The following is a 114,496-nucleotide window of genomic DNA, read 5'->3' on the forward strand; positions in this document are numbered from 1 at the left end:
CTCTTGATACTTTTGCTGCTCCCGGCCGCCCAGAAGGACTGCCGGGTCGCCGCCGCATCAAGCGCCCACACTTATCGGCTGTAAATTTTTAAAGAGCATTCGCGAAACCCGCCGTACAACCACTCACTGCCCGGCGTTTTCTGCGTTGCTGCGTCAGCAGCAGAGAAACGAGATTATGAAGACTGCCGGGCGATCTGTCAACAGGTTTTTTTACATCGCTCAACCTGCCGCTCTACTTCGTACCGCCCGCAGACCCAGATGCCACAAGGCTTTCGCCCGGGCTTCCCGTCTCCCCCGCGCCGTCATCGAAAGCGCGAAAGACCGGAATTCTAGTCACAGGGATGACATCTTGCAAGCGGTTTTTTCCTATAGCAGTCGTCATAGAATCTCCGGCCGATGTCCGCTCGCCACGCCGCAACAACGATCGCGTATCGCGCCTGCCCCGCCCATCCGGCGCGCTCCTGCTGCCCAATCCGATGGCGCGCAAGGAACCGACTAGAATATGGGGTTCTCTGCACCCCAACTCACAGATTTATGCGCTCGCGAATCGCCAAACGCCTTCCTCCTGACGCCGACAAGCTTGTCGGCCTCTCGCTCGCCCTGTTCGCCTCGGGCAGCCGCACCGAAGACCGCTTCTGGGAGGCCAAGCTCGACACGCTGCTCGCGAAGGTCGTGCGCAACGGCAATCAGACCACGCTCGACGCCGCGCTCGATCATCTCCAGCAGAATCACCCCGACGCCTACGGCGCGCTCGCCGACATGGCCGAGACGCACAGCGAATCGTTCATCGTCGAACACGAAGGCGCGCAATATGAGGCGCTGCTCGTCGCCGCCCCCGTGCTGGCCTGGACACGCTACGTCATCCCGTCAGGTCCGCTGAAGGGCGACGCGTCCGACGCCCTGCGCACCCATCTCCAGGCTCACGTCCTCGCGAGCGGCACGCGCGTGGCGATGGCCCCTTATCTGTATAGCATCGACCAGTTGCCACGCCATCACGTCGAAACCTGGCGCCTCGCGCAACAGCTCTCACAGGCTGCGCTGAGCGGCAGCCCGGCGAAGATCAGTTCGGGCGAACTGCCGGAAACTTCGCCGATCCTCGCCGATCCGCGTTTCCTGCTTGCCATCGTTGCCGCGCCGGTCGGCGCACCGCTCTTCCGCTGGCAGGAAGAAGAGCACGGCACGCGCATCGAGCGCGGCCAGTGCCTCGAGCAGTGGGCGACACAGGGGGGCGCCAACCTTGCCGTCGTCATGCCGGGCTGCGAATTCGAGTGCCTGTTGCCGGACGCCTATTACTCCGCGTGCCGCGACGCCGACGAGCGCGTTCGCCCGCACACGATCCGCACCGCCGTGCGCTACCTGCTCGACACGATCGGCGCGGGTGCGCAAGACCTGCGCGCCGTCGTCGCAGGCTTCGGCGAGCGCCGTATCGACGAATACCGCATCGGCTTCACCAGGCGCGGCAGCAACGATGTCCTCTACGGCGTGGTATGGCCGCTTTACGGCCGCGAGAACGGTGACGCCGATATCGACGAAGAACCGACGGAGGACAACGTCAGCAACGGTCCGCTCGAAGAAATCGTCGCACTGCTCAAGGAGTCGGGCATCACCGACATCCGTCGCCACGCTGGCCGCTTCGAGCCGGAATATTGCGATGACTGCGGCGTCCCCCTCTATGCGGATCCTCTCGGCGAGATCGTCCACGCCGAGATGCCGGAAGATGCTGAGCCCGTACAGCCACACTTCCACTAGGACAACGCCTAAATTCCTACCCGGTCCCGCCTGTGTGCGGGACTTTTTTTTGCCCTATGTCTTATGCCTTTTGGACAGGCCGCCAGCGCGCAACCTTTTTGTCATCATGGTGCTGTTGGTCTGGTTCACCGCCGCGCAAAAGCGGCACGCGTTGCACAACATTTCGAGAGACCGTCAACGAGAGGAGGGCAAATCCATGCGGTTCGTTGTACTCAATCCGGACGCCGAAAGGCGCGAAGGGCTCAAGGCGCTGTTAAGACAAATCGACCGGCGCGCACGCTTTAACGATGCGCCGGACTGGCGAGGCGCCGAGCGCGCCATGCAACGCTTCACGCCCAACCTGCTCGTCATCGACTGGCACGATCGCATATGCGCGGGCGAACTGCGTCAATTCGTCATGCGGCACCGCAGCCTGCCCGTCGCCGTGCTCGTGGACAGCGTCGAAACGCCGGTCACTGTGCGGGCGCTCATCGACGAAGGTGCGCGCGGCATCATCCGGCGCACGACGGACTCCATCCTGATCGTAAAATTTCTGGAGCTCATCCTGCTTGGCGGCGATCATCTGCCGGCCGACGTGCTCGGACCCTTCGCCCCGTGGCCGCTGCCGCCCCGGCGCAACGCCAAGGAGGCGGCGCAGGCTCGCAAGCTGCGCCCGAAGGTTCACCTTTCACCGCGTCAGGAGCAGATCCTGCGGTGCGTCCATATGGGCAATACGAACAAGATGATCGCGCGCGCGCTCGGGATCAGCGAGGGCACTGTGAAAGTCCATCTGACAAGCATCTTTCAGCAGCTCGGCGCGCCCAATCGCGCAGCGGCCGTCGCCATCTACAACGGTTTGCTTGCGAACCAGCTGCAGGTACTGCGCGCCCAGTGCGAGCGGTCACCCCAGCCGAAGCATGGCGAGCATGGTCCAGTGCCGTTGCGCGCACGCGAGACCCTGACGTTTCGCTATCCGTTGCTGTCAAGCGACAATGCCGAGGCGCTTCCCATCGCCGCAGAGCCGCACGCGCCGTACGGCACCCCCGTTCCAGGCGAGCTGATACAGCCTGCCGGGGCTGACGAAGCCAGCGAATGCCCCGACGAAGAAGCGCCGGGGCCCGCTCGCGCACACGTTTTGCCTTCCAACGAGTAATATTAAGCACATGGGGTTCCTATTTACGCCGCTTCCACTGTGGGTTGCTATCGGTGCATGGGTTGTCACCGTGGGGTTGCTCGCACTTGCGTTATGGAAGAACCCCTTCAAGCGTCTTCAGGACGCGACGCTCCAGCACGTGTGGCTCGCGATCGTCGTCGCGATCTCCGTGCTGTGGGCGAGCAACGCGTGGCTCGAAGACGGCACCGTGCTGCACCTGCTCGGCGCCACGCTCGTGGTCACGCTGTTCGACTGGGGGCTCGCACTCGTCGCCATGGGCGTCGTCGTCGGGCTCGCGGCGCTGATCTTCGACGCCCCCTGGGAGGGCGTCGCTCTTACTTTCCTGATATTCGGCGCCTTCCCTGTCGCAATTTCAGCGCTGCTGCAGCGCGCCTGCACTGCCTGGCTGCCGCGCAATCTTTTCATGTTCATCGTCGGCCAAGGGTTCGTGTCGCCCGCCATCGCCGTTTCGGCAGCAGCCTGGCTGGCGCTCGGTACCCATGTCGCGCTCAATGGCGGATCGGCGCTCACTGTGCCTGCCGGTTATGCATTCAGCGTATTCCTGCTCGCCTCGGGGGAAGCCTGGTTCACCGGCATGGCAACCGCGTTGATTGCCGTCTATCGTCCGGCGTGGGTCACCACCTACGACGTGCGCCGATATCGCCTAGGCGGACCGCGGACCTGACAGGCATTGGCCGGTTGCCCCACCGCAAGTGGTGTGAAATGGCGGGCGCGGCGACTCGTCGCGCCCGGACGCTAGCACTCGCGTAGCGGCGTTTGCGCCGGTCACACCCTTCGAATCGACGAAATAAATTGTTTCCGGATTGAACTCATCCGGGCTACGCAGCATCTTACCGTGCCTGACGTTCCACCCCTCTTCCCTAGCAAGCAGATGGACTGCAACCATGCATCCCGCCGGCTGCGATGCGTAGCCGGCCACCTGGCTGCGTGCGCCGTGAGCCTCATGCTCATCGCCACACCGGCCGTCCAGGCCGATCAGCTCGATCAGCACAACGATCTCGTCAATCAGTTCGTCACCCAGATGCACGCCGACCCGCTCGTCGCGGACTGCGCGGCGCACGGCGACTTCGTTGCGAGCACCTCCGCCGCACTCGATCACATCGAGTTTCCACCCAGTTCGTTCGACAGCGCGCACGCGAGCGTGACGCCATGGAACGACTCGTTCGACGAAGGCAAGCAACGCGTGAAGGTCGATACGATCGTGACCGTCGACGGCATCGGCATACCCAAGGAAGGCGGCACCGCGCCCTACGATCTGAAGTTTCGCTGCGGCTATGTCGGCCAGCAAATGCTCGCGTTTAGCTGGAACGATCCAGTCCCGCCGGCTCGTGCGCGTAGCGAGCGCGGCACGGCGTCTCACGGCAGCGCGCACGTGAAAGGCAAGCATTCGACGAAGAAGGCCACCGGCAAGGGCTCGAAGAAAGTGGCGCCGGGCAAGTCAAGCCACAAGCCGTCGAGCAGCGGCACGAAGTCGGCCGGCAAGTCCGCAACGACGAAATCCACTGCGAAGAAGACCACATCGAAGAAGAAGACGACAGCTCACTGATCTCGTCGACGTCCTCGATGCAAAAAGGGGGAAGCGGCCAGGCCGCCTCCCCCTTTCTTCGAGTACGCGCGGATTCAAACGCGCATCATGCAACCGTCTCGACGTGGTGCAGAATGGCCTGCAGCATCGCGGCGCCCAGTGCGGCGCTGCGCTCGCCGCTCCAGCCCACCCGTTCGTCGGGCAGGTTGGCGTTGTCCTTGAATGGCATCTCGAGCGTGAGCGACAGGCAGCCATGGCGATGGCCGATGTACTTCGATGCGAGCTTGAGCGCGTCCTCGCGATAGCGGCTCGCTTCGTAGCCGTGCTGGTCCTGGAAGTCGGGGCTCGCCACCTTGAACGCGTCGATGAACGCCTTCTGCCCGGCGCGTTGCTGATCGGTAAAGCCCGGCAGCATCTCCGAGCCCGCCACGAACACATAAGGCAGCGTTTCGTCGCCGTGGATGTCGAAGAAGAGATCGACTCCTGTCTGCTCGATCGCATCGCGCACGACCAGCACTTCGGGACTGCGCTGCGCGTCCGGCTCCATCCATTCGCGGTTCAGGTTCGCACCCACGGCGTTGGTGCGCAGATTGCCGTGCACGCTGCCATCCGGGTTCATGTTGGGCACGATATGGAACACGGCGCGGTCGTAGAGCTTGCGCGCGACCGGATCGCCCGCCCAGTCTCCCCATCCCGCGAGGCGCTTGACGAGACCCTCCACAAACCATTCGGCCATGCTCTCGCCAGGGTGCTGGCGCGCGATGATCCACACGGTCTTTTTCGGCTTGCCCTCGGGAACGGTTTCGCCCGGCATGCCGAGCGAAAGCAACGTGATCGGCCGGCCCTCCACGCTCTGGCCCAGCTCCGTGAGCGTCGCGTGCGGCAACTGCTGCAGCGCGCCGAGAAACTCCGAGTGGCGCTCCTCGCTATACGGCTCGAAATACGCGTAGTAAATGCTGTCGAAGTCGGGCGTGTGATCGATCACGAGCTGTTTGCCGTCGTACGAGGTCGGCACGCGGAACCAGTTCACGCGGTCGTAGCTCGCCACCGCCTGGTAGTCGCGCCAGCCGTCGGGAAACGCGCAGGCAGATGCGTTCTCGAACGTCATCACGCAACGCTCGCCGCGCGCGCCCGACAGGCGGAAGTAGAACCACTGCGCGAATTCCGACTGGTTGTCCGCGCGCACGCGCAAGCGGATGTCGTCGGCGCTGTCGCACGACAAAACCTCGATCGCGCCGGCATCGAACTGGCTGGTGATGGCAATCGTCATGGTGGTTTCCTTCTCGCTCACTTATTCGGCTGTGCGCCGGCGAAATACATAAGTCGAATCGTTCGATGCGGACGCATCGAACGCGTAGCCTTCCACGTCGAACGCTCTGAGCGCCTCGGGCTCGGCAATGCGGTTCTCGACGGCATAACGCGCCATCAAGCCGCGCGCCCGCTTCGCGTGGAAGCTGATGATCTTGTAGCGGCCGCCCTTCCAGTCCTCGAACACGGGCGTGATGACGGGCGCCGCGAGCTTCTTCGGCTTGACGGCCTTGAAGTACTCGTTCGACGCGCAGTTCACCAGCACGCGCGCGCCCTTGCGCTCGAGCTGTGCGTTGAGCGCATGCGTGATGCGCTCGCCCCAGAATGCGTAGAGATCCTTGCCGCGCGCGTTCTCGAAGCGCGTGCCCATTTCCAGGCGATACGGCTGCAGCAGATCGAGCGGACGCAGCAGGCCATAGAGCCCCGAGAGCACGCGCACGTGCTGTTGCGCATAGTCGAGATCCGCCGACGAGAGCGACTTCGCGTCGAGGCCTTCGTAGACGTCGCCGTTGAACGCGAGCACGGCCTGCTTCGCGTTGGCCTGGCTGAACTGCTTCGACCAGTCGGCATACCGCTGGAAGTTCAGGCGTGCGAGCGGGTCGGAGATGCTCATGAGCGAGCCGATCTGCTGAGGCGAGAGGCGGCGCAGACCTTCGATCAGCTCGGCTGCGTCGTCGACGAAATCGGGAATGGTGTGGGTCTCGATGTGCGCCGGCGTGTCATAGTCGAGCGATTTGGCCGGCGACAGAACGATTATCATAGAGGCTTGCAGGCACGCGCGTGCCGATGTTCAAAGGCGAAAGCCCGATTGTAGCGAATTCACGAATGACCGGCCTCACGCCCCCAACCGCCCTCCCCCTCTCCGCCGCCGCGCGCCCCCTTCCCGTGGTTCTCGATTCGAACGTCTGGCTCGATATTCTCGTGTTCGACGATCGGCACACGCGTCCCATTCGCTCGGCGCTCGAACACGGCGCGATCGAGGCGCTCATCGACGCGCGCTGCCAGGCCGAACTGGCCCACGTGCTCGACTATCCGCAGTTCGCCGGACGTGGCGTCGCGAAGGCGGACGCCCTGGCGGCGCTAGCCGGTTTCGTCACGCTGATCGACCCGCCCGCGCTTCCCGCCGATGCGCGCCCGTTGCCGCGATGCCGCGACCGCGACGACCAGAAATTCCTCGAACTCGCATACGCGAGCGGCGCGCAATGGCTCGTCTCGAAGGACCGCGCGGTGCTCAAGCTCGCACGGCGCGTAGCGCGCGACTTCGGCTTTCGCATCGCGACGCCCGACACCTTCGTCGCCGAATGCGTTCAGGGCGCGGCCGCGTCGGCGCAAGCCTGATGACGCAGCACTGAAGGGCGTGCACTCGCGCTGTCCACCGCAGCCGCGCCGATTTGCCTACAATCGGTCTTTCCCGTTCCAACGCCACCCCTGCCCGCGACATGAACGCACCGCACCCCACGCAAACGACGCAGCCCCCCCTGCTCACGCCCTCTTTTCCGTCGCGTCTGCCGAACGTCGGCACGACGATCTTCACCGTGATGAGCGCGCTCGCCGCCGAAAAGGGCGCGGTGAACCTGGGCCAGGGCTTTCCCGACTTCGACTGCGACGCGCGCATTGTCGACGCCGTCGCGCAAGCCATGCGCGAGGGCCACAACCAGTACTCGCCGATGGCGGGCGTGGCCGCGCTGCGCGAGGCCATCGCGGACAAGATCGAGCACGTCTACGGCCGCCGCTACGACGCCGGCAGCGAGATCACGGTAACGGCCGGCGCGACCCAGGCGCTGCTCACGGCGATCCTCGCGACCGTGCACGCGGGCGACGAAGTGATCGTGGTCGAGCCGACCTACGACAGCTATCTGCCGTCGATCGAACTGGCGGGCGGCAAGCCCGTGTTCGTGACGCTCGAAGCGCCCGACTACGCGATTCCGTTTGACCGCCTCGCCGCGGCCATCACGCCGAAAACGCGCCTCATCCTCATCAACACGCCGCACAATCCCACAGGCACGGTCTGGTGCGCCGAGGACATGCGCAAGCTCGAGGCAATCGTGCGCGGCACCAACGTGCTGATCCTGTCGGACGAGGTGTACGAGCACATGGTCTACGACGGCCAGCCGCACGAGAGCGTGGCGCGCTATCCGGAACTGGCCGCACGCAGCTTCATCGTGTCGAGCTTCGGCAAGACCTACCACGTGACGGGCTGGAAGGTAGGCTACGTGGCCGCGCCCGCGCCGCTCACGGCCGAGTTTCGCAAGGTGCACCAGTTCAACGTGTTCGCCGTGAACACGCCGATGCAGTTCGGCCTCGCGCAATATCTGCGCGACCCGAAGCCTTATCTGGAGCTGCCCGCGTTCTACCAGAAGAAGCGCGACTTCTTCCGCGCGGGTCTCGCGAATACGCGTTTCAAGCTGCTGCCGTGCGAAGGCACCTACTTCCAGTGCGTCGACTATTCGGCGATCAGCGATCTGCCCGAAGCCGAATTCTCGAAGTGGCTCACGGCCGAAATCGGCGTGGCCGCCATTCCGGTGTCGGCGTTCTATCACGAGACGCACGAATCGGGCGTGGTGCGCTTTTGCTTCGCCAAGCAGGAGAGCACGCTCGCGACCGCCATCGAGCGGCTCGCGCGGCTCTGACCTCGGGCGCGCGATGGATACGCGAACGGCGGTGCGTTCCCGATCCTCGCGCGCAACGGCATGGGAAGCGGCGCGCGCAACGGCGCCGCGGCGCTCAGGAATTCGCCTCGATGTACGCCTTGCGGTCGGCGTTGACGCGCTGCGCCGCCGGACGCTCGCCGATCAGCTTGACATACGATTTCCAGTCGATACCCGCGTCGGCAAGGAAATCGCCGCCGTAGACCGCCTGCGTCGCGCGGGCCACGAGCGGCAGGCTCACGAACGCGGCCGCATCGGCCACGCCGAACTGCTCGCCCGCCACATAAGGCGCGAACTTCGCGAGCTGCCTGAAGCTCGCCACGTAGCGGCGCAGGCGCTTTTCCACCGCCGCCTTGATCTCGTCGCCCGTCTTCCCGCCGAAGAACGCCTCGCCGTAAAGTTCCCGCGCGTTCAACTCCAGATGCGTTTCGATAAAGACGACGAGTTCGCGCTCCTTCGCCGCCTGCCACGGGTCCGCCGCGAAAATGTGTTTGTCTGCAAAGCGGGCCGCCAGATACTCGACGATCACTTCCGACTCGCACAGAAAACCCTGCTCCGTTTCGATATAAGGCACCTTGCCGCCCGGCGACTGCGCGAGCCGCGTCGCTTCGAGCGGCAGTTTCGTCGGCACCTCCTCGAACTCGATGCCGTGCTCGAGCAGCACGAGCTTGACCTTGTTGTAGTAGTTCGAGAGCGCGAAACCATGCAGCTTGATCATCCTCGTTGTCTCCTTGATAGGGGCGGTTCCCTTGTCGAAGCCGCCAAACCGTTTTCATAAAATTGTACGACCGTGCTATTCTAGGCCAATCCTGGAGCCAGGCTTCCAATGACTTCACATCATTTCAATATCGAGACAACCGCCGCCGTCGGCCATGCAGCGATGGATTGCAATATTGCCCGGATCGCTGCCCCAGCGGAGTTCGCGATGCACCGCCACGACACCAGCCCGATGCGGCGCGGCATCCACGGCGTGCCAGGCGGTCCGCGCTGTCGCCCGTCGCCGTGGCTTGTGCGCCGCACGCAGCTCGGCCTTTCGCTGACGCAGCCGGAAGCACCGGCGTCCACCGACATCAACGCATCGAACGAGGCACCGCGATGAGCGCCGAACTCCGCAGCACCCGCCCGCAAAGCCACGAATCGACCCTCGTCCTCACGCTGTCGAACCCCGGCGCCCGCAACGCGCTGCATCCCGACATGTACGCCGCGGCCATCGAGGCCTTCGACGCCGCCGAGCGCGACTCGTCGCTGCGCGCGATCGTCCTCACCGGCGCGGACAACTTTTTCTGCGCGGGCGGCAATCTGAACCGTCTGCTCGAAAACCGCGCGAAGGACCCTTCGGTGCAAGCCGCCAGCGTCGACATGCTGGCCGCGTGGGTGACCGCGATGCGACAGTCGAGCAAGCCGATCATCGCGGCCGTGGAGGGTGCGGCTGCCGGCGCGGGCTTCTCGCTCGCGCTCGCCGCCGACCTGATCGTCGCCGCCGACGACGCGAAGTTCGTCATGGCCTATTCGCGCGTGGGCCTCACGCCCGATGGCGGCGGCTCGTGGTTTCTCGCGCGCTCGCTGCCGCGCGCGCTCGCGTTCGAGCTGATGGTGGAAGGCAAGCCGGTCGGCGCGCCTCGCCTGGCGGGGCTGGGCGTCGTGAACCGCCTCGCGAAACCGCAATCGGCGCTCGACACCGCCCTCGCCTGGGCCGACGAGCTCGCGAAGATCTCGCCCAACTCGGTAGCGCGCATCAAGGGCCTGACGAACGTCGCGGACGCACAGCCGCTCGAAGCCCAACTCGCCGCCGAGCGCGACAGCTTCGTCGCGTCGCTGCATCACCGCGACGGGCTCGAAGGCATTACTGCATTCCTCGAGAAGCGCGCCCCCGTCTACAGGTAACCGGCTCGATCGGCACATCCATGAGCGAATACCAGTTGCCCGCACGCCGCCGCCTCTACCTGATGCGGCACGGCGACGTCACTTACTTCGACGAGACGGGTCGCGCGATCGACCCGGACACCGTGCCGCTCAACGAGCACGGCCGCGCCCAGGCAACGGCCGCGGGCGACGCGTTCGCGTTGCAGGACGTGCGCTTCGATCGCGTGATCGCGAGCGGCCTGCGCCGCACGGTCGAGACCGCGCAGCGCGTGCTCGCAGCCACCGGCCAGTCGATAGGGATCGAAGTGCAACCCGCGTGGGAAGAGATTCGCGGCGGACGCCTCGCCGCGATTGCGCCCGCCGAAGTCGAAGACGCCTTCCTCCGGGTGTTCGACGGCATCGTCCCCGAAGACACGCGTTTTCTGGGCGGCGAGACGATCGGCGAGCTGCTCGACCGCGTGCTGCCCGCGCTCGACGCGCTACGCGACGATCGGTCGTGGGACACCGCGCTGCTCGTGCTGCACGGCGGCGTGAACCGCGCGATTCTGTCGCATGCGATCACGGCGGGGGGCCGTGCGTTCTTTGGTCATCTCGCGCAGGCCACGGGGTGCGTCAACGCGCTCGACGTCGGCAACGCGCCGCGAGACTGGGTCGTGCGCACGCTCAACTACGCGCCGCCCACGCCGCTTCATCGCGACGTGCGCAACACGACGATGGAAATGCTTTACGCGCAATACCTGCGCTATCGACCGCGCGGCTAGCGCGCCGCGGCCCACTGGAGAAACAGGAGAAGGGAGACAAACATGGCGCAAGCCACCCCGGATGGAGACACCCAACAGAGCGCACAGGCAAACGCACAAGCCGGCACCGATTACTCGGCGTTCGAAGGCACGCGCCCGGTCGCCGAGCGCCAGCGCTTTGACGCCGCCGCGCTGGCCGCCTGGCTGACCGCTCACGTGGCCGGCTTCGAAGGTCCGCTGACCATCGAGCAGTTCGCGGGCGGCCAGTCGAACCCGACGTTCAAGCTCGTCACGCCCGGCCGCACATACGTCATGCGCGCAAAGCCGGGCCCGAAGGCGAAGCTCCTGCCATCGGCGCATGCGATCGAGCGCGAGTATCGCGTGATGGATGCGCTCGCCGCAACCGACGTGCCGGTCGCGAAAATGCTCGCGCTCTGCGACGACGAAGCGGTGATCGGCCGCGCTTTCTACGTGATGGAGTTCGTCGAGGGCCGCGTGCTCTGGGACCAGTCGCTGCCCGGCATGACGCGCGAGGCGCGCGGCGCGATCTACGACGAGATGAACCGCGTGATCGCCGCGCTCCACAACGTGGAGCCCGATGCCGTGGGCCTCGCCGACTACGGCAAGCCCGGCAATTATTTCGCACGCCAGATCGATCGCTGGAGCCGCCAGTATCTGGCGTCGGAAACGGAGCGGATCGACGCGATGCATCACCTCATCGAATGGCTGCCGCAGCACATGCCGGACGACGCAGGCTCTCGCGTATCGGTCGTGCACGGCGACTACCGGCTCGACAATCTGATCTTCCACCCGAGCGAGCCGCGCGTGCTGGCTGTGCTCGACTGGGAGCTCTCCACGCTCGGCGATCCGCTCGCCGACTTTTCATACCACTGCATGGCGTGGCACGTCGATCCCGCGCAGTTTCGCGGCATCGCCGGGCTCGACTGGCAAGCGCTCGGCATTCCCGACGAAGCGCATTACGTCGAACGCTATTGCGAGCGCACGGGCCTCGAAATTCGCGGCGACTGGAACTTCTATCTTGCATACAACATGTTCCGGATCGCGGCGATCCTGCAGGGCATCATGAAGCGCGTGGCGGACGGCACAGCCGCTAGCGCGCAGGCGCTCGACGCGGGCCGCCGCGCGCGGCCGATGGCCGAACTCGCCTGGCGCTACGCGCAGAAGGTTCGCTGAGACTCACTCGAGAAAGATGTCTTTTTCATAGTCATTGCATCGCATTGCGAGGTCACCGATGAACTTCGATTACTCCCCGAAAGTGCAGGCGCTGCGCGAGAAGCTGCTCGCGTTCTTCGACGAACACATCTATCCGAACGAGGCTGTCTTCCACGAAGAAGTCGAGCGCAACCGTGCGAACGGCAACGCCTGGGTGCCCACGGAAATCGTCGAAAATTTGAAGCAAAAGGCGCGCGAAGCGGGGCTGTGGAACCTGTTCCTGCCCGACTCCGGCCGCGGCGCCGGCCTCACGAATCTGGAATACGCACCGCTGTGCGAAATCATGGGCCGCGTGCACTGGGCACCCGAAGTCTTCAACTGCAGCGCGCCCGACACCGGCAACATGGAGACGATCGAGCGCTATGGCAGCGAAGCGCATAAACAACAGTGGCTCGAACCGCTGCTGCAAGGGGAAATCCGCTCGGCGTTCCTGATGACCGAGCCCGAAGTGGCCTCTTCGGACGCGACCAACATCCAGACGCGCATCGAACGCGACGGCGACGAGTACGTGATCAACGGCACGAAGTGGTGGTCGTCGGGCGCGGGCGACCCGCGCTGCGCGATCTACATCGTGATGGGCAAGACCGATCCCGACGCGCCGCGCCATACCCAGCAGTCGATGATCCTCGTGCCCGCCGACGCCGCCGGCATCACCGTGCGCCGCCCGCTCACCGTGTTCGGCTACGACGACGCGCCGCACGGCCACATGGAGATCACGCTCGAAAACGTGCGCGTGCCCGCTTCGAACATCCTGCTAGGCGTGGGCCGCGGCTTCGAGATCGCGCAAGGGCGTCTCGGGCCAGGGCGCATCCACCATTGCATGCGCCTCATCGGCCTCGCCGAGCGCGCGCTCGAATTCATGGCGAAGCGCGCCCTCTCGCGCGTCGCGTTCGGCAAGCCGGTCGCGTCGCAGACGGTCACCCAGGAGCGCATTGCCGAAGCGCGCTGCATGATCGAGCAGGCTCGCCTGCTCACGCTCAAGACCGCCTACATGATGGACACCGTCGGCAACAAGGGCGCGCGCGGCGAGATCGCCATGATCAAGGTGGTGGCGCCGAACATGGCCTGCCAGGTAATCGACTGGGCGATGCAGGTGCACGGCGCGGCGGGCGTGAGCGGCGACTTTCCGCTCGCTTATTCGTACGCCTCGGCACGCACGCTGCGCTTTGCGGACGGCCCCGACGAAGTGCACCGCAACGCCATCGCCAAGCTCGAACTCGCGCGCTACATGGACGCGGGCGCGGCCTCGCGCGTGGAAATGCCGGTCACGCGCTCGTAAGTCCACAAACCCGTCAGGGGCGCTCGCGCGCCCTCTGCGAGCGACGCCGATCTATGCTAATTTGCGCCAGATCCGGCGTCGCGGCAGGCTTCGCGACGCCTCGTCAATGGTGCCAAGGAGCCACGATGATCGACGTCTATAGCTGGGCCACGCCGAACGGTCACAAAGTCCATATCATGCTCGAGGAAACCGGACTCGAATATCGGGTGCATCCGGTCGATATCGGCGCGGGCGATCAGTTCAAGCCCGAATTCCTCGCCATCAGCCCGAACAACAAGATTCCCGCCATCGTCGATTCGGACGGGCCGCCCCGCGCTGACGGCAAGCCGTTCTCGCTGTTCGAGTCGGGCGCGATCCTCATCTATCTCGCCGCGAAAACGGGCCGCTTCATGCCCGAAGACCTCGCCGCGCGCTACGACGTGCTGCAGTGGGTGATGTTCCAGATGGGCGGCCTCGGTCCGATGCTCGGCCAGGCGCATCACTTCCGCATCTACGCGCCCGAGAAGATCGACTACGCCATCAATCGCTACACGAACGAGGCGAAACGCCTCTACAACGTGATGGAAACGCAGCTCGGAAAGACCGAATATCTGGCCGGAGACGAGTACACCATCGCGGATATCGCGGCCTTCCCCTGGACGCGCTCCTGGCAGAACCAGGGCGTCGATCTCGACGCCCTGCCTAACGTGAAGCGCTGGCACGAAGCGATCGCCGCACGGCCGGCGGTCAAGCGCGGCGTCGAAGTGCTGGCGAACGCGCGCAAGCCGCTGATGGACGAGAAGGCGAAGGAAATGCTGTTCGGCGCGACTCAGTACGCCAGACACTGAACGGCGGCAGCCGCTTCGGAGCATCGATAAAGAAGCATCGGTAAAGGGGCGGCCGCCTTGCAGCGGCGCGCCCCCTTTTCGTTGCGCGCGCGATCTTAGAAGTAGTGGCGCGTGATGAACTCGGCCACGCACGCGGGCCGCTCGCTGCCTTCGCGCTCGACGCCCACGTCCCAGACGACCTGCACGCCGCCGCCCTCGACATCGCTCACCTCCTTCACCGCGATGCGCGCGCGCACCTTTGCGCCCACCGGCACCGGTTGCGTGAAGCGCACGCGGTTCAGTCCGTAGTTCACGCCCATGCGCTGACGCATCTGCAGCGTCGCGCCGAGCAGCGCGGGAATCAGCGAAAGCGTGAGAAAACCGTGCGCGATCGGGCCGCCGAACGGCGACTCGCGACGCGCGCGTTCGGCGTCGACGTGGATCCACTGGTGGTCGCCCGTGGCGTCGGCGAAACCGCGCACGTCCGCCTCGCCCACCTCGCGCCAGCCGCTCACGAGCGGCGGCGCGCCGACGAGCGCGCGCAACGCGGCGGCGTCGGCGATCTGCATGACGTCGCTTTCGCTCACGACGCGCTCCCGGGATGGCGAAGACCGAACAGCGCCTTCGAACGCACCGTCACGATCAGTTCGCCGTGCTGATTGTGTCCTTCCCACTGCGTTTCGACGATGCCGCGATCAGGCTTGCTTTGAGAGACGCGCTTGCTCAGGATCGCGTTCGTCATCGTGAGCGTGTCGCCCACGCGCGTAGGCTTGAGCCAGCGAATCTCGTCGACGCCCGGCGAGCCCATCGACGTCGAATCCTTCAGGAAGTTGCGCACGAGCATACCCATCATGACCGAGCAGGTGTGCCAGCCGCTTGCGACGAGGCCGCCGAACATCGACGCCTCGCCGGCCGCCTCGCTCAAGTGGAACGGCTGCGGATCGAACTGCTCCGCGAAATGCACCACCTCGTCGCGCTGGAAGGTGTACGAACCGACCACATAGCGCTTTCCGACTTCGAGATCTTCGTAACTCAGACCCATCCCTGCTCTCCGCTTATGTTGCTTGCCGCCGCTGTGCCTTATGCCGCCTTCGCGAAGCCGGGCAGCGAGGCGAAGCGTTCAAGATGATGATCGACGTCGCCGAGCGTCGTTTCGATGATCGCGAGGCGCTTGAACAGATGCGCGGCCGCGACCTCGTTGGTGACGCCCATGCCGCCGTGCAGTTGTACGGCCTGTTGCCCGACGAAGCGCGCCGCCTGTCCCACGCGCACCTTGGCCGCCGAAATGGCGCGGCGTCGCGCCTCGGGCGACTCGCTACTGTAACGCGCGGCGGCGAGGTACGTCAGCGAGCGGGCTTGCTCCGCGTGGATCAGCATTTCGGCCATGCGATGCTGCAGGGCCTGGAAACGCGCGATCGGCACGCCGAACTGCTGGCGCGTCTTCGTGTACTCGACGGTCGCGTGGTTGAGCGCGTCCATCGCGCCCAGGGCTTCGGCGCACAGCAGGAAGGTCGCGTAGTCCGCAATCTTTTCCCACGTCGCCGCGCCGGTGTGCCCGTCGCCAGGACGGCGCGCGTGCGCGTCCTTGAACGTGAGCGTGGCGGCGCGCTGGCCGTCGATCGTGCGGTAGTCGCTTACCTCGACACCTTTCGCGTCGCGCGCGACGACGAAAAGCGCCACCTCGCCCGCAAGCCGCGCCGGCACGATCCAGTAGTCGGCCTGCGCCCCGTGCTGCACGACCGACTTCGTGCCGCTGAGCGCGAAGCCGTCGCCGGTTTCCTTCGCCTGCGTGTCGAGCGAGAACAGGTCGTAGCGCGCCTGCGGCTCGTGGAACGCGGCGGCAAGCTTGATCTCGCCCGCGGCGACGCGCCGGAGCAGCGCGGCGTTTTCTGCCGTGGAGGCGCCCGCGAGCTTGAGCGCCTCGACGCCCACCGCGGTTGCCCAGTACGGCTCGACCACGAGCGCGCGACCCAGCTCCTGCATGACCACGAGCATGTCGAACGGCGAGCCGTCGAAGCCGCCCTGTTCGGCCGGCACCGGCAGCGCAGTGAGGCCGAGTTCGACGAATGCACGCCAGTGTTCGCTCGAAACGCCCGCGCCCGTCTTCACGATCGCCTGGCGCGCTTCGAAGCCGTAGTTCTTGTCGAGATAGCGACGCAACGCGCCAGCGAGTTGCTGTTGCTCTTCGGTGAAATTGAAGTTCATTGCGCCGCTCCTCAAATCCCCAGAATCATCTGCGCGATGATGTTCTTCTGGATTTCGTTCGACCCGCCGTAAATCGACGTCTTGCGATAGTTGAAGTAGTACGCCGCGAGCGGAGCCGCGTCGTCGTCGCCACCGGCCGCGTGTTCGCGCTCGCCGTCGAGGAAAGCCGGATCGAACGGCGCTGCGAGCGGGCCGATCGCATCGAGCATCAACTCGGTCAGCGCCTGCTGGATCTCGGTGCCCTTGATCTTGAGCATCGACGCCTCGGGGCCCGGTCCGCGTCCGTTGGACGCACTCGCGATCACCCGCTCGGCGGTGACTTCGAGCGCCATGAGCTCGATTTCCACGGCCGCTACGCGCGCGGCGAACACCGGATCTTCGAGCAGCGGCTTGCCGTGCTTCTTCTGCTTGAGCGCAACGCTCTTGAGGAACGCGAGTTCGCGGTTCGACGCGCCCACGCGCGCAATACCGGTACGCTCGTGGCCCAGCAGATACTTCGCGTAGGTCCAGCCGCGGTTCTCCTCGCCGACGAGATTCTCGACCGGCACCTTCACGTCTTCGAAGAAGACTTCGTTGACCTCATGATCTTCGTCGAGCGTGATGATCGGACGCACGGTAATGCCCGGCGTCTTCATGTCGATCAGCAGGAAAGAGATGCCCTCCTGCTTCTTCGCGGCGGGATCGGTGCGCACGAGGCAAAACATCATGTCGGCGTGCTGACCGAGCGTGGTCCACGTCTTCTGGCCATTCACGACGTAGTGGTCGCCCTCGCCACTTTTGACGAGGCCCGCGCGCGTACGCAGCGATGCGAGATCCGAACCCGAGCCGGGCTCCGAGTAACCCTGGCACCACCAGTCTTCGCCGGAGAGGATGCGCGGCAGATAGCGGCGCTTCTGGGCCTCGCTGCCATACTTCATGAGCACGGGCGCGACCATCGAAACGCCGAACGGCAAGACCATCGGCGCGCCGATGCGTCCGCACTCGGCGTCCCAGATGTGGCGCTGCGTTTCGGTCCAGCCGGGGCCGCCCCATTCGACGGGCCACGCGGGCGCGGACCAGCCGCGCTGGCCAAGCAGCTTGTGCCAGCTTGCGATGTCGTCGCGAGTGAGGCGCTTGTGGTTGAGAACCTTGTCGCGCGTCGCCTGAGGCAGATTGGCCTCGAGCCAGGCGCGGATTTCGGCGCGAAATGCGCCGTCGGCGGGGGTGTAGTCCAGATCCATGCGCAGTGTCTCCTGGCCGCTGCCGGTGCGGAACGAACCCCGCGCCGCGACGAAGACCCGCACGGCGTTATTGCAGCGGGCCCTTCAGCGCGGCCGGAACCGGCAGCGGCATCACATCGATGCCTTCTTCGACGAGAGCTTGCGCATCTTCCGCGGATGCGACTCCACGAATGTTGCGCGACGGCGCTTCCTTGTAGTGAATGCGCCGCGCCTCCTCGGCGAAACGGTCGCCCACGTTCTCCGTCTTATCGAGGACCTCGCGAATCACGCGCATCGCATGCGCCTGCCAGTGCTCTGCCGGGTCGCGAGGCGACGCTCGAGGCGTCTCGCTCGCGCCGGACAGGTTCAGCCGGGGCGCGGACGGCAAGCGGCTCACGTGGGTCGCGCCGCACATCGGACATTCGACCAGTTTGCGGGACAGTTGCGACTCGTAATCGTCAACCGATGCGAACCAGCCTTCAAACCGATGGCCGTCTGGACACTGTAAATCGAGGACCTTCATGGGGAATCGAGGCTTGCGATGAGTTTAGCGCAAATCGTAAATTTAAGAACGACCGTTCGAAAAAATCTTGTGGCCAGCCACCCGGGACTTTCCCGGGGGTTCGATTGTAGCGCCGCCGGGATACGCGCGCGCGCGCGCCCAAAAATGACAACGGCGGCCACGCGGCCGCCGTTCTATCGGGACAACGACGTGCTTCGCGCGTCTCAGCCCTGCTCCGGCTTCGCCATCGGCCATGCGCCCGAAAGCGCCTTTTCGAGCCAGAACGTGCCGATGATCGTCTTCACGTCAGTGATCTTGCCGGTGCGCACCCATTCGAGCAGTTCGGGAACCGTTGCCGTGAAGGTCTCGAGAAACTCGCCATCATCGAGTTGCGCCTTGCCCGCCGTCAGGCCGCGCGCGAGATAGATGTCGATGAACTCGGTCGAATACGAGATCACCGGATGTATTTGCGTCAAATAGACGTATTCGCGCGCCGTATAGCCCGTCTCCTCCTTCAGTTCGCGGATTGCGCAGGCCAGCGCGCCCTCCTGCGGATCGAGCTTGCCGGCCGGGAATTCCGTCATCACGCGCGCAAGCGGATAGCGGTACTGGCGCTCCATCAGCACGCGCCCGTCGTCGAAGAGCGGAATCACCATCACGGCGCCAGGATGCTGGACGAACTCACGCGTGGCGTGGTGGCCATCCGGCAGGGCCACCGTGTCGCGCTTGAGGGTCAGAAAGTTGCCCACGTAGAGTGTTGTGCTTTCCACGCACGTCTCGGCGAGCGCCGGGTCGTGTTGATGATGTTCAGCCATATTCAGCCTCGTGGTGCTCAAAAGGGGATCGGGAGGTCGCGCGCGACGCTTGAAATGGAATCGGTCGAATTGCGCGCCGGCCGCGCGCATCACGCCAGGCGGCGTTTGACGAGATATTGCCAGGCGAAGCCGGGAAACGCGAATACGACAAAAAGACTGAAGGTGATCGCGTAGAACTGCCAGCCCTGTTCAAAGCGGTTACCGGCGCGCGCCTCCAGCAGGAAGCCGAACGCGCCGACCACAAAATACAGCACGATCATTTCAGCGATGCGAATCCACGCACTTTTCTTCGATGCGCGAAGCGGCACGATGCCGAACAACCGCTGGTTAAGAAACGGCAGGTTGGCGCCCGCGAGCGCCAACAGCACGATAAACCAGCCTGCTGCCGACATTAGAGCGGCAGCGTGTGCGAAACGGCCTGCAGGCAGAGCGACATCAGCGGACCCGGGATGATGCCGAGCACGAGCACCGCGGCGCCGTTGAGCGTGAGCAGCGCGCGATTGCACGCGTGGCTTTCGATCGGCGACGTGTCCTGCGGCGCGTCGAAGTACATGAGCTTGACAATACGCAGGTAGTAGAACGCGCCGAACAGCGACGTGATTACAGCAAGCACGGCAAGCCACGTAAGGCCCGCGTTCATCGTCGCTTCGAGCACCGCAAGCTTCGCGTAGAAGCCGACCGTCGGCGGAATGCCGGCGAGCGAGAACATCATGAGCATCATGACGAACGCGAACACAGGGCTGCGCTGGTTCAGACCCTTGAAGTCGTCGAGCGTTTCGGCTTCGAAGTCGCGACGGGCGAGCAGCATGACGATGCCGAACGACCCGAGCGTCGTGATCAGGTAGACGATGCTGTAGAACATGGCCGAGCTGTACGCGCTGGCTGCGCCCGTCGCCTTGTTGTCGACGATGCCGGCCAGCAGGCCGAGCAGCACGAAGCCCATGTTCGAAATGGCCGAGTACGCGAGCATACGCTTGACGTTGCGCTGCACGATACCCGTGATGTTGCCGACGATCATCGAGAGTGCGGCGAGGATGATGAGCATTTCCTGCCAGTCGACAGCCAGCGGCAGCAGACCCATCACGAGGAAGCGCACGGCCCACGCGAATGCCGCGACCTTCGGGCCACCGCCGGTGAGCAGCGTCATCGCCGTGGGCGCGCCTTGATAGACGTCGGGCACCCACATGTGGAACGGTACCGCGCCCATCTTGAACGCCACGCCCGCCACGATGAACACCACGCCGAACAGCAGGACGATGTCGTTGATGTGGCCCGAGGCTACGGCCTTGAACACTTCGTTCAGCTCGAGCGAGCCGGTCGCGCCGTACAGCATCGAAATGCCATACAGCAGGAAACCCGACGCGAGCGCGCCCAGCACGTAGTACTTCATGGCTGCTTCGTTCGACTGCGTCGCGTCACGTCGCAGCGCGATGACCGCGTAGAGCGAGAGCGACATCAGCTCGAGGCCGAGGTATAGCGTAAGGAAGTTGTTGCCCGAGATCATCGTGATCTGGCCGAGCAGCGAGAACATGCCGAGCAGGAAGAACTCGCCCCGGAACATGTCGCGGTCTTCGAGATACTTGCGCGAATACACGATCGACACCGCGTAGCCAAGCGTGACCACCGATTTCATCGCGCTCGCGAATGGGTCGATCACGTACATCCGCGTGAAGTAGTAGTACACGTGCGGATCGAACGCGTTCGCCGCAAACCAGATACCGGCTACGACCGTGGTCAGCAGCGCGATGAAATAGGTCGTGCGCCGGCCCGAAGGACCGGAGAACGTGTCGTTGAGCCACGCGACGACGAGGCCGGTCATCACCAGGGCGTCGGGCAGCAGAGCGTTCAAAGGGGCGTTTGGCATGATCTTTTGTTCCTCCGCTCGGTATTACTGTGACAGCGGCAGTTTCGACACTGCGACGTGGGAGAGGAGGTTTTCCACGGAAACGTGCATCACATCGGTAAAGGGCTTCGGGTAGATGCCCATGAAAAGCGTAAACAGCGCGAGCACCGCAAGAATGAAGTATTCGCGACAGTTGATGTCCTTCAGCTCGCGAACATGATCGTTGGCGATCGCGCCGAAGTACACCCGCTTGTACATCCACAACGTATAGGCCGCGCCCAGGATCAGCGTGAACGCCGCCCCGAAAGCGATCCAGAAGTTGTACTGCACTGCGGCCAGAATCACCATGAATTCGCCGACGAATCCCGAGGTGCCCGGCAAGCCGCAGTTGGCCATCGCGAACAGCATGACCAGCGCCGCGAACTTCGGCATGGTGTTGACCACGCCGCCGTAGTCGGCGATGTCGCGCGTGTGCATGCGGTCATACAGCACGCCGATGCACAGGAACATGGCGCCCGAGACGAAGCCGTGCGAGATCATCTGGACGATCCCGCCTTCCATCGCGAGCTGGCTCGACGGGCCGAACATAAAGAAGCCGAGCGTGACGAAGCCCATGTGAGCAATCGACGAATACGCGACCAGCTTCTTCATGTCCGCCTGCACCATCGCCACGAGGCCGATGTAGATCACGGCGATCAACGACAGCGTGATGATGACCGGCGCCAGGTAGTGGCTCGCGTCCGGCGCGACCGGCAGCGAGAAACGCAGGAAACCGTACGCGCCGAGCTTGAGCATGATGGCGGCCAGCACCACCGAGCCGCCCGTGGGCGCCTCGACGTGCGCGTCCGGCAACCACGTGTGCACCGGCCACATCGGCACCTTGACGGCGAATGCGAAGAAGAACGCGATGAACAGCAAAATTTGCGGTGTCATGGCAATCTTCGCGGCCTGCCAGGCGGCGAGGTCGAAGGTACCCGTCACGCGGTAGAGGTACAGCAACGCGACCAGCATGAGCAGCGAGCCGGCCAGCGTGTAGAGAAAGAACTTGAACGCTGCATACACGCGATTCGGGCCGCCCCACACGCCGATGATGATGTACATCGGAATGAGCGTGGCTTCGAAGAACACGTAGAACAGCAGACCGTCGGCGGCGCAGAAAACGCCGATCATGAGACCCGACAGGATGAGGAACGCCGCGTAATACTGTGCGACGTTCTTCGTGATGACCTGCCAGCCCGCGATCACGACGATCACGGTAATGAGCGCCGTGAGCACCACGAACCACATCGCGATGCCGTCGACGCCCAGGTGATACGCAATATTGAACCGTTCGATCCAGACCGACTTCTCCTCGAACTGCAGGGAAGCCGTGGTCGTATCGAAGCCCGCAACGAGCGGAAGGGTGACGAGGAAACTAAGCACCGAACCGATGAGCGCGAGCCAGCGGTCCGCGCTCGGGTTCCGACGGGAACCCACTACAAGAACGATGATGCCGAATACGATCGGCATCCAGATCGCAATACTGAGAATCGGAGTTGCGTGCATGCGTTTCCTCGCCTTATTTGCCGCTGAGCGTTACAAACAGGGTAAGGAGGCCAAGCATGCCAATGATCATGGCAAATGCGTAGTGGTAGATATAGCCGGATTGCAGGAACCGAATGACAGATGCAAACCAGCCGATAAACTTGGCGCTCCCGTTTACGACGCCGTCGATCACGACGACATCGCCCTCCTTCCACAGACCGCGACCGATGGCGACCGCTCCGCGAGCGAAGACGATTTCGTTGATCTTGTCGAGGTAATACGCGTTAACCAGCAGCTTGTAGACCGGCGAGAACGTGCGCGACACGACGGCCGGCAGTTCCGGGCGCTTCATGTAGAAGAACCACGCCACCACCACACCCGCGAGCGCGAGCCACACCGGCAGACCCGAGAACGCATGCGCGCCCATCGCGGCCCAACCCTGGAATTCTTCGCCCATCTCGGCAAGCGCCGGATGGTTTTGCCCGATGAAGATAACGTTCTGGAACGCCACGCCGTGCGAGAAGTAGTCGCCGAAAAGCAGCGGCTGGATCGCAATCGCACCGGCGATCACCGAAGGAATCGCGAGCAGCACGAGCGGCACCCAGATCACCCACGGCGACTCGTGCGGCACGTGCGCGTGGTGATGCGCTTCGTCATGATGCGCGGCCTCTTCGGCGCCCATCGGCGAGTCGGGGTGCTTCGGACCGCGGAAGCGTTCTTCACCGTGGAACACGAGGAAGTACATGCGGAACGAGTACAGCGCCGTGACGAACACGCTGGCCACCACCGCGAAGTAAGCGAAGCCCGAACCCGGCAGGTGCGAGAGCTTCACGGCGTCGATGATCGAATCCTTCGAATAGAAGCCCGAGAAGAACGGCGTGCCGATCAGCGCGAGCGAGCCGACGAGCGAGGTGATCCACGTGATGGGCATGTACTTGCGCAGGCCGCCCATGTTGCGCATGTCCTGGTCGTGGTGCATGCCGATGATGATCGAACCCGCGCCGAGGAACAGCAACGCCTTGAAGAACGCGTGCGTCATCAGGTGGAAGATCGCGACGGGGTAAGCGGACACGCCGAGCGCGACCGTCATGTAACCGAGCTGCGAAAGCGTGGAGTACGCGACCACGCGCTTGATGTCGTTCTGGACCACGCCGAGGAAGCCCATGAACAGCGCGGTGATGGCGCCGATCACGACGATGAACGACAGCGCGGCTTCCGAAAGCTCGAACAGCGGCGACATGCGCGCGACCATGAAGATGCCGGCCGTCACCATGGTGGCCGCGTGGATCAGCGCGGAGATCGGCGTCGGGCCTTCCATCGAATCGGGCAGCCAGACGTGCAGCGGGAACTGCGCCGACTTGCCCATCGCGCCGATGAAGAGGCAGATACACGCGACCGTCAGCAGGTTCCACGAGGTGCCGGGGAACGTCAGCGCGGCCAGTTCGTGGCTCTTCGAGAACACGTCGTTGTAGTTCAGCGAGCCGCCGTACGCGAGCAGCAGGCCGATGCCGAGCAGGAAGCCGAAGTCGCCGATGCGGTTCACGATGAACGCCTTCATGTTCGCGCAGATGGCGCTCTCACGCTTGAAGTAGAAGCCGATCAGCAGATACGAGACGAGGCCCACCGCTTCCCAGCCGAAGAACAGCTGCAGGAAGTTGTTGCTCATCACGAGCATCAGCATCGAGAACGTGAAGAGCGCGATGTACGAGAAGAAGCGCTGGTAGCCCTCCTCCTCCGCCATGTAGCCGACCGTGTAGACGTGAACCATCAGCGACACGAAGGTCACGACGACCATCATGAGCGCTGTCAACGAGTCGATGAGGAAGCCGACTTCGAACTTCAGGCCGCCAACCGACATCCATTCGTAGACGGTCGCGTTGAAGCTCGCGCCGTTCAGCACGTCGAAGAACGTGATGCACGAGAGCACGAACGCAATCGCGACGCCGAGAATGGTCACCGTATGCGCGCCCGCGCGCCCGACCGACTTGCCGAACAGACCGGCAATGAGAGAACCGGCGAGAGGCGCCAGCGGAATCGCCAGCAATAAGGTTTCGTTGAGTGTTGTTGCCATAGCAGCCTGCCTTAGCCTTTGAGCTGATCGAGGTCCTCGACGTTGATCGTGTCGAGGCTGCGGAACAGAGTCACAAGAATAGCCAGACCAATCGCGGCTTCCGCTGCCGCAACAGTTAGCACGAAGAACACGAAAATCTGTCCGTGAACGTCACCGAGGTAATGCGAGAACGCGACGAAGTTCGTGTTCACCGCCAACAGCATCAGCTCGATCGCCATCAGGATGATGATGACGTTGCGCCGATTGAGAAAAATGCCGACGATCGAGATCGCAAAAAGGATCGCGCCGAGGACGAGGTAATGGGCCAGTGTCAACATAGTCATTCGCTCCTTGGCGCTTAGCTCTTGGTGCCGGAACCGGACGGGACCGGCGCGGCCACGCCGGTCGCTTCCGCGGCGGCCTTGTCGGTTTCGGCCACTTCCGGAACTTCCTTCACGGCTTGCATCTTCACGAGACGCACGCGGTCCTGGCGGCGCACGCCGACCTGCCTGGAAACGTTCTGGCGCTTCGCGTCCTTCGGCTCGCGCACGGTCAGCGCAATGGCCGCGACGATCGCCACCAGCAGCACGAGGCCGGCGACTTCGAAGGCGAAGATGTAGTCGGTGTAGATGATCTTGCCGATCAGGTGCGCGTTCGACACCGCAGCGGCGGCGGCCGGCGAATTGTCAGGCACCGGCGTGCTCGTCGCGCCGTAGCCGTGCCACAGGATCAGCGCGGTTTCGACCACGATGATCGCGCCCACGATGGTCGCAACCGGGATGAAGCGCTTGAAATCGCGGCTTAGCACGTCGATGTTGATGTCCAGCATCATCACCACGAACAGGAACAGCACCATCACCGCGCCCACGTAGACGAGAACCAGCAGGATCGCGAGGAATTCGGCCTCCAGCAGCATCCAGATCGCGGCCGCGTTGAAGAACGCGAGCACGAGGAAGAGCGCGGACGAGACAGGATTGCGCGAGGTGATCACCTTCAGCCCTGATAGCGTGAGCAGCAGAGCGAAGATGTAGAACAGGACGGTCGTGAATTCCATGATTACTGGTTCATCGTTGAGGCCTTCGTGAGGCGGATTGCGCGGCGCAGACTGGCGGCCAGACCAGGGAGCGTCGCGCCGCGGCGGTCAGGCTGCGGCAAAGCGCGGGCGTTCGGCACGCGCGTTCCCCGCAGCCGGCCCGAACCGCGGGCCGATGCAGCGTCAAACTGAAAGATCAACGGTACGGTGCATCTGCTGCCTTGTTTGCCGCGATCTGCGCTTCATAGCGATCGCCGACGGCCAGCAGCATATCCTTCGTGAAATACAGGTCGCCGCGCTTCTCGCCGTGATACTCGAGAATGTGCGTTTCGACGATCGAGTCGACCGGGCAGCTCTCTTCGCAGAAACCGCAGAAGATGCACTTGGTCAGGTCGATGTCGTAACGCGTCGTGCGGCGCGTGTTGTCCTCGCGCACTTCCGATTCGATCGTGATCGCAAGCGCGGGGCACACGGCCTCGCACAGCTTGCACGCAATGCAGCGCTCTTCGCCATTTTCATAGCGTCGCAGCGCGTGCAGGCCGCGAAAACGCGGGGAAATCGGCGTCTTTTCTTCCGGGAACTGCACGGTGAACTTGCGCTTGAAGGTGTAACGACCCGTCAGCGCGAGGCCCTTGAGCAGTTCGGCCAGGAAAAACGTCTTGAAGAAGTTTTGGATAGCGTTCATGGTTTCGTTCGCCCCTTATTTCCAGATGCTCAACGGCGACATGTACCAGAAGCCGACCACGATCAGCCACACGATGCACACCGGAATGAACACCTTCCAGCCGAGACGCATGATCTGGTCATAGCGATAGCGCGGAAACGTGGCGCGGGCCCAGATGAAAACCGACAGGAGGAGGAAGACCTTCAGCACCAGCCAGAACACGCCCGGGATGAAGTCGAGGAACGAGAACGGTGCGCTCCAGCCACCAAGGAACAGCACCGAGGCGAGCGCCGAGATCACGATCATGTTGATGTACTCGGCGAGGAAGAACAGCGCGAACGCCATACCCGAGTAATCGATCATGTGACCCGCGACGATTTCCGACTCCCCTTCCACCACGTCGAACGGATGGCGGTTCGTTTCAGCGAGGCCCGAGATGAAGTAGACGACGAACATCGGCAGCAGCGGCAGCCAGTTCCACGAGAGGAACGTGATGCCCCAGTTCGCGAACATGCCGCGCATCTGACCTTCGACGATAGCCGAGAGGTTCAGGCTGCCCGAGACCATCAGCACGACGACGAGCGCGAAGCCCATCGCGATTTCGTACGAGACCATCTGCGCCGCGGCACGCATCGAACCGAGGAACGCATATTTCGAGTTCGAGGCCCAGCCTGCGAGGATCACGCCGTAGACACCGATCGACGAAATCGCCATCACGTAGAGCAAACCGGCGTTGATGTCGCCGAGCACCGCGCCCGCCTGGAACGGAATCACCGCCCAGACCGCGAAAGCCGGCACCACCACCATGATCGGCGCGACCATGTAGATCCAGCGGCTCGCCTGCGCGGGCTGAATGACTTCCTTCAAAAGCAGCTTCAGCACGTCGGCAATCGGCTGCAACAGACCTGCGGGACCCACGCGGTTCGGACCGAGACGCACGTGCATCCAGCCGATCAGCTTGCGCTCCCAGAGAATCAGGTACGCGACGCACAGCAGGATCACCACCGCGACGACGAGAATGCGCACCAGCGCCCAGACGGTGGGCCAGGCCACGCCGAGCAGTTGGCTGCCGCCTGCATTGATCGTATCGAACAAGCTCATTTACGCCTTCTCCACCAGCAGTTCACCGAACAGGCTGCCGAGTTGCGCACCGGCCGGCGTGGCCGCCGACACGCGCACCACCGTCGGCGCAAGATTCGCATCGCGCGTCGCCGGCGCGGTCACCGAGCGCTCGCCCTGGCGCACGCGCACGGCGTCGCCTTCCTTCAGGCCAAGCTGGTCGAAGTATGCAGCCGGCAGGCCGATGGCGTTCGCCACGCGCGCAGCCGTGGTGAGCTGCAGCGCTTCGCCGCGGCGCACGATTTGATCGGCGTGATAGATCGGCACGTCGGCGATGCGCTCGAAGCGGCCTTCAGCGGCCTTCGCGAGGCTGCCGCGCGCAACCGCCGCGCCGGCCTTGTTCGAGAGGCGGCCTTCGAAGCTGCCGTCGCCGAGGGCCTTGCGGCGCACCTCTTCGGCCGTGTCGTATTCGAAGCCAGGGGCGCCCAGCAGCGTGCCCAGCACGCGCAGGACCTTCCAGGCGGGGCGCGTGTCGCCGAGCGGGCGCACGACGCCGTTGAAGGTCTGAGCCGTCCCTTCGGCGTTGACGAAGGTGCCCGACGTTTCCGTGAACGGCGCGATGGGCAACAGCACGTCCGCGTAGTCGACACCCGTCTTGTACGGCGAAAACACGGCGACCATTTCGGCCTGCGCAAGCGCGGCGCGCGCGGCGGCCGGGTTGGCCGTGTCGAATTCCGGCTCGACGTTGAAGAGCAGATAGCCCTTGCGCGGCTGCTCGAACGCTTCGCGAGCGTTCAGGCCATCGCGGCCCGGCAGTGCGCCCGCGAGATGCGCGCCGACCGTGTTGGCCGCTTCCGTCAGAAAACCGAGCGTCGCGCCCGTCGTTTCGGCGATGAACTGCGCGGCTGCATGCAGACGCGAGAATTCCGGATGCTGGACCGCGGCGTTGCCGAGCAGCACGAAGCGGCGCTCACCGTTCGCAAGCGATGCGGCGACCTGCTTCGCGGCTTCTCCGGCTTGCGCGCCGGCGAAGCCTTCCGGCACTGCGACGCCCTTCGCTTCGGCGACGGCCGCTGCGATCGAAGCCAGTTCGTCGAGCCATGCCGAAGGCGCCGCAACGATACGCTGCGCGTTCGGGATCAGCGAACCGTCGGCGGTAGCTTGCAGGAACGTGACCTGTGCGCCGCCCTTCGCTGCCTGGCGCAGACGCGCGGCGAAAAGCGCGTGATCGCGGCGCAGGAACGAGCCGATCACGAACGCCGAGTCGGCATACGAAAGTTCGGCGATCTTCGTGCCGAGCCACGGCGCGCCTTCGAGCGGCGCCGAGAAGTCGCTCTGGCGCAGGCGGAAGTCGACGTTCGGCGTGCCGATCGCATCCGCGAACTGCTTCGCGAGATAGAGTTCCTCGGTCGTGCTGTGCGGGCTCATGAGCAGCGCGAGCTGGTTCTCGCCGTGCTCGTCGCTAATGCCCTTGATGCCCTTCACGACGTATTCGAGCGCGGTCTGCCAGTCGGTCTCGACCCACTGCCCGCCCTGCTTGATCATCGGGCGCGTGAGGCGGTCTTCGCTGTTCAGGCCTTCGTACGAGAAGCGGTCCTTGTCCGAGATCCAGCATTCGTTGATGGATTCGTTCTCGAACGGCAGCACGCGCATCACGCGGTTGTTCTTCACCTGCACGACGAGGTTCGCGCCCGTGCCGTCGTGCGGGCTCACCGACTTGCGGCGCGACAGTTCCCAGGTACGCGCCGAGAAGCGGAAAGGCTTGCTCGTGAGCGCGCCGACCGGGCACAGGTCGATCATGTTGCCCGAGAGCTCCGAATCGACCGTCTTGCCGACGAACGACGTGATTTCCGAGTGCTCGCCGCGGCCGAGCATGCCGAGTTCCATCACGCCGGCGATCTCGTCGCCGAAGCGCACGCAGCGCGTGCAGTGGATGCAGCGCGACATCTCTTCCATCGAAATGAGCGGGCCGACGTTCTTGTGGAACACCACGCGCTTCTCTTCGCTATAACGCGAAGCCGACTTGCCGTAACCGACCGCCAGATCCTGCAACTGGCATTCGCCGCCCTGATCGCAGATCGGGCAATCGAGCGGGTGGTTGATCAGCAGGAACTCCATCACGGCTTGCTGCCCCTGAACGGCCTTGTCCGACATCGTGCGCACGACCATGCCTTGCGACACCGGCGTCGCGCACGCAGGCACGGCCTTCGGCATCTTCTCGACATCGACGAGACACATCCGGCAGTTGGCCGCGATGGACAGCTTCTTGTGATAGCAGAAGTGCGGAATGTACGTGTCGACCCGCTGCGCAGCCTGGATCACCATGCTGCCTTCGGGCACCTGCACCTTCTTGCCGTCTATTTCAAGTTCAACCATGATGGTTAATCGTCCCTAACCTGTTACCGCTCAATTTCACAGCGGCATTCCCCGTCACATCGCCGTTGCGTCGTGCCACGCGGTTCGCGCACAACGCGCTGTCGCTTCCCGCCGGTCAGGCGGCCGCCGTTTCCGGGGCCGCGTGCGAGCCGGCATGTCCGCCGACGAGACAACGCTTGTTGTGCACGTGATATTCGAATTCGTCCCAATAGTGCTTGAGCATGCCCCGCACCGGCATGGCCGCTGCGTCGCCGAGCGCGCAGATCGTGCGGCCCATGATGTTGCCGGCCACCGAGTTCAACAGGTCCAGGTCTTCCTGGCGGCCCTCGCCATGCTCGATGCGGTTCACCACGCGATACAGCCAGCCCGTGCCTTCGCGGCACGGCGTGCACTGTCCGCACGACTCTTCGTAATAGAAGTACGAGAGGCGTAGCAGCGAGCGCACCATGCAGCGCGTTTCGTCCATGACGATCACGGCGCCCGAGCCGAGCATCGAGCCCTGCTTGGCGATGGAGTCATAATCCATGTCCGTCTGCATCATCAGCTCGCCCGGAATGACCGGCGCCGACGACCCGCCCGGAATCACGGCCTTGAGCTTCTTGCCGCCGCGCACGCCGCCGGCCAGTTCCATGAGCTTCGCGAACGGGGTGCCGAGCGGAATCTCGTAGTTGCCTGGACGCTCCACGTCGCCGGAGACCGAGAAGATCTTCGTGCCGCCGTTGTTCGGCTTGCCGAGCTCCATGTACGCCTGCGGACCGACGGTCAGCAGGAACGGCACCGCGGCGAAGGTCTCGGTGTTGTTGATCGTGGTCGGCTTGCCGTACACGCCGAAGCTCGCCGGGAAAGGCGGCTTGAAGCGCGGCTGGCCCTTCTTGCCTTCGAGCGACTCGAGCAGCGCCGTTTCCTCGCCGCAGATGTACGCGCCATAGCCATGGTGCGCGTGCAGCTGGAACGAGAAGTCCGTGCCGAGAATGTTCTCGCCGAGGTAGCCGGCCTGGCGCGCTTCTTCCAGCGCAGCCTCGAAGCGGCGATACACCTCGAAAATCTCGCCGTGGATGTAGTTGTAACCCACGGTGATACCCATCGCGTACGCGCCGATGGTCATGCCTTCGATCACCGCATGCGGATTCCAGCGCAGGATGTCGCGGTCCTTGAACGTGCCCGGCTCACCCTCGTCCGAGTTGCAGACGAGATATTTCTGGCCCGGGAACTGACGCGGCATGAAGCTCCACTTCAGGCCCGTCGGGAAACCCGCACCACCGCGGCCGCGCAGACCGCCCGCCTTTACGTCGGCGATCACCTGCTCGGGCGGAATCTTTTCCTCGAGGATACGGCGCAGCTGCTTGTAGCCGCCTCGCGCAACGTAGTCTTCGAGATGCCAGTTCTCGCCATTGAGTCCCGCGAGAATCAGCGGTTTGATGTGACGGTCGTGCAACGAAGTCATTTCGAAAGCTCCTCGAGCAGCTGGTCGATCTTCTCGCGGCTCATAAAGCTGCACATGCGGTGATTGTTCACGAGCATCACCGGTGCGTCGCCGCACGCGCCCATGCACTCACCTTCCTTCAAGGTGAACTTGCCGTCGGGCGTGGTTTCGCCGAAGTCGATTCCGAGCTTCTGCTTCAGGTATTCGGCGGCGCTTTCCGAGCCGCCTTCAGGGCCGAGCTGGCACGGCAGATTCGTGCAGAGCGTGATCTTGTGCTTGCCGACAGGCCTCGTCTCGAACATCGTGTAGAACGTGGCGACTTCCTGGACCGCGACAGGCGGCATGCCAAGGTAGTCGGCCACGAACTGCATGAGTTCGGGCGACAGCCAGCCATGCTCTTCCTGAGCAACGGCCAAGGCCGCCATCACGGCGGACTGCTTCTGATCGGCGGGATACTTCGTCAACGCGCGATCGATTTCTTTCAGGCCTTCAGCTGAGATCATTTTCAGACACGACTCTTTCAATTCCTACCGAACGAAAACCTGCCGCGCGTTATTACGCACTCGCTGCGACAGACGTGGCGTTCCATGCTGCGAGCGCCCGGGACCGGGCGCACCTTACCGCGCGCCGCTTTAGCGGTCGATTTCGCCGAACACGATGTCCTGCGTGCCGATGATCGTGACCGCGTCGGCAATCATGTGACCGCGCGCCATTTCATCGAGCGCGGACAGGTGGGCGTAACCCGGCGCACGGATCTTCAGACGATACGGCTTGTTCGCGCCATCTGACACCAGGTAGATGCCGAATTCACCCTTCGGATGTTCGACGGCAGCGTAAGCCTCGCCTTCGGGCACGTGGAAGCCTTCCGTGAAGAGCTTGAAGTGGTGAATCAGCTCTTCCATGTTTGACTTCATGTTTACGCGCGAAGGCGGCGCAATTTTGTGATTGTCGATCATCACGGGACCCGGATTCTTGCGCAGCCACTCAATGCACTGTTTCACAATGCGCGTGGACTGGCGCATTTCTTCGACGCGCACGAGATAGCGGTCGTAGCAGTCGCCGTTCACGCCCACCGGGATGTCGAAATCCATCTGGTCGTAGACCTCGTACGGCTGCTTCTTGCGCAGATCCCACTCGATGCCCGACCCGCGCAGCATCGCGCCCGTGAGACCAAGCTGCATCGCGCGCTCGGGGCTCACCACGCCGATGCCCACGAGACGCTGCTTCCAGATGCGGTTGTCGGTGAGGAGCGTTTCGTACTCGTCGACGCAACCGGGAAAGCGCGTGAAGAAGTCGTCGATGAAATCCAGCACCGAACCCTGGCGTGCCTCGTTCATGCGGGCAAGCGCCTTCTCGTTGTGGATTTTCGACGCCTTGTATTGCGGCATTGCGTCGGGCAGGTCGCGATACACGCCGCCCGGACGATAGTAAGCCGCGTGCATGCGCGCGCCCGAGACCGCCTCGTAGACGTCCATCAGGTCTTCACGCTCGCGGAACGCGTAGAGGAACACCGCCATCGCGCCGACGTCGAGCGCGTGCGAGCCGATCCACATCAGGTGGTTCAGCACGCGCGTGACTTCGTCGAACAGCACGCGGATGTACTTCGCGCGAACCGGCACTTCGATGCCGAGCAACTTCTCGATGGCGAGCACATAGCCGTGTTCGTTGACCATCATCGACACGTAGTCGAGACGGTCCATGTACGGCACCGACTGGATGAACGTCTTGTTCTCGGCGAGCTTTTCCGTCGCACGATGCAGAAGGCCGATATGCGGGTCGGCGCGCTGGATCACTTCGCCGTCGAGCTCGAGCACGAGGCGCAGCACACCGTGCGCTGCCGGGTGCTGCGGGCCGAAGTTGAGCGTGTAGTTTTTGATCTCTGACATGCGACCCTCTTAGTGTTTCCTCAGACCACCGTAACGATCCTCGCGGATCACACGTGGCGTGATCTCGCGCGGCTCGATCGTGACGGGCTGGTAGACCACGCGCTTCTGCTCCGGGTCGTAACGCATTTCGACATAGCCCGAAACCGGGAAGTCCTTGCGGAACGGGTGGCCAATGAAGCCATAGTCGGTCAGGATGCGGCGCAGGTCGGGGTGACCTTCGAAGACGATGCCGTACAGGTCGAACGCCTCGCGCTCGTACCAGTTGGCCGAATTCCAGATCTCGACAACCGAGGGCACGATGGGCACCTCGTCGTCCGGCGCGAACACGCGCAGACGCAAACGCCAGTTGTTCGTGAGGGAGAGCAGTTGCGACACGGCGGCGAAGCGCGGGCCTTCCCACGCGCCGTCACCGAACGTCTGGTAATCGACGCCGCACAGGTCGAGCAGTTGCTCGAAGCGCAGCAAGGGATTGTCGCGCAGCTCCTTGGCCACGCCCAGGTACTCACCTGCCTTGACGACCAGCGTCAGTTCGCCGAGCGCCTCGGTGAGACTGACGATGCGCGCGCCAAGGGACGCTTCGAGGTTCGCTTTCAGGGTCTCGAGTTTGCTTGCCATATTGTGGGGAGGCACGCGGCCTTTATTGACGGGCGATGGTGCTGGTGCGGCGGATCTTCGCCTGCAACTGGATCACCCCGTACACCAGGGCTTCCGCTGTCGGTGGGCAACCCGGCACATAGACGTCGACCGGCACGATGCGATCACAACCGCGCACGACCGAATACGAATAGTGGTAGTAGCCGCCGCCGTTGGCGCACGACCCCATCGAAATGACCCAACGCGGCTCGGCCATCTGATCGTAGACCTTGCGCAGCGCGGGCGCCATCTTGTTGCACAGCGTGCCGGCGACGATCATGACGTCCGACTGACGCGGGCTCGGACGGAACACCACGCCAAAACGGTCAAGGTCATAGCGGGCCGCACCCGCGTGCATCATCTCGACTGCGCAACACGCAAGACCGAACGTCATCGGCCACAGCGAGCCAGTGCGCGTCCAGTTGATCAGTTTGTCGGCCGTGGTGGTGACAAACCCTTCCTTCAAGACCCCTTCGATACTCATGTGCTTTCCACTCCAGACGGGCAGCCCGCAGCATCCCCGCAGCGCCGCCCATGCTATCCGGCGATTAACCCATTATTCCCAGTCGAGACCACCTTTCTTCCAGATGTAGGCAAAGCCCAGCAGGAATTCGAGCAGAAACAGCATCATCGACAGGAAGCCCGGCCAGCCGATGTCGCGCAGGGCCACACCCCACGGAAACAGAAACGCCGTTTCGAGATCGAAGATGATGAAAAGAATGGCGACCAGGTAGTAGCGTACGTCGAACTTCATGCGCGCGTCTTCGAACGCTTCGAAGCCGCACTCGTACGGCGAATTTTTTTCGCTGTCTGGCCGGTTGGGACCGAGGACCTTGCCGATTGTCACCAGCGCTATGCCCAGACCAAGACCCACAAGAAGGAACAGAAGGACGGGGAAATAGGCAGCGAGGTTCAAGGCTATCCTCTATATCGGTTAGTTCTGAGGTTCCGCTGGAACTTGCATCGCTCCGCGGGAATCACTTCACGTACTTCGCGCTGCGAACAGAAAATGAACACGACGTAAGAAGCAAAAATGCCAGCCGAAGCTGAAGCAAGCGGCTGGCATTTTTTTAGATAACATTGGTGCCGACGGCGAGACTCGAACTCGCACAGCTTTCGCCACTACCCCCTCAAGATAGCGTGTCTACCAATTTCACCACGTCGGCACTACATGCAATCCGGGACAACAATTTCTTTGCAACCCGCGAATCGCTTCAAGATTTAAATTCTAACTTGTTTCCGCTCTTTGTTCAACGCACAAAAACGAGTTTTTCAAAATTATTTCGGGACATCGTTGCCCGGTTGCGAGGCCGCCGCAGCAGGCGAAGCCGCCGCCGAAGCGGTTGCGCCTGGAGCAGATGCCGCCGGTGTCGAAACAGCCGGAACCGAGGCTACGACCGGGGCTGGAGCCGAAGCGCCAAGCACGCCCGCCGAAGGCTTCGCATGATACGACCCCAGGTAAGTTAAAGCAAGCGTCGAGCAGAAAAAGACCGTTGCGAGAACGGCGGTGGTCCGCGAAAGAAAGTTCGCCGACCCGCTCGCACCGAACAGACTACCCGACGCGCCGCTGCCGAAAGCAGCGCCCATGTCCGCGCCTTTGCCGTGCTGCAGCAAGACGAGGCCGATCACCCCCAGCGCCGACAAAAGCTGAACCACGATAATCAACGTTTTCAAATACAGCATCACACTCACCTGAATCCTGGTTGAACGCCCACCCTCCCGGGATGGACGCGTAAGCAGCCCGCACGACGCCTTGCGCGCGCACAAGCCTTTCTTTAGCCTGCGACGCTCGCACCGGCCGCAGCGGCCGCGCAGATCGCGAGGAAATCGCCTTCTTTCAGCGACGCGCCGCCAATCAGGCCACCGTCGATATCGGCCTGTCGAAAGAGCTCCGCCGCATTTTCCGGCTTCACGCTGCCGCCGTAGAGCAGCGGCACGTCCGCTACCTGCGCGTCCTTGGCCGCAAGGCGCGCGCGCAAGAACGCATGCACCTGCTGCGCCTGCCCGGAACTGGCGCTCTTGCCGGTGCCGATAGCCCAGACCGGCTCATAGGCGACGACGATACTTGCCGCCTCTTCGGCCGACAGCGCCGCCAGCACCGCGTCGAGTTGCGCGCCGACCACGCGTTCGGTCGCACCGGATTCGCGCTCCTCGAGCGTCTCGCCCACGCAGACGATGGGCGTAAGGCCCGCAGCGAGCGCTCTCTGCGCCTTCACCGCGACGACTTCGGAACTTTCGCCATGGTAAGCGCGCCGCTCCGAGTGGCCAACGATCGCAAACGCAGCTTCGAAATCGGCGACCATGCCTGCCGCAACCTCGCCCGTGTAAGCGCCCTGCTCGTGCGCCGAAACGTCTTGCGCGCCCCACGAAACCCGGCTCCCGCCGAGCAGCCCTTGCGCCTGCGCGAGGTACGGGAACGGCACGCACACCCCGACTCGCACGTCCGCGGGCAGCGCCTGCACACCGCGCGCGACGCCTTCGAGCAATGCCGCATTGGCCGCGATGCGGCCATGCATCTTCCAGTTACCGACTACGAGCTTCGATCGTTGTTTCGTCATTGTTCCGGTTGCTGTTAAAAGCGGACGCAAAACACATAATTTTACTGCGTGAAATCGAGGCGGGTCAAACCGGCCCGCCTCGATGCGCAAAAAAGACGCGAAAAAAATGCCGAAGAATCAAGCATGAACCCGATCAGACCGACCGCATGCGTCCGATCTCAGGCCGCGCCGCTCCAGTCGAGCACGATTTTGCCGATGTGCTCGCTGCTTTCCATCAGCGCATGCGCCTCGGCAGCCTGTGCGGCCGGAAACACGCGAAACACGACGGGCTTGATGCGACCCTCTTCGATGAGCGGCCAGACATTCGCTTTCAGTTCCTGCGCGATCTGCGCCTTGAATTCCACGGGGCGCGCGCGCAGCGTCGACCCCGTAACCGTGAGCCGACGGCGCAGAATCTCGCCCATGTTGAGCTCGGCTTTCGAGCCGCCAAGCGTTGCGATGAGCACGATGCGGCCGCCCGTGGCGAGCGCCGAAAGCTCACGAGCTACATAGCCGCCCGCAACCATGTCGAGAATCACGTCCACGCCGCGATCGTTCGTCAGCGCCTTCACGACCTCCACGAAATCGCCGGTGCGATAGTTGATGGCGCGGTCGGCGCCAAGCGCCTCGCAGGCGCGGCACTTGTCGTCCGAACCCGCGGTCGCGAACACGCGAAAGCCGAGCGCATGGGCGATCTGGATGGCCGTCACGCCGATGCCGCTCGAACCGCCCTGCACGAGCAACGTCTCGTTCTCGCCACCCTCGCCCTTACCGAGGTACGCGCGCTGGAACACGTTGCTCCAGACCGTGAAGAAGGTTTCGGGCAGCGACGCCGCTTCGACATCGGTCAGCCCCTTCGGCACGGGCAAGCATTGCCCGAGCGGCGCGACCACGTATTCGGCATAGCCGCCGCCCGCGATCAACGCACATACGCGGTCGCCGATTTTCAGGCCGAACGGATTGTTCTTCTCGTCGATCGCGCCCCCGACGATCTCCCCCGCCACCTCGAGCCCCGGCAGGTCGGAAATGCCCGGCGGCGGCGCATAGGAACCCTTGCGCTGGAACACGTCGGGCCGGTTCACGCCCGAGGCGCTCACCTTGATCAGCACTTCGCCGGATTTCGGCTCCGGGGCCGGCCGCTCGGCCAGCTTGAGCACGTCCGGCGCACCGAATTCGGTAATCTCGACTGCCTTCATCTCGTATCTCCCAAGTCTGGATGGCGCTGCGCACGCGACCTCGTTGACGCGTGCGCACTGCCATTCACCCTCATTGTCATAAAAAACGGCCGGCGCGTTGTGCACGCTGCCGGCCGTTCGAGCTTGCCGCGTTACTGCTGCGGTTCGCCCTGCGGTGCGCCGCCATTGGCCTGCTCGTTGAGCAGCGCCTTGGCGGACAAACGCACGCGGCCCTTCTCGTCCGTCTGGATGACCTTGACCTTCACGATCTGGCCTTCCTTCAGGTAGTCGTTGATGTCCTTGATGCGCTCGTTGGCGATCTCGGAAATGTGCAGCAGACCGTCCTTGCCCGGCAGCAGGTTCACGATCGCGCCGAAATCAAGCAGCTTGAGGACCGCGCCTTCGTACACCTGGCCGACTTCGATTTCAGCCGTGATGTTCTCGATGCGCTTCTTCGCCTCGGCCATGCCTTCGCTCGACGTGCTCGCGATGGTCACGACGCCGTCGTCCGAAATGTCGATCGTCGTGCCGGTTTCTTCCGTCAGCGCGCGGATCACCGAACCGCCCTTGCCGATCACGTCGCGGATTTTTTCCGGGTTGATCTTGATCGTAATCATGCGCGGTGCGAACGCCGACAGCTCCGTGTTCGCGCCCGAGACGGCTTGCGTCATCTTGCCGAGAATGTGAATGCGGCCTTCCTTCGCCTGCGCGAGCGCGACCTGCATGATTTCCCGGGTGATGCCCTGGATCTTGATGTCCATCTGCAGCGCGGTGACGCCCGCTTCCGTGCCCGCCACCTTGAAGTCCATGTCGCCGAGGTGATCTTCGTCGCCGAGGATGTCGGTCAGCACGGCGAACTTGTTGCCTTCGAGGATCAGGCCCATCGCGATGCCCGCGACGTGCGCCTTCATCGGCACGCCGGCGTCCATCAGCGCGAGACAGCCGCCGCAGACCGAAGCCATCGACGACGAACCGTTCGACTCGGTGATTTCCGAGACGACGCGGATCGAGTAGCCGAACTCCTCGGCGCTCGGCAGGCATGCGACGAGCGCGCGCTTCGCGAGACGGCCATGGCCGATTTCACGGCGCTTGGGCGAACCCACGCGGCCCGTTTCGCCGGTCGCGAACGGGGGCATGTTGTAGTGGAGCATGAAGCGGTCGCGGTACTCGCCTTCGAGCGCGTCGATGATCTGCTCGTCACCCTTCGTGCCGAGCGTCGCGACGACCAGCGCCTGCGTTTCGCCGCGCGTGAACAGCGCCGAGCCGTGCGTGCGCGGCAGCACGCCCGTGCGGATTTCGATCGGACGCACGGTGCGCGTGTCGCGGCCGTCGATGCGCGGCTCGCCGTTCAGGATCTGCGAGCGGACGATCTTCGCTTCGAGGTCGAACAGGACGTTGCCGACCGTGGCCTTGTCGGCGGCCGTCGTGCCGGCCGCGGCGGCGGCTTCTTCGAGCTTCGCCGAGGTCGTCGCGTAGACCTCCTTCAGCCTGGCCGAGCGCTGCTGCTTGTCGCGCAGCTGGTAGGCCGCGAGCAGTTCGTTGTAGGCGATGTCGGTGATGCGCGCGATCAGCGCTTCGTCCTTCGGGGCCGGCTGCCAGTCCCACTCCGGCTTGCCGCCGTCGCGCACGAGTTCGTGGATCGCGTCGATGGCCGTTTGCATCTGCTCGTGGCCGAACACCACGGCGCCGAGCATCACGTCTTCGGGCAGCTGATCGGCTTCCGATTCCACCATCAGCACCGCGCGCTCCGTACCGGCCACGACGAGGTCGAGGCGCGACTGCTTGATCTGCGCGCGCGTCGGGTTCAGGACGTACTCGTTGTTGATGTAGGCCACGCGCGCCGCGCCCACGGGACCGTTGAACGGCAGACCCGAGATCGCGAGCGCCGCCGACGCGCCGATCAGCGCGGGGATGTCGGCGGGGATGTCCGGATTGATCGACAGGACGTGGATCACGACCTGCACTTCGTTGTAGAAGCCTTCCGGGAAAAGCGGGCGCAGCGGACGGTCGATCAGGCGCGAGATCAGCGTTTCGCCTTCCGACGGACGGCCTTCGCGGCGGAAGAAGCCGCCGGGGATCTTGCCGGCCGAATAGGTCTTTTCGATGTAGTCGACGGTGAGCGGGAAGAAGTCCTGACCCGGCTTGGCGGTCTTCGCGCCGACGACGGTCGCGAGCACGACGGTGTCTTCGACGTCGACGATGACGGCACCGCTTGCCTGACGGGCGATCTCACCCGTTTCGAGGCGCACATTGTGCTGGCCCCATTTGAATTCCTTCACGACTTTATTGAACATGGTCATGTCACTCACTCCTTACTCATTTGTTATGCGCCGCCCGCACACGCGGGCGATGCGGCAAGACAGGCTCCGGCACCGCGCGGGAAGAGGAGTGTTATGCCATTCCAGCGGGCCGCGACGTTGCGGCACAGCCGCGCACGACCTGCTGGAATGACACAAAGCTCTGCCCCGAGGCCCGGCCCTGCTGCTTGTACTGCGTGGCGCTGCTTTTCGAACCGGCGTGAAGCGCGCCGTTCAAAAACAAAATGCCTGCATCAGCGAAAACTGACACAGGCATCTTTGTGGGAAACCTTCCGGTTACTTGCGCAGACCCAGCTTTTCGATCAGCGCGCGGTAACGATCAGCGTCCTTGCCCTTCAGGTAGTCGAGCAGCTTGCGGCGGCGGCTCACCATGCGCAGCAGACCGCGGCGGCTGTGGTGATCCTTGGCGTGCGACTTGAAGTGCGCGGTCAGTTCGTTGATACGCGACGTCAGGAGCGCAACCTGAACTTCGGGCGAACCCGTGTCATTGGTGCCGCGCGCGAATTGCGCGACGACTTCGGACTTCTTGATATCTGCTACGGACATTTTGCTTTTCCTTTAATACAAACGAGCGGTCACGGAAGAAAGGCCGTGCCGTGGCTTGATTCCAAATTGCTTGCCGCAGGATCGCGACAAGGGGCGTATTGTAGCACAGCCCCAATTTGCCGCGAACCCGCACATAAGGCGCGCAGTCAAGGCCGCTTCATCTGGCACACGGTGGCCGGCACGGTGCGTTCGGCGGGCAGCGCCAGCATCGTGCGAAAGCCGTATCCGGAGCCTTCGTTGTCGTAGCGCACGCCGGGCGCGCCTTGCTTGTCCATCTGCATGACGTAAAGGGGCTGGATCGCCTGATGATCGTCGGCGCGCATCCGCATCGGATGGAAGCCGCTTTCGTCACCCATGAAACGCATGCCCTCCAGCGCTTTCGCGACCGCCTCGGGGTCGGCGGTGCCGGCCTTCGTCATGGCCTGCGCGAGCATTTCCACCATCATCGACATGCGCAGCACCGGGTAGTCGTTGCGAGCCGCCGGGTAGCGCGCGCGGAATGCCTTGTACCAGTCGTCCGAGGCCGCGCCGCCCACGTTCGGATGCCAGTCGGCCACGGCGATCACGCGCTTCACGCCGGCCTCGCCGAGCGCCGCCGGAGCGCCGAGGCTGTTGCCGTAGAAAGTGTAGAACTTCGCGTCGAGCCCTTGCTCGCGCGCGGCCTTCACAAGCAGCGTGAGATCGTTGCCCCAGTTGCCCGTGATGACGGCGTCGGCGCCCGCCGCGCGGATCTTGGCGATATAGGGCGCGAAGTCCTTCACGCGGCCGATGGGGTGAAACTCATCGCCGACAATGGCGATGTCGGGACGGTCCTTCGACAGCGCCGCGCGCGCGAGCGCGCTCACGTCGCGGCCAAAGCTGTAGTCCTGGTTCAGCAGATAGACCCTCTTCACCGACTTGTCCGCGGCGACCACGCCCGCGAGCGCGTCCATGCGCATGCCCGCGTGCGCGTCGAAGCGGAAATGCCAGAAGCTGCAGTTCGCGTTGGTGAGGGCAGGGTCGTCGGCGGAGTAGTTGAGGAAGAGCTCGCGGTTGTCGGGCTCGCGCACGTTCTGGCGGTCGATCGCCGTCACGAGCGCCGCCGCCACCGCCGAGCTGTTGCCCTGCATGACATAGCCGATGTGGCGATCCTCGGCCGCGCGCAGTTGCACGAGCGCCGCCTCGGCGCTGCCCTGGCTGTCGAGCACGACGAGTTCGAGCGGATGCCGCCCGTCATGCAACGCGACGCCGCCGCGCGCGTTGACGCGTTCGACGCCGAAACGCAGATTGCGCTCGACGGCCGCACCCGCGTTCGCAAACGGCCCCGACATGCCTTCGATCAGCGCAAGCTGGATCGGTTTGCCCGTCGGCGCCTCGTCCGCCTGCGCGCCCGCCGCGGCCGCAAGTCCCGCCGCCAGCGCCGCGGCCATCGCGAGCATGGCCGCCGCACGCGTCATTCGTGCCTTCATGCGCTCTTCCCTCTTCTTCCGTCGCCAAGCGGTTTCGATTTCGAAGCGCGGATCATAGGCCGCGCGACGGTGCGACGGCAAGGCCTGCGCGCACGCGCAGGACACGTCAGGCCAGGCCCTCGCGTGCAGCGCGCCGTGTCAAAATAAGCGATCCACATTCACGGCGGTCATTGGAATCTTGCCAACGGGGGACATCATGCTCACGCGCTTCTCAACCTCGCTTGCCACGTACGCGCGCCTCGCCTCGCGCCGCACGCGTCTCGTCCTCCTCGCGGGCGTGGGCGCACTCGCGCTCGCAGGCTGTGCGCAGCCCTGGCAGCAATTCCATGCCGGCGACGACGCACAGGCCGTGATCGCCCGCTTCGGTCCGCCGGCCGAAGTCTACAACCTGCCCGACGGCGGCAAGCGCCTCATGTGGCCGACCCAGCCGATGGGCGAAACGACCACGGCCGCGGACATCGACGCCGACGGCAAGGTCGTGAACGTGCGCCAGGTCCTGCAGCCCAACGAGTTCTATCGCGCCGAGATCGGCAAATGGACGCGCACCGACGTGCTCGTGAACTTCGGGCGGCCGGTCGAGACGTCGTACTTCCCGCTGATGAAGAAAGAAGCGTGGACCTACCGTTATCTGGAAGACAACGTCTGGTATATGCTTTACAGCTTCTACTTCGACGATCAGGGCATTTTGCGTCTCACGCAGAAGACGCCCGATCCGCTGCACGACCCGGATCGGCGCAGCCTGTTCTGAGCACTGCGCCGGTCACGGCGCAGAAAGACAAAACCCCCGCGCTCCGGCGAGCACGGGGGTTTTTCACGTGTGCGACGAAGCGAGGCAAGGCGCCCCGCCGCCGCTTACGAGCGCTGCGGATTGAGCTTGTCGCTGTCCGACGAATAGAGCTTGTTGAGCGCCGAGATATACGCCTTCGCCGATGCCGCGACGATGTCCGGATCGGTGCCCACGCCGTTCACGATGCGCCCGGCCTTCGACAGGCGCACGGTCACTTCGCCCTGCGCCTGCGTGCCCGTCGTGATCGCGTTGACCGAATACAGCAGCAGTTCCGAGCCGCTGCCGACTTCGGTTTCGATTGCGTTGAGCGTCGCGTCCACGGGGCCGTTGCCCGCCGCCTCGCCCGTCACTTCCTTGCCGTCGGCCGAGAACACGATGCGCGCCTGCGGGCGCTCGCCCGTTTCCGAGTGCTGCGCGAGCGAGATGAACTTGTAGTGCTCCTTCTCCTGCGCTTCGGCCGATTCCTCGGTGACGATCGCGATGATGTCCTCGTCGAAGATTTCGGCCTTGCGGTCGGCCAGTTCCTTGAAACGCGCGAATGCATTGTTCAGTTCGGCTTCGCTGTCGAGCTGGATGCCCAGTTCCTGCAGACGTTGCTTGAACGCGTTGCGGCCCGAGAGCTTGCCGAGCACGATCTTGTTCGCGCTCCAGCCCACGTCTTCGGCGCGCATGATCTCGTAGGTATCGCGCGCCTTGAGCACGCCGTCCTGGTGGATGCCCGACGCGTGCGCGAAGGCGTTCGCGCCGACCACGGCCTTGTTCGGCTGCACGACGAAACCGGTGATCTGCGAAACGAGCTTCGAGGCCGGCACGATCTGCGTGGTGTCGATGCCGAGATCGAGGCCGAAGTAATCCTTGCGGGTCTTCACGGCCATCACGATTTCTTCGAGCGAGGTGTTGCCCGCGCGCTCGCCGAGACCGTTGATCGTGCACTCCACCTGGCGCGCGCCGCCGATCTGCACGCCGGCCAGCGAATTCGCCACGGCCATGCCGAGGTCGTTGTGGCAGTGCACCGAGAACACGGCCTTGTCCGAATTCGGAATGCGCTCGCGCAGCGTCTTCACGAGGTTGCCGTACAGCTCGGGCACGCCGTAGCCAACCGTATCGGCAATGTTGATGGTGGTCGCGCCTTCGTTGATGACGGCTTCGAGCACGCGGCACAGGAAATCGAGGTCCGAGCGGCTGCCGTCCTCGGGCGAGAACTCCACGTCGTTCGTGAACTTGCGCGCGAAGCGCACGGCCAGCTTCGCCTGCTCAAGCACCTGCTCGGGCGACATGCGCAGCTTCTTCTCCATGTGCAGCGCCGAGGTGGCGATGAACGTGTGGATGCGGAACTGGCCGGCGGGCTTGAGCGCGTCGGCGGCGCGCTGGATGTCCTTGTCGTTGGCGCGGGCAAGCGAACAGAGCGTGCTGTCCTTCACCATGCCGGCGATCGTGTGGATCGCGTCGAAATCGCCGTTCGAGCTGGCCGCGAAGCCGGCTTCGATGACGTCGACCTTCATGCGTTCGAGCTGCTTCGCGATGCGGATCTTCTCTTCCTTCGTCATCGACGCACCGGGCGATTGTTCGCCGTCGCGCAACGTCGTATCGAAGATGATGAGCTTTTCTGCTGCCATTTCGGGTCTCCAGGGGGACTTGTTCAGTGTCTAAAACGGATTTCGGGTGTTCGCGCCACCGTTGGCGACGCTGACAATGAACGAAGCAGACGGAGGGCGAGCGGGATCAGCGCGGCAGGCGCGCTAGCGCTAGCACGCTTAGGCGCGCGCCGGCTTGAAGGGAAAGGAGGGGGAACGGGATGCTGTCCATTTGGCCGACTATAGCCGGAATCCGCCGATAGCGCAATTGGAGGAGACCTGGGCGAGCATCGCGTGCCGCCGCAAAAAGAAAAAGGGCCGCGCGCTCGCACAGCCCTCCGTTCATCGCTCCCGCAACCGCGCCCTACCGCTCGCGCGGAGACGAACGCGCGGGGTTGCCTCGGCCGCGCACTGCCTGATACGCCCAGAACGCATACCCCGAAAGCCCGTAAAGGACGAACAGGCCAAACAGCATCAGCGGCGGATCGGACGAAACGAGCACGAACGCCACCACCACGAGGAGCGTGGCGGCGAACGGCACGCGGTGACGCACGTCAAGCGCCTTGCCGCTGTAGAACGGCGCGTTGGATACCATCGTCACGCCCGCGTAGATCGTCAGCACGAAGGCGACCCATGGCAGCCACGCGAGCTTCACGGGCACGCGGTTGTCGGTGGCGAGCCAGACGAAGCCGGCGATCAGCGCCGCCGCGGCGGGGCTCGGCAGCCCCTGGAAGAAGCGCTTGTCCACCACGCCGATGTTCGTATTGAAACGCGCAAGGCGCAGCGCCGCGCCCGAACAGTAGACGAAAGCCGCGAGCCAGCCCCAGCGCCCGAGGTCCTTGAGCACCCATTCGTACATCACGAGCGCGGGCGCCACGCCGAACGACACCATGTCCGAAAGGCTGTCGAACTGCTCGCCGAATGCGCTTTGCGAATGCGTCATGCGGGCGACGCGGCCGTCCATGCCGTCGAGCACCATCGCCACGAAGATGGCGATGGCCGCCACCTCGAAGCGCACGTTCATGGCCTGCACGACCGCGAAGAAGCCGCAGAAGAGCGCAGCCGTGGTGAACGCGTTGGGCAGCAGGTAGATGCCGCGCTTCTTCAGGAACTCCTGGCGCGCCGCGCGCCGGTTCGCGGCGACACCCAGCGGCTCCTGCACCGACTTGTTGCGGCGAAACGGCCGCGGCAGCGGCGCGCCGGCCGGGTTACGGGGTCGACGCTGTTTGAATCCGGCCATCGCTGCCCTCCTTTATGCCGATTGCGTCGGCAGTTCGGCGAGGATCGTCGACGAGGCTGACACCTTCTCGCCGATCGACACGCGCGGGCGGCTGCCCACGGGCAGGTAGACGTCGACGCGCGATCCGAAGCGGATAAAGCCATAGCGCTGGCCGCGCGCAAGCGGCTCTCCCGCCCGCACGTAGCAGAGAATGCGGCGCGCGATGAGGCCCGCGATCTGCACCGATGTCACGGTCGTGCCATCGGCCATCGTGAGGACGACCGCGTTGCGCTCGTTTTCGGTCGAAGCCTTGTCGATGGCCGCATTCAGGTAGGCGCCCGGAAAATACTCGACCTTGGCGACGGCGCCGTCGACGGGCGAACGTTGCGAGTGCACGTTGAAGACGTTCATGAACACGCTGATCTTGAGCGCTTCACGGTTGGCATACGGGTCGTGCGCCGTTTCCACGGCCACGATGCGGCCGTCCGCCGGGCAAAGCACAGCGTTGGCCTGCGTGGGGATCGGCCGCGGCGGATCGCGGAAGAACTGGACGACGAAGATCAGGATCAGCCAGAAGGGCCATGCGAGTCCGAAGCCCGCGACCGCATGGATCAAGAGCGCCACGACGGCCGCAATGGCGATGAACGGCCAGCCTTCGCGCGCGATGATCGGATGGGGGTAATTCATGGTGGCTTCGCTATTATTTTGAAAACCGTAGGATAGCAAAAGCCGCCCAGGGTTCATCCCACCGGGGCGGCTTTTTCGGGTCCGACTCAGTTCAATCTGCTGCGCGGCAGCGCAAAACCGCGCGCGCAATCAGCATTGCGACGCCAGCTTAGTTCTTCGACTGGTCCACGAGCTTGTTCTTCGCGATCCACGGCATCATCGCGCGCAGCTTGCCGCCGACCACCTCGATCTGGTGCTCGGCGCCGAGGCGGCGGCGCGATTGCAGCGTCGGCGCGCCGGCCTTGTTTTCGAGAATGAAGCTCTTCGCGTACTCGCCGGTCTGGATGTCCTTCAGGACGTCCTTCATCACCTTCTTCGTTTCTTCGGTGATGATGCGCGGACCCGTCACGTACTCGCCGTACTCGGCGTTGTTCGAGATCGAGTAGTTCATGTTGGCGATGCCGCCTTCGTAGATCAGGTCGACGATCAGCTTCAGTTCGTGCAGGCACTCGAAGTACGCCATTTCCGGCGCGTAGCCCGCTTCGACCAGCGTTTCGAAACCGGCCTTGATGAGGTCGACCGTGCCGCCGCACAGCACGGCTTGCTCGCCGAACAGGTCGGTTTCGGTTTCTTCGCGGAAGTTCGTTTCGATGATGCCGGCACGGCCGCCGCCGTTCGCCGCCGCGTACGACAGTGCGATGTCACGCGCCGCGCCCGACTTGTCCTGGTGGACGGCGATCAGGTGGGGCACGCCGCCGCCTTGCGAGTAGGTACCGCGCACCGTGTGGCCCGGCGCCTTCGGCGCGATCATGATGACGTCCAGATCGGCGCGCGGGATCACCTGGCCGTAGTGAACGTTGAAGCCGTGTGCGAACGCGAGCGCGGCGCCGTTCTTGATGTTCGCGTGGACCTCCTTCGCGTAGACGTCGGCGATCTGCTCGTCGGGCAGCAGCATCATGACGACGTCGGCGTTCTTCACCGCCTCGGCCACTTCCTTGACCGACAGGCCGGCGTTCTCAGCCTTGCTCCACGAAGCGCCGCCCTTGCGCAGGCCGACCGTGACGTTCACGCCGCTGTCCTTGAGGTTCAGCGCGTGCGCGTGGCCTTGCGAGCCGTAACCGATGATCGTGACCTGCTTGCCCTTGATGAGGGAGAGATCGGCGTCCTTGTCGTAGAAAACTTTCATGTTGGTTCCTTGGCGAGAGTCTGGTGAATTTCGGTACTGCTATTAGCTTGTGCTGCACCGGATGCGCCGCCCGTGGGCACGGCATCCGGTCAAGTTCCGGTGCGCGATCGAAGACTGATCGGGTGTCACACCTTCAGAATGCGCTCTCCGCGCCCGATGCCCGAGCCGCCCGTGCGGACGGTTTCGAGAATCGCGGTGGCGTCGAGCGCCTCGATGAACGCGTCGAGCTTGTCGCTCGCGCCCGTCAGTTCGATCGTGTAAGTCTTTTCGGTGACGTCGATGATGCGGCCGCGGAAAATATCCGCCATCCGCTTCATCTCCTCACGTTCCTTGCCGACCGCCCTTACCTTGATCAGCATCAGCTCGCGCTCGATGTGGGCGCCCTCGGTCAGGTCGACCACTTTCACCACCTCGATCAGGCGGTTCAGATGCTTCGTGATCTGTTCGATCACGTCGTCCGAGCCAATGGAAACGATGGTCATGCGCGACAGCGAACGGTCTTCGGTCGGCGCCACCGTCAAGGTTTCGATGTTGTAGCCGCGTGCGGAGAAGAGGCCGACCACGCGCGAGAGCGCGCCGGGCTCGTTTTCCAGCAGAACGGAAATGATGTGTCTCATGATGTGATCCGCGATTTATCCAGTGAGCGTGTTGCCGCCCTTCCCCGCGAACCCGCGCGCCCGTCGTGTGGGCGCGCGCCGCGCGAGGTCGATGCGGCGCCGTGCGAATACCGTTAGAGGTCTTCCGAACCGAGCAGCATCTCGGTGATGCCCTTGCCGGCCTGCACCATCGGCCAGACGTTTTCGGAAGGGTCGGTCTGGAAATCGAGGAACACCGTGCGGTCCTTCAGGCGCAGCGCTTCCTTGAGCGCCGGCTCGACGTCCGCCGTCTTTTCGATCCGCATACCGACGTGGCCGTACGCTTCGGCGAGCTTCACGAAGTCGGGCAGCGCATCCATGTACGAATGCGAATAGCGCTTGCTGTATTCGATCTGCTGCCACTGGCGGACCATGCCGAGGTAGCGGTTGTTCAGCGAGATGATCTTCACGGGCGTGTCGTACTGCTTGCAGGTCGACAGTTCCTGGATGCACATCTGGATCGAGCCTTCGCCCGTGATGCAGACCACGTCGTCGTCGGGATGCGCCATCTTCACGCCCATCGCCGCCGGCAGGCCGAAGCCCATCGTGCCGAGGCCGCCCGAGTTGATCCAGCGGCGCGGCTGGTTGAAGCGGTAGAACTGCGCGGCCCACATCTGGTGCTGGCCCACGTCCGAGCAGACGAACGCGTTGCCGCCCGTGAGTTCCCAGAGCTTCTCGACCACGTACTGCGGCTTGATGATCTCGCTGCCGCGGTCGAACTTCAGGCAATTCTTCTCGCGCCAACCTTCGATGTCCTTCCACCAGGCGGCGAGCGCCTCGGTGTCGGGGCCGTGCTCGGCGTGCTGAAGCTGCTCGATCAGTTCCTTGAGCACTTCCTTCACGTCGCCGACGATGGGGATGTCGACCTTCACGCGCTTCGAAATCGACGACGGATCGATGTCGATGTGGATGATCTTGCGCGGACGCGAGGCGAAGTGGGCCGGGTCGCCGATCACGCGGTCGTCGAAGCGCGCGCCGATCGCGATCAGCACGTCGCAGTGCTGCATCGCCATGTTGGCTTCGAAGGTGCCGTGCATCCCGAGCATACCGAGGAACTTGCGGTCGCTCGCGCGATAGCCGCCCAGCCCCATCAGCGTGTTCGTGACCGGATAGCCGAGCAGATCGGCGAACTGGTTCAGCTCGCGCGACGCATCCGCGAGGATGATGCCGCCGCCCGTGTAGATGTACGGGCGCTTTGCCGAGAGCAGCAGCGAAACCGCCTTGCGGATCTGGCCCGAATGGCCCTTGGTGACCGGGTTGTACGAGCGCAGCGCGACGCTCTTGACCGGCTCGTACGCGCACGGCGCCTTCGACACGTCCTTCGGAATGTCGATCAGCACGGGGCCGGGACGGCCGGTGCGCGCAATGTAGAAAGCTTTCTTGACGGTGGCGGCGAGATCGCGCACGTCCTTCACGAGGAAGTTGTGCTTCACGCAGGGACGCGTGATGCCAACCGTGTCGCACTCCTGGAAGGCGTCCTGGCCGATCGCGGCGGTGGGCACCTGGCCGCTGATGACGACCATCGGGATCGAGTCCATGTAGGCCGTCGCGATGCCGGTCACCGCATTGGTGACGCCGGGACCCGAGGTCACGAGGCACACGCCGACCTTGCCGGTCGAGCGCGAGTAGGCATCGGCCGCATGAACGGCTGCCTGCTCGTGACGCACGAGAATGTGCTGGATTTTGTCCTGCTTGTACAGCTCGTCGTAAATGTAGAGCACCGAGCCGCCGGGATAACCCCAGATGAATTCGACCTGCTCGTCGGCGAGCGCCTTCATCAGCACGGTTCCGCCGATGGAAGGTTGAGCTTGAGGGTCAGATTCTTGCGAGGGGGGAACCGACGTGGAGAATTCCGCGCTGGGCATATTCATCATTCACCTTTCGAAATTTCGGCAAAAATTTGATCGGGTGCTCTCTGCCGGGCTTGTGGCTCGGGTTCAAGCGGCGCGTCCAGTTGACAGATGAGCCTCATGGGCCACACCTGAATTGAGACAGGTCACTTATGTTGCGAACCGTCGAAGATAGCGGGTCGATGGCGTTCGGTCAAGCGATTATTGAGAATGCGGGCACGAACGTTGCGCACCGGCGCCGACCTCGCGGTGCCGGCGATGGCCGGCAGCGCAAAGCGCGCCATGGCGCCACGCGGTCGGGCTGGCCTGCTGTTTCCCTACCGGCGCGAAAATTTGCTAGCATCCGCGAGTTTTACGACATTTTTCGAACGATTACGCGTACGCTGGTGGCGGCGCCCTGCAACGGATGGCTTCAGACAAGGAACTCGCCGACTTCCTGGCGGGCGTCGAAAGACGCGCGTTCAAGCAGACGGTCTACGCCGTGAGGGACGACGACGCCTCGCTCGACATCGTGCAGGACGCGATGATCAAGCTCGCGGAAAAATACGGAGACCGTCCAGCCGCCGAACTCCCCCTGCTCTTTCAGCGTATTTTGCAAAATACGATGCACGACTATTTTCGTCGGCAGAAAGTACGCAATACATGGGTGAGTCTGTTCTCGTCGCTCGGCAACGCCGACGACGAAGAATTCGATCCGCTCGAGACCTTCGAGGCCGGGCAGGGAACGGCTGGCGCCGAGAGCAGCGAGCAGCAGATGGAGCGCGCGCAGGTGCTCCAGATGATCGACGACGAGATCCAGAAATTACCGGCACGTCAACGGGAGGCGTTTCTGATGCGTTACTGGGAAGATATGGATGTCGCCGAGACTGCCGCCGCGATGGGCTGTTCCGAAGGCAGCGTGAAAACGCACTGCTCCCGGGCCACTCACACGCTGGCACATGCGCTCAAGGCCAAAGGAATCACGCTATGAGCTCCGCCCTCGAAAATAAAGAACTAGAGTTCGTGCGGGAAATGCGTCGCGCGCTCGATGAGAGCGCCGCCAACCTGCCCGCCGCCACCACCGCCCGACTCGCCGCCGCACGCAAGGCCGCGCTCGCCCGCAAGAAGGCCGAGTTCGTGCTCGTGCGCGCACCGGCGCTTGCCGCTGCCGGCGCCGGCAGCATGTCGGGCGAGCCCTCGCAGCTGCCTACGCGGCGCCGCTCGGCGCTCGCGCGTTTTGCGCTCGCCTGGCCACTCGCGGCGCTCGTGGCGGGCCTCTTTGCCATCGCCTGTTTTGAAGATCAGCAACGCACCGCAGAACTCGCCGATATCGACGCGGCCATGCTGAGCGACGACCTGCCGCTCACCGCCTATCTCGATCATGGGTTCAATGCGTATCTGACGCGCGCGCACTAAGGAAAAACTGAGCGGGAGACTGACGGGGTGAGTTACAAGCGCGGCCTGGCCGTTGTCATTGGATGCGTGGTCGCGGCAGTCGTGTCGTATGTGGCGACCTACCCGCGCTTTCACCCCGCGCCGGCCGGCGAAAACGCGGCTGGCGCGGCCACGCAGGCGAAAGCGCCGTCCGTCGAAACTTCGCTCACCACCGAGTTTGCCCCGCTGCCGCTACCCGGCCAGAACAATCCGCTTGCGTGGGCGCGCCTGAGCGATGCGCAGCACGCCGCGCTCGCCCCTTTCGCCTCCGAATGGGACAAATTCAGCGAGGAACGCAAGCGGAAATGGCTAAAAATCGCATCGCGTTACCCGAAAATGTCGGCTGAAGCGCAAAAGCGGCTGCATGAGCGCATGACCGAATGGGTACGCATGACGCCCGAGCAGCGTCGCGTGGCGCGCGAAAACTATCAGGCGTCCAAGGAACTGCCGGCGCAGGCGCGCCAGCGGGCCTGGAAGGCTTATCAGCAGCTCCCCGAAGAACAGAAGGAACGCCTGGCCGCGAGCGAGCACAAGCGCCGGCCCACCGTCGTGAGCGCGCCGCCTAGCGGCAACAAGAGCGAGATTCGCGATATCCAGCGGCTCGTCAACGAGCGCGATCGCCGCGGCCCGCCCCATGCGCCGGCAGGTGTCGCAGGGGCGTCGGGCGCGGCAGGCGCAAGCAGCACGGGCTCGGGCCTCGCGCCCGCAACGCCTGGCGCGCCGGGCGAACCGCCAGCGGCCTCGTCGTTCGCCGCAGGCATTCCCGCCGCCGGCAGCTTCGTGCCGGCCACGCCGATTCCCGTCTCCCCGGCCGAAGCGCCGGCCGCCTTCAAGGGCTCCTGAAGCGCTCCGCACGCGCTCGCAAAACCCCTTGCTGCCCACCTCGCCGCAGCGTTCCGGCCATTTCGCCGCGCGCGCGCTTTCGCGGTTATGCTTGTCGCGTCCCACCTCAACCCGACGCCATCGTGTCCGAAAGCGCCCAAGCCGCCGCCCTGCCGCCCACCGCCGCCGAGCCGCTCAAGCCTGTGCCCGTCTCCATTCGCCGTCGCCTCGCCGCACTCGTCTACGAGAGCGTGCTGCTTTTCGGGGTCGTCTTCGCCGCGGGGCTCGCGTTCAGCCTGGCTTTGCAGCAGCGCAACGGCTTTACGCATCACAACCTGATGGCGGCCTGGATCATCTTCGTGGCCGGTGCGTACTTCGTCGGCTTCTGGCACAAGGGCGGCCAGACGCTGCCGATGAAAACCTGGCGCCTGCGCGTGGTCGGCCCGGACGGCGCGCCGCCCACGCTCGCGCGCGCGGCGCTGCGCTATTTCGCGGCGTGGCTCTGGTTCCTGCCGCCGCTCGCGCTGCATCCGCTGCTGCATCTCACGATTCCTCACCCGCTCGCGCTCGCGACCGTCTGGTTCGCAACGTGGGCGGCAAGCGCGCGCTTCGCCGGCGACCGCCAGTTTCTGCACGACCGCATGGCGGGCACGCGCATCATCGCAACCGTCGCATCAGCGCCACAGCGCGCCACGGCATAGCGCCGACACGCCGGCCGCACAGGCACAGCACGGGGCTGCGTAACGAGACCTTCTCGTGACTGTCATGTTGCCGTCACGGCGGCATGGCGCAATGCGCGTATCACAACCTGCCGCGCGTGCCATGGCCCAAAAGACGTCAGCGACCACCCTGTTCCGGCAGACTACCGGACGAGGGACCGACTCCGCCACGTTCCACCCCTCTCCCGGCGGCGCCACCTTTCCCACCCCAGCCTTGCCGCCCCAGTCGCTCGACGACACCCCTGCTTCCGGCCCCCACGACGACGATCATCCCGACCCCATCCGCTACCGTACGATCTGGCTCTCCGACATCCACCTCGGGACGAGCGGCTGTCAGGCGTCGTATCTGCTCGATTTTCTGCGCCACAACGAGTCGGAATATCTGTACCTCGTGGGCGACATCATCGACGGGTGGCAGCTGAAGAAAGGCTGGTACTGGCCGCAGGCGCACAACGACGTGGTGCAGAAGGTGCTGCGCAAGGCGCGCAAGGGCACGCAGGTCGTCTACATTCCCGGCAACCACGACGAGAGCGCGCGCCAGTTCTGCAATCTCGCGTTCGGCGACATCCACGTGCGCGAGGAAGCGTTCCACACGACGCTCACGGGCAAGCGACTGTGGGTCGTGCACGGCGATCTCTTCGACGGCGTGATCCAGCACGCCAGGTGGCTCGCCTATCTCGGCGACTCGGCCTACACGCTGATCCTCGTGCTCAATCGCTGGTTCAACCGCATTCGCGCGAAGCTCGGCTTCCAGTACTGGTCGCTCTCGCAGTACCTCAAGCATCAGGTGAAGAACGCGGTGAACTTCATCTCCTCGTTCGAGCGCGTGATGACCGACGAAGCGCGGCGGCGCGGCTGCGACGGCGTGGTCTGCGGCCACATCCACAAGGCCGAGATCCGCGACATCGACGGCATCCTCTACTGCAACGACGGCGACTGGGTGGAAAGCCTCTCCGCGCTCGTCGAGACTTTCGAGGGCGAGTTGCGCATCGTCTACTGGACCGTGATGCGCGCCCCCCAGGCGCAGACATCGACGCGCAGGGCCCGCGTGAGCGCCGCTTGAGCGTGAATCCCGCACGGGCTGGGCGCCGCAGCACCGGCCTGCCGCAGCAGCCACAACCGCATTATCAGAGGGCCGACGACCGATGAAAGTAATGATCGTGACCGATGCATGGGAGCCGCAGGTCAATGGCGTAGTTCGAACACTGAAAAACACGACGCGCGAGCTCATCGCGCTCGGGCATCAGGTCGAACTGCTCACGCCGCTCGAATTCCGCACGATGCCGTGCCCCACGTACCCGGAGATCAAGCTCTCGCTGTTTCCGAAACGGTACCTGCGCGAGCGCATCAGCGCATTCGGCCCGGACGCGATCCACATCGCGACCGAAGGCCCGCTCGGCCTCGCCGCGCGCCGCTATGCGATCGACCACGATCTGCCGTTCACGACCGCTTATCACACGCGCTTTCCCGAATACGTGCAGGCGCGCTTCGGCATTCCGCTTTCGGCGACCTACCGATTCCTGCGCTGGTTCCACAAGCCCTCGCTCGCGGTGATGGCGCCCACGCCCGTCGTGAAGACCGATCTCGAGAAGTTCGGCTTCACGAACGTCGTGCTGTGGACGCGCGGGGTGGATCTCGACATCTTCCGGCCGATGGAGTCGAAGGTGCTCAACACGGCGCGGCCCATCTTCCTCTACGTGGGCCGTGTTGCCGTCGAGAAGAACGTCGAGGCATTCCTCAAGCTCGATCTGCCCGGCTCGAAATGGGTATGCGGCGAAGGCCCCGCGCTCGCCGAACTGAAATCGCGCTACCCGCAGGTCAATTACCTGGGCGTGCTGAACCAGCCCGAGCTCGCCAAGGTCTACGCCGCCGCCGACGTGTTCGTGTTCCCGAGCCGCACCGACACCTTCGGCCTCGTGCTGCTCGAAGCGCTCGCGTGCGGCACGCCGGTGGCCGCCTATCCGGTGACGGGTCCGATCGACGTGCTCGGCAACGGCGGCGCGGGCGCAATGAACGAAGACCTGCGCGAGGCGTGCCTCGAAGCGCTCAAAATCGATCGCGCCGAAGCGCGCGCATGGGCCGAGCGCTTCTCGTGGCGCGCGGCCTCGGAGCAGTTCGCCGCGCACCTCAAGCCGCGCTCTCGCGCGACGATGGAGCCCTCGAGCGCCGCGGCCTGAGCGCGGGGCCGGCCATGGTCCGCGCCTCGACTGTCCGCAAGCGCGCGGCAGACACGGACGCCCCCGGGGCAACCGTGTCCCGCGCGTGCGATACTGGTGCCCTTCAGCGCACCACCATGACGCCACGTCCTCCGTCACCACCGCGTAGCGCCCATAGCGGCGCCGAGGGCGCCCAAAGTGCGGGCGCCCAAAGTGCAAGTCCGCCAGCACGCCAGGGCGCCGGCGGCGCTGCGCGTGCCGCGCCGCCATCGGCGTCGGCGTACGCGCAACCCGGCCCCGCGACAACCGTTGCACCGCCCGTGACCGCCGCACCCGAACCGCCCGAACCGCCGTACCTGCACGAACCGCTCGGCCCCGACGACCCGCTCGCCCCGCTGCCGTTCAATCCTTACAAGGGCAACCGCGGCATCACGCGCGCGTGGAAGGCGCTCAGGTACTCGATCAAGGGCTTTCGCGCCGCGATCCGCGAGGAAAGCGCGTTTCGCCAGGAGCTCACGCTCGCGGCCATTCTCGTGCCCATCGGCGTGTTCATTCCGGTCGAGCCGGTCGAGCGCGTGCTGCTGCTCGGCTCGGTGATGCTGGTGCTGATCGTCGAGCTCCTCAATTCGAGCATCGAGAACGCCGTGGACCGCATCGGCCTCGAGCGCAACGAGCTTTCGGGCCGCGCCAAGGACCTCGGCAGCGCGGCCGTGACCGTCGCCTTGCTGCTTTGCGTGATGACCTGGGGGCTGATTCTCGTGCCCCGTTTCGGTCCGCTGCTGCTGCACGGGCTCGGCGTCCTGTAGCGGCACGCCCCTGCCGGCGTCCGGCGCGCGGCGCATTCCCCCGATCTGCCCGGCCAGCGCAAGGTCCCTGTGCGTGTGGGCCGTCGGTTTATAATCGAACGACAGTCTTATAACGACCAACCGCGGCCGGGCCGCGCGCACCGCAACACATCGGCGGGCGCCTGAGCCCGGCACAGCATTTTCAGGGCCGGACGACATGGAAGCCAAACCTCCCCGCCGTACACGCGAACGGATTCTCGAGCTGTCGTTGAAGCTGTTCAACGAGATCGGCGAGCCGAACGTCACCACGACGACCATCGCCGAGGAAATGGAGATCAGTCCAGGCAACCTGTACTACCACTTCCGCAACAAAGACGACATCATCAACAGCATCTTCAGCCAGTTCGAGCAGGAGATCGAAAAGCGTCTGCGCTTTCCCGAAGACCATCGTGCGACCATCGACGAAATGTGGGCCTATCTGCAGTACATGGTCGACTTCACGTGGCGCTACCGTTTTCTCTACCGCGACCTGAACGACCTGCTCGCGCGCAACCGCACGCTGGAGATGCACTTCAAGCAGATCATCAGCCACAAGGTGCACTTCGCGAAGCAGTTCTGCGAGCAGCTCATGGAAGACGGCGACATGGTCGCCACGCCCGCCGAGATCCAGGTGATCTCGACCAACATCGGCGTGATCGCGACCTACTGGCTCTCGTACCAGTTCGTGATGAATCCGCGCAAGTACAACGACCAGGAAGCGATCCGCGACGAACTGCACCAGGTCAGCGTGCAGATCGTCTCGCTGATGGCGCCTTATCTGCGCGGCCGCGCGCGCGAGCTGTTCGACGACCTCGTATCGGGCAAGCTTCCGAAGCGCGAGTTCTATGACTACCTGCCGCCGCGCGACGGCGCAGGCACGACGAACGCGCCGAACCCGGCAGGCGCGCGCGTCGCGACCAGGGACAACCGGGACTGAGCGCCCAAGGCTAAACGCGAATGAAAGCAGTCTGCGTGTATTGCGGCTCCGCAGAGGGAGCCAATCCGATTTATGCCGAGGCGGCGCAGGCGTTCGGCCGCGCGCTCGTCGCCGCGAACCTGGCGCTCGTCTACGGCGGCGGCAAGGTGGGCCTGATGGGCGTGATCGCCGACACCGTGATGGCGGCCGGCGGCCGCGCCATCGGCGTGATTCCCGAACTGCTCGTCGACAAGGAAGTGGGCCATACTGGCCTCACCGAACTGCACGTCGTGCCCGACATGCACCACCGCAAGAAGATGATGGCCGATTTCTCCGACGCCTTCGTCGCGATGCCGGGCGGCGCGGGCACGCTCGAAGAGCTGTTCGAGGTCTACACGTGGGCGCAGCTCGGCTATCACCGCAAGCCCGTGGGCGTGCTGAACATCGGCGGCTTTTACGATCCGCTCGTGGCCTTGCTGGACCACACGGTACGCGAAGGCTTCATGCGCCAGACCTACCGCGAGATGCTGCAAATCGACGGCGATCCGGCGGCGCTGATCGCGAGGCTGAAGCGCTACCACGCACCCGCGAAGGACAAGTGGGCGGACCTGCGCGAGAACGTCTGATCCCGATCTTGTCGCGCGGCGCCGCCGTTCCGACGAACCGCAGTCACGACCATGAGCACATCGCGATGAGCAAGGTTGTCCTGATCACCGGCGCGAGCCGCGGCATTGGCCGCGCGACGGCGCGCCTGCTCGGCGCGCACGGCTGGACCGTGGGCGTCAACTATCTGCACAACGAACCCGCCGCCGCCGAAACCGCCGCCGAAGTTGGCCGCGCGGGCGGCCGCGCACGCGTGCTGCACGGCGACGTGGCGAGCGAGGCGGACGTCGTCGCGATGTTCGACGCGCTCGAGTCGGCATATGGCCGCATCGACGCGCTCGTGAACAATGCCGGCATCGTCGCGCCCGGCAGCCCGGTCGCCGACATGAGCGCCGAGCGCATGAAGCGCATGTTCGACGTCAACGTGTACGGCGCTTTCCTGTGCGCTCGCGAAGCGGCGCGGCGCATGTCGAAGGACCGCGGCGGCGACGGCGGCGCGATCGTCAACGTTTCCTCGGCGGCGGCGCGCCTCGGCTCGCCGAATGAATACGTCGATTACGCGTCGTCCAAAGGCGCGATCGACACGATGACGATCGGCCTCGCCAAGGAGCTCGGCCCTCAAGGCGTGCGCGTGAACGCGGTGCGTCCCGGCCTCATCGATACCGACATCCACGCGAGCGGCGGCCGCCCCGACCGCGCAGCCGTGCTCGGCGCGCAGACGCCGCTCGGGCGCCCAGGCAGCGCCGAGGAAGTCGCGCAAACGATCGTGTGGCTGCTGGGCGACGCCGCGTCGTACGTGACGGGCGCGCTGCTCGACGTGAGCGGCGGACGCTGAACAGGCAGGCGCCGGTCCGCTAGAACGACGACCCCGGTTCGCGCAGGAACGCGGCTTCGTCGTCCGTGGATGCGCGCGCGAGCAGCGCGTTGCGATGCGGAAAGCGCCCGAAGCGCTCGATGACCGCAGCGTGGCGCACCGCGTAGTCGTAGTAGCCCTTCCCTTGCGGATCTTTCGCCAGCTCGCCGAAGAGTCGCAGCGACTCGCGCTGCGCTTCGGCGGATTCGGCGTGCTCGAACGGCAAGTATGCAAACAAGCGGTGCTGCAGCGTGGGCAGGCGCAGATCGGCGCCGCTCGCCACCATGGCGCGCGCGATGCCGAGCGCCTTGTCGTCGCCGGAAAACGCGCGCGGCGTGCCGCGATAGCCGTTGCGCGAAAACTGGTCGAGCACGACCACGAGCGCGAGCGCGCCGTCGGGCGTCGCGCACCATGCGTCGAGCTCGCCCGCGCAAGCGGCATCGAGCAGCGCACCGAAGCGCTCGCGCAACTGCGCGTCGAATGCCTCGCTCTTGCGAAACCACATCTTGCGTTCGTGGCCGAACGCCGCCGAATGCGGCGCGCCGAACCAGAAGTCGAGCACGTCGCGCGCACGCGGGTCGAGGCTCATTCGGCCAGTTCCAGCACGAGACGCCGCGTGCGCGCGCTCTTCTTCTCCAGCTTCGCCACGCGCAGCGCGCCGATCTCCCGCGTGTTGCGCACGTGCGTGCCGCCGCAAGGCTGCAAGTCGACGTTCTCGATACGCAGCAGCCGCACGCGGCCAAGCCCCGCCGGCGGCTTCACGCTCATCGTGCGCACGAGTTCGGGACGCTGCGCCATCTCCTCGTCCGTGATCCATTCGGTCGCGACCGGATGCGCGCCCGACACGAGTTCGGCGAGCCGCGCCTCGACCATTTCGCGTCCGATCGGCTCGACGGTCGCGAAGTCGAGGCGCGCATAGTCGATCGTGATGCTGCAGCCATCCACGGGATACGGCAATACCGCGCACATCAGATGGCTCGCCGTGTGCAGGCGCATGTGCCGGTGACGGCGCGCCCAGTCGATCTCGGCATGCACGCGCTCGCCGGGCGCAAGGCGCGCGAGCAGCGCTTCCTGACCGGGCGCGGGAACGTGGAGCGCGTCGTCGGGCGTCGCGCCTTCGAACTTCGCCTTGCGCGTGTCCGCGATCTCGATGCGCGTGCCGTCGGCGAGCACCAGCGCGCCGGCGTCGCCGGCCTGGCCGCCGCCGAGCGGATAGAACACGGTCTGGTCGAGCCGCACGCCGTCCTCGCCCACGGCCAGCACGGTGGCTTCGCAATGCGTGAGATAGGCGTCTTCGCGAAAGAGCGCGCGGGTGGTCGTCATCGTGGGTTTCTCCTTGTTTTGCGTGCGGGTTTGCGTGCGGCTGGCGGCGCGGGGCCGGATCTGCCGGATCCGCCAGCGTCCGTCCATTATGGCCGCGCAGCGCAACGTCCCGCTAAACGGCCGCGCCGCGCGTGCGCCTGACTGTACCGGTGTACGGACCGGCACGATCGAGGGCAGGGCAACGCAAATCAGCCCGGACGATTGCGCATCCAGTCGGCGGTGTCGAGAAACGAGTGCATAAGGCGCTCGCGCAACGGCTCGGGCAGGCCGACGTCCTCCATCGCCCACGCCATGCAGCGCAGCCACTGGTCGCGCTCGGACGAAGCGATCGCATACGGCAGATGGCGCGCGCGCAGGCGCGGATGGCCAAAGCGCTCGATGTAGTGATCCGGGCCGCCAAGCCAGCCGCAGAGGAACCAGAACAGCTTGTCGCGCGAGCCGTCGAGCGTTTGCGGATGCATCGCGCGGATGCCCGCGAAATCGGCTTCGAGGTCCATCAGGTCATAGAAACGGTCGACGAGTTCGCGCACGCGCGCCTCGCCGCCGACGAGGTCGAAGGCCGTGGGTTGCTGCGGCGCTTCGTCGGCTGGGTCGGTCATACGGTTGATTCGATGCGAAAAGAGGGACGGCCATGCACGCTGCTGCGCCGCCGGAAACGCCGATTTTCGCATAGCGGCGCGCGACGGGTTGCCGCCGCAGTACTCGCGCAGTAGCCGCGCAGTAGCCGATTACGTCAAGCGTCGCGCAGCGACTGCAGCGCCGGACGCGCGAGCACATGCCGCAGGCTGATCCACCCGCCCACGCCCGCGCACAGCACGCCCGCCGCGATGCCGGCCGGCACGAGCCACGGATCGAACGCGAGATAGAACTGGAACACGCGCGTGGCGAGCACCGAGCCCACGGCCTGCGCGCCGATCGCGGCCATCAGACCGGCGAGCGCCCCCACGCAGACGAACTCGGCTATCTGCACCGCGCGCACCTGCTGGTGCGACGCCCCGAGCGCGCGCAACAGCGCCGATTCGCGCATGCGCTCGTCGCGCGTGCCCGCTAGCGCGGCGTAGAGCACCAGCACGCCCGCCGCGAGCGTGAAGAGGAAGAGGAACTGCACCGCGCCGATCACCTGCTCGAGCACGCGCTCGATCTGCGCGAGGATCGGCGCGATGTCGATTGCCGTGACATTGGGATAGCGGGCCACGAGACCGTCCACGACCTCGCGCTGCGCGGACGGCAGGTGAAAGCTCGTGATGTAGGTCGCCGGGAAGTCGCGCAGCAGCTCGGGCGGCATCAATACGAAGAAGTTCACCTTGAACGAACCCCAGTCGAGCTTGCGCACGCTCGTCACCGGCGCCGTCACTTCGAGCCCGGTCACGTCGAACTTGAGGACGTCGCCGGGCTTCACGCCGATGAGCTTCGCGAGCCCCTGCTCGATCGACAACTGCGGCGCGCTCGAATCGCCATACCACCGGCCTGCCTCGATGCGGTTGTCCTCGGGCAGCGTCCTCGTGTACGACAGATTGAATTCGCGGTCCACCAGCCGCCGCGCGTCCTCGCTCTTGTAGTCGTCCGGGTTCACGGGCTTGCCGTTGATCGAGACGAGGCGTCCGCGCACCATCGGCTCCAGCGCGCCGTCCGCGATGCCGTGCGTGCGCAGCCAGGCCGCCACGGCGTCGCGCTGGTCGGGCTGGATGTCGATGAGGAACTCGTTGGGCGCGTCGGGCGGCGTGGATTTGCGCCAGCCTTCGACGAGGTCGTTGCGCGTCATCGCGATCAGCAGAAGACACATGAGTCCGATGGCGAGCGCCGTGATCTGCAGCGCGCTCGCGCCCGGGCGCCGCTCGAGCGATGCGAGCGCGTAGCGCCAGCCCACGCCCGCACGTGCCCGGCCGCCGAGGCGAGCGCCGCGCGCCGCGTGCGCCGCGCACCAGAGCGCCACGCGCGCCACACCCGCGAACACGAGCAGTCCGATCGCAAACCCTCCCGCAACGATGCCGCCGAGCTTCAGCTCGCCCGCCGCGATCACGAGCAGCCCCGCAAAAAGCACGATGCCGACGCCATACGCGGCCCACGCGGCGCGCCCTTCGTCGCCCCACTCGCGACGCAGCACGCGCACCGGCGGCACGCGCGTGAGCGGCAGCAACGGCGGCAGCGCGAAGCCGAGCAGCAGCACGAGACCCGCGGCGATGCCTTCGACCACGGGCAACGGACCCGGCTGCGGCAGCACGACGTCGATGAGATTGCCGAGCGAGGCAAGCAGCGCGAGATGCCCCGCATAGCCGAGCGCGACGCCGATCACGCCGCCCGCGAGCCCGAGCCCCGCGAACTCGAGCACGAAGAGCGTGCGCAGCGTGCGCTGGCTCGCGCCGAGGCAGCGCATCGCGGCGCAGGCGTCGAGATGGCGGCGCGTGTAGCGATGCGCGGCCATCGCGATCGCCACGGCCGCGAGCAGTGCCGTGAGCAGCGAGACGAGCGTAAGGAAATGGCGCGCGCGATCGAGCGTCTGACGCACCTGCGGCTGGCCGTCCTGGAGCGATTCGAGCGCGACGCCGCGCATCTTGCCGCCCTCCACGCGCGTGCACGACCACGACGCGAACTGCGCAACGGCCGCGTCGGGGCCCGCCACGAGGAGCCGGTAGGTCACGCGGCTGCCATAGCCGGTCAAGCCGGTCGATGCGAGCTCGTCGGCGCGCATCATGAGACGCGGCGAAAAGTTCACGAACGAAAAGCCGCGATCGAGCTCTTTCGTGACGATCGCGTTCACGATGAAGCTGCGCGTGCCGACCTTCACGGTGTCGCCCACATGCAGCTTGAGCGCGTCGAGCAGTTCGTCGTCCACCCAGACGGCGCCCGGCGGCGGAATGCCTTGCGCCGCGTAATCGGGTGCGCCGGGCGCGGAGGCGATGCGCAAGGCGCCGCGCAGCGGATAACCCGCTGAGACGGCCTTGATCGCGGCAAGACGCGAGGACGTCGCGTCCGCCGCTTCTGGCGCCTTCGCTGCGGCGGAAGCTCGCGACGCGCCGGAGCTGACCATGCTCGGAAAGATCGCCGTGGTCGCGGTGCGCAGCGCGAGCGACTGCGCCTCGCGCGCGAACATCGGATCGACGGGATGGTCCGCGCGCACGATGAAATCGGCCGCGATCATGCGCCTTGCGTCGCGTTCGAGGCCGCGCTGCAGCCGGTCGGCGAGAAAGCCCACGCTTGCGAGCGCCGCCACGGCCAGCACGAGCGCGAGCAGCAGCATCGTGAGTTCGCCGGCGCGCCAGTCGCGCGCGGTCATGCGCACGGCGAGACGCGCGAGATCGGACGCGCCCGGGGTGGCGCGCGTGGCCGCGGGACGCGGGAGCCCGCCGGCTGCACCCGCGGGCTCAGCGCTCGCGAGCCCCGGGCCGCCGTCGCTGCGCGGCCGTTTTGCGTTGGAGGAGGAAGGTGCGCCGCCGCTCAATCGTGCCGACCTCGCAACGAAAGACGCGACACCATATGCGTCGCCATGCCGCGAAAGCCGCCCTGCACGCCGCGCCACAGGCGCGGCAGCGCCCAGGCCGCGAGCACGAGGAACGCCACGAGCATCACGAGGAAGAGCAGCGGCACGAAGAATGCGAGCAGCACGCCCACGAAGGTCATGCCGTCCTCGGCGCTCGACGTGACGACGTTCGACACCGGCTCGGGCGAAAGGTTGATGAGCGCGCGCGTGCCGGCCTTGGCGAGATGCGCCGTACCCGCGAGCGTGCCGCCCGCGAGGGCCGCCACGGTCAGGAGCGCCGGATCGGCGTGGCCGAGCGCGCCGGCCGCGAGCACCGCGCCGGCCGGAATGCGGATGAAGGTATGCACCGCGTCCCAGAGCGAATCGAACGCGGGGATTTTGTCGGCGAGGAATTCGAGCACCGTGAGCGCGGCGGCAATGCCGATCACCCAAGGCGAAGCCAGAACGGAAAGCGTGTCGGGCAGATGAATGAGGCCGAGACGCTGCAATACGCCGGCCATCAGCACCGTGAGATAGAGGCGCAGGCCGCTGCCCCAGGACAGGCCCGCTGCTAGCGAAAGTGGTTCCAGCATGGCTGCCTCCTCGCGCGGCGCGGCCGGGGCGCCGCCGCTCCGCACATGAAGCGGGGGAGCGGACGCTGTGCGCCTACGCTCGCCGCTCGAGCGGCGCGGAGTGTTATCGGGTTATGACCGTCCCATTATAGCCACGCTCGCTGCGCCGCCGCAGTGGTGTTGCGCGGGCGCGGCACAGACCCTCGGGCCGATGCGTGCGCAGGGATTTCATCAGGCAGCCGAAGAAAGCTTGAGGCCGGAGACACCGAACACGATCAGCGCGGCGCTCACGGCCTCGCCCGTCGTGACGATGCCGACCGCGAACGCGCCGACCGCGCCGATGCCTGTCCACACCGCGCAGGCGGTGCCGAGCGGCAACTGCCGCATGGCCATGGCGAGCAGCGCGAAGCTGCCGAGCACTAACCACCGTGAACACCGAGGGCCAGAACCGCGTGAATCCTTCGGATGACTTGAGACCGGCGGTCCACGCCACTTCGAGCAGTCCGGCGATGAAAAGAAAAACCCAGGACATGGGGAACAACACACCATTTGAAAAATGGGGCCGTCCCCGATGAATTCGAAACCGGCAGGCCGTCCTTGCGGAGCCCTGAAATTTAATACCGCGGCGGCGCACCTACTGCACGCCCACCAGCCGATATCCCACGCCCGTCTCGGTGATGATGTGCTCGGGCTGCGCGGGATCGCGCTCCAATTTCTGCCGCAGATGCGCCATGTAAATGCGCAAATAATGGCTGCTTTCCACATGCGACGGCCCCCACACCTCGCGCAGCAATTGCCGGTGCGTGAGCACGCGCCCGGCGTCGCGCACGAGCGTGGCGAGCAGGCGGTACTCGATGGGCGTGAGATGGACCGGCGCGCCCTCGCGCGTGACCTGCCGCAGCCCAAGGTCGACGTTCACGGCGCCAAAGCTCACCTGCGGCGCCTCGTTCGCGCCGCCGCGATTGCGCCGGCGCAACTGCGCGCGGATGCGCGCGAGCAGTTCGGAGACGCCGAACGGCTTCGTGAGGTAGTCGTCGGCGCCGGCGTCGAGCGCGGCGACTTTCTCGCTTTCCTGCGTGCGCGCCGAGAGCACGATCACCGGGAGGTCGCTCCAGCCGCGCAGTTCGCGGATCACGTCGAGCCCGTCGGTGTCGGGCAGGCCGAGATCGACGATCACGAGGTCGGGCTTGCGCGTGGCGGCCTCGACGAGCCCCTGCTTGCCGGTCTCGGCGTCGTGCACGACGATGCCCTCGCCCTCCAGCGACGCGCGCACGAATCGGCGAATCTGTTTTTCGTCTTCGATCAGGACGACGGCGATGCTCGGGTCACTCATGGGCTGGGTTCGGATCGACGGGTTTATCGGCGGCGCACTCCCGCGCGGCGGCCGTCCGGGGTGCGGAGGCGGCGTCCGGGTCGCGCGACGCGCAGAGCGCTTCGTGCGTCTGCGGCGCGTCGATTACATCGGTCACGTCGCTCGCGTCGGCGGGCAGCGGCGGCGGCGACTCCACCGGCAGCGCGAACCAGAACGTCGCGCCTTCCACATGGCCGTCGGCGGCGACGCGATTGGCCGCGCCGATTGTACCGCCGTGCGCTTCGACGATCGCCCGGCAGATCGCGAGCCCGAGCCCGATGCCGGGCTTGGCCGACTCCTTCTCGCCGCGCGTGAACTTCTCGAACACGCGCTCGCCCATGCCGGGCGGCAAGCCGGGGCCGTTGTCCTCGACCGACACGCGCACGAACGGCCGGCCGCCCTCCTCCACGCGGCGTGCGGCGATGGTGAGCGGCGTGTCCGCTGGCGTGTATTTGGCCGCGTTCTCCAGCAGATTCGAGAAGAGACGCTCCATCAATACGGCGTCGAGCTGCAGCAGCGGCAAGCCTTCTTCGAGCTTGACCTGAACGGGATGGCGCGCGAGCACACGGCGGCACGCGGCGAGCGCCGCGCCCACGGTTTCCTCCAGCAGCGTCCACTGGCGATTGAGCTTGAGGCTGCCCGCCTGCAGCCGCGCCATGTCGAGCAGGTTCGTGACGATGCCGGTCATGCGCAGCGCTTCGTCGTGAATGGCCTCGATCAGTTCGCCCGAGCGCGCGTCGCGCGGCATACCGGCCGTACTGGCCGGCTCGTGCGTCTGCGCGAGCATCGACGAGAAGCCGACGATCGCCGTGAGCGGCGTGCGCAGGTCGTGCGAGATGGCCGAGAGCAGCGAATTGCGCAACCGCTCGGACTCCATGTTGACGAGCGCGTCGCGCGCGATGTCCACGTAGTGCACGCGTTCGAGCGCGAGCGCGATCTGCGCCGCGAATGCGTCGAGCATGCGCTGCTGCTCGGGCACCTGCAGCTCGCGCGCATCGCGCGTCACGACGGCGAGCACGCCGCGCGTGCGCATGGGCGCCTTGAGCGGCAAATAGCGCGCGACCGCGGCCGGCAACGTGTCGGTGCCGTGGCCCGCGGGCTTTTGCTGGTCATACACCCACTGGCCCACGTCGAGGTCGAGGCTCGCGGCATCGAGCATGATCTGCGGATCGGGCTCCTCGATTTTCTGCTGCACCTTGTCGACGCTGTCGGGCAAGAGCAGCGCCACGCGCGCGCCGAACACTTCGCTCACGTGGCGGCTGCCGATCGCGACGATCTGCTCGGTGGTGAGCGCCGCGGCCAGCTCGCGCGCCATCGCGTACATCGCGCCGGTGCGCTGCTCGCGCCGTTGCGCGACGCTCGCTTCGCGGCGCAGGCTCGACGTGAGATGACTGATGACGAGCGACGTGAGCAGCATGCCGACGAAGGTCAGCAGGTATTGCGTGTCGCTGACCGACAGCGACATGCGCGGCGGCACGAAAAAGAAGTCGAAGGCCGCGACGCTCGCGAACGAGAGCAGGACGCCCGGCCCGCGCCCGAGCTTCGTCGCGGCGAAGATCACGCCGAGCAGATACAGCATCACGAGGTTCGCGAGATCGATGCGGTCGATCAGCTGGCTCGCGACGAGCGTCACGCACGCGCAGATCGCGAGCGCGACCGCGTATGCGCGCGGCGGCGAGCGCCCGGCGCCGCCTGCCGCGAGCGCCTCGCGCCACGCGTCGGCGGCGCGCGCGGCGGCGCTGGCCGCGCCGGGCTCGGCGAGCGAGCGCGGGACCTCGCCCGCGCTCGCCCGTATGAGCGTGAGATCGACGTCGCCCGCCTTTTCGGCCAGGCGCTCGCCGAACGGACGCTTGAGCCAGCGCGAAAAACCCGTGCGCAACGACCCGCCCGCCACGAGCTTCGAAACGTTGCGCAAACGCGCATAGCCGACGAGCGTAGTCGCGGCATCCTCGCCCGCGAGCGTTGCCGTTTCCGCGCCGAGTTCGGACGCGAGCTTGAGCGCGCCGAGCGTGCGCTCGCGGATCGCGTCGGGCAGACGCTGGAGCTTCGGCGTCTCGACATACACCGCGATCCAGTCCGCCTTCAGGCTGGCGGCGAGGCGCGCGGCCGCGCGCACCAGCGCGTTCGCCTCGGGCCCCGGCCCCACGCAGACGACGAGGCGCTCGCGCGCCTGCCACACGTGCTGGATCGAACGGTCGGCGCGATATTCGCGCATCTGCGCGTCCACGCGGTCGGCCGTGCGGCGCAGCGCCAGCTCGCGCAGCGCGATCAGGTTGCCCTTGCGAAAGAAGTTGCGCACCGCGCGCTCGGCCTGGGCGGGCATGTAGACCTTGCCGTCGCGCATGCGGTCGAGCAGTTCCTCGGCAGGCAGATCGACGAGCGTGACCTCGTCCGCGCGATCGAATACGCGGTCGGGTACGGTCTCCCAGACGCGAATGCCCGTGATCTGCCCCACCACGTCGTTGAGGCTTTCGAGGTGCTGCACGTTCACGGTCGTATAGACGTCGATGCCGGCGTCGAGCAGCTCGTAGACGTCCTGCCAGCGCTTCATGTGACGCGCGCCGGCGACGTTCGAATGCGCGAGTTCATCGACGAGCACGAGCTGCGGCTTGCGCGCGAGCGCGGTGTCGAGATCGAACTCGTCGAGCAGCCGCCCGCGATAAGCGATGCGCTGACGCGGCATCACTTCGAGGCCGTTGGTGAGCGCGGCGGTTTCGCTGCGCCCATGCGTTTCGACGATGCCCACCACCACGTCCACGCCCTCCTCGGCGCGGCGGCGCGCGGCCTGCAGCATCGCATAGGTCTTGCCGACGCCCGCGGACGCGCCGAAGAAAATCTTCAGCTTGCCGCGACGGCGTTTTTCCTCGTCGCGCTGGAGCCGGTCGAGTAGTTCGTCGGGATCGGGGCGGTTCATGCGGGGTTCGAAATGATTGGCACGCGAGGTTGCGCCTCGACGGCGCGCATCACGAAGGATCGTCTCACCGCGGCGCGGAATTGGCAAACCGCATGGCAAACCGCACGCACGGCGGCGAGGCGCCTTGCGTGCGGCGGCCGGCAACGCTGCGGCTCAGCTCGCCGCTTTGCCGTCGAGCGCGAGGTTCAGCTCGAGCACGTTCACGCGCGGCTCGCCGAACACGCCGAACTGACGGCCCTTCGTATGGCGGTCCACGAGCGCCTGCACGTCGTTCGCGTTCAGGTGGCGCGCCTGCGCGACGCGCGCCACCTGGTACGCAGCGGCGGCCGGCGAGATCTCGGGGTCGAGCCCGCTGCCCGAGGACGTCACGAGATCGACGGGAATGGGCTGCGAGACATCCGTGCCCGCGGCCTTCAGGGCGGCGATGCGGCCTTTGACCTCGTCGGCGAGCGCCGGGTTGGTCGGCCCGAGATTCGAGCCGCCCGAGCCCGCCGCGTTGTACGGCATCGGCGAAGTCGCCGACAGACGGCCCCAGAAGTAACGGGGCGCATCGAACTGCTGGCCGATGAGCGCGCTGCCCACCACCTTGCCGTCCGCGACGATCAGGCTGCCATTGGCCTGGCGGTGGAACGCGGCCTGGCCGAACGCGGTCATCACGGCCGGATACACGAGGCCGGTGACGACCATCAGCACGGCGAAGATCACGATCAAAGGACGAAACTGCGCTTTCATTTTGGTTTCCTGTCTATTTGGCGAGGCATGGCTCAAACCCAGCCGAACGCGGCCAGCACCATGTCGATCAGCTTGATCCCGACGAACGGCACCAGAATCCCGCCGAGGCCGTAGATCAGCAGATTGCGGCGCAGCAGGATGGCGGCGCCGAGCGGCCGGTACTTCACGCCCTTCAGCGCGAGCGGAATCAGCAGCACGATGATGAGCGCGTTGAAGATCACCGCCGAAAGAATGGCCGACGCGGGCGTGGCGAGATGCATCACGTTGAGCGCGTTCAGTTGCGGATAGGTGGTCGCGAACGCCGCCGGAATGATCGCGAAATACTTCGCGACGTCGTTGGCGATCGAGAACGTCGTGAGCGAGCCGCGCGTCATGAGCATCTGCTTGCCGATCTCGACGATCTCGATGAGCTTGGTCGGGTTCGAGTCGAGGTCCACCATGTTGCCCGCTTCCTTCGCGGCCTGGGTGCCCGTGTTCATCGCCACGGCCACGTCGGCCTGCGCGAGCGCGGGGGCGTCGTTGGTGCCGTCGCCCGTCATCGCCACGAGCCGGCCCTGCCCCTGGTGCTCGCGGATCGTCGCGAGCTTGGTCTCGGGCGTGGCCTGCGCGAGGAAGTCGTCCACGCCGGCCTCGGCGGCGATCGCGGCGGCGGTCAGGCGGTTGTCGCCCGTCACCATCACGGTCTTGATGCCCATCTTGCGCAGTTCGGCGAAACGCTCCTTGATGCCGCCCTTCACCACGTCCTTCAGCTCGATCACGCCGAGCACGCGCGCGGCGCCGTCGTGCAGGTCCGCCACCACGAGCGGCGTGCTGCCGCGCCGCGCCACGTCGTCCACGGCCGTGTCCACCTCCGGCGGGAAGCGGCCGCCGTGCGCCTCGACGTAGTGCTTCACGGCGTCGGCGGCGCCCTTGCGGATTTCGCGGCCCGGCAGGTCCACGCCGCTCATGCGCGTCTGCGCGCTGAACGCGAGAAACACGGCCTGGAGCGCCGTCATGTCGCGCTGGCGGATGTTGAAGCGCTGCTTCGCGAGCACGACGATGCTGCGGCCTTCCGGCGTTTCGTCGGCGAGCGAGGCCAGTTGCGCGGCGTCCGCGAGCGCCTCCTCGGTCACGTCCGGCGCCGCCACGAACGCCGACGCCTGGCGGTTGCCGAGCGTGATCGTGCCGGTCTTGTCGAGCAGCAGCACGTCCACGTCGCCGGCCGCCTCCACGGCGCGGCCCGAGGTCGCGATCACGTTGGCCTGCATCATGCGGCTCATGCCGGCCACGCCGATCGCGGAGAGCAGCCCGCCGATCGTCGTCGGGATCAGGCACACGAGCAGCGCGACGAGCGCCGTGATCGTGACCACGTGGCCCATCTTTGCCGCCTCGACCGAGAACATCGAGAACGGCAGCAGCGTCGCGGTGGCGAGCAGCAGCACGATGGTCAGCGCGACGAGCAGGATCGTGAGCGCGATCTCGTTCGGCGTCTTCTGGCGCTTCGCGCCCTCGACCATCGCGATCATGCGGTCGAGGAACGCCTCGCCGGGGTTCGCCGTGACGCGCACGACGATCCAGTCGGACAGCACGCGCGTGCCGCCCGTGACCGACGAGAAGTCGCCGCCCGACTCGCGGATCACCGGCGCCGATTCTCCCGTGATGGCCGATTCGTCCACCGAGGCCACGCCTTCGATCACCTCGCCGTCGGCCGGAATCGTGTCGCCGGTCTCGACCAGCACCACGTCGCCGCGGCGCAGGTCGGACGCCGTCATGATGCGGATCGGCGCCTTCGGATGCGGCTCGTTGAGCTTCTTCGCCATCACGTCCTTCTTCGCCTGGCGCAGCGACGCGGCCTGCGCTTTCGAGCGCCCTTCCGCGAGCGCCTCGGCGAAGTTCGCGAACAGCACCGTGAACCACAGCCACAGCGCGACCGCGAGGATGAAGCCCGCGGGCGCCTCGGCCTGGCCCATGAGCGCGGCGATCCAGAGGATCGTCGTGAGCACGCTGCCCACGTAGACGCAGAACATCACGGGGTTGCGCAACTGCGTGCGCGGCTTGAGTTTTCTGAACGAATCCACGATGGCCGGACGCACGAGCGCCGGATCGAACATGGATCGTGTTGCACTATGTTGATTCATATCGATGAAGTCCTGTTCAGTGCACGCCCATCATGATCAGATGCTCGACGCCGGGGCCGAGCGCGAGCGCGGGCACGTAGGTCAGCGCGCCGACCAGCAGCACGGTGCCGAGCAGCAGCACGACGAACAGCGGGCCGTGCGTGGGCAGCGTGCCGCCGGTCACGGCCAGCCGCTTCTTGCCGGCCAGCGAACCCGCGATGGCGAGCACCGGCACGATGGTCCCGAAGCGGCCGAACCACATCGCGATGGCCAGCATCGAGTTGTAGAACGGGGTGTTCACCGAGAGCCCCGCGAAGGCGCTGCCGTTGTTGTTCGCCGCCGAACTGAACGCGTAGAGGATCTCCGAGAAGCCGTGCGCGCCGGGATTGGCGATGCCGGCCTTGCCGGCGTCGAGCAGCACGGCGATCGAGGTCCCCACGAGCACGAGCATCGGCGTGAGCAGCACGACGATCGACACCATCTTCATCTCGAACGACTCGATCTTCTTGCCGACGTATTCGGGCGTGCGGCCGATCATGAGCCCCGCCACGAACACCGCGAGCAGCGCGAACACGAGCATCCCGTAGAGCCCCGAGCCGACCCCGCCGAAGATCACTTCGCCGAGCTGGATGAAGAGCATCGGGATCAGGCCGCCGAGCGGCGTGAGCGAGTCGTGCATCGCGTTCACGGCGCCGCACGAGGCGGCCGTGGTCGCGACGACGAAGATGCCCGTCTGCGCGATGCCAAAACGCGTTTCCTTGCCTTCCATGTTGCCGCCGGCCTGCAGCGCGCTCGCGTGCTGATCGACGTTGAGCGTGGCGAACATCGGATTGCCCGACTGTTCGGCCGACAGCGCGCAGCCCACGGCCACGGCGAACGCGACCGTCATTACCGCGAGCACGGCGACGCCCTGCCTGCGGTCGCCCACCACGTTGCCGAACACGAGACACAGCGCGGCCGGAATGATCAGGATCGCCAACATTTCGACGACGTTCGAGAACGGCGTGGGGTTCTCGTACGGATGCGCCGAGTTCGCGTTGAAGAAGCCGCCGCCATTGGTGCCGAGCATCTTGATCGCGACCTGGGAGGCGACCGGGCCCATGGCGAGCGTCTGCGTCGTCACCTTCGTGTCGACCGTGACGGCGTTGCCCTGCGCGTCCTTCACCGGATTGCCCTGGGCGTCGAGCTTCGGCGCGGCATAGGTCGTGGTCTGCAGCACGGGCACGTCCTGATACGCCTTGAAGTTCTGGATCATGCCCTGGCTCATCAGCAGCGCGGCGATGATCGCCGCCATCGGCACGAGCACGTAGAGCGTCGTGCGGGTGAGATCGACCCAGAAGTTGCCGATGGTCTTCACCGAGTGGCGCGCAAAGCCGCGAATCAGCGCGACCACGACCACGATGCCCGTCGCCGCCGAGAGAAAGTTCTGCACGGTGAAGCCGAGCATCTGCGTGAGGTAGCTCACGGTCTGCTCGGGCGAATAGTCCTGCCAGTTCGTGTTGGTGACGAAGCTGACGGCCGTGTTGAACGCGCCATCCACGGTCATCGGGCCGAACTGCTGCGGGTTGCCGGGCAGCCAGCCCTGGACGCGCAGCAGCAGGTAGAGGAACAGCGTGCCGAACAGGTTGAACGACACCGTGGCGAGCGCGTAGCGCTTCCAGTCCATCCCGGCCTGCGGATCGACGCCGGCCACGCGATAGAGCAGGTTTTCGAGCGGCGCGAAGAGGCGCACGACGCGCGAGCGCCCGTCGAGCACGCGCGTCATGTAGCCCGATACGGGCACGGCGAGCGCGAGCAGGATGACGATGAAAAGCCCCGCCTGGAGCAGCGTGCTGGTATTCATTCGATATCCTCCGCGCGCAGCAGCGCATGGACGAGATAGACGAACAGCAGCAGCGTCGCCGCCCCCGATAGCCAGAAGATCCAGGTCATGAGCGCACTCCCTTCACGCCCTGATCGCGGCGGTACTGCATGAGCTTGTCGCAGCCCGCGATCAACGCGTATGTGAGCGCGGCGAAAGCCGCCAGCCCCCCGATATACAGCACATCCATTGTCGTGTTCTCCATTCGCGGATGACGGATGGCTGCAAGGTACCCGCTGACGCATTAAATCCGGATCAAAGGTGTCGGCGCTTGTATAAAAAACGCGTAAACGAGCGGGTGCGGCAGGGAATGGAGAAGAAAAAAGGCGCGCAACGTTGGCGTTGCGCGCCTTTAGGGACGGCTGCAGCGAAGCAGGATAAAGGTCCGGTCAATGCGCCCGCGTCGATGGCACGGCGCGTGCGGCGCGCCGGCGCATCCGGTCGGCTCACGGCAGCAGCACCGTCGATCCCGTGGTCTTGCGCGCTTCGAGACCGGCGTGTGCCTGCCCCACGTCGCTCAGCGCGCAGCGCTGGTTGATCGACGTTTTCACCTTGCCCGAGGCGACCACGTCGAACAGCTCGGCGGCCATCGCTTCGTAATCGGCGCGTCTGGCGATGTAGGTGAAAAGCGTCGGGCGCGTGAAGAACAGCGAGCCGCGCCCCGCGAACTCCGACGAATCGATCGGCGGCAGCGGCCCCGACGCATTGCCGAAACTCACGAACATGCCCAGCGGCGCGAGACAGTCGAGCGATTTCGTGTAGGTATCCTTGCCGATGGAGTCGTACACCACGGGCACGCCCACGCCGTTGGTTATCTCGCGCACGCGCGCCGTGAAGTCCTCGCGCGTGTAGACGATCGGATGGTCGCAGCCGTGCGCTTTCGCGATCGCGGCTTTTTCGTCCGATCCCACGGTGCCGATCACGGTCGCCCCGAGCGCCTTCGCCCACTGGCACACGATGAGGCCCACGCCGCCCGCCGCCGCCTGGATGACGATGGTGTCGCCGGCCTTCACGCGGTACGTGCGGCGCAGCAGGTATTGGGCGGTGAGGCCCTGCAGCATGATCGAAGCGGCCGCTTCGTCGCCGATCGCGTCCGGCAGCTTGATCACCTGGTCGGCGCGCAGCACGCGCTCCTGCGCGTAGGCGCCCGGCGGACGCGCGACATAGGCCACGCGGTCGCCCACCTTCAGCGCGCTCACGCCCTCGCCCACGGCCGTCACCTCGCCCGCCGCCTCCATGCCGAGTCCGGCGGGCAGCGGTTGCGGATAAAGGCCGGTGCGAAAGTACACGTCGATGTAATTGAGGCCGCACGCGCTCTGGCGCAGACGCACCTCGCCCTCGCCCGGCTCGCCCACCTCGACGTCCACCCACTTCATCACTTCGGGGCCGCCGGTTTTGTCGTAACGGATTGCCTTGGTCATCACGTCTCCTTGCAGTTCTCCTGGTTGCTGGCTGGATGGCGCGCACCTGACGCGCACGTCACGCGCGTGTCAGATTGCGTCTTTCTGGCGCTGCGTGAGCACGTCGAGCAGCATGCGCGCCGTCGAAATGTTCGTCGCGCACGGCACGTCGTGCACGTCGCACGCGCGCACGAGCGCGTTGATGTCGGGCTCGTGCGGCTGCGGCGTCATCGGGTCGCGCAGGAAGATCACGATGTCGATGTTGCCTTCGGCCAGACGCGCGCCGATCTGCAGGTCGCCGCCATGCGGGCCGGAGAGCATGCGCTCGACGTTCAGGCCGGTCGCGGCCTCGATGCGCGAGCCGGTCGTGCCGGTGGCGATGATCTCGCAGTGACGCAGCGTATCGACGTATTCGCCCGCCAGCTTGACGATGTCTTCCTTCTTGTGGTCATGCGCGATCAGTGCGACGCGGGTTGGCATGGCGTGAGGCTCCTTGATGTGAGGGTTGCGTGCCGGGTTGTCGTGATGCGCCGCAGGGGGCGGCGCGCCGTTAGAGGATGGCGCACCCGGTTCGGGGCGGCCGGACCTCGCACGGGCCGGCCGCGCGCTGCTCGACGGCGAGCCCGGAAGTATCCGCGGGACAAGTCAATAGGTGCCCGGATAAGCCCCGCCGTCGATCAGCCAGTTCTGCCCGGTAATGTAGCCCGCGTGAGCGCTGCACAGGAATGCACAGGCTCGGCCGAATTCCTCCGGCGTGCCGAGGCGCCCGGCGGGAATCGTCTGAATGCGGCGTGCCCGCGCTTCGTCCTCCGAAATATGGTTCGCCTTCGCCTGCGCGACGATGGTGGCGTGGATGCGGTCGGTGTCGAATGCGCCCGGCAGCAGGTTGTTGATCGTGACGCCCGTGGCCGCGACCTGGCGCGCCACGCCCGCGACGAAGCCCGTGAGACCCGAGCGCGCGCCGTTCGAGAGGCCGAGCACGTCGATCGGCGCCTTCACCGAGGAGCTCGTGATGTTGACGATGCGCCCGAAGCCGCGCGCGATCATGCCGTCGATGGTGGCCTGGATCAGCGCGATCGGCGTGAGCATGTTCGCCTCCAGCGCCGCGATCCACGCTTCGTGCGTGTACTTGCGGAAGTCGCCCGGCGGCGGCCCGCCCGCGTTGTTCACGAGAATGTCCGGCGAGGGGCAGGCGGCGAGCGCGGCGGCGCGGCCCGTTTGCGTGGTGATGTCGCAGGCCACCGCCTTCACCTCCACGCCCGCGCTCGCGCGGATCCGGGCGGCGGTCTCCTCGAGCGTCTGCTCGGTGCGCGCGACGATCGTCACGTCGACGCCTTCGGCGGCGAGCGCCTCGGCGCAGCCGCGCCCGAGCCCCTTGCTGGCCGCGCACACCAGCGCGGTGCGTCCTGCGATGCCCATGTCCATCGTATTCGTGTCCTTGTTGCGTGGATGTCCGTCATGTGACAAGTCGCGCGCGGCCGGGCCACGCGCCGTGCCGCCCTGCGACCTTTGTTCGATTCTAGAAGAATCGGGCGCGCCGCGTGGAGCGCCGGCGGCGGCGCCCGGTTCCCCGCCGAGTCACCGCCGGCTCCCTCTTGGTTCCTGCCCAGTTCCCGTATACTTGCGCCTGTAGCGCGGCCCGGCGCCTTCGCAAGCCCCACCCGCTTGCCGCGCGCGGCGGCCCGTGTTCGCCGCAATCGCGCAATCCGGGCGCCCCGCTTCGGACCCGCGCGGCAGCGGCACGACCGATTCCCCGATTCCCTTGCAGCCTCGTGCGCCCCGCCATGAAACAGGACAGCCGTTTCCCGAATCTCTTCATCCTCGATCACCCGCTGATTCAGCACAAGCTCACGCACATGCGCGACAAGGACACGTCCACGCGCACGTTCCGCGAGCTGCTGCGCGAGATCACGCTGCTGATGGGCTATGAAATCACGCGCGCGCTGCCCATGACGACGCGCCGCGTGCAGACGCCGCTCGTCGAAATCGACGCGCCCGTGATCGCGGGCAAGAAGCTTGCCATCGTGCCCGTGCTGCGCGCGGGCGTGGGCATGTCCGACGGCCTGCTCGAACTGATCCCGTCGGCGCGCGTGGGCCATATCGGCGTGTATCGCGCCGACGACCATCGCCCGGTCGAGTATCTCGTGCGCCTGCCCGACCTCGAGGACCGCACGTTCATCCTCTGCGATCCGATGGTCGCGACAGGCTACTCGGCGGCGCACGCCATCGACGTGCTCAAGCGCCGCGGCGTGCCCGGCGAGCGCATTCTGTTCCTCGCGCTCGTGGCCGCGCCCGAGGGCGTGGAGGTGTTCCAGAAGGCGCACCCGGACGTGAAACTCTACGTGGCGTCGCTCGATTCGCACCTCAACGACCACGCCTACATCGTTCCGGGCCTCGGCGACGCCGGCGACCGGCTGTTCGGCACGAAGAACTGAGGCCTGCGCATACGGGCCGCCCGCCCAGGCCGGACCGTCCCAGCGCCCCTCCCGGCCGCACGTTCGCGGCCGGCGCGCTCCCGCCACAAACGGCGATCGCCGTGCGTTTCGTCACGTCGCACGGCGAAGCCGGGCGGTCCCGGCGTGATAAAATTCAGATCCACCTGAACGGGCGCGCCCCCGAATCCAGCCGGGCGGGCGCGGCGCCGGCTTGGCGCGAAAGCGCCGCACGGCTTGCATCAACGCCATGCGGCCGCGCCGCCAGCGCGCCGGCGCCACGAGGCGCGGCCGGCAAAGCAAGGGCGGACAGGACACTCAAGGGCGCACCGGCTCGCGCGCGCACGTCATCGGCATGGCGGCGCTGGCGCGAAGCCGCCCCGGGAACACGCAACGACAACAGCACATTGCACACTGCACGCGCGCCGCGCGTGCGACGGAGAAAGGTATGGCGGGTCATTCGAAATGGGCCAACATCAAGCACAAGAAAGCCGCAGCTGATGCGAAGCGCGGCAAGGTCTGGACGCGGCTCATCAAGGAAATCCAGGTCGCGGCGCGACTGGGCGGCGGCGACATCGACACGAACCCGCGCCTGCGCCTCGCTGTCGACAAGGCGACCGACGCGAACATGCCCAAGGACAACATCAACCGCGCGATCCAGCGCGGCGTGGGCGGCGTGGACGGCGCAAGCTACGAGGAAATCCGCTACGAAGGCTACGGCATCGGCGGCGCGGCCGTCATCGTCGACACGATGACCGACAACCGCACCCGCACCGTCGCGGAAGTTCGCCACGCGTTCTCGAAGTTCGGCGGCAACATGGGCACGGACGGCTCGGTGTCGTTCATGTTCGATCACGTCGGCCAGTTCGTGTTCGCGCCGGGCACGCCCGAAGACGCGCTCATGAACGCCGCGCTCGAAGCGGGCGCCGACGACGTCGTGACGAACGATGACGGCTCCATCGAAGTGGTGTGCCCGCCGTTCGACTTCCCGAAGGTGAAATCCGCGCTCGAAGCCGCGGGCTTCAAGGCGGAAATGGCCGAAGTCACCATGAAGCCGCAAACCGAGGTCGAATTCACGGGCGACGACGCCGTGAAAATGCAAAAGCTGCTCGACGCGCTCGAGAACCTGGACGACGTCCAGGAGGTGTACACCAACGCGTCGATCGCCGAGGAATAAGGCGTCGGCCCGGGCGGCCCGCCGCCCGCATGCGATTTTTACGGCCGGCGCACTGTGCGCCGGCCGCAACTGTTTCTGGTTCAGGTCTTTCGGGGATTCACATGAAGTTACTCGTCGTCGGTTCTGGCGGCCGCGAACATGCGCTGGCGTGGAAGCTCGCGCAGGCGCCGCGCGTGCAACTCGTCTACGTCGCACCCGGCAACGGCGGCACCGCGCAGGACGAGCGGCTCGCCAACATCGACATCACGGACATCCACGAGCTCGCCGATTTCGCCGAGCGCGAGCAGGTCGCCCTCACCGTGGTCGGCCCGGAAGCGCCGCTCGCGGCGGGCATCGTCAACGTGTTCCGCCAGCGCGGCCTGAAGGTGTTCGGCCCGTCGAAGGAAGCGGCACAGCTCGAAAGCTCGAAGGACTTCGCCAAGGCGTTCATGAAGCGCCACAACATCCCGACCGCGGCCTACGAGACCTTCTCGGACGCCACGGCCGCGCACGCCTACGTCGAGAAGAACGGCGCGCCGATCGTCATCAAGGCCGACGGCCTCGCCGCGGGCAAAGGCGTCGTGGTGGCGATGTCGCTGGAAGAAGCGCATCAGGCCATCGACATGATGCTCGCCGACAACAAGCTCGGCGACGCCGGCGCGCGCGTGGTGATCGAAGAGTTCCTCGCGGGCGAGGAGGCGAGCTTCATCGTCATGGTGGACGGCAAGCACGTGCTGCCGCTCGCGTCGAGCCAGGACCACAAGCGCCTGCTCGACGGCGACCAGGGCCCGAACACGGGCGGCATGGGCGCCTACTCGCCCGCGCCCGTCGTCACGCCGCAACTGCACGCGCGCGTGATGCGCGAAATCATCCTGCCGACGGTGGCGGGCATGGAGAAGGAAGGCATCCGCTACACGGGCTTCCTCTACGCCGGCCTCATGATCGACGCGCAGGGCAACCCGAAGACGCTCGAGTTCAACTGCCGCATGGGCGACCCCGAGACGCAGCCGATCATGGCGCGCCTGAAGGGCGACTTCTCGAAGGTCGTGGAACACGCGATCGCGGGCACGCTGAACCAGGTCGAACTCGAATGGGACCGCCGCACGGCGCTCGGCGTCGTGCTCGCGGCGCACAACTACCCGGATACGCCGCGCAAGGGCGACCGCATCAGCGAGATCCCGGCCGAGACCGCCGATTCCGTGACGTTCCACGCAGGCACGCAGCTCGTGGACGGCAAGCTCGTGACGTCGGGCGGCCGCGTGCTGTGCGTGGTCGGCCTCGCCGATTCGGTGCGCAGCGCGCAGAGCGTGGCGTATGAGACCGTGAACCGCATCTCGTTCGACGGCATGCAGTATCGCCACGACATCGGCTATCGCGCCGCAGGACGCAAGCAGTAAACGCAAGGGTTCTTCGGGGCCGCGAGCACTCATGCGGCCCCCAAAGACACGAGCCGCCGCTCGCGCCTCGCTCTACATGCGTCTCCCCGCCGCTCCCTGTGGCCTGCGCGCAACGGCCCCGGCGGCCGATTCGTCCGGGCACCCGCGTTCGTCGCGCAGTTCGCCGTACAACAGGCCGAAGCGAGCACGCCAGCGCAGCGGCGTGACTGTGTTGTCGGGCACGGCCGACGCAACGCTGATAACGGCGTCGGGCGTCGCGCCAATCGGCGCTACACTGCCGCTGTCAGACCGCCCCGGGGCGGCCTATCCGAGTAACCTGAATCCGGCGCCGCCGCCCCCATTTCATCGATGACCGACACTCCGAACAGCGCCTCCCCGGACAGCGCAGCCGTGCGCGCCTGGCTCGCCAGCCTGCAGATGCAGATCGCCGACGCGCTCGGCGCTTTCGACGGCACGCCGCTCGCCGCCGACAACTGGCAACGCGCCCCCGGCGACACGCTGCGCGGCGGCGGCTGCACGCGCATCATCGAAGGCGGCCAGTTCTTCGAGCGTGGCGGCATTGGCTTCTCCGACGTTTCCGGCGACGCCCTGCCGCCCTCCGCCACGGCCGCGCGCGCCCAGCTCACGGGCCACGGCTTCGAGGCGATGGGCGTTTCGCTCGTGCTGCACCCGCGCAATCCGTACTGCCCGACCGTGCACATGAACGTGCGCATGCTGCTCGCCACCAGGGCGGGCGAGGCGCCGGTGTTCTGGTTCGGCGGCGGCATGGACCTCACGCCGTATTACGGCTTCGAGGAAGATGCGCAGCATTTTCACCGCGTGTGCCGCGACGCGCTCGCGCCCTACGGCGCCGATCTCTATCCGCGCTTCAAGCGCTGGTGCGACGACTACTTTTTCCTGAAGCACCGCAACGAGGCGCGCGGCGTGGGCGGCATTTTCTTCGACGACTACGCCGAAGGCGGCTTCGACCAGGCGTTCGCGATGCTGCGCAGCGTGGGCGACGGCTTCCTCAAGGCTTACCTGCCGATCATCGAAAAGCGCCGCGCGACACCCTACGGCGAAGCCGAGCGCGAATTCCAGGCATACCGGCGGGGCCGCTATGTCGAGTTCAACCTGGTCTGGGACCGCGGCACGCATTTCGGCCTGCAAAGCGGCGGACGCACGGAATCGATCCTCATGTCGATGCCGCCGGGCGCCGCCTGGCGCTACGACTGGCAGCCGCAGCCCGGCACGCCGGAAGCGCGCCTCTATACCGACTTCCTGCCGGTGCGCGACTGGATCTGACGCCGTGACGCAACCTTTCGCCGCCCCGCCCAGCGCGCTCGCACGGCGCGTCGGGCTGCTCGGCGGCACCTTCGATCCGATCCACGAGGGCCACCTCGCACTCGCGCGTCATTTCGCGCGCGTGCTGGATCTGAACGAGCTGGTCCTGCTGCCCGCCGGCCAGCCGTGGCAGAAGCCCGGCGTCACGGCGGCGCGTCATCGGCTCGCGATGACGCGCGCCGCCGCCGCCTCGCTCGCGCCGCCGGGCGTGACGGTCAGCGTCGACGCCGACGAAATCGAGCATCGCGGCCCGACCTACACGGTCGACACACTGCGCCGCTGGCGTGCGAAGCGCGCAAGCAACGGCGCGGCGGCACTCACGCTGCTGATGGGCGCCGATCAACTGCTGCATCTCGATTCGTGGCACGAATGGCGTTCGCTGTTCGCGCTCGCGCATCTGGGCGTGGCGAGCCGTCCGGGCTTCGACTTCGCGGCGCTGCCGCCCGCAGTCGCCAGGGAAGTCGCCGCGCGCCGCGCGAGCGCGGCCACTCTCGCGGCAACGCCGCATGGCCACCTGCTGATCGACGAAACGCTCGCGCTCGACGTTTCGGCGACCGCCATCCGGCGCGACCTGCCGGCCTGCGTGGCGAGCGGGCAACGCGGCGGCACCGCCGCCGACAAGCTCCCCGCAGCCGTGTGGGACTATATCCTCCAACATCATCTCTATCTGCAACACGGGTAACTATGGACATCCGCAAACTTCAACGCGCCATCGTCGACGGTCTGGAAGACGTCAAGGCACAGGACATTCGCGTCTTCAACACGAGCCATCTGACCGAGCTGTTCGACCGCGTGGTCGTCGCGAGCGGCACCTCGAACCGCCAGACCAAGGCGCTTGCCAACAGCGTGCGCGAAAAGGTCAAGGAAGCCGGCGGCGACATCGTCAGCACGGAAGGCGAGGATATCGGCGAATGGGTGCTCGTGGATTGCGGCGACGCGGTCGTCCACATCCTGCAGCCCGCGCTGCGCCAGTACTACAACCTCGAGGAGATCTGGGGCGACAAGCCGGTTCGCGTGAAGCTCGCGGCCAGCACGGGCTTCGTGGGCGCGCGCCCGAGCGAGCCGATGGACGACGAAGACGAGGACGAGGCACCGGTCGCGAAGAAGCCCGCGCGCAAAACCGCCGCGCGCAAGATCGCGAAATAAGCGCAGCACGCTTCCAACCGATGAAACTGCACATCGTCGCCGTCGGCCACAAGATGCCGGACTGGATTGCCGAGGGCTTCGAGGAATATACGAAGCGCATGCCGCCCGAGCTGCGCATCGAACTGCGCGAGGTGAAGCCCGAACAGCGCTCGTCCGGCCGCCCGGCCGAGAGCGTGATGGCCGCCGAGCGCACGCGCATCGAAGCCGCGCTGCCGAAGAACGCGCGCATCGTCGCGCTCGACGAACGCGGCAAGGACTGGACCACGATGCAGCTCGCCAAGGCGCTGCCGCTCTGGCAGCGGGACGGCCGCGACGTGGCGTTCCTGATCGGCGGCGCGGACGGCCTCGACCCCGAGCTCAAGTCGCGCGCCGACACGCTGCTGCGCCTTTCCTCCCTCACGCTTCCGCATGCGATGGTGCGCGTGCTGCTCGCCGAGCAGCTTTACCGCGCCTGGACCATCACGCAGAATCACCCCTATCATCGCGTGTGAAGCGGTTCTGAAGCACGCATGAAGCCGGTATCCGGCACGCCCGAGCCGCTCTGGGCGCGCGCCCCGCGCCTCACGGCAGGCACGCTCGCCAACCCGAAGTCCGTCACGTCCAAGACGCTCCGATGCCCACTAACGCGCCCTATCCGTTCGTCTATCTCGCCTCGCAAAGCCCGCGGCGCCAGGAGCTGCTGCAACAGCTCGGCGTGCGCTTCGAACTGCTGCTGCCGCGTCCCGACGAAGACGCCGAAGCGCTCGAAGCCGTGCTGCCCGGCGAGCACGCCGCCGTCTACGTCGAGCGCGTGTGCGCCGCCAAAGCCGACGCCGCGCGTGCGCGCCTCGTGGCCGGCGCACACAGCCATGCGCCGATTCTCACGGCCGACACCACGGTGTCCATCGACGGCCACATTCTCGGCAAGCCGCACGACGCCGCCGAAGCCTACGCGATGCTCGAGCGGCTCGCGGGCCGCGAGCACGAAGTGCTCACGGCCGTGGCCGTGGTGAACGCCGAAGGCGTGTGCCTGCCCGTCGCGGTCTCGCGTTCGCACGTGCGCTTCGCGAGCATGCTGCCCGCCGCGATCGCACGCTACGTGGCGAGCGGCGAACCGTTCGGCAAGGCCGGCGCATACGGCATTCAGGGCCGCGCGGCGGAATTCGTGGAGCGAATCGACGGGTCCTATTCGGGTATCATGGGTTTGCCATTATTCGAAACGGCCGCCCTCCTGCGCGCCGCGGGCATCGACTTCTAGAACAAATCATGAACGAAGAAATCCTGATCAACGTCACGCCCCAGGAGACGCGCGTCGCATTGGTCCAGCAAGGCGCAGTACAGGAGCTTCACGTCGAGCGCACGCTGTCGCGCGGGCGCGTCGGCAACGTCTATCTCGGCAAGGTCGTGCGCGTGCTGCCCGGCATGCAGTCCGCGTTCATCGACATCGGCCTCGAACGCGCCGCATTTCTGCACGTGGCCGACATCTGGCATCCGCGCATCGCCGGCGAAGCGCATGCGAGCGTGCATCATCAGCCCATCGAAAAGACCGTGTTCGAAGGGCAAACGCTCATGGTGCAGGTCGTGAAGGACCCGATCGGCACAAAAGGCGCGCGGCTCTCCACACAGGTGAGCATTGCCGGGCGCACGCTCGTGTATCTGCCGCAGGAACCGCATATCGGCATTTCGCAGAAGATCGAAAGCGAGGCCGAACGCGAAGCGGTGCGCGCGCGCCTCACGGCCGTGCTGCCCGCCGACGAAAAGGGCGGCTACATCGTGCGCACGATCGCCGAGGACGCCACGAGCGAAGAACTCGCCGCCGACGTGGCATATCTGCGCAAGACGTGGGCGACGATCCTCGCGCAGGCGCAGCGCGTGCCCGCCACGAGCCTGCTTTATCAAGACCTGAATCTCGCGCAGCGCGTGCTGCGCGACTTCGTGAACGACGAAACCTCGCGCATTCAGGTCGATTCGCGCGAAACGTTCCAGAAGCTCACCGAGTTCTCCACCGAATTCACGCCCGCCGTGTTGCCGAAGCTGCATCACTACACGGGCGAGCGGCCGCTCTTCGACCTCTACAACATCGAGGCCGAAATTCAGCGCGCACTCTCGCGGCGCGTCGATCTCAAGTCGGGCGGCTACCTCGTGATCGACCAGACCGAGGCGATGACGACCATCGACGTGAACACGGGCGGCTACGTGGGCGCGCGCAACTTCGACGACACGATATTCAAGACGAACCTCGAAGCCGCGCATACGATCGCGCGGCAATTGCGTCTGCGCAATCTGGGCGGCGTCATCATCATCGACTTCATCGACATGGAAAACATCGAGCATCGCGACCAGGTGCTCGGCGAACTGAAGAAGGCGCTTTCGCGCGACCGCACGCGCGTGACCGTGAACGGCTTCTCGCAGCTTGGCCTCGTGGAAATGACGCGCAAGCGCACGCGCGAATCGCTTGCACATGTGTTGTGCGAGCCGTGCCCGACATGCCTCGGCAAGGGGCAGGTCAAAACCGCGCGCACGGTTTGCTACGACGTGCTGCGCGAGATTCTGCGCGAGTCGCGGCAGTTCAATCCGCGCGAGTTCCGCGTGGTCGCTTCGCAGCAGGTCATCGATTTATTCCTCGAGGAAGAATCGCAGCACCTCGCCATGTTGATCGACTTCATCGGCAAGCCGGTGTCACTGCAGGTGGAGTCGAACCTGAGTCAGGAACAGTATGACATCGTGCTGATGTAGCGCGATGCCGTTTAGCGCATCACCGGAGCATCGCTGTTGAATCACCAGCGCGTCACCATTGAGCAGATCGGCGAATTCGATGAGATCGTCGACGTGAGAACGCCGCTCGAATTCGCGGAGGATCACGTTCCCGGCGCGATCAACGCGCCCGTGCTCAGCAACGAGGAGCGCGTGATCGTCGGGACGATGTACAGGAACGCCCCGTTCGACGCCACGCGCGTAGGCGCGGCGCTGGCCGCGCGCAACATCGCGAGGCATCTCGATACGACCTTCGCCGATCGCCCGCGCAACTGGCGCCCGCTCATCTACTGCTGGCGCGGCGGCAAGCGTTCGGGCTCGATGACGGCGATGTTCAACATGATCGGCTGGCGCGCGCGCCAGCTCGAGGGCGGTTACAAGGCCTACCGCCACACGGTGGTCGAAGCGCTCGGCAGCCTGCCCGGCGCGTTCCGCTACATCGTGCTCGCGGGGCCAACGGGCAGCGGCAAGACACGCCTTCTGAAAGCGCTCGGCGCGGCCGGCGCGCAGACGCTCGACCTCGAAGGGGTCGCCGCGCATCGCGGCTCGCTGCTCGGCGCATTGCCCACGCGCGCGCAGCCCACGCAAAAGTCGTTCGACACGGCGCTCGTGCAAACGCTGCGCACGTTCGACGCCGCGCAACCCGTGTTCGTCGAAGCGGAAAGCCGGCGCATCGGCGCGATCACGCTGCCGGTCGCCCTCGTCGGGCACATTCGCGGTGCGCCTTGCGTCGTGGTCGATGTCGCGCGCGAGGAACGCGTCGCGCTACTGCTGGAAGAGTACGGCCATTTGCTGGCCGACCGTGCGTATTTCCGCGAGCAACTGGTGAAGCTCACGCCGCTGCATGGGCGCGAGCGTATCGAGAACTGGTGCGGCTTGCTCGACGCGGACCGGCGCGCCGAGTTGTCCGAAGCGCTCATCGCCGAGCACTACGACCCCGCCTATACGCGCAGCACGCGGCGCCACTATCCGAAACTCGCGAAGTCGCTGCACTTCGCATTCCAGCCGATGACGGGCGACACGCTCGCGCAGGCGCGCGCGCTGCTCGAGCAATTGCAGGAGTCGTCACACGCCGGCGAGCCAACGGCCAGCGAAGCCGAAGCGCCTCGCGCCGTCTGACGCACCCCTGCTCTGTTCCTGCCACGTACTTCACAAAAGCCGCGCCGGGCCCCAGGACGACGATGAGGCCCGGCCGAAGCCATCAGTATCCCGATGGCGGCGGTATTGCACGGCCAACTCACGTGCGGCGTGCGGCACGCTTAGCGCGAGTACATCGCGTTCCAGTCTTCGGCCGACACTGCGGCGCGGCCGCCCGACTGCGACGCATTCGCCACGCCGCCGAAACCGCTGTTCGCGCCGTTGAGCGCGGCGACCTTCGCCTGGGCGGCCTGAATGGCTTCGGGATAGTGGGCGTTGTCGCCATCGCCGACACGGTAGCCCACCTGCTGAAGCTGCACGAGTTCGGCGCGCACCTGGGCGCGGGTGATGGTGGAATGCGACTGCGCGAACGAAGCGGCAGGAGCAACAAGGGCGGCGATAGCGGCGGCAGCGGCAACAGTGTGGATCAGGGACTTCATGGAAACGACCTCCAGTTGGAATAGACGGCCGGCGTGCCAAGGTATGTACATGCGACCGATGTACACATCGTATGCTCATGAAACCCTAGGGTTAACCCCTAGAATCCTAAGGCACTATTCCAGTTCGAGGCAAGGTCCGCTGCGATCCGTCACTCAAACCCACTAGCGCACTAGCGGCGCGCCATGCCGCTGTCCGCCAACGAAGCGGTGTGTTGCAACTGCGCAGGCAGATCGGGTTCCCAGGCTTCGAGATCCTGGGTCGGGTAAAGGCCGAACGCGTACACCACGCGCTTGAGGCGGCTCACGAAGCCCGGTCGCGGCACGTTCGCAAGCGTGCCGGGCGCCGCCTCGGCCGTGCGGCTCATGTAGTTGCGCTTGAAATCGCGCTGCGAGACGCCCCACTTCATGAGGAACTCGCGGCCGCCGCGATTGCGGCGAATGCGCCCCGTCGTGCGACAGCCGAAATGGTAGATGCGGCTCGCGCCAACCGAACGGAACACGCGGCAGCCCACCAGCCAGAGCTTCATCAGGAAATCGTCGTCGCTGCTCATGCCGGGACCGAACTCGATGCTGTACCCGCCCACGCGCAGCCAAAGCTCGCGGCTCACCAGCGTCGGCTGCAGCGCGATGCCGTTGCGGTCGGCGGTATTCATCTTCGCCGCGAATTCGAGCAGGCCCGGCTCGTTGAAATCGGCGGGCCCCGTGCCGAAGTGGGCGACCGTCACGAGGTCGTTACCGGTATCGGTCGGCTCGATGATCTGCGAAGCCAGATACGCAGGCGCGGCGCCGATCTTGCGCAGCGCGTCGACAAAGGCCGTGTCCCAACCCGGCGTGCAGAACATGTCGTCGTTCATGAACAGGATCCACTCGCGCGAGGCGAGGCGCGCCACGTCGTTGACCGCGATGCACACCCCCACGTTCCCCTTGCTCCACGTATGGCGGAGCCCCTGCTCGCGGACCCAGTCGAGTGTCCCGTCGCTGCCGTCGTTGACGTGCACGAGAATCTCGTGCTCGAACGCGGAATGGCGCCGGATGCTGTCGACGCACAGTTTCAGGTACGGCAGGTTATTCCATGTCGGGATCAGAATACTGAACATGCGGTTTTGACCTATGAAGGGTCGGACTGGACAGCCGCGCGGTCGGCGATCGCCGCGAGGACGCCGATCACGGTCGCATAGAAAGACACCGTGCTCTTGAGGTCGAAGGTTTCGACCGTCAGCCCGAAAACGAGAAACATCAGGACAAAGGACAGCCCCATCAGCGCCGTCCGCCGCGCCGTCCTCGATGCGGATTGCAGCTTCGCGGCGAAAAAGACACCCGGCACGACGTAGATCGCCAGCAGCGCGAGACCGCCCACGATACCGTAGTTGGCCATATAGGCGAGCAGCTGGTTGTGCACTTCGCCTTCGCCGAACGCCGCCGCGACCGGCGTGAGCGCACCTTGCCGCGCGAGCGACGTCATCTTGTCGCGAAATCCGTCGCCGCCGAGGCCCAGCACCGGATGCTCGGCGATCAGCTTCGAGGCCGCTTCGTAAAGCTGCAGGCGCACGCCGACGGACGTATCGCGGTTGCCGTGCGAGTATTGCGTCAAGTCGGACGACACCATGTCGACGCGCTCGCGCACCGTCCCCGAAAGCCCGTAGACAAGCCCGAGCAGCAACGCGACGGTCACCGGCATCAGCACTTTCCAGTGGAACGGCTTGCCGCGGCCGAGCTCCCAAACGATCAGCACGGCGACGAGCGGAATCGCCGCCCAGCCGCCGCGGGCACCGGACAGCAACGAAGTGGCGAGGCCGGCAAACAGCCCGGCGACCTTGAGAATGCGCCAAAACACGCGGTCTTTGCGCCACCAGTTCAGCGCGATCGCCGAGAGCACGCCGAGCGCGAGCGCGAGATCGCCGAAATGGATCGGGTTCAGAAACTGACTGCCGACGCGGCCTTCGCCCCAGTCGCGCGGCGTGAGCAGCGCGATCGCGAGCGCGGAGAGAGCGCCTAGCGTAAAGGAGATATCCGCCCAGACGAAGATCCGCAGCGGTGCGCGGCGCAGGGCGAGAAAGATCGGAACGGCGAGCAGAAACCGCGACGGCGAATCCCAGGTCGGGAACAGGGGATGGCCATGCGAAAGCGTACTCAGCGCGACGGCGGCAACGGGGCCGCACAGCGCGACGCAGAACGCCAGAGCGACACGGTCCAGAGGCGCATAGCCATACGGCGCGCCCGCGCGCCGCCAGCACAATGCCGCAAGCGTCACGACCGCCGCGCCGATCGACATGGCGCTCGAGGCGCCTTGCACGAGCATGGCGACGGAGGGAAATGCGAGAAGGAAAACCGCGGTCAGCCAGTCGCCGGGCACCGTGCGTCGGGGTTCAATCGTAACAGCTGTCGGCATCGCTAAACTGCTTTGTCGGTAAGGTCGGTTGCTCGCTCCACCCCTACGAGCTTGTAGGGGTCTGTGAAGCGAAACGCGACATTGTACGCATACAACCTTCTCGTTCGAATCTGAGGCAAAACTTCCGCCCCGGCCGGGCCGCCCGACGCCGCGCGCCTTGATCTGTCACCAGTATGCCGAGTAGTGCCATGCTACACTAAGCGGTTACCTAAATAACAACCAGACCGTGTTTCAGCAGACCCACTCGAACACTTCAACGTTTTCGCCGGCAGGCTGGCTCGACAACGCCGTTTCCCGGTCTACCGTGATCCCGTATCAGGGCGTGCCTTACGAGCCGGAGGTGTTCCTGCGCAGCACGAGCCGGCTCAAGATCGCCAAAAAGTACCTGCACAAGCAACTGCTGCTGAAGGCGCATCGCCAGTTGCGGCTCGAACGGGGACATCTGGGCCATTCGCAGCGGATCCTCTGGATCTACGCCAAGCGCAACTTCGGCGACGCAACCATGGACATGGCCGGCCGCGCCCTGCTCAAGGACAAGGGTGTGCGCATCGATCTGCTCGCCCTGCCGTCGCTGGTTCCGCTATTCAACGAAGACGACGTATTCGGCACGGTCTACGGCGACCCGGGCGAAGTCGATGCGAGCCGCTACGACGCGATCCTGCTCTCCGAATACAACCTGCCTTCGATTCGCCTCAAAACCCGCCACTTCGCGAAGCTGCCTTACGCCTGCCTGTTCCGCTACTTCAACGGACCCGACCGCAACCAGACGCGCTTCAGCTTCGCGAGCATCAACGACGTCTTTTCGCTCGGCCACAGCGCCGACACGCTCAGCGCGATCAGCAAACCGTATCTCGCCAGCCGCGCGACAACGCGCGAGTCGGTGCGCGCGCTTCTGCCCGCGCGTCCGTTCATCGCGCTGGCGGCGGGGGGCGTCGACCCGGACCGGACGTACCACCGCTGGCCTGAATTCGTCGAATTGCTGAGCCGTTACGACAATGCGCCCGCGGCGAAGGAAATCGTCGTGCTCGGCTCGGACAACGGCGAGCAGATCGCACAGCAGCTATGCGCCAGTGCGCCCGCCAACGTGCGCATCCGCTCGCTGACAGGCAAACTCGCCTTCCTTCAGGCGCGCGAGATCGTTGCGCACGCAGCGTTGTTCGTAGGCGCGGACGGCGGCCTCATGCACGTCGCGCACACCACGCGTACGCCCAGCGTTTCACTGTTCTCGCACCGCGAGCCGCCCCACCTGCGCTTGACCGAGGCCTGCCATTCCATCGGACTGCAGGGTAGCGGCAACGTCGATACCATCGCGCCCGCGCAGATCGTCGGCGCGGTGTTACGGCACCTCTCCATTCACGAACCGGCGGCCACACCCACCGCGGCCTGACGGCGCACCACACGGCAAGCGCCTCATGCCGCTTCCGGGCGCGGACCGGGTTTCATGACCGCGGCGCGCAAGATTTCGCGCGCCGCAGCCGTTGCCCGAGCACGTCAGGCAGCGCTTTGCTGATACTGGATCTTGTGCAGGTGCGCATACATCCCGTCCTGGCCGAGCAGCTCCTGATGCGTGCCCGACTCGACGATGCGACCGCCGTCCATCACGAGAATGCGATCGGCGCGCTCGATCGTCGACAGGCGGTGCGCGATCACGAGCGTGGTGCGCCCGCGCATCAGCGTTTCGAGCGCCGCCTGCACGTGACGCTCCGATTCCGAATCGAGCGCCGACGTCGCTTCGTCGAGGATCAGGATCGGCGCATTCTTGTAGATGGCGCGGGCGATCGCAAGACGCTGCCGCTGGCCACCCGAGAATTTCATGCCGTTGTCGCCGACCAGCGTGTCCATGCCCTCGGGCAGCGCCGAGATCGTGTCCCACAGGTTCGCGGCGTGCAGCGCGCGCTCCACGCGCGCGCGGTCGGCCGTTTCGCCATAGGCGACATTGCTGGCGACCGTGTCGTTGAACAGCACGACGTCCTGGCTCACCATTGCGATCTGGCTGCGCAGCGCATGCACGTCGTAGTCGGTGAGCGGCACGCCGTCGACCAGCACCTGACCGCCACTGGGATCGAAAAAACGCGGCAACAGGTTCACGAGCGTGGTCTTGCCGCTGCCCGACGGGCCGGCGAGCGCGACCATTTCGCCGGGGTTGATGCGAAACGACACATGGTCGAGCGTCACGCGGTGGCTCGCGCCATAAGCGAACGACACGTCGCGAAACTCCACGTCGCCGTGCGCTCGCTCGAGCGGCAGGCCGCCGCCGGCCGGCTCCGGCGGCTCGTCGATCAACCCGAAGATCAGCTCGGCCGCGGTCATGCCGCGCTGCAGCGGCTGGTTCACGTCGATCAGATGCTTGAGCGGCGAAATCACGAGCAGCATCGACGTCACGAAGGCCACGAAGCCGCCGACCGTCGTCTGGTCATTCGACGCCTGCACGACCGCAATGGTGATGACGATCGCCAGCGCGATCGATGCGAGGAACTGCGTGAGCGGCTGCGCGAGCCCGCCCGACACCGTCATGCGCATCTGGTAACCGCGCAGGCGGCGGCTCATCTCGCCGAAGCGGTCCATTTCGTAGCGCTCGCCATTGTGGACCTTGACGACCTTGTACCCGCCGACGGTCTCCTCGACGATATAGGACAGGTCGTTCGTGAGCATCTGGTGCTCGCGATTGAGCCTGCGCAGCCGCCGGTTGATCTTGCTGACGAGCCAGCCGATGGCCGGCAGCAGCACCGCGACGATCAGCGTGAGCCGCCAGTTCAGGTAGAACAGGTAACCGAGCAGGAAGATCACGGTGAGCGAATCGCGCACGAGCGTGACGAGAACGCCGAGCAGCACGCCGAGAATCTGGTTGACCTCGAACACGATCGCATTGATGACCGTGCTCGCGGTTTCGCGCTGAAAGAAGCCGACGCTCGCATGTATCATGCGCTCGAACATCTTGAGCCGCAGCGCGAGCAGCACGCGGTTCGACACGTACTGCAGCAAATAGCCGGAAGCGTATTGCGCGACGCCGCGCACGAGCGCGAGGCCGATGACCGCGACCGGCACGAGCCATCGCGCTTTCGGGTCGCCGCGCGTGCCGAAGCCGTGGTCGAGCAGCGGCTTGAGCAGCGCGGGAATGCCGGCCTCGGTGGCGGCGACTACGCCCATCGAGACCACGCCCGCGAGAAGCACCCACAGAAGCGGTTTCACATACGGCCACAGCCGCTTGCCGATCTCGACCGGCGACGACTTCGTGCCGGAGCCGACCGGCTTGCTCAAGGTTGATCTCTCGCTCAAAATTCCCTCGAAAAATACGCGTGATCTGCCGCCTCCCGGCAAACAGGTACGCCATTGTAAACGTTCGGACCAGGCGCCGAAGGATCGGCACGGCCGCGCCCAGAGCGCGCAGGCACCGTAACCGCCCGTAACCGCGCGCGAATGCACGGCGCGCCGGCGCCCCGCCGATTTCGTACCGGCGAACATTTTGGATATACTCACCGATTCGGCTTCGTCGCATCACCGCGTGCGCCGGCAGCCCTCCCGGATTGCCGGGCGATCCGGATCCGGACTTCCTACCTTATTCGAGCCATCGCGAGCCAGCGCCGATGAACGAACGCGCCAAACCCGATGCGATCAGCGTCATCGTCATCGTCAAAAACGAAGCACACGATATCCGGGACTGCCTCGCGTCGGTGCAGGGCTGGGCCCACGAAATCGTCGTGCTCGATTCGGGCAGCACGGACGGCACCCAGGCGATCTGCCGCGAGCTCGGCGCCAGGGTCGTGGAAACCGACTGGCCCGGTTTCGGGCCGCAGAAGCAGCGCGCGCTCGACATGGCCCGCGGCCCCTGGATTCTCTCGCTCGACGCCGATGAACGTGTCTCCCCGGCGCTGCGCGACGAGATTCTCGCGAGCGTGAAGGACAACGGCGCAGACCTGTTCCGCCTGCCCCGCCAATCGAACTACTGCGGCAAGTGGATCCGTCATTCCGGCTGGTCGCCCGATTACGTCACGCGGCTCTTTCGCCGCGACGCCGCCCGCTTCTCGACCGATCTCGTCCACGAACGCGTGATCGCGGCGCCCGAGGCGCGCGTCGGCACGCTCGCCGAACCGCTGATCCACTACAGCTTCCGTGACTTCTCGGAAGTGCTCGGGAAGATCGACAGCTATTCGAGCTACGGCGCGATCCAGGGCGCGGCGCGCGGCAAGCGCGGCGGCCTGCGCAAGGCGCTGCTGCACGGCTTCTGGTCCTTCGTGCGCAGCTGGATCATCCAGCGCGGCTTTCTCGACGGCAAGATGGGCTTCGTGCTGGCGATCTCCAACGCCGAAGGCACCTACTACCGCTACCTGAAGCTGATGCTGCTCGAAACGCAGCACGCAGCCGCGGCAAAATCCCGCGACGATGCACCGGAAATCCAATGAACGCACCCCGCGACATGCTGATTTCCGTGATCGTGAGCACCTATAACCGGCCTGACGCACTCGAGCGCGTACTGTCGGGCTGCGGCGCGCAATCCGACACGCGCTACGAAATCATTGTCGCCGACGACGGCTCGGCCAAGGCAACCCGCGAAACCGTGGCGCGCTGCGCAAGCTCGAGCGCGGTGCGCATCGAACACGTCTGGCACCCGGACGACGGTTTCCGGCTGGCCGAGATCCGCAACAAGGGCATCGCGCAGGCCCGCGGCGACTACCTGATCTTTCTCGACGGCGACTGCGTTCCGCAGCGCGATTTCGTTCAGCGGCACCGGCAGCTCGCGAGCGAGCGCGCCATCGTCACCGGCAGCCGCATCCTGCTCGACGAAACGCTCACGAAGCAGGTCATCGACCGGCGCATTTCATTGCAGGACCAGGGCTTCGGCTTCTGGGCGAAACAACGCCTTGCAGGCCACGTCAACAAGATCGCGCCGCTCTTCGTCAAGCTGCCTGACCGCAAGTGGCGCGACGTAGAGCAGTTCAAGTGGCGCGGCATCAAGGGATGCAACATGAGCGCCTGGCGCAGCGACCTCGAGCGCGTGAACGGCTTCGACACGAGCTTCGTCGGCTGGGGGCACGAGGACGCCGACCTTGTCGTGCGGCTCGCCAACGGCGGCGTGCACCGCAAGCTCGGCGCCTACGCCACGGAGATTTTCCACCTGTGGCACCGCGAGCAGCCGCGCACGCAGGCCAGCCCCAATCAGGAACGGGTCAAGGCGCGCATTGGGGATGGCACCGTGCGTGCCGAACGCGGCCTGGCCGAACTCGCGCAGTAAAGCGCGTCGTGCCCGAACGAGGGCATGGCGACAAGCGCGCTGTCGCGCCGCCCAGCCCCTCAGTAAACGATCTCGATCGAACTGCCGGCGAACTCGCCGCGCAGTGCGGCGAGCAGGTCGTCGGTCGGCTTGACGCGCCAGGCGTCGCCGAGGCGCACTTCCCCTTCGGCCCGATCGTTGCGGTAAGCGATCTGCACGGCGAGGCCGTTCGGAATCGCGGCTTGCGCGCGCTCGCCGCGATCGCGCCCGAAGCCGCCGCGGCCGCGCGTTTCGGCAACCGGCGCCGGCAGCGAGTCGTCGGGCTTCGCGCGATACGCTTCGAGCACCGTGCGCAGCGTGCTCGCGTCGGCGTTGCCGTTCATCTGCAGCTTCACGGCCTGCGCGTAGCGGCTGCGCGCACGCTCCAGGTCCATCACCGTGTCCACGGTGAAGCGGATGCCGCCCGTGAACGCGTCGTTGCGCGCGCCGCCCTGCACGACGAGCAGTTCGTCTTCCTTGAAGAGCGCCTTGTGCGCCTCGTATTGCTCGTTGAACACCGTCACTTCGCACTGGCCGGTGCCGTCGTCGAGCATCGCGATGAGCATCTTGCCGCGCTGGGTCATTTGCGTGCGCAACGAGGCGATCACACCCGCAATGAGCTTGTCGCGCCCTTCCTTCAGTTCGCCTATTTTCTGGCGCACGAAGCGGCGCACTTCGTCCTTGTAGGCGTCGAACAGATGCCCGGAGAGATAGAAGCCGAGTGCGCCCTTCTCTTCCTGGAGCTTGCGCTTGTCGTCCCACGCGGGCTCGTCCACCAGTTCGTGCGCCGCGAGCGGCGCGTCGCCCATGTCGAACAGGCCTGCCTGCATGGCGTTCGCGCTCGCCTGCTCGGCGGCTTCCATCGCCATCGGCACGGAGGCGAGCAGTTGTGCGCGGTTCGCGTGGATCGTGTCGAACGCGCCGGCGCGGATCATCGCCTCGATCGTGCGGCGATTGACGAGACGCCGGTCGATGCGCTCGCAAAAGTCGAACAGGTTCTTGAACAGCCCGCCTTCTTCGCGCGCGCGCAGGATTTCCTCGATGGCGTTCTGGCCGCTGCCCTTGATCGCGCCCAGACCGTAACGGATCGTGCGCGAGCGCTTGCCCTCGGCCACCAGAGCATCGGCCACCGGCTCGAAGCGGTACGCCGATGCGTTGACGTCGGGCGGCAGCACCTTCATGCCGTTCGTGATGCAGTCCTCGAAGAGGATCTTCACCTTGTCGGTGTCGTCCATGGCGAGCGACATGTTGGCCGCCATGAATTCGGCCGGATGGTGCGCCTTGAGCCACGCCGTGTGATACGCGAGCAGCGCGTAGGCCGCCGCGTGCGACTTGTTGAAGCCGTAGCCCGCGAACTTCTCCATCAAGTCGAAGGTCTCGTCCGCCTTCTCGCGCGTGAGGCCGTTCTTCGCCGCGCCTTCCGCGAAGATCTCGCGGTGCTCGGCCATCTCCTCGGGCTTCTTCTTGCCCATCGCGCGGCGCAGCAGGTCCGCGCCGCCGAGCGAGTAGCCGCCGATGATCTGCGCCATCTGCATCACCTGCTCCTGGTAGACCATGATGCCGTAGGTCTCTTTCAGGACAGGCTCGACGCGCGGGTCGGGATACTCCACGACTTCGCGCCCGTGCTTGCGCGCGCAAAAGCTCGGGATCAGGTCCATCGGGCCCGGACGGTACAGGGCCACGAGCGCGATGATGTCCTCGAAGCGGTCGGGCTGCGCGTCCTTCAGCATGCCCTGCATGCCGCGGCTTTCCAGCTGGAACACGGCCACCGTGTTGGCCTTCTTGAGGATCTGGAACGACGCCGGGTCGTCGAGCGGCACCTGGGCGAGCGACCAGTCTTTCTTCGACGGGTCGAGCATGCGGATATAGCGCTCGGCCCAGTCGAGAATCGTCAGCGTGGTGAGGCCCAGAAAGTCGAACTTCACGAGGCCGACGGCTTCCACGTCGTCCTTGTCGTACTGGCTCACGACGCCGCTTTCGTCGCCCTGCGTGTAGAGCGGGCAGAAGTCGGTGAGCTTGCCGGGCGCGATCAGCACGCCGCCGGCATGCATGCCGACGTTGCGCGTGAGACCTTCCACGAGCTGCGCGAGGTCGAGCAACTGGTGCACTTCGTCTTCGTTGTCGTAGCGCTCCTGCAGCAACGGCTCTTCTTTCATCGCGTCGGCGATGGTGACGTGCTTGCCCGGCTTGAACGGAATCAGCTTCGCGACGCCGTCCGTGAAGTTGTAGCCGAGGTCGAGCACGCGGCCGATGTCGCGCACGGCCGCCTTCGCGGCCATGGTGCCGAAAGTGGCGATCTGCGAGACCGCGTCGGCGCCGTACTTCTCCTTCACGTACTGAATGACGCGGTCGCGCCCATGCTGGCAGAAGTCGATGTCGAAGTCGGGCATCGAGACGCGTTCCGGATTCAGAAAGCGCTCGAACAGCAGGTTGTAGCGCAGCGGATCGAGGTCGGTGATGCCGAGCGCGTACGCGACGAGCGAGCCCGCGCCCGAACCGCGCCCCGGCCCCACCGGCACGCCGTTGTTCTTCGCCCAGTTGATGAAGTCCGCGACGATCAGGAAGTAGCCCGGGAAGCCCATCTTGATGATGGTCCCGCACTCGAAATCCAGACGCTCGTAATAACGCGCGCGTTCCTTGTCGCGCTCGGCGGCGTCGGGATAAAGCTGCACGAGGCGTTTCTCGAGCCCTTCCTTCGAAAGCTGCACGAGATAGTCGTCGAGCGACAGACCATCGGGCGTCGGGAAAAGCGGCAGCTTGGGTTTGCCGAGTTCGAGCCTGAGGTTGCAGCGCTTCGCGATCTCGATGGTGTTCGCGAGAGCCGAAGGGACGTCCGCGAAGAGCGCGACCATTTCCTCCTGGGTGCGAAAACGCTGATCGGTCGTAAAGCGCTTCTGGCGGCGCGGATTCGCGAGGATGTCACCTTCCGAGATACACACGCGCGCTTCGTGCGCGGTGTACTCCTCGTCGGTCATGAACTGCATGGGGTGCGTCGCCACCACCGGCAGCTTCAGTTGCGACGCGAGCGCCACCGCCTGTTCGACATACTGCTCGCCGCCGGGCTGGCCGCAGCGCTGCAGTTCGATGTAGTAGCCACCCGGAAACAGCTTCGCCCAGCGCTGCGCATGGCGCTTCGCGCTTTCGACGTTGCCCGCCGCGAGCGCGAGACCCACGTCGCCCTGCTGCGCGCCCGAGATCGCGAGCAGCCCTTCGGCGAAACCGCTTTCGAGCCACGCGACGTCGATTTCCGCGCGGCCGCGATACTGGTTGGTGAGCCACGCCTTGGAAAGCAGCTCGCACAGGTTCAGGTAGCCGCGCTTGTCCTTCACGAGCAAAAGAAGCCGCGAAGGCTTGTCGCGGTCGTCGGGATTCATGATCCAGACGTCGCAGCCGGCAATGGGTTTGACCCCTTTGCCGCGGGCTTCCTTATAAAAACGTACGAGGCCGAACGCGTTGCCGAGGTCGGTGAGCGCGAGCGCGCCCTGGCCGTCTTTGGCCGCCGCCTTGACGAGGTCGTCGAGACGCACGATGCCGTCGGCAATCGAGAATTCGGAGTGGACGCGAAGATGGACGAAGCGGGGATCTGACATGGGCGTCATTGTACCTCTACGGTCACGCGATTTTCGGCGCTCGCTCGCATGCTGGCCTTCCGGACAAGGCCTTGCGCGGGCCCTGGGCCGCCGCACGGCGCGACGTCCACGCCACAGGCGGCGTGAGGCGCGATTGAGGGATAATAGCGAACTGCGCCCGGCGCGCGCCCTGCCCTCATTCCCGCTTCGCGGGACCGCAGTCCGCCCGTCCGGCTCCGGTTTTCACGCGCGCCTCGCGCCTTTTCCGTTGCATCATGCGTATCCTCAATCTCTCCGCCTACCAGTTCGCCACACTCGACAAGACCGCCGAGTGGCGCCCGCTCGTGCTCGAGCGCTGCAACGCGCTCGACTTGCGGGGCACGATCCTGCTCGCACCCGAGGGCATCAACCTGTTCGTCGCCGGCGATGAAGACAACGTGCGCGCCTTCATGGACTACATCAATCACGATCCGCTCTTCGAGGGCAAGTTCGCGACGCTGAAGTTCAAGGAAAGCTTCTCCGAAACGCGCCCCTTCAACCGCATGCTCGTGCGCCTGAAGCGCGAAATCATCACGATGAAGAAGCCCGCGATCCGCCCCGAGGAAGGCCGCGCGCCTTCCGTTGCGCCGGTCGTGCTCAAACAGTGGCTCGACCGCGGCTTCGACGACGAAGGCCGCCCCGTCGTCATGCTCGACACGCGCAACGCATTCGAAGTCGACGTGGGCACGTTCGAGCGCGCGCTCGACTACCGCATCGGCAAGTTCAGCGAATTCCCCGGCGTGATCGAGGCGAACCGCGCCGACCTCGAAGGCAAGACGGTCGTGTCGTTCTGCACGGGCGGCATCCGCTGCGAGAAGGCCGCCATTCACATGAAGGAAGCCGGCATCGAGCACGTCTACCAGCTCGAGGGCGGCATTCTGAAGTACTTCGAGGAAGTGGGCGGCGCGCACTACAACGGCGACTGCTTCGTGTTCGACCAGCGCACCGCGCTCAACCCGCGGCTCGAACCGACCGATACCGTGCAGTGTTTCGCGTGCCGCGCCGTAGTGACCCCAGACGAGCAGGCTTCGCCGCTCTACGTCGCGGGCAAAAGCTGCCCGGCGTGCCACCCCGAGCGAGCAGGCGCGGCGGCGCAAGCGGCTGCTTGACACGCACGCGATACGCACACGAACTGACACGCACTGAACGCGTGAGCCCAATGCCACAACGGTATCGCGGGCGCTTTGCGCCCTCGCCCACCGGACCGCTGCACTTTGGCTCGCTCGTCTCGGCGCTTGCGAGCTGGCTCGACGCGCGCGCGCATGGCGGCGCCTGGCTCGTGCGCATGGAGGACATCGACGGCCCGCGCACGGTGCCGGGCGCGGCCGATGCAATTTTCGCCACGCTCGGGCGCTTCGGCTTTCACGCGGACGAGCCGCCCGAATGGCAGAGCCGCCGCGTCGACCTGTACCGCGCCGCGCTCGATCGCCTGATCGCCTCGGGGCATGTCTACCCGTGCGGCTGCACGCGCAAGGAAATCGCCGATTCGCAGTTGCACGCGCACCGGCGCAATACCACGCTGATCTATCCGGGCACCTGCCGAAACGGCCTGCACGGCAAGCCCGCGCGCGCCTGGCGCCTGCGCGTGCCCGACGACGCGCGATCCGGCGCCGGCAATCCCGCGCTCATCCGCTTCGACGACCGCTGGCAAGGCCCGCAGCAGCAAAACCTCGCGACCGAAGTCGGCGACTTCGTGCTGCTGCGCGCGGACGGCCAGTGGGCGTATCAGCTGGCCGTGGTCGTGGACGACGCCGAGCAGCACATCACGCACGTCGTGCGCGGCGCGGACCTGCTCGACTCGACGGCGCGGCAGATCTGGCTCCAGCAGTGTCTTGGCGCGCCGACGCCCGCGTACCTGCACGTGCCGGTCGTCACCAACGCGCAAGGCGAAAAGCTCTCCAAGCAAACGGGTGCGCGGGCGCTCGACCCCGCGCGCCCGCTGGAAGCCTTGACGGCGGCCGCGCGGCATCTGGGACTCGCGCTTCACGACCCGGCGCCCGCAACGCTCGAAGCGTTCCAGGCCGACGCGATCGACGCGTGGAAACGGCGGCTCACGCAATTACCGGCCGCATGAACGAAAACGGCATGTCGCTCGAAGCGACATGCCGTTTTTCTTTGGGCGGCGCGCGAAGGCCGCGCGCGCGAACTCAGTTCGACGAAGACGACGTCGGCTTGTTGCGCCAGCCGGACCCGAGGCCGCCAAGGAGCGCCGCGAGCGGCTGCTTCGGCTGCTGCTTTTGCGGCGCCGCGCCCGCGGGCTGGTCTTCGGCCTTGCTGCGCGCGCCCGGCGAGGGCTCGTAGGGCTTCAGGAAGAAGTCGTCGACAGGCTGCGCACGGTGATGATGCGGACGGTCGAACGACGCCGCGCGGCGATGCGTGCCGCGCTCACCGCGCTCGCCACGGCCTTCATGGCCGTCGCGCTCGCGCCGGCGGCCACCGCCCTCGTGATGCGCGACCGGCACGTCGACCACGAGCCGCTCGACGGTGAGCGGACGCTTGATGAGCTTCTCGATGTCGGCGAGCTGCTTCTTCTCGTTGGGGCTGCACAGCGAGAGCGCGTCGCCCGAGGCGCCTGCGCGGCCCGTGCGGCCGATGCGGTGCACGTAGTCTTCCGCGTTGAACGGCAGGTCGAAGTTGATGACGGCCGGCAGCTCGGCGATGTCGAGGCCGCGCGCGGCCACGTCGGTCGCCACGAGCGCCTCGATTTCGCCGCGCTTGAAGGCGTCGAGCGCCTGCATGCGCTCGCTCTGCGAGCGGTCGCCGTGAATCGCGGCGGCCACGATGCCCGACTTCTCGATCTGGCGCGCAAGGCGGCTCGCACCGATCTTGCTGTTGCAGAACACGATCACCTGCTTCAGGCCCCGGTCGCGGATCAGTTGCACGACCGCACCGGTCTTGTCGCCCTCGGCGACTTCGTAGACGATCTGGGTGACGTTCGTGGCCGTCGAGTTGCTGCGCGCCACTTCAATTGTCTGCGGATTGCGCAGGTAGGTCGCGGCGAGCTTCTTGATTTCGCCCGAGAACGTGGCCGAGAACAGGAGCGTCTGACGCTCTTTCGGCAGCAGGTTCAGGATGCGCTGCAGGTCAGGCAGGAAGCCCATGTCGAGCATCCGGTCGGCTTCGTCGAGCACGAGCATCTGCACCTGGCCGAGGTTCGTGGTCTTCTGCTGGACGTGGTCGAGCAGGCGGCCCGGCGTCGCGATCAGGATCTCGACGCCGCGGCGTAGTTCGTCGGACTGCGGATTCATGTCCACGCCGCCGAACACCACCGCGCTGCGCAGCGGCGTGTGCACCGCGTACGAGCGCACGTTGCTGGCGACCTGGTCGGCCAGCTCGCGCGTGGGCGTAAGGATCAGCGCGCGCACCGGGTGGCGCGCCGGAGACGCGCTCGTGCTCGCGGCCGGCAGCAGGCGCTGGATGATCGGCAGCGAGAAGCTCGCCGTCTTGCCGGTACCGGTTTGCGCGGCGCCCATTACGTCGCGGCCCGTGAGCACCACGGGAATCGCCTGCGCCTGGATCGGCGTGGGCGTCGTGTAGCCCTGTTCCTGGATGGCCCGGAGGATTTCGGGTGCAAGGCCAAACTGGTCGAAGGTCGCAGTACTGGGCTTGACGGCTGTGTCGGACATGGTGGCTTCGCTATAAAGGCGCATTTCGCGCGAGGCGCGGGAGCGCCTCAAAAGGTCACTGCTGGGCATTGCAGGTCGATGCAGGGCTGCATCACAATCACAACATGTAAGGCACCTGCCGCGACGGGCGGAACGCTCGCGCGGGCCGCCCGGCAAACGGGTGGCCCCGCGGACGACGAGAAGGTCCGCCGGGGACGGGGCGCTGGCTCCCTTGCCGCGCTCGCTCGGGTTCAACCCGGCCAGACTCGCTCGCTTCCAGATGGTTCCGGCGCAATCGCTGCGCCGGTCGCCGTATTCGCCCCATTTGCCACATTCGCCGAAAACGGCTTGGTCGGCCCCACCTGGCTCAACTGGCTCAACCGGCCTCGCACCGCCGGATCATGCCGGCTGCGCCGGCCGATCCGGCAGACCGCACAGGGGCTGCCGCCGGCTTTCTACCCGCTTTTTGCCGCGGGCGCAACGGGCCGAAAGGCCGGTATTGTAGCACCTTGGCATAAATCCCTATGGCAGCGGCCCATCGGTTCTGCCACGAGGCGCACGGCGGATTCCCGCACATCGCGCCCCGTTCATCGCGCCCTTTTTCCGCGCCCTTTTACCGTGCCGCCGGCTCACCACGTTTCGCGCATCACCATCAGCCGCAATTCGGTCATGTCCTCGATCGCATAGCGCACGCCCTCGCGCCCGAGCCCCGAGTCCTTCACGCCGCCGTACGGCATGTTATCCACGCGAAATGACGGAATATCGTTGATCACCACGCCGCCCACTTCGAGCCCGTCCCAGGCGCGGTGCGCATTCGCGAGCGAGTCGGTGAACACGCCCGCCTGCAGGCCGAAGTCGCTGTCGTTGACGATCGCCAGCGCCTTGCCGAAGTCGTCGAAGCGCTCCAGGATCGCGACCGGCCCGAACGCCTCCTTGCGGTAGAGATCGGTGTCGCGGCGCACGTCTTCGAGCAGCGTGGCCTCGAACATCGCGCCATCCACCTTGCCGCCCGCGACGATCTTCGCGCCCGCCAGCACGGCGCTCTCCATCCAGCCCGAGAGGCGCTTCGACTCGGATACGGAGATCATCGGTCCGACGAAAGTCGTCTCGTCTTTCGGGTCGCCCATCTTGAGCGTCCTGACCTTGGCGATGAGCTTCTCGCGCAGCGCGTCGTAAATCGACGCGTGCACGAGAATGCGCTGCACGCCGATGCAGCTCTGTCCCGACTGGTAATACGCGCCGAACGCGAGCCGGTCCACCACGTAGTCGAGCTTACCGCCCTGGTCGCCGTCGACGATGGCCGCCGCGTTGCCGCCCAGTTCCAGCACCACTTTCTTCTTGCCCGCCTTCTTCTTGAGATCCCAGCCCACCGCAGGCGAGCCCGTGAACGAGAGGAGCTTGAAGCGCTCGTCGGTGGTGAAGAGATCGGCGCCGTCGCGGTGTGCGGGCAGGATCGAAAACGCGCCTTTCGGCAAATCGGTCTGCGCAAGCACTTCGCCGATGATGAGCGCGCCCACAGGCGTGCGGCTCGCGGGCTTGAGCACGAACGGCACGCCCGCCGCAAGCGCCGGCGCAATCTTGTGCGCGGCCAGATTGAGCGGGAAATTGAACGGCGAGATGAACGAGCACGGGCCGATGGGCACGCGCTTCACGTAGCCGCGATAGCCCTTGGCGCGCGCCGAGATTTCGAGGTTCACGATGTCGCCGTCGATGCGCACGCTTTCCTCCGCGGCCACGCGAAAGGTGTCGATCAGCCGCGTGACCTCGCCGCGCGAATCGTTGATCGGTTTGCCCGCCTCGATGCACAGCGCCGTCGCGAGCTCGTCGAAGCGCTCGCGAAAGCGCGCCACGCAATGATCGATCACGGCCTGGCGCCTGAACGGCGGGAACGCGCGCATGGCGGGCATGGCGGCTTCGGCGGCGGCGATGGCCTGGTCGATGGCCTTCGCGTCGGCGAGCGCGACGCGCGTGGCGACTTCGCCGCTGTACTTGTCGGTGACTTCGAGATCGGTGTTGGCGGCGACCGCCTCGTTGGCCAGGTAGTACGGATAAGTGGGTTCGAGCATGGCGGATTCTCCGGAAGAAGCGCGTCGCACGGTGGCGATCTCGGCGTAAAGGAGCGTGGAGGCCCGGCTTCGAGCCGCGCAAGGCGTGCGCCCGGGCCGGCCCCGGGTTTCACAGCTGCGCGCTCAGGCGCTTGATCTCGCGATTGAGCACGCGCTCGTTATCCGAATAGTCGATGGGCACGTCGATCACGTGCACGCCCGGTTGAGCGAGGCACTGCTCGACGAGCGGCTTGAGCGCGTCCGCCGCGCCCACGCGGTGGCCGTGCGCGCCGTAGCTCCGGGCGTAGTCGACGAAATCGGGGTTTTGCAGCGTCATGCCGTAGTCCGGGAAGTTCATGTTCTCCTGCTTCCAGCGGATCATGCCGAACGCGTCGTCGCGCAACAGCAGCACGACGAGATCGAGCTTCAGGCGCACCGCCGTCTCGAGCTCCTGCGAGTTCATCATGAAGCCGCCGTCCCCGCACACGGCCACGACCTTGCGCTGCGGATGCACGATCCGGGTCGCGATGGCCGACGGCAGCCCAGCGCCCATCGAGGCGAGCGCGTTGTCGAGCAGGACCGAATTGGGCTCGCGCGCGCGGTAGTAGCGCGCGAACCAGATCTTGTACATGCCGTTGTCGAGGCACAGGATGCCGTCGTCGGGCATCGCCTCGTACACGTCGTGCACGAGCCGCACCGGGTACAGCGGAAAGCGCTCGTCGTGCTGGCCCTTGGCCAGATGCGCCTCGAAATGGCGCTTGATTTCCTCGAAGCGGGCGAAGTCCCACGCGTGCTCGCGCAGCTTGAGGTTTTCCTTGAGCTGCCACACGGCGTTGGCGATGTCGCCGACCACTTCGATCTGCGGAAAATACACGGGGTCCACTTGCGCGCCGAGAAAGTTCACGTGGATGACGGTCTTCTCCTCCGCGCTGCGCATGAAGAACGGCGGCTTCTCGATCACGTCGTGGCCGACGTTGATGATGCAGTCGGCGTGCTCGATCGCGCGGTGCACGAAGTCGCCGTCCGAGAGCGTGGCGTTGCCGAGCCAGAGCGGATGCGACTCGTCGATGACGCCCTTGCCCATTTGCGTGGTGAAGAACGGAATGCCCGTCTCGTCGACGAATTCGCGCAGCACGTCGCGCGTGGTCTTGCGGTTGCCGCCCGCGCCGATCATGAGGAGCGGGTGGCGCGCCTTGCAGATCGCCGCCACCGCATGCGCGACGGCCTTTTCCTCGGCGACGGGGCGGCGGCTGTAGCTCTTGGGAATGGGCTTGCCGTCGCCCTCTTCGTCGGCGACGTCCTCGGGCAGTTCCAGATGCGCCGCGCCCGGCCGTTCCTGTTCGGCCTGGCGAAACGCCTCGCGCACGAGCGCCGGAATGTTGCCGATGGAGACAATCTGACGCGCGTACTTCGTGAGCGGCTCCATCATGCGCACCACGTCGACGATCTGGAAGTGGCCTTGCTTGCTCGACTTGATGGGCTTCTGGCCCGTGACCATCAGCATGGGCATGCCGCCTAGCTGCGCGTAGGCGGCGGCCGTGACGAAGTTGGTGGCGCCGGGACCGAGCGTGGAGAGACACACGCCGGTGCGGCCCGTGAGCCGCCCATAGGTGGCGGCCATGAAACCCGCGGCCTGTTCGTGGCGCGTGACGATCAGACGAATCTTCGAGCGCCGCAGCGATTCGAGCAGATCGAGGTTTTCTTCCCCCGGAATACCGAACACATACTCGACGCCTTCGGCTTCGAGCGCCTTCACGAACAGATCCGATGCTTTCATCGACCACCTCGCTGGCATGAGCGTGGCCGGCGGCGCGTGCGGCAGCCGGCCTTCGTGCAGGCCGACAGGTTACTCCCGCGGGGCGGAACGCGTCGTGAAGCGCGCCTTCGGCGTTGGCGTTGGCGTCAGCGCATGATGGTCGCGCAGCCGGCGACCACCGGCTTCGGACTCGCGCCGGACATGGTGTCGTAGAGATCGGCGCCGGGGCCCTTGGTCCACCACGTATAGCGGTCGGCGACGTACTTCACGCCCGAGGCGGCGATCACGCCGACGAAGAGGAGCTTGCGTCCGTCCACGGGCACGAGCGCGAAGCTCTGGCCGTTGGCCGCGTTCAGATACGTGACCTTGAACGTCTTGCCGTCGGCGCAGGTATAGCCGAACGTGTGGCGCGTCTGCACGCGGATGTCGCGGACTTCCAGCGGCGCACTGGCCGCGCCGGCCGCATCGACGTGCGGCGCGGCGACGACCCCGCACGCCAGCGCGAGCGCGCAGCGGGCGCCGCGCGAGCGGATCGCGCGAATTGCCTGGATGGGAAAAAGACCGCCGGCGCGGCTTCGAGCGTCGATCATTGCGTTCTCCGTGTGCGTGGGCCGCGCGGCGCGTGCGGCACGCGAGCTGTTGCGGCAGGCTCGCACGATAACCCGTGACGCGCGCCGGCCGCACGGCCGGCGCCGCGCGCGGGCCGCGAACTCACTTCGACGCGTCGCCCGGCACGGGGTGCACCGCCGCGGCCGCCGCGCGGGCGCGCGAGCGGGCCTCGTCGGTGTCGGCGCCCGTGGCGAGCGCGACGCCCATGCGGCGCTTCACGAAGCTCTCGGGCTTGCCGAAGAGGCGCAGGTCCGCGCCGGGCACGGCCAGCGCCTGCGCCACCCCTTCGAACGCGATGCCGCGCGCGTCCATGCCGCCATAAATCACGGCCGAGGCGCCCGGCTCACGCGCCGTCGTATCGACGGGCAAGCCGAGAATGGCGCGCGCGTGCAACTCGAACTCGGAAAAGCGTTGCGAGGCGAGCGTGACGAGCCCCGTGTCGTGCGGACGCGGACTCACTTCCGAGAACCACACCTCGTCGCCGCGCACGAACAGTTCGACGCCGAAGAGGCCGCGGCCGCCGAGCGCCTCGGTCACCTTGCGTGAAATCTCGCGCGAGCGCTCGAGCGCCTTCGCGCTCATGGGCTGCGGCTGCCAGGACTCGACGTAATCGCCGTCGACCTGCAGATGGCCGATCGGGTCGCAGAAGTACGTCTGCACCTGGCCGCTGATCGCGTCGATCGCGCGCACAGTAAGCTGCGTGATTTCATAGTCGAAGTGGATGAAGCCTTCCACGATCACGCGTCCGCGATTCACGCGGCCGCCCGCGAGCGCGTATTCCCAGGCGCGTTCGACGTCGGCTTCGCCGCGCACGACCGACTGCCCCTTGCCCGAGGACGACATCACGGGCTTCACCACGCACGGATAGCCGACCTTGGCGACGCCGGCCTTCAGCTCGTCAAGCGAATCGGCGAATGCGTAGGGCGAGGTCGCGAGGCCGAGCTCCTCGGCGGCGAGGCGGCGAATGCCTTCGCGGTTCATCGTGAGCTGCGCGGCGCGCGCGGTGGGAATCACCTCGGCGACGCCTTCGGCTTCGACGGCGGCGAGCGCGTCGGTGGCGATGGCCTCGATTTCGGGCACGACGAGGTGCGGACGCTCGGCATCGATGAGCGCGCGCAGCGCCTTCGGGTCGGCCATGTCGATCACGTGCGCACGATGCGCGACCTGATGACCAGGCGCGTTTTCGTAGCGGTCGACGGCGATCACTTCGACGCCGAGTCGCTGCAGCGCGATGATCACTTCCTTGCCGAGCTCGCCTGCGCCGAGCAGCATGACACGGGTGGCGGAAGCGGAAAGCGGCGTGCCGATGCGGGGGCGGGTCTGCATGATGTCTCCAGAAATGACGGTATTGCGCGAATGCGTGAGAGCGCCGATGTTAACACGCGGCCTGGCTGCCGCGAGGCGCATGACGGGCCCGGCGCGCACGTTTGCGCTCGCGTGCCGCAGCGCGGTGCGTTACGCTTACGCCTTCGTCGATTACGAGGAACGATGCGATGCCTTTCCGCATGAACTTGCAGCCCACCCGGCGCGCTGCTGCGCGAGCCCTCGCCTCGCGCGCGGCGATGCTCGCCGCCGCCCTGCTGGTTTGCGCGTGCAAGCTGCCCGTCCACACGAACGCGTCCGCGCCGCTGCCCGATCCGTTCAATCCGGCCACGACGCAGCTGCTCGACAACACGCACTGGCAACTCGTGGAATGGAAGCGCGCCGACGGCACGCTGCGCGCCGTACCGGGCCCGAACCTCGCAGCCACGAGCGAGGAGAACCCCGACGCGCGCCCGATCACACTCGACCTTTCGACGGAGAGCGGGCAGCGCCGCGCGAGCGGTTTCTCGGGCTGCAACCGTTACTTCGGCGCGTACTCGCTGAAAAGCGGTCTGCTCTCGTTCAGCCAGCTCGGCGGTACGCGCATGGCTTGCGTCGGCGCGGGCGGCGACATCGAAGGCGCGTATCTCGAGGCGCTCTCGCACATCACGCGCTCGGGCGTGCAGATGCGCCATCCGCAGGCGCTCTTTCTCGTGCTGGAAAACGGCGACCGCCTGACCTTCGCGGAGCAAGCCGCCGCGGCAAACCCGGCGCCGGGCGCCGCCTCCGACGCCAAGCCGGCGCAGTGAGCACCGCTCGCATGAGCAGCCGCGCCCTCGCCCGGCGCGGCTCTTTTTTTATGGCGCGCGCGCCAAAGCGCCGCGCCCGGGGTCGTTCAGGCGTCGCTCGCGCAACGCGCCCCGGAGCTCGCGCGGCGCCCCGCCATGGCAGATGGCGGCGCACGCCGGCCGAGCGGTTACACTCCACCCGTCGCACACAACATTCTCTACGTACATCTTTGGCATGCACACGGTAGTTCCTGGCTGGTTCGGCGTATCGGCCGTCTGGTTCGTTCCTTTGATCTGGCGTCTCGTGAAATCCGCGCTGCCGGGCGGCGCGGGCCTGCGCGGCCCCGGCACGATCCGGCTTTGGCTCGGCTTTTTCGGCGTGCTCCTCGCGAGCTGCGCGCTCGAGGCGACGCTCGTCGACATCGCCGGCTTCGACGCGCTCGGCCATGCGCTCTCGGGCGCCCTTGGCAAGCTCGTCGGCCACGCAGCCGCGCCGCTTGCCATGGCGGCGCTTTTCCTCGCGAGCTTGCCGTGGCTGCTCGATTTTCGTTGGCGCGAATTCCTCGCGTGGGCGGACATCTCGCTCGGACTCGGCCTGAACATCCGCGCCTCGCGCGATACGGACCACAGCCCGCGCCACGAACGCCGCAGCCGCCGCGCCACGACCGACGACGGGCTTCCTGCGCACAGCGCGCCCGCCGTCAATGCGCCGATGCCAGGCGACGGCGCGCGGAGCAAGCGGCCGACCCTCTGGCGGCCGCCCGCGCATGAAGGTCGCGAAGGTCCCGATGGCGCGCGGCTGGCAGGCGCCACGGGTGCAACAGGTGTTGGACCAGACGCCTCGACGGCCGCCGCTGCAGACGCTTCGTCGCCGGCTCGCATCGAGCCGGGCTTCCGGGGCGCCGCCGATCCGTCCGCCGCATGGGCGCGCACCGAGCCGACCGCTGCCGCGGACTGGCTGCGCAGCACGCGTGCGCCAACGCAAACACCATCCGCGGGCTCGCCGCGAGCAGCCGCGGAGTCGCCACGCGCACCGCTGGGCGACGCGCGCCGTCAGCCGGCGCGCGGTGCAGGCGCGGCGCCTGGCATAACGGGCACCCATGGAGCGCCGGGCGTCGCCGCCCAAGCCAATGCGCCGTGGCGAACCGAGCCTGGCCAGACGCGGCCAGCCATACCCGCCGCAGCGGCAGGTGCCGGTGTGCGCGCAACATCGGCGGCGCTGCACGGCGCGGCGCCGGGCGTCGCGGCTGGCACGGCTGGCGCGGCTTCGGCTGCTGCACGCGGCTTTCCGCCCGCTGCCGCGCCGGCATCGCTCGATCCGCTGACTTCGCCGTTCGCGCAGCCGGCCACGCCGCGCCGCAGTGCGCCGCCGCCCGCGGCGGGCAGCACGGCGGCGCGTGCCGCCGCCGCCGTGCCGCCGCGCGTCGCGAAGCCCCCGCGCCCGTTCGTCTGGCAAGGTCAGCCGTCACGCGTGAGCGCCCGGCCGCCGATGACTTCGCCGTTTTCCGCGCACCTGGCCGATACGCCGTCCGCCGCGCCGGCCTACTCGCGCTCCTCGCCCACCGCTGGCACGGACCGGGCGCAGGCGCCGCTATCGACCAACGTGCTCGAAACATTGCGCTCGATCGAAGAGAACGCCGCGCGCTGGACGACGCTTGCCGGTGCGAGCCTCGCGCGCCGCAATTTCGACGAGGCCGCTTCGCTCCAGCGCGCCGCGCCAAAGCACGCGGACACGACCGAAGCCGCACCGCCGCACACGCAATTCCCAACCGCAGCTCCGGCCATATCGACGACGGCGGCGTCGCCGCTTCCGCACGCGCCTCAAGACCAGGACGCGGCATTCGCACCGCCCGCTCCGCTCACGCAGCCGGACGCCGACGACGTCGCGCCGAACACGCACGCGCAATCGCTCGCTGACGCGAGCGGCCAGCCGCACCCGGACAGCGCGGCGGCGGATGAAATGCCTGCCGCCAGCGCCGCTCCTATCGCCGCAGAGGCGCAATACCTCGCCACGCCTCGCGAGCCGACGGCCTGGCAGCCGGCGCACGCGGAGGACGCAACACAGAGCGCACCGAACGAGTCGATGCCTGTCACGGAGCCACAGCCGCAGCCGGCGTCGATGCCGGTCGAGCCCGAGCCGGACGCCCCGCAAGACACCGCTTCGCCCGCGCCCTGGCCGATGCAGGATCACGGCATGCCATGGATCCTGCTCGACGACGAACCGTCGACGGAGACCCCGGCTCAGACGTCAGCCGCCGAGCCGTTTTTCACGTTTTCGCCGGCAACCGTTCCTGAGCAGGCGCACGCGCCGGTCGCGCCCGTTGCGACGGCGGCATCCGCGGAACCGCACGATACGCCCGCCACAGCCGATGCATCGGCCCTGTCGAATATCTTGCAGTTCCCGCGCGTCGTGCGCGAAGCCCAGCCCGATGCCGCCGCCGCATCCGTGAACGACGCAGCGTCTGCCAGCGGGCAATCGCATGATGTGGATGCGCAAGCCGATGCCCTCGATACGACATCGGCAGCGGGCGTCGACGAATCGGCCTATGGCACCTACGGCGGCACGTTCGAATTGCCCGTGCGCGTGGTGCCCGCGCATGCCGCCGCCACGGTTGCGCATCCGCTTCCCGCGATCGCGCGCGAGGACAGAGACGCGCCTTCGCCCACGCCCGGGTCGTCCGCCCCGGTAACTCACGACGACGTGGCAAGCGTGAGCACGCCGCCCGCGCCGCCCGATCAGACGCAGACCGCTGCGAGCGCAGCGGCCGATACCACGCCGGCAACGGCGGAATCGCAAGCCCATGCGCCGGCACTCGAAGCCGCGAACGCGCCTGCCGCACCGCCCGCTGCGAGCGATGCCGCCGTATCCGCCGTCGCGGCCACGCCCGACTACGCGGCGCCGTCTTCCGTCGTGCCCGCGCCCCCCCCAACGCCGCCATGGTTGGCCGAATGGCAACCGGAGAACCACGCTGCAGCGCCCGCGGCGTCCCCGCTCGCGACGATTCCCGCGCTGCCCGCAGCGCCGTTTTCCGCCACGCCGTCGCTCCCGGCCGCGCCCCACCCCGCCGTCGCGACCGGGCCCAATGCCGCGAGCCCCGACTTCGAGCCCGCGGCCGACGCGCCGGATGCAGCCGAAGCGATCGCCCCCGCCGAACTGGTCACCCAACCGCCCATCGAGCCGCCCATCGAGCCGCCCGCCCAACGCGCCGCCGTGCGCGGCCACGTGCCGACGACTTTCGCGTTCGAGCCGCTCGCCGCGTCGGCGGTCGAACTGCCGGGCCTCGACCTGCTCGAACGCGCCTCGTCCGAGATCGAACCCGTCTCCGAGCAGAAGCTCGCCGAAACGAGCCAGCTCATCGAGCAGCGCCTCCAGGAATTCAAGGTGCCCGTGACGGTGGTCGGCGCCTCGGCGGGCCCGGTCATCACGCGCTTCGAAGTGGAGCCCGCGCTCGGCGTGCGCGGCAGCCAGATCGTCGGCCTCATGAAGGACCTTTCGCGCGGCCTCGGCCTCACGTCGATCCGCGTCGTCGAGACGATCCCCGGCAAGACCTGCATGGGGCTCGAGTTGCCCAATGCGCGGCGCCAGATGATCCGTCTCTCCGAGATCCTCGAATCGGGCGCGTACCAGCGCTCGCCGTCGAAGCTCACGATCGCGATGGGCAAGGACATCGTCGGCCATCCGGTCGTCACCGACCTCGCGAAGGCGCCGCACATGCTCGTGGCCGGCACGACCGGTTCGGGCAAGTCGGTCGCGATCAACGCGATGATCCTCTCGCTGCTCTACAAGGCGACGCCCGCGGACGTGCGGCTCATCATGATCGACCCGAAGATGCTCGAACTCTCGGTCTACGAGGGCATTCCGCATCTGCTCGCGCCCGTCGTCACCGACATGAAGCTCGCCGCCAACGCGCTCAACTGGTGCGTGGGCGAAATGGAGAAACGCTACCGGCTGATGTCGGCCGTCGGCGTGCGCAATCTCGCGGGCTTCAACCAGAAGATCCGCGACGCCGAAGCGCAGGAAAAGAAGATCGGCAACCCGTTCTCGCTCACGCCCGAAGCGCCCGAGCCGCTCGCGCCGCTGCCGATGATCGTCGTCGTGATCGACGAACTGGCCGACCTCATGATGGTCGCGGGCAAGAAGATCGAGGAGCTGATCGCGCGCCTCGCGCAGAAGGCGCGCGCCGCCGGCATCCACCTGATCCTCGCCACGCAGCGGCCTTCGGTGGACGTCATCACCGGCCTCATCAAGGCCAACATTCCGACGCGCGTGGCGTTCCAGGTGTCGTCGAAGATCGACTCGCGCACGATCCTCGACCAGATGGGCGCCGAGTCGCTGCTGGGCCAGGGCGACATGCTGTTCCTGCCGCCGGGCACGGGCTATCCGCAGCGCGTGCACGGCGCGTTCGTCGCCGACGAGGAGGTGCACGCCGTGGTCGAGTACCTGAAGCAGTTCGGCGAGCCCGAGTATGTGGAAGGCATCCTCGACGGCCCCGCCTCCGAAGGCGCGCCGCAGGACCTCTTCGGCGAGTCGCCCGACGCCGAGGCCGATCCGCTCTACGACGAGGCCGTGGCGTTCGTCGTGCGCACGCGGCGCGCGTCGATCTCGTCGGTGCAGCGGCAGTTGCGCATCGGCTACAACCGCGCCGCGCGGCTCGTCGAGCAAATGGAAGCGGCGGGGCTCGTCTCGCCGATGGGCATCAACGGCAGCCGCGAAGTGCTCGCGCCGGGTGGCCAGGGCGAGTGAAGAAGGCGCGGCGCGCGCATTCCTCACGCCGCCGCGCGACCGCGCGCGTCACTGCGCGACGAACTTGAAATCGACGGGCGAGCCGATGTCCATGCGCTTCGGGTTCGGCTCGAGCAGGCCCGTCTGCCGGTCGCGGCGGAACACATAGGCCGTGTCGCTGTTCTGGTTGCCGACGATGAGCCACTGGCCCGTCGGATCGATCGCGAACTCGCGCGGCGACTTGCCGAGGCTCGACTGGCGGCCCACGCGCCTTAGCTTGCCGCTGTCGCCATCGACGGCGAAGATCGAGATGTCGTTGGCGTCGCCGCGATTCGAGACATAGAGGAACTTGCCGTCCGGCGAAAAATGCAGCGCCGCCGCGCCCTGCGTGCCCTTGAAACCCGGTTCCGCGAGCCTCTCGATCTGCTCGGGCTTCATGCGCCCGTCGCGGTAGCTGAACACGGTCACGGTCGCCGCGAGCTCGCTCGTGAGATACGCGTGGCGGCCGTCGTTGCCGAAGACGAGGTGACGCGGGCCGCTGCCTGACTTCACGTCCGCATAGCGCCATTCGGCCGGGCTCACGAGGCCGCGGCTGCCGTCCGGCGTATAGCGGTAGGTCCAGAGCTTGTCGGTGCCGAGATCCTGCGTGAAGAGGTAATGTCCGTCGGGCGAAAATACCGTGGAGTGCACGTGCGCGTTGTCCTGACGCCCTTTCACCGGTCCCCCGCCCTCGTGATGCACGGTGAGCACGGCCTCGCCCAGCTTGCCGTCCTGCTGCACGGGCAGCACCGCGAAGCTGCCGCCGGGGTCCGCCGCGACCGAATAGTTGGCGACGAAGAGATATCGCCCATCGGGCGAAAGGCTCAGATAGCACGGATCGTTGCCCTGCGCCGAGACCTTGTCGAGAAACGTGAGCTGACCGCTCGCAGCGTCGAAGCCGAACGCGCTCACGTCGCCGCGCAGGCTGGCCGGCCCGTTGTCGCCGGGCAGCTCGTTCACGGCATAAACGAAGCGATCGTCCTTGCTCACCACGAGAAACGACGGATTCACCGTCTTCGCGACGCTCACCTGCTGGGCGTCGCCGGTCTTCGTGTCGAAGCGGTAGACGTAAATCCCCTCGCTCTTGCCGCTCGTGTACGTGCCGACGATCAGGTTGTAGACGCCTGCGTCGGGCGCGGCGGTCGAGGCGGATTGCGAGGCCGACTGGGCGAACGCAGGCGTCGCGGCGACGGAAGCCATGATGACGAAACCTTTGATGAGCTGGGTTACGAGGCGCGCGGGTCCGCGCCGGACAGCGCGCGGGCGGGGACGTGAACGGGCAGGCGCAGGCACGGCATTTGCAACGGCATGGCGAGGGAACATGTCGACCTCCTTTTTCTTGTCGATGCGGTGGAGCGGGTCGGCGTCGGCGCCGACTTCGACCGGTATCGTCTGATACATGGGATGCCGACCCAGTATAAGAGAGGTTGCGCAGCGCCGCCCCCTCACGCGCGCAGCCTCGTTGCGCACGCACGGCGCATGCCTCGCGACGGCTAGTCGAAGCAGTCAATCGAAGCATTCGGCGCAAGACGGGAGTCGACCCAGGTTCTTCACACCAGCAGCTACAAGGGAGCCGTCATGAACATTCACGTCGCCATCGGGCCGCTCGTCGCGCTCATCGCAGGCATTCTGATTCTCGCCGTGCCGCGCCTGCTCAATTACATCGTCGCGCTGTATCTGATCATCATCGGGATCATCGGGCTTTTCGGCGTGGGCGGGCATCTCTGATGTTTGTTGACGTCGGCGAGATGGGTATTTGCGCGCGCTGGCACGCAAAACGCATTGCGCAGGCGGCCCCGCTGCCACTACTCTTGTGCGTGCATGCCGCGATACAGCGGCAAGCGGCTTATGTTTTCGAGCAACGCTGTCAATCTGCTTACCATGCCCGCACCCATTGAAGACTACGCATTGATTGGCGACGGCCACACGGCCGCGCTCGTGTCCCGCGCCGGCTCCATCGACTGGCTTTGCTGGCCGCGTTTCGACTCCGGCGCCTGCTTCGCCGCCCTCCTCGGCACCGAGGAAAACGGCCGCTGGCTCATCGCGCCCGCGCAGCCCGAAGGAGACCGGGATCGCGTCGAGATCAAGATCACGCGCCGCTACCGCGGCGAAACGCTGATCCTCGAAACGGACTTCGAAACGCCCGAGGGCGCCGTGACGCTCATCGACTTCATGCCGCCCGGCAACGGCTGGTCGGAGCTCGTGCGCATCGTCGTGGGGCGGCGCGGCACCGTGCGCATGGAGAGTCAGCTCGTGCTGCGCTTCGACTACGGCTTTTCGGTGCCGTGGGTGAGCCGCCTCACCTACGAAAGCGGCATCAAGGCCACGGTCGGTCCCGACACGGTCGTGCTGCGCACGCCCGTCGATCTCCAGGGCGAAAACATGCATACGGTCGCGCAGTTCGAAGTGAAGGAAGGCGAGCGCGTGCCGTTCTCGCTCTCCTATGCGGCCTCGCATCTGCGTCTGCCGCCGCCGCGCGATCCGTTCACGGCGCTCGCGCGCACCGAGAACTTCTGGACCGAATGGGCCTCGCGCAGCACCGTGGAGGGCCGCTGGGCCGAACCGATCCGCCGTTCGCTCATCACGCTCAAGGCGCTCGCCTACGAGCCCACGGGCGGCATCGTCGCCGCGCCCACGACGTCGCTGCCCGAACAGCTCGGCGGCACGCGCAACTGGGACTACCGCTATTGCTGGCTGCGCGACGCGACCATCACGCTGCTCGCCATGATGCGCGGCGGCTACTACGACGAGGCGCGCGCCTGGCGCGCCTGGCTTGGCCGCGTGATGGCCGGCTCGCCCTCGCAACTGCAGATCATGTACGGGCTCGCGGGCGAACGCCGCCTGCCCGAGTTCGAACTCGACTGGCTGCCCGGCTACGAAGGCGCGAAGCCCGTGCGCGTGGGCAACAACGCGGTGGGCCAGCTGCAGCTCGACGTGTACGGCGAAGTGATGAATGCGCTGCATCTCGCACGCGTGGGAGGCCTCCAGGCCGATGACACGGCCTGGGCGATCCAGTGCGCGATGCTCGAGCATCTCGAGACCATCTGGACCGAGCCCGACGAAGGCATCTGGGAAACGCGCGGCGGCCGCCAGCATTTCACCTTCTCGAAGGTGATGGCCTGGGTCGCATTCGACCGCGCCGTCAAGTCGG

Annotated in this window: 103 protein-coding genes, 1 tRNA gene and 1 pseudogene (1 of these 105 cut by a window edge); 41 read left to right on the forward strand and 64 right to left on the reverse strand. The window is 66.1% G+C overall.

Annotated elements, in window-relative coordinates:
• Window positions 1-534: 534 nt before the first annotated feature.
• From BLU17_RS16240 to BLU17_RS16255, 4 genes are all read left to right on the forward strand, one after another.
• Window positions 535-1,749 (forward strand): DUF2863 family protein, encoded by a 1,215-nt coding sequence (locus tag BLU17_RS16240; RefSeq protein WP_091998231.1) that lies wholly within the window; start codon window positions 535-537, stop codon window positions 1,747-1,749.
• A 196-nt stretch (window positions 1,750-1,945) separates the two neighbouring features.
• Window positions 1,946-2,881: a helix-turn-helix transcriptional regulator gene (locus BLU17_RS16245; protein ID WP_091998232.1), complete on the forward strand. Its 936-nt coding sequence runs from the start codon at window positions 1,946-1,948 to the stop codon at window positions 2,879-2,881.
• A 10-nt stretch (window positions 2,882-2,891) separates the two neighbouring features.
• Entirely contained in the window at window positions 2,892-3,566 is a 675-nt protein-coding gene (locus BLU17_RS16250) for an energy-coupling factor ABC transporter permease (RefSeq protein WP_091998234.1), read from the forward strand.
• 207 nt (window positions 3,567-3,773) lie between these two features.
• Window positions 3,774-4,448 (forward strand): BspC domain-containing protein, encoded by a 675-nt coding sequence (locus BLU17_RS16255; protein ID WP_091998236.1) that lies wholly within the window; start codon window positions 3,774-3,776, stop codon window positions 4,446-4,448.
• Between the two features lie 85 nt (window positions 4,449-4,533).
• Here the strand turns inward: BLU17_RS16255 and BLU17_RS16260 are convergent, their stop codons facing one another.
• Window positions 4,534-5,697, reverse strand: a complete 1,164-nt coding sequence (locus tag BLU17_RS16260; RefSeq protein ID WP_091998238.1) for a M14 family metallopeptidase — start codon at window positions 5,695-5,697, stop codon at window positions 4,534-4,536.
• Window positions 5,698-5,718: 21 nt separating this feature from the next.
• Window positions 5,719-6,495 carry a peroxide stress protein YaaA gene (yaaA, locus tag BLU17_RS16265; RefSeq protein WP_091998239.1) on the reverse strand — a complete coding sequence of 259 codons (777 nt, stop codon included), beginning with the start codon at window positions 6,493-6,495 and terminating at the stop codon, window positions 5,719-5,721.
• Window positions 6,496-6,560: 65 nt separating this feature from the next.
• Here yaaA and BLU17_RS16270 point away from each other — a divergent pair, with 65 nt between their 5' ends.
• A complete protein-coding gene (locus BLU17_RS16270) occupies window positions 6,561-7,073 on the forward strand; it encodes a putative toxin-antitoxin system toxin component, PIN family (protein WP_091998241.1) in 513 nt (170 codons plus the stop codon).
• 101 nt (window positions 7,074-7,174) lie between these two features.
• A complete protein-coding gene (locus BLU17_RS16275; protein ID WP_091998243.1) occupies window positions 7,175-8,365 on the forward strand; it encodes a pyridoxal phosphate-dependent aminotransferase in 1,191 nt (396 codons plus the stop codon).
• Window positions 8,366-8,459: 94 nt separating this feature from the next.
• Here BLU17_RS16275 and BLU17_RS16280 read toward each other — a convergent pair whose 3' ends face one another.
• Window positions 8,460-9,101, reverse strand: coding sequence for a glutathione S-transferase family protein (locus tag BLU17_RS16280; RefSeq protein ID WP_091998245.1), 642 nt, complete (start codon window positions 9,099-9,101; stop codon window positions 8,460-8,462).
• A 377-nt stretch (window positions 9,102-9,478) separates the two neighbouring features.
• Here BLU17_RS16280 and BLU17_RS16290 point away from each other — a divergent pair, with 377 nt between their 5' ends.
• The 5 genes from BLU17_RS16290 to BLU17_RS16310 all read left to right on the forward strand — a co-directional run bounded on the left by BLU17_RS16290 (window position 9,479) and on the right by BLU17_RS16310 (window position 14,325).
• Entirely contained in the window at window positions 9,479-10,267 is a 789-nt protein-coding gene (locus BLU17_RS16290; RefSeq protein ID WP_091998249.1) for an oxepin-CoA hydrolase, alternative type, read from the forward strand.
• Window positions 10,268-10,287: 20 nt separating this feature from the next.
• On the forward strand, window positions 10,288-11,007 hold the full coding sequence (locus tag BLU17_RS16295) for a histidine phosphatase family protein (protein WP_091998251.1): 720 nt from the start codon (window positions 10,288-10,290) through the stop codon (window positions 11,005-11,007).
• 42 nt (window positions 11,008-11,049) lie between these two features.
• Complete coding sequence (locus BLU17_RS16300) at window positions 11,050-12,180, forward strand: phosphotransferase (protein ID WP_091998253.1); 1,131 nt, start codon at window positions 11,050-11,052, stop codon at window positions 12,178-12,180.
• Window positions 12,181-12,238: 58 nt separating this feature from the next.
• Window positions 12,239-13,498 carry an acyl-CoA dehydrogenase family protein gene (locus tag BLU17_RS16305; RefSeq protein ID WP_091998254.1) on the forward strand — a complete coding sequence of 420 codons (1,260 nt, stop codon included), beginning with the start codon at window positions 12,239-12,241 and terminating at the stop codon, window positions 13,496-13,498.
• A gap of 125 nt (window positions 13,499-13,623) precedes the next feature.
• Complete coding sequence (locus tag BLU17_RS16310; protein WP_091998256.1) at window positions 13,624-14,325, forward strand: glutathione binding-like protein; 702 nt, start codon at window positions 13,624-13,626, stop codon at window positions 14,323-14,325.
• A 95-nt stretch (window positions 14,326-14,420) separates the two neighbouring features.
• Here the strand turns inward: BLU17_RS16310 and BLU17_RS16315 are convergent, their stop codons facing one another.
• The 28 genes from BLU17_RS16315 to BLU17_RS16450 form a co-directional block, all read right to left on the reverse strand.
• The gene (locus tag BLU17_RS16315) at window positions 14,421-14,873 is read right to left on the reverse strand and encodes a MaoC family dehydratase (RefSeq protein ID WP_091998503.1); all 453 of its coding nucleotides are present in this window, start codon (window positions 14,871-14,873) and stop codon (window positions 14,421-14,423) included.
• Between the two features lie 14 nt (window positions 14,874-14,887).
• Window positions 14,888-15,346, reverse strand: coding sequence for a MaoC family dehydratase (locus BLU17_RS16320; RefSeq protein WP_091998258.1), 459 nt, complete (start codon window positions 15,344-15,346; stop codon window positions 14,888-14,890).
• Between the two features lie 38 nt (window positions 15,347-15,384).
• Window positions 15,385-16,509, reverse strand: coding sequence for an acyl-CoA dehydrogenase family protein (locus tag BLU17_RS16325; protein WP_091998260.1), 1,125 nt, complete (start codon window positions 16,507-16,509; stop codon window positions 15,385-15,387).
• 11 nt (window positions 16,510-16,520) lie between these two features.
• Complete coding sequence (locus tag BLU17_RS16330) at window positions 16,521-17,729, reverse strand: acyl-CoA dehydrogenase family protein (RefSeq protein WP_091998262.1); 1,209 nt, start codon at window positions 17,727-17,729, stop codon at window positions 16,521-16,523.
• Window positions 17,730-17,796: 67 nt separating this feature from the next.
• Entirely contained in the window at window positions 17,797-18,231 is a 435-nt protein-coding gene (locus BLU17_RS16335; RefSeq protein WP_091998264.1) for a DUF1178 family protein, read from the reverse strand.
• A 203-nt stretch (window positions 18,232-18,434) separates the two neighbouring features.
• On the reverse strand, window positions 18,435-19,025 hold the full coding sequence (locus BLU17_RS16340) for an NUDIX domain-containing protein (protein WP_091998507.1): 591 nt from the start codon (window positions 19,023-19,025) through the stop codon (window positions 18,435-18,437).
• Window positions 19,026-19,114: 89 nt separating this feature from the next.
• A complete protein-coding gene (locus BLU17_RS16345) occupies window positions 19,115-19,417 on the reverse strand; it encodes a DUF2818 family protein (RefSeq protein WP_091998266.1) in 303 nt (100 codons plus the stop codon).
• Complete coding sequence (gene nuoN / locus BLU17_RS16350; RefSeq protein ID WP_091998268.1) at window positions 19,417-20,889, reverse strand: NADH-quinone oxidoreductase subunit NuoN; 1,473 nt, start codon at window positions 20,887-20,889, stop codon at window positions 19,417-19,419. Before nuoN ends, BLU17_RS16345 begins: the two co-directional genes overlap by 1 nt.
• A 24-nt stretch (window positions 20,890-20,913) precedes the next feature.
• Window positions 20,914-22,413 carry an NADH-quinone oxidoreductase subunit M gene (locus BLU17_RS16355; protein WP_091998270.1) on the reverse strand — a complete coding sequence of 500 codons (1,500 nt, stop codon included), beginning with the start codon at window positions 22,411-22,413 and terminating at the stop codon, window positions 20,914-20,916.
• A gap of 13 nt (window positions 22,414-22,426) precedes the next feature.
• Window positions 22,427-24,463: an NADH-quinone oxidoreductase subunit L gene (gene nuoL, locus BLU17_RS16360; RefSeq protein WP_091998273.1), complete on the reverse strand. Its 2,037-nt coding sequence runs from the start codon at window positions 24,461-24,463 to the stop codon at window positions 22,427-22,429.
• 11 nt (window positions 24,464-24,474) lie between these two features.
• Window positions 24,475-24,780, reverse strand: coding sequence for an NADH-quinone oxidoreductase subunit NuoK (gene nuoK / locus BLU17_RS16365; RefSeq protein WP_006052894.1), 306 nt, complete (start codon window positions 24,778-24,780; stop codon window positions 24,475-24,477).
• 20 nt (window positions 24,781-24,800) lie between these two features.
• Entirely contained in the window at window positions 24,801-25,496 is a 696-nt protein-coding gene (locus BLU17_RS16370; RefSeq protein WP_091998274.1) for an NADH-quinone oxidoreductase subunit J, read from the reverse strand.
• Between the two features lie 175 nt (window positions 25,497-25,671).
• Window positions 25,672-26,160, reverse strand: a complete 489-nt coding sequence (gene nuoI, locus BLU17_RS16375; protein WP_091998276.1) for an NADH-quinone oxidoreductase subunit NuoI — start codon at window positions 26,158-26,160, stop codon at window positions 25,672-25,674.
• A gap of 15 nt (window positions 26,161-26,175) precedes the next feature.
• Window positions 26,176-27,240: an NADH-quinone oxidoreductase subunit NuoH gene (gene nuoH / locus BLU17_RS16380; protein WP_091998278.1), complete on the reverse strand. Its 1,065-nt coding sequence runs from the start codon at window positions 27,238-27,240 to the stop codon at window positions 26,176-26,178.
• Window positions 27,241-29,574 (reverse strand): NADH-quinone oxidoreductase subunit NuoG, encoded by a 2,334-nt coding sequence (gene nuoG, locus BLU17_RS16385; protein ID WP_091998280.1) that lies wholly within the window; start codon window positions 29,572-29,574, stop codon window positions 27,241-27,243.
• 115 nt (window positions 29,575-29,689) lie between these two features.
• Window positions 29,690-31,018, reverse strand: coding sequence for an NADH-quinone oxidoreductase subunit NuoF (gene nuoF, locus BLU17_RS16390; protein WP_091998282.1), 1,329 nt, complete (start codon window positions 31,016-31,018; stop codon window positions 29,690-29,692).
• Window positions 31,015-31,500, reverse strand: coding sequence for an NADH-quinone oxidoreductase subunit NuoE (nuoE, locus tag BLU17_RS16395; RefSeq protein WP_091998284.1), 486 nt, complete (start codon window positions 31,498-31,500; stop codon window positions 31,015-31,017). The genes nuoF and nuoE overlap by 4 nt, the downstream gene beginning before the upstream one ends.
• A gap of 129 nt (window positions 31,501-31,629) precedes the next feature.
• The gene (locus BLU17_RS16400) at window positions 31,630-32,883 is read right to left on the reverse strand and encodes an NADH-quinone oxidoreductase subunit D (RefSeq protein ID WP_091998285.1); all 1,254 of its coding nucleotides are present in this window, start codon (window positions 32,881-32,883) and stop codon (window positions 31,630-31,632) included.
• 9 nt (window positions 32,884-32,892) lie between these two features.
• Entirely contained in the window at window positions 32,893-33,498 is a 606-nt protein-coding gene (locus tag BLU17_RS16405) for an NADH-quinone oxidoreductase subunit C (RefSeq protein ID WP_091998287.1), read from the reverse strand.
• A 22-nt stretch (window positions 33,499-33,520) separates the two neighbouring features.
• Window positions 33,521-34,000, reverse strand: a complete 480-nt coding sequence (locus BLU17_RS16410; protein WP_027819582.1) for a NuoB/complex I 20 kDa subunit family protein — start codon at window positions 33,998-34,000, stop codon at window positions 33,521-33,523.
• Window positions 34,001-34,072: 72 nt separating this feature from the next.
• Entirely contained in the window at window positions 34,073-34,432 is a 360-nt protein-coding gene (locus BLU17_RS16415; RefSeq protein WP_091998289.1) for an NADH-quinone oxidoreductase subunit A, read from the reverse strand.
• 165 nt (window positions 34,433-34,597) lie between these two features.
• Window positions 34,598-34,682: transfer RNA gene (locus tag BLU17_RS16420), tRNA-Leu, on the reverse strand.
• Window positions 34,683-34,794: 112 nt separating this feature from the next.
• The gene (secG, locus tag BLU17_RS16425) at window positions 34,795-35,199 is read right to left on the reverse strand and encodes a preprotein translocase subunit SecG (protein WP_091998291.1); all 405 of its coding nucleotides are present in this window, start codon (window positions 35,197-35,199) and stop codon (window positions 34,795-34,797) included.
• A 92-nt stretch (window positions 35,200-35,291) separates the two neighbouring features.
• Complete coding sequence (gene tpiA, locus BLU17_RS16430; protein WP_091998293.1) at window positions 35,292-36,074, reverse strand: triose-phosphate isomerase; 783 nt, start codon at window positions 36,072-36,074, stop codon at window positions 35,292-35,294.
• A gap of 158 nt (window positions 36,075-36,232) precedes the next feature.
• Window positions 36,233-37,249, reverse strand: a complete 1,017-nt coding sequence (locus tag BLU17_RS16435) for an NAD(P)H-quinone oxidoreductase (RefSeq protein ID WP_091998296.1) — start codon at window positions 37,247-37,249, stop codon at window positions 36,233-36,235.
• Between the two features lie 131 nt (window positions 37,250-37,380).
• Complete coding sequence (pnp, locus tag BLU17_RS16440; RefSeq protein ID WP_091998297.1) at window positions 37,381-39,528, reverse strand: polyribonucleotide nucleotidyltransferase; 2,148 nt, start codon at window positions 39,526-39,528, stop codon at window positions 37,381-37,383.
• Window positions 39,529-39,822: 294 nt separating this feature from the next.
• Complete coding sequence (gene rpsO / locus BLU17_RS16445) at window positions 39,823-40,092, reverse strand: 30S ribosomal protein S15 (RefSeq protein ID WP_028226251.1); 270 nt, start codon at window positions 40,090-40,092, stop codon at window positions 39,823-39,825.
• A 146-nt stretch (window positions 40,093-40,238) separates the two neighbouring features.
• The gene (locus BLU17_RS16450) at window positions 40,239-41,540 is read right to left on the reverse strand and encodes a branched-chain amino acid ABC transporter substrate-binding protein (protein WP_176929118.1); all 1,302 of its coding nucleotides are present in this window, start codon (window positions 41,538-41,540) and stop codon (window positions 40,239-40,241) included.
• 196 nt (window positions 41,541-41,736) lie between these two features.
• Between BLU17_RS16450 and BLU17_RS16455 the strand changes: the two genes are divergently transcribed.
• Window positions 41,737-42,288, forward strand: coding sequence for a hypothetical protein (locus BLU17_RS16455; protein WP_245746889.1), 552 nt, complete (start codon window positions 41,737-41,739; stop codon window positions 42,286-42,288).
• Window positions 42,289-42,392: 104 nt separating this feature from the next.
• On the opposite strand, the gene BLU17_RS16460 is transcribed toward BLU17_RS16455, so the two are convergent.
• The 6 genes from BLU17_RS16460 to BLU17_RS16485 form a co-directional block, all read right to left on the reverse strand.
• Window positions 42,393-43,943 (reverse strand): 2-isopropylmalate synthase, encoded by a 1,551-nt coding sequence (locus BLU17_RS16460; RefSeq protein WP_091998299.1) that lies wholly within the window; start codon window positions 43,941-43,943, stop codon window positions 42,393-42,395.
• Window positions 43,944-44,265: 322 nt separating this feature from the next.
• Complete coding sequence (pssA, locus tag BLU17_RS16465; protein WP_091998301.1) at window positions 44,266-45,141, reverse strand: CDP-diacylglycerol--serine O-phosphatidyltransferase; 876 nt, start codon at window positions 45,139-45,141, stop codon at window positions 44,266-44,268.
• A gap of 12 nt (window positions 45,142-45,153) precedes the next feature.
• A complete protein-coding gene (locus tag BLU17_RS16470; protein WP_091998303.1) occupies window positions 45,154-45,807 on the reverse strand; it encodes a phosphatidylserine decarboxylase in 654 nt (217 codons plus the stop codon).
• 148 nt (window positions 45,808-45,955) lie between these two features.
• Window positions 45,956-46,972 (reverse strand): ketol-acid reductoisomerase, encoded by a 1,017-nt coding sequence (gene ilvC / locus BLU17_RS16475; RefSeq protein ID WP_091998305.1) that lies wholly within the window; start codon window positions 46,970-46,972, stop codon window positions 45,956-45,958.
• A 125-nt stretch (window positions 46,973-47,097) separates the two neighbouring features.
• On the reverse strand, window positions 47,098-47,589 hold the full coding sequence (gene ilvN / locus BLU17_RS16480; protein ID WP_091998307.1) for an acetolactate synthase small subunit: 492 nt from the start codon (window positions 47,587-47,589) through the stop codon (window positions 47,098-47,100).
• A 113-nt stretch (window positions 47,590-47,702) separates the two neighbouring features.
• Window positions 47,703-49,478 carry an acetolactate synthase 3 catalytic subunit gene (locus tag BLU17_RS16485; protein WP_091998516.1) on the reverse strand — a complete coding sequence of 592 codons (1,776 nt, stop codon included), beginning with the start codon at window positions 49,476-49,478 and terminating at the stop codon, window positions 47,703-47,705.
• 385 nt (window positions 49,479-49,863) lie between these two features.
• Between BLU17_RS16485 and BLU17_RS16490 the strand changes: the two genes are divergently transcribed.
• The 10 genes from BLU17_RS16490 (at window position 49,864) to BLU17_RS16535 (ending at window position 57,745) form a co-directional block, all read left to right on the forward strand.
• The gene (locus BLU17_RS16490) at window positions 49,864-50,427 is read left to right on the forward strand and encodes an RNA polymerase sigma factor (RefSeq protein ID WP_091998309.1); all 564 of its coding nucleotides are present in this window, start codon (window positions 49,864-49,866) and stop codon (window positions 50,425-50,427) included.
• Window positions 50,424-50,852, forward strand: a complete 429-nt coding sequence (locus tag BLU17_RS16495; protein ID WP_091998311.1) for a DUF3619 family protein — start codon at window positions 50,424-50,426, stop codon at window positions 50,850-50,852. The genes BLU17_RS16490 and BLU17_RS16495 overlap by 4 nt, the downstream gene beginning before the upstream one ends.
• A 27-nt stretch (window positions 50,853-50,879) precedes the next feature.
• Complete coding sequence (locus BLU17_RS16500) at window positions 50,880-51,713, forward strand: DUF3106 domain-containing protein (RefSeq protein ID WP_091998312.1); 834 nt, start codon at window positions 50,880-50,882, stop codon at window positions 51,711-51,713.
• Between the two features lie 122 nt (window positions 51,714-51,835).
• Window positions 51,836-52,393 (forward strand): RDD family protein, encoded by a 558-nt coding sequence (locus BLU17_RS16505; RefSeq protein ID WP_091998314.1) that lies wholly within the window; start codon window positions 51,836-51,838, stop codon window positions 52,391-52,393.
• Window positions 52,394-52,514: 121 nt separating this feature from the next.
• Window positions 52,515-53,474 carry a UDP-2,3-diacylglucosamine diphosphatase gene (locus BLU17_RS16510; RefSeq protein WP_091998316.1) on the forward strand — a complete coding sequence of 320 codons (960 nt, stop codon included), beginning with the start codon at window positions 52,515-52,517 and terminating at the stop codon, window positions 53,472-53,474.
• Window positions 53,475-53,556: 82 nt separating this feature from the next.
• Entirely contained in the window at window positions 53,557-54,588 is a 1,032-nt protein-coding gene (locus BLU17_RS16515; RefSeq protein WP_091998317.1) for a glycosyltransferase family 4 protein, read from the forward strand.
• Between the two features lie 299 nt (window positions 54,589-54,887).
• Window positions 54,888-55,373, forward strand: coding sequence for a diacylglycerol kinase (locus BLU17_RS16520; protein WP_245746890.1), 486 nt, complete (start codon window positions 54,888-54,890; stop codon window positions 55,371-55,373).
• A gap of 196 nt (window positions 55,374-55,569) precedes the next feature.
• On the forward strand, window positions 55,570-56,328 hold the full coding sequence (locus BLU17_RS16525) for a TetR/AcrR family transcriptional regulator (RefSeq protein ID WP_091998319.1): 759 nt from the start codon (window positions 55,570-55,572) through the stop codon (window positions 56,326-56,328).
• Between the two features lie 20 nt (window positions 56,329-56,348).
• Window positions 56,349-56,933, forward strand: a complete 585-nt coding sequence (locus BLU17_RS16530) for an LOG family protein (RefSeq protein ID WP_091998321.1) — start codon at window positions 56,349-56,351, stop codon at window positions 56,931-56,933.
• A 65-nt stretch (window positions 56,934-56,998) separates the two neighbouring features.
• Window positions 56,999-57,745, forward strand: coding sequence for an SDR family oxidoreductase (locus BLU17_RS16535; RefSeq protein ID WP_091998522.1), 747 nt, complete (start codon window positions 56,999-57,001; stop codon window positions 57,743-57,745).
• A gap of 19 nt (window positions 57,746-57,764) precedes the next feature.
• Here the strand turns inward: BLU17_RS16535 and BLU17_RS16540 are convergent, their stop codons facing one another.
• The 16 genes and pseudogenes from BLU17_RS16540 to BLU17_RS16615 all read right to left on the reverse strand — a co-directional run bounded on the left by BLU17_RS16540 (window position 57,765) and on the right by BLU17_RS16615 (window position 74,894).
• Window positions 57,765-58,352 (reverse strand): DUF924 family protein, encoded by a 588-nt coding sequence (locus BLU17_RS16540; RefSeq protein WP_091998322.1) that lies wholly within the window; start codon window positions 58,350-58,352, stop codon window positions 57,765-57,767.
• The gene (locus tag BLU17_RS16545; protein ID WP_091998324.1) at window positions 58,349-59,086 is read right to left on the reverse strand and encodes an alanyl-tRNA editing protein; all 738 of its coding nucleotides are present in this window, start codon (window positions 59,084-59,086) and stop codon (window positions 58,349-58,351) included. Before BLU17_RS16545 ends, BLU17_RS16540 begins: the two co-directional genes overlap by 4 nt.
• A gap of 188 nt (window positions 59,087-59,274) precedes the next feature.
• Window positions 59,275-59,685 carry a group II truncated hemoglobin gene (locus BLU17_RS16550; protein ID WP_091998325.1) on the reverse strand — a complete coding sequence of 137 codons (411 nt, stop codon included), beginning with the start codon at window positions 59,683-59,685 and terminating at the stop codon, window positions 59,275-59,277.
• 134 nt (window positions 59,686-59,819) lie between these two features.
• Window positions 59,820-62,360: an ABC transporter permease gene (locus BLU17_RS16555; protein WP_091998527.1), complete on the reverse strand. Its 2,541-nt coding sequence runs from the start codon at window positions 62,358-62,360 to the stop codon at window positions 59,820-59,822.
• 161 nt (window positions 62,361-62,521) lie between these two features.
• On the reverse strand, window positions 62,522-63,136 hold the full coding sequence (locus BLU17_RS16560; protein ID WP_091998327.1) for a DUF4126 domain-containing protein: 615 nt from the start codon (window positions 63,134-63,136) through the stop codon (window positions 62,522-62,524).
• Window positions 63,137-63,346: 210 nt separating this feature from the next.
• Window positions 63,347-63,647, reverse strand: a pseudogene (locus BLU17_RS16565) (DMT family transporter).
• Between the two features lie 102 nt (window positions 63,648-63,749).
• Window positions 63,750-64,448, reverse strand: coding sequence for a two-component system response regulator KdpE (gene kdpE / locus BLU17_RS16570; protein WP_091998329.1), 699 nt, complete (start codon window positions 64,446-64,448; stop codon window positions 63,750-63,752).
• On the reverse strand, window positions 64,441-67,380 hold the full coding sequence (locus BLU17_RS16575) for a sensor histidine kinase (protein ID WP_091998331.1): 2,940 nt from the start codon (window positions 67,378-67,380) through the stop codon (window positions 64,441-64,443). Before BLU17_RS16575 ends, kdpE begins: the two co-directional genes overlap by 8 nt.
• Window positions 67,381-67,533: 153 nt before the next feature.
• Window positions 67,534-68,112: a potassium-transporting ATPase subunit KdpC gene (gene kdpC / locus BLU17_RS16580; protein ID WP_091998333.1), complete on the reverse strand. Its 579-nt coding sequence runs from the start codon at window positions 68,110-68,112 to the stop codon at window positions 67,534-67,536.
• Between the two features lie 32 nt (window positions 68,113-68,144).
• Window positions 68,145-70,229, reverse strand: a complete 2,085-nt coding sequence (gene kdpB / locus BLU17_RS16585; RefSeq protein WP_091998335.1) for a potassium-transporting ATPase subunit KdpB — start codon at window positions 70,227-70,229, stop codon at window positions 68,145-68,147.
• A gap of 16 nt (window positions 70,230-70,245) precedes the next feature.
• The gene (kdpA, locus tag BLU17_RS16590) at window positions 70,246-72,051 is read right to left on the reverse strand and encodes a potassium-transporting ATPase subunit KdpA (RefSeq protein WP_091998337.1); all 1,806 of its coding nucleotides are present in this window, start codon (window positions 72,049-72,051) and stop codon (window positions 70,246-70,248) included.
• Window positions 72,048-72,140 (reverse strand): K(+)-transporting ATPase subunit F, encoded by a 93-nt coding sequence (gene kdpF, locus BLU17_RS16595; protein WP_027819619.1) that lies wholly within the window; start codon window positions 72,138-72,140, stop codon window positions 72,048-72,050. The genes kdpA and kdpF overlap by 4 nt, the downstream gene beginning before the upstream one ends.
• On the reverse strand, window positions 72,137-72,259 hold the full coding sequence (locus tag BLU17_RS16600) for a potassium ABC transporter ATPase (RefSeq protein ID WP_091998339.1): 123 nt from the start codon (window positions 72,257-72,259) through the stop codon (window positions 72,137-72,139). The genes kdpF and BLU17_RS16600 overlap by 4 nt, the downstream gene beginning before the upstream one ends.
• Before the next feature lie 256 nt (window positions 72,260-72,515).
• The gene (locus tag BLU17_RS16605; protein ID WP_091998341.1) at window positions 72,516-73,490 is read right to left on the reverse strand and encodes a quinone oxidoreductase family protein; all 975 of its coding nucleotides are present in this window, start codon (window positions 73,488-73,490) and stop codon (window positions 72,516-72,518) included.
• Window positions 73,491-73,559: 69 nt separating this feature from the next.
• A complete protein-coding gene (locus BLU17_RS16610; RefSeq protein ID WP_091998342.1) occupies window positions 73,560-73,949 on the reverse strand; it encodes a methylglyoxal synthase in 390 nt (129 codons plus the stop codon).
• A 165-nt stretch (window positions 73,950-74,114) separates the two neighbouring features.
• The gene (locus BLU17_RS16615) at window positions 74,115-74,894 is read right to left on the reverse strand and encodes an SDR family oxidoreductase (protein ID WP_091998345.1); all 780 of its coding nucleotides are present in this window, start codon (window positions 74,892-74,894) and stop codon (window positions 74,115-74,117) included.
• A gap of 359 nt (window positions 74,895-75,253) precedes the next feature.
• Between BLU17_RS16615 and upp the strand changes: the two genes are divergently transcribed.
• From upp to mnmH, 10 genes are all read left to right on the forward strand, one after another.
• A complete protein-coding gene (gene upp / locus BLU17_RS16620) occupies window positions 75,254-75,904 on the forward strand; it encodes a uracil phosphoribosyltransferase (protein WP_091998347.1) in 651 nt (216 codons plus the stop codon).
• 445 nt (window positions 75,905-76,349) lie between these two features.
• Complete coding sequence (locus BLU17_RS16625; protein ID WP_091998530.1) at window positions 76,350-77,078, forward strand: YebC/PmpR family DNA-binding transcriptional regulator; 729 nt, start codon at window positions 76,350-76,352, stop codon at window positions 77,076-77,078.
• 101 nt (window positions 77,079-77,179) lie between these two features.
• Window positions 77,180-78,454: a phosphoribosylamine--glycine ligase gene (gene purD / locus BLU17_RS16630; protein WP_091998349.1), complete on the forward strand. Its 1,275-nt coding sequence runs from the start codon at window positions 77,180-77,182 to the stop codon at window positions 78,452-78,454.
• Window positions 78,455-78,802: 348 nt separating this feature from the next.
• Window positions 78,803-79,738 (forward strand): oxygen-dependent coproporphyrinogen oxidase, encoded by a 936-nt coding sequence (gene hemF / locus BLU17_RS16635; RefSeq protein WP_091998351.1) that lies wholly within the window; start codon window positions 78,803-78,805, stop codon window positions 79,736-79,738.
• Window positions 79,704-80,459 carry a nicotinate-nucleotide adenylyltransferase gene (locus tag BLU17_RS16640; RefSeq protein ID WP_091998534.1) on the forward strand — a complete coding sequence of 252 codons (756 nt, stop codon included), beginning with the start codon at window positions 79,704-79,706 and terminating at the stop codon, window positions 80,457-80,459. Before hemF ends, BLU17_RS16640 begins: the two co-directional genes overlap by 35 nt.
• 2 nt (window positions 80,460-80,461) lie before the next feature.
• Window positions 80,462-80,923, forward strand: a complete 462-nt coding sequence (gene rsfS / locus BLU17_RS16645; RefSeq protein ID WP_091998353.1) for a ribosome silencing factor — start codon at window positions 80,462-80,464, stop codon at window positions 80,921-80,923.
• A gap of 20 nt (window positions 80,924-80,943) precedes the next feature.
• Complete coding sequence (rlmH, locus tag BLU17_RS16650; RefSeq protein WP_091998355.1) at window positions 80,944-81,414, forward strand: 23S rRNA (pseudouridine(1915)-N(3))-methyltransferase RlmH; 471 nt, start codon at window positions 80,944-80,946, stop codon at window positions 81,412-81,414.
• A 122-nt stretch (window positions 81,415-81,536) separates the two neighbouring features.
• Window positions 81,537-82,160 carry a Maf family protein gene (locus tag BLU17_RS16655; RefSeq protein WP_091998357.1) on the forward strand — a complete coding sequence of 208 codons (624 nt, stop codon included), beginning with the start codon at window positions 81,537-81,539 and terminating at the stop codon, window positions 82,158-82,160.
• Between the two features lie 8 nt (window positions 82,161-82,168).
• A complete protein-coding gene (gene rng, locus BLU17_RS16660; protein WP_091998359.1) occupies window positions 82,169-83,638 on the forward strand; it encodes a ribonuclease G in 1,470 nt (489 codons plus the stop codon).
• Between the two features lie 36 nt (window positions 83,639-83,674).
• On the forward strand, window positions 83,675-84,775 hold the full coding sequence (mnmH, locus tag BLU17_RS16665; RefSeq protein WP_091998361.1) for a tRNA 2-selenouridine(34) synthase MnmH: 1,101 nt from the start codon (window positions 83,675-83,677) through the stop codon (window positions 84,773-84,775).
• A 140-nt stretch (window positions 84,776-84,915) separates the two neighbouring features.
• Here the strand turns inward: mnmH and BLU17_RS16670 are convergent, their stop codons facing one another.
• The 3 genes from BLU17_RS16670 to BLU17_RS16680 form a co-directional block, all read right to left on the reverse strand.
• On the reverse strand, window positions 84,916-85,233 hold the full coding sequence (locus BLU17_RS16670) for a DUF4148 domain-containing protein (RefSeq protein ID WP_091998363.1): 318 nt from the start codon (window positions 85,231-85,233) through the stop codon (window positions 84,916-84,918).
• A gap of 170 nt (window positions 85,234-85,403) precedes the next feature.
• Entirely contained in the window at window positions 85,404-86,330 is a 927-nt protein-coding gene (locus BLU17_RS16675) for a glycosyltransferase family 2 protein (RefSeq protein ID WP_091998365.1), read from the reverse strand.
• Window positions 86,331-86,341: 11 nt separating this feature from the next.
• Window positions 86,342-87,622: an O-antigen ligase family protein gene (locus BLU17_RS16680; RefSeq protein WP_091998367.1), complete on the reverse strand. Its 1,281-nt coding sequence runs from the start codon at window positions 87,620-87,622 to the stop codon at window positions 86,342-86,344.
• 226 nt (window positions 87,623-87,848) lie between these two features.
• On the opposite strand from BLU17_RS16680, the gene BLU17_RS16685 reads away from it, so the two are divergent.
• The gene (locus BLU17_RS16685) at window positions 87,849-89,009 is read left to right on the forward strand and encodes a glycosyltransferase family 9 protein (protein WP_091998370.1); all 1,161 of its coding nucleotides are present in this window, start codon (window positions 87,849-87,851) and stop codon (window positions 89,007-89,009) included.
• Window positions 89,010-89,113: 104 nt separating this feature from the next.
• Here BLU17_RS16685 and msbA read toward each other — a convergent pair whose 3' ends face one another.
• Window positions 89,114-90,898, reverse strand: coding sequence for a lipid A export permease/ATP-binding protein MsbA (gene msbA / locus BLU17_RS16690; RefSeq protein WP_091998372.1), 1,785 nt, complete (start codon window positions 90,896-90,898; stop codon window positions 89,114-89,116).
• A gap of 308 nt (window positions 90,899-91,206) precedes the next feature.
• On the opposite strand from msbA, the gene BLU17_RS16695 reads away from it, so the two are divergent.
• Entirely contained in the window at window positions 91,207-92,022 is an 816-nt protein-coding gene (locus BLU17_RS16695) for a glycosyltransferase family 2 protein (protein ID WP_091998374.1), read from the forward strand.
• On the forward strand, window positions 92,019-92,852 hold the full coding sequence (locus BLU17_RS16700) for a glycosyltransferase family 2 protein (protein WP_091998380.1): 834 nt from the start codon (window positions 92,019-92,021) through the stop codon (window positions 92,850-92,852). Before BLU17_RS16695 ends, BLU17_RS16700 begins: the two co-directional genes overlap by 4 nt.
• Window positions 92,853-92,911: 59 nt before the next feature.
• Here the strand turns inward: BLU17_RS16700 and dnaE are convergent, their stop codons facing one another.
• Window positions 92,912-96,469, reverse strand: coding sequence for a DNA polymerase III subunit alpha (dnaE, locus tag BLU17_RS16705; RefSeq protein WP_091998382.1), 3,558 nt, complete (start codon window positions 96,467-96,469; stop codon window positions 92,912-92,914).
• 245 nt (window positions 96,470-96,714) lie between these two features.
• Between dnaE and BLU17_RS16710 the strand changes: the two genes are divergently transcribed.
• On the forward strand, window positions 96,715-97,587 hold the full coding sequence (locus BLU17_RS16710) for a sulfurtransferase (RefSeq protein ID WP_091998384.1): 873 nt from the start codon (window positions 96,715-96,717) through the stop codon (window positions 97,585-97,587).
• A 50-nt stretch (window positions 97,588-97,637) separates the two neighbouring features.
• The gene (gluQRS, locus tag BLU17_RS16715; protein ID WP_091998386.1) at window positions 97,638-98,552 is read left to right on the forward strand and encodes a tRNA glutamyl-Q(34) synthetase GluQRS; all 915 of its coding nucleotides are present in this window, start codon (window positions 97,638-97,640) and stop codon (window positions 98,550-98,552) included.
• Window positions 98,553-98,625: 73 nt separating this feature from the next.
• On the opposite strand, the gene BLU17_RS16720 is transcribed toward gluQRS, so the two are convergent.
• From BLU17_RS16720 to purT, 5 genes are all read right to left on the reverse strand, one after another.
• On the reverse strand, window positions 98,626-100,104 hold the full coding sequence (locus BLU17_RS16720) for a DEAD/DEAH box helicase (RefSeq protein WP_091998537.1): 1,479 nt from the start codon (window positions 100,102-100,104) through the stop codon (window positions 98,626-98,628).
• A gap of 608 nt (window positions 100,105-100,712) precedes the next feature.
• Complete coding sequence (locus BLU17_RS16725) at window positions 100,713-102,149, reverse strand: aldehyde dehydrogenase family protein (protein WP_091998387.1); 1,437 nt, start codon at window positions 102,147-102,149, stop codon at window positions 100,713-100,715.
• A gap of 109 nt (window positions 102,150-102,258) precedes the next feature.
• Window positions 102,259-103,905, reverse strand: coding sequence for an acetolactate synthase large subunit (locus tag BLU17_RS16730; protein WP_091998389.1), 1,647 nt, complete (start codon window positions 103,903-103,905; stop codon window positions 102,259-102,261).
• Window positions 103,906-104,030: 125 nt separating this feature from the next.
• Window positions 104,031-104,474 carry an MliC family protein gene (locus BLU17_RS16735; protein WP_091998390.1) on the reverse strand — a complete coding sequence of 148 codons (444 nt, stop codon included), beginning with the start codon at window positions 104,472-104,474 and terminating at the stop codon, window positions 104,031-104,033.
• Window positions 104,475-104,595: 121 nt separating this feature from the next.
• Window positions 104,596-105,819 (reverse strand): formate-dependent phosphoribosylglycinamide formyltransferase, encoded by a 1,224-nt coding sequence (gene purT / locus BLU17_RS16740; RefSeq protein ID WP_091998540.1) that lies wholly within the window; start codon window positions 105,817-105,819, stop codon window positions 104,596-104,598.
• A 167-nt stretch (window positions 105,820-105,986) separates the two neighbouring features.
• Here purT and BLU17_RS16745 point away from each other — a divergent pair, with 167 nt between their 5' ends.
• Both BLU17_RS16745 and BLU17_RS33840 read left to right on the forward strand, forming a co-directional pair.
• A complete protein-coding gene (locus tag BLU17_RS16745; protein ID WP_091998391.1) occupies window positions 105,987-106,604 on the forward strand; it encodes an META domain-containing protein in 618 nt (205 codons plus the stop codon).
• A gap of 214 nt (window positions 106,605-106,818) precedes the next feature.
• Window positions 106,819-111,327, forward strand: a complete 4,509-nt coding sequence (locus BLU17_RS33840; RefSeq protein WP_091998392.1) for a DNA translocase FtsK — start codon at window positions 106,819-106,821, stop codon at window positions 111,325-111,327.
• Between the two features lie 48 nt (window positions 111,328-111,375).
• On the opposite strand, the gene BLU17_RS16755 is transcribed toward BLU17_RS33840, so the two are convergent.
• The gene (locus tag BLU17_RS16755; protein ID WP_245746892.1) at window positions 111,376-112,545 is read right to left on the reverse strand and encodes a lactonase family protein; all 1,170 of its coding nucleotides are present in this window, start codon (window positions 112,543-112,545) and stop codon (window positions 111,376-111,378) included.
• 378 nt (window positions 112,546-112,923) lie between these two features.
• Here BLU17_RS16755 and BLU17_RS16760 point away from each other — a divergent pair, with 378 nt between their 5' ends.
• A complete protein-coding gene (locus BLU17_RS16760) occupies window positions 112,924-113,073 on the forward strand; it encodes a DUF3096 domain-containing protein (RefSeq protein ID WP_091998393.1) in 150 nt (49 codons plus the stop codon).
• A gap of 153 nt (window positions 113,074-113,226) precedes the next feature.
• Window positions 113,227-114,496, forward strand: the 5' portion of a protein-coding gene (locus tag BLU17_RS16765; RefSeq protein ID WP_091998547.1) for a glycoside hydrolase family 15 protein. 596 nt of this gene lie beyond the right edge of the window; only the first 1,270 of its 1,866 coding nucleotides appear in the window; the start codon lies at window positions 113,227-113,229; the stop codon falls past the right edge of the window.

This window comes from Paraburkholderia lycopersici (assembly GCF_900096975.1).
Classification (GTDB): Bacteria; Pseudomonadota; Gammaproteobacteria; order Burkholderiales; family Burkholderiaceae; genus Paraburkholderia; species Paraburkholderia lycopersici.

Excerpts from the sequence above, each read along its gene's own strand:
- BLU17_RS16760 (WP_091998393.1), top strand. The coding sequence starts at position 112,924 with ATGAACATTCACGTCGCCATCGGGCCGCTCGTCGCGCTCATCGCAGGC.
- BLU17_RS16710 (WP_091998384.1), top strand. The coding sequence starts at position 96,715 with ATGCGTATCCTCAATCTCTCCGCCTACCAGTTCGCCACACTCGACAAG.
- BLU17_RS16290 (WP_091998249.1), top strand. The coding sequence starts at position 9,479 with ATGAGCGCCGAACTCCGCAGCACCCGCCCGCAAAGCCACGAATCGACC.
- kdpC (WP_091998333.1), bottom strand. The coding sequence starts at position 68,112 with ATGAAAGCGCAGTTTCGTCCTTTGATCGTGATCTTCGCCGTGCTGATG.
- BLU17_RS16625 (WP_091998530.1), top strand. The coding sequence starts at position 76,350 with ATGGCGGGTCATTCGAAATGGGCCAACATCAAGCACAAGAAAGCCGCA.
- pnp (WP_091998297.1), bottom strand. The coding sequence starts at position 39,528 with ATGACCATGTTCAATAAAGTCGTGAAGGAATTCAAATGGGGCCAGCAC.
- BLU17_RS33840 (WP_091998392.1), top strand. The coding sequence starts at position 106,819 with ATGCACACGGTAGTTCCTGGCTGGTTCGGCGTATCGGCCGTCTGGTTC.
- hemF (WP_091998351.1), top strand. The coding sequence starts at position 78,803 with ATGACCGACACTCCGAACAGCGCCTCCCCGGACAGCGCAGCCGTGCGC.
- kdpF (WP_027819619.1), bottom strand. The coding sequence starts at position 72,140 with ATGACCTGGATCTTCTGGCTATCGGGGGCGGCGACGCTGCTGCTGTTC.
- BLU17_RS16295 (WP_091998251.1), top strand. The coding sequence starts at position 10,288 with ATGAGCGAATACCAGTTGCCCGCACGCCGCCGCCTCTACCTGATGCGG.
- purD (WP_091998349.1), top strand. The coding sequence starts at position 77,180 with ATGAAGTTACTCGTCGTCGGTTCTGGCGGCCGCGAACATGCGCTGGCG.
- nuoH (WP_091998278.1), bottom strand. The coding sequence starts at position 27,240 with ATGAGCTTGTTCGATACGATCAATGCAGGCGGCAGCCAACTGCTCGGC.
- rlmH (WP_091998355.1), top strand. The coding sequence starts at position 80,944 with ATGAAACTGCACATCGTCGCCGTCGGCCACAAGATGCCGGACTGGATT.
- BLU17_RS16615 (WP_091998345.1), bottom strand. The coding sequence starts at position 74,894 with ATGGACATGGGCATCGCAGGACGCACCGCGCTGGTGTGCGCGGCCAGC.
- BLU17_RS16275 (WP_091998243.1), top strand. The coding sequence starts at position 7,175 with ATGAACGCACCGCACCCCACGCAAACGACGCAGCCCCCCCTGCTCACG.
- nuoI (WP_091998276.1), bottom strand. The coding sequence starts at position 26,160 with ATGAACGCTATCCAAAACTTCTTCAAGACGTTTTTCCTGGCCGAACTG.
- BLU17_RS16280 (WP_091998245.1), bottom strand. The coding sequence starts at position 9,101 with ATGATCAAGCTGCATGGTTTCGCGCTCTCGAACTACTACAACAAGGTC.
- tpiA (WP_091998293.1), bottom strand. The coding sequence starts at position 36,074 with ATGACGAAACAACGATCGAAGCTCGTAGTCGGTAACTGGAAGATGCAT.
- BLU17_RS16675 (WP_091998365.1), bottom strand. The coding sequence starts at position 86,330 with ATGTTCAGTATTCTGATCCCGACATGGAATAACCTGCCGTACCTGAAA.
- pssA (WP_091998301.1), bottom strand. The coding sequence starts at position 45,141 with ATGGCCGGATTCAAACAGCGTCGACCCCGTAACCCGGCCGGCGCGCCG.
- BLU17_RS16470 (WP_091998303.1), bottom strand. The coding sequence starts at position 45,807 with ATGAATTACCCCCATCCGATCATCGCGCGCGAAGGCTGGCCGTTCATC.
- BLU17_RS16410 (WP_027819582.1), bottom strand. The coding sequence starts at position 34,000 with ATGAGTATCGAAGGGGTCTTGAAGGAAGGGTTTGTCACCACCACGGCC.
- BLU17_RS16725 (WP_091998387.1), bottom strand. The coding sequence starts at position 102,149 with ATGCTCGAACCCACTTATCCGTACTACCTGGCCAACGAGGCGGTCGCC.
- BLU17_RS16310 (WP_091998256.1), top strand. The coding sequence starts at position 13,624 with ATGATCGACGTCTATAGCTGGGCCACGCCGAACGGTCACAAAGTCCAT.
- BLU17_RS16605 (WP_091998341.1), bottom strand. The coding sequence starts at position 73,490 with ATGACCAAGGCAATCCGTTACGACAAAACCGGCGGCCCCGAAGTGATG.
- BLU17_RS16755 (WP_245746892.1), bottom strand. The coding sequence starts at position 112,545 with ATGGCTTCCGTCGCCGCGACGCCTGCGTTCGCCCAGTCGGCCTCGCAA.
- BLU17_RS16335 (WP_091998264.1), bottom strand. The coding sequence starts at position 18,231 with ATGAAGGTCCTCGATTTACAGTGTCCAGACGGCCATCGGTTTGAAGGC.
- BLU17_RS16450 (WP_176929118.1), bottom strand. The coding sequence starts at position 41,540 with ATGAAGGCACGAATGACGCGTGCGGCGGCCATGCTCGCGATGGCCGCG.
- BLU17_RS16720 (WP_091998537.1), bottom strand. The coding sequence starts at position 100,104 with ATGTCCGACACAGCCGTCAAGCCCAGTACTGCGACCTTCGACCAGTTT.
- BLU17_RS16245 (WP_091998232.1), top strand. The coding sequence starts at position 1,946 with ATGCGGTTCGTTGTACTCAATCCGGACGCCGAAAGGCGCGAAGGGCTC.
- BLU17_RS16485 (WP_091998516.1), bottom strand. The coding sequence starts at position 49,478 with ATGAATATGCCCAGCGCGGAATTCTCCACGTCGGTTCCCCCCTCGCAA.
- BLU17_RS16700 (WP_091998380.1), top strand. The coding sequence starts at position 92,019 with ATGAACGCACCCCGCGACATGCTGATTTCCGTGATCGTGAGCACCTAT.
- secG (WP_091998291.1), bottom strand. The coding sequence starts at position 35,199 with ATGCTGTATTTGAAAACGTTGATTATCGTGGTTCAGCTTTTGTCGGCG.
- BLU17_RS16400 (WP_091998285.1), bottom strand. The coding sequence starts at position 32,883 with ATGTCAGAGATCAAAAACTACACGCTCAACTTCGGCCCGCAGCACCCG.
- BLU17_RS16560 (WP_091998327.1), bottom strand. The coding sequence starts at position 63,136 with ATGCTGGAACCACTTTCGCTAGCAGCGGGCCTGTCCTGGGGCAGCGGC.
- nuoN (WP_091998268.1), bottom strand. The coding sequence starts at position 20,889 with ATGCCAAACGCCCCTTTGAACGCTCTGCTGCCCGACGCCCTGGTGATG.
- BLU17_RS16735 (WP_091998390.1), bottom strand. The coding sequence starts at position 104,474 with ATGATCGACGCTCGAAGCCGCGCCGGCGGTCTTTTTCCCATCCAGGCA.
- BLU17_RS16545 (WP_091998324.1), bottom strand. The coding sequence starts at position 59,086 with ATGACGACCACCCGCGCGCTCTTTCGCGAAGACGCCTATCTCACGCAT.
- nuoF (WP_091998282.1), bottom strand. The coding sequence starts at position 31,018 with ATGACTTCGTTGCACGACCGTCACATCAAACCGCTGATTCTCGCGGGA.
- BLU17_RS16510 (WP_091998316.1), top strand. The coding sequence starts at position 52,515 with ATGGCCCAAAAGACGTCAGCGACCACCCTGTTCCGGCAGACTACCGGA.
- BLU17_RS16745 (WP_091998391.1), top strand. The coding sequence starts at position 105,987 with ATGCCTTTCCGCATGAACTTGCAGCCCACCCGGCGCGCTGCTGCGCGA.
- nuoG (WP_091998280.1), bottom strand. The coding sequence starts at position 29,574 with ATGGTTGAACTTGAAATAGACGGCAAGAAGGTGCAGGTGCCCGAAGGC.
- dnaE (WP_091998382.1), bottom strand. The coding sequence starts at position 96,469 with ATGACGCCCATGTCAGATCCCCGCTTCGTCCATCTTCGCGTCCACTCC.
- nuoE (WP_091998284.1), bottom strand. The coding sequence starts at position 31,500 with ATGATCTCAGCTGAAGGCCTGAAAGAAATCGATCGCGCGTTGACGAAG.
- ilvN (WP_091998307.1), bottom strand. The coding sequence starts at position 47,589 with ATGAGACACATCATTTCCGTTCTGCTGGAAAACGAGCCCGGCGCGCTC.
- kdpA (WP_091998337.1), bottom strand. The coding sequence starts at position 72,051 with ATGAATACCAGCACGCTGCTCCAGGCGGGGCTTTTCATCGTCATCCTG.
- BLU17_RS16305 (WP_091998254.1), top strand. The coding sequence starts at position 12,239 with ATGAACTTCGATTACTCCCCGAAAGTGCAGGCGCTGCGCGAGAAGCTG.
- BLU17_RS16680 (WP_091998367.1), bottom strand. The coding sequence starts at position 87,622 with ATGCCGACAGCTGTTACGATTGAACCCCGACGCACGGTGCCCGGCGAC.
- BLU17_RS16435 (WP_091998296.1), bottom strand. The coding sequence starts at position 37,249 with ATGAAGGCAGTCGAGATTACCGAATTCGGTGCGCCGGACGTGCTCAAG.
- BLU17_RS16730 (WP_091998389.1), bottom strand. The coding sequence starts at position 103,905 with ATGAAAGCATCGGATCTGTTCGTGAAGGCGCTCGAAGCCGAAGGCGTC.
- BLU17_RS16460 (WP_091998299.1), bottom strand. The coding sequence starts at position 43,943 with ATGGCAGCAGAAAAGCTCATCATCTTCGATACGACGTTGCGCGACGGC.
- BLU17_RS16405 (WP_091998287.1), bottom strand. The coding sequence starts at position 33,498 with ATGGCAAGCAAACTCGAGACCCTGAAAGCGAACCTCGAAGCGTCCCTT.
- BLU17_RS16695 (WP_091998374.1), top strand. The coding sequence starts at position 91,207 with ATGAACGAACGCGCCAAACCCGATGCGATCAGCGTCATCGTCATCGTC.
- BLU17_RS16655 (WP_091998357.1), top strand. The coding sequence starts at position 81,537 with ATGCCCACTAACGCGCCCTATCCGTTCGTCTATCTCGCCTCGCAAAGC.
- BLU17_RS16540 (WP_091998322.1), bottom strand. The coding sequence starts at position 58,352 with ATGAGCCTCGACCCGCGTGCGCGCGACGTGCTCGACTTCTGGTTCGGC.
- nuoL (WP_091998273.1), bottom strand. The coding sequence starts at position 24,463 with ATGGCAACAACACTCAACGAAACCTTATTGCTGGCGATTCCGCTGGCG.
- nuoK (WP_006052894.1), bottom strand. The coding sequence starts at position 24,780 with ATGTTGACACTGGCCCATTACCTCGTCCTCGGCGCGATCCTTTTTGCG.
- BLU17_RS16370 (WP_091998274.1), bottom strand. The coding sequence starts at position 25,496 with ATGGAATTCACGACCGTCCTGTTCTACATCTTCGCTCTGCTGCTCACG.
- rpsO (WP_028226251.1), bottom strand. The coding sequence starts at position 40,092 with ATGTCCGTAGCAGATATCAAGAAGTCCGAAGTCGTCGCGCAATTCGCG.
- BLU17_RS16330 (WP_091998262.1), bottom strand. The coding sequence starts at position 17,729 with ATGGATCTGGACTACACCCCCGCCGACGGCGCATTTCGCGCCGAAATC.
- BLU17_RS16490 (WP_091998309.1), top strand. The coding sequence starts at position 49,864 with ATGGCTTCAGACAAGGAACTCGCCGACTTCCTGGCGGGCGTCGAAAGA.
- ilvC (WP_091998305.1), bottom strand. The coding sequence starts at position 46,972 with ATGAAAGTTTTCTACGACAAGGACGCCGATCTCTCCCTCATCAAGGGC.
- gluQRS (WP_091998386.1), top strand. The coding sequence starts at position 97,638 with ATGCCACAACGGTATCGCGGGCGCTTTGCGCCCTCGCCCACCGGACCG.
- BLU17_RS16550 (WP_091998325.1), bottom strand. The coding sequence starts at position 59,685 with ATGACCGACCCAGCCGACGAAGCGCCGCAGCAACCCACGGCCTTCGAC.
- BLU17_RS16525 (WP_091998319.1), top strand. The coding sequence starts at position 55,570 with ATGGAAGCCAAACCTCCCCGCCGTACACGCGAACGGATTCTCGAGCTG.
- BLU17_RS16515 (WP_091998317.1), top strand. The coding sequence starts at position 53,557 with ATGAAAGTAATGATCGTGACCGATGCATGGGAGCCGCAGGTCAATGGC.
- rng (WP_091998359.1), top strand. The coding sequence starts at position 82,169 with ATGAACGAAGAAATCCTGATCAACGTCACGCCCCAGGAGACGCGCGTC.
- BLU17_RS16530 (WP_091998321.1), top strand. The coding sequence starts at position 56,349 with ATGAAAGCAGTCTGCGTGTATTGCGGCTCCGCAGAGGGAGCCAATCCG.
- BLU17_RS16555 (WP_091998527.1), bottom strand. The coding sequence starts at position 62,360 with ATGACCGCGCGCGACTGGCGCGCCGGCGAACTCACGATGCTGCTGCTC.
- BLU17_RS16325 (WP_091998260.1), bottom strand. The coding sequence starts at position 16,509 with ATGAACTTCAATTTCACCGAAGAGCAACAGCAACTCGCTGGCGCGTTG.
- BLU17_RS16260 (WP_091998238.1), bottom strand. The coding sequence starts at position 5,697 with ATGACGATTGCCATCACCAGCCAGTTCGATGCCGGCGCGATCGAGGTT.
- BLU17_RS16240 (WP_091998231.1), top strand. The coding sequence starts at position 535 with ATGCGCTCGCGAATCGCCAAACGCCTTCCTCCTGACGCCGACAAGCTT.
- BLU17_RS16300 (WP_091998253.1), top strand. The coding sequence starts at position 11,050 with ATGGCGCAAGCCACCCCGGATGGAGACACCCAACAGAGCGCACAGGCA.
- kdpE (WP_091998329.1), bottom strand. The coding sequence starts at position 64,448 with ATGAGTGACCCGAGCATCGCCGTCGTCCTGATCGAAGACGAAAAACAG.
- kdpB (WP_091998335.1), bottom strand. The coding sequence starts at position 70,229 with ATGAATCAACATAGTGCAACACGATCCATGTTCGATCCGGCGCTCGTG.
- BLU17_RS16315 (WP_091998503.1), bottom strand. The coding sequence starts at position 14,873 with ATGCAGATCGCCGACGCCGCCGCGTTGCGCGCGCTCGTCGGCGCGCCG.
- BLU17_RS16340 (WP_091998507.1), bottom strand. The coding sequence starts at position 19,025 with ATGGCTGAACATCATCAACACGACCCGGCGCTCGCCGAGACGTGCGTG.
- BLU17_RS16535 (WP_091998522.1), top strand. The coding sequence starts at position 56,999 with ATGAGCAAGGTTGTCCTGATCACCGGCGCGAGCCGCGGCATTGGCCGC.
- BLU17_RS16670 (WP_091998363.1), bottom strand. The coding sequence starts at position 85,233 with ATGAAGTCCCTGATCCACACTGTTGCCGCTGCCGCCGCTATCGCCGCC.
- BLU17_RS16355 (WP_091998270.1), bottom strand. The coding sequence starts at position 22,413 with ATGCACGCAACTCCGATTCTCAGTATTGCGATCTGGATGCCGATCGTA.
- yaaA (WP_091998239.1), bottom strand. The coding sequence starts at position 6,495 with ATGATAATCGTTCTGTCGCCGGCCAAATCGCTCGACTATGACACGCCG.
- upp (WP_091998347.1), top strand. The coding sequence starts at position 75,254 with ATGAAACAGGACAGCCGTTTCCCGAATCTCTTCATCCTCGATCACCCG.
- purT (WP_091998540.1), bottom strand. The coding sequence starts at position 105,819 with ATGCAGACCCGCCCCCGCATCGGCACGCCGCTTTCCGCTTCCGCCACC.
- BLU17_RS16610 (WP_091998342.1), bottom strand. The coding sequence starts at position 73,949 with ATGCCAACCCGCGTCGCACTGATCGCGCATGACCACAAGAAGGAAGAC.
- BLU17_RS16495 (WP_091998311.1), top strand. The coding sequence starts at position 50,424 with ATGAGCTCCGCCCTCGAAAATAAAGAACTAGAGTTCGTGCGGGAAATG.
- BLU17_RS16320 (WP_091998258.1), bottom strand. The coding sequence starts at position 15,346 with ATGGGTCTGAGTTACGAAGATCTCGAAGTCGGAAAGCGCTATGTGGTC.
- BLU17_RS16270 (WP_091998241.1), top strand. The coding sequence starts at position 6,561 with ATGACCGGCCTCACGCCCCCAACCGCCCTCCCCCTCTCCGCCGCCGCG.
- BLU17_RS16255 (WP_091998236.1), top strand. The coding sequence starts at position 3,774 with ATGGACTGCAACCATGCATCCCGCCGGCTGCGATGCGTAGCCGGCCAC.
- BLU17_RS16345 (WP_091998266.1), bottom strand. The coding sequence starts at position 19,417 with ATGTCGGCAGCAGGCTGGTTTATCGTGCTGTTGGCGCTCGCGGGCGCC.
- BLU17_RS16600 (WP_091998339.1), bottom strand. The coding sequence starts at position 72,259 with ATGGATGTGCTGTATATCGGGGGGCTGGCGGCTTTCGCCGCGCTCACA.
- BLU17_RS16575 (WP_091998331.1), bottom strand. The coding sequence starts at position 67,380 with ATGAACCGCCCCGATCCCGACGAACTACTCGACCGGCTCCAGCGCGAC.
- BLU17_RS16250 (WP_091998234.1), top strand. The coding sequence starts at position 2,892 with ATGGGGTTCCTATTTACGCCGCTTCCACTGTGGGTTGCTATCGGTGCA.
- rsfS (WP_091998353.1), top strand. The coding sequence starts at position 80,462 with ATGGACATCCGCAAACTTCAACGCGCCATCGTCGACGGTCTGGAAGAC.
- BLU17_RS16455 (WP_245746889.1), top strand. The coding sequence starts at position 41,737 with ATGCTCACGCGCTTCTCAACCTCGCTTGCCACGTACGCGCGCCTCGCC.